94 protein-coding genes, 3 pseudogenes and 1 riboswitch (1 of these 98 running past the window's edge) are annotated in these 94,206 nt (G+C 72.5%); of the genes and pseudogenes, 41 read left to right on the forward strand and 56 right to left on the reverse strand.

Annotated features, from left to right (window positions below; genetic code table 11):
- Positions 1-223 carry the start of an ABC transporter permease gene (locus tag ACIQHQ_RS21895; protein ID WP_402613740.1) on the reverse strand. 2,345 nt of this gene lie to the left of the window's left edge, so only the first 223 of its 2,568 coding nucleotides appear in the window; it begins with the start codon at positions 221-223; the stop codon falls past the left edge of the window.
- Between the two features lie 4 nt (positions 224-227).
- Positions 228-1,043, reverse strand: coding sequence for an ABC transporter ATP-binding protein (locus ACIQHQ_RS21900; RefSeq protein WP_402613742.1), 816 nt, complete (start codon positions 1,041-1,043; stop codon positions 228-230).
- Between the two features lie 135 nt (positions 1,044-1,178).
- Between ACIQHQ_RS21900 and ACIQHQ_RS21905 the strand changes: the two are divergent.
- Both ACIQHQ_RS21905 and ACIQHQ_RS21910 read left to right on the forward strand, forming a co-directional pair.
- A pseudogene (locus ACIQHQ_RS21905) lies at positions 1,179-1,415 on the forward strand (toxin-antitoxin system HicB family antitoxin).
- A 4-nt stretch (positions 1,416-1,419) separates the two neighbouring features.
- A pseudogene (locus tag ACIQHQ_RS21910) lies at positions 1,420-1,791 on the forward strand (fic family toxin-antitoxin system, toxin component).
- A gap of 17 nt (positions 1,792-1,808) precedes the next feature.
- On the opposite strand, the gene ACIQHQ_RS21915 reads toward ACIQHQ_RS21910, so the two are convergent.
- The 6 genes from ACIQHQ_RS21915 to bioB all read right to left on the reverse strand — a co-directional run bounded on the left by ACIQHQ_RS21915 (position 1,809) and on the right by bioB (position 7,649).
- On the reverse strand, positions 1,809-2,483 hold the full coding sequence (locus tag ACIQHQ_RS21915) for a class I SAM-dependent methyltransferase (protein WP_402613745.1): 675 nt from the start codon (positions 2,481-2,483) through the stop codon (positions 1,809-1,811).
- 69 nt (positions 2,484-2,552) lie between these two features.
- Complete coding sequence (locus ACIQHQ_RS21920) at positions 2,553-3,494, reverse strand: endonuclease/exonuclease/phosphatase family protein (protein ID WP_402613748.1); 942 nt, start codon at positions 3,492-3,494, stop codon at positions 2,553-2,555.
- 1 nt (position 3,495) lies between these two features.
- A complete protein-coding gene (gene bla, locus ACIQHQ_RS21925) occupies positions 3,496-4,395 on the reverse strand; it encodes a class A beta-lactamase (protein ID WP_402613751.1) in 900 nt (299 codons plus the stop codon).
- 84 nt (positions 4,396-4,479) lie between these two features.
- Complete coding sequence (gene bioD, locus ACIQHQ_RS21930; protein ID WP_402613754.1) at positions 4,480-5,205, reverse strand: dethiobiotin synthase; 726 nt, start codon at positions 5,203-5,205, stop codon at positions 4,480-4,482.
- A 1-nt stretch (position 5,206) separates the two neighbouring features.
- On the reverse strand, positions 5,207-6,487 hold the full coding sequence (locus ACIQHQ_RS21935; RefSeq protein ID WP_402613757.1) for an adenosylmethionine--8-amino-7-oxononanoate transaminase: 1,281 nt from the start codon (positions 6,485-6,487) through the stop codon (positions 5,207-5,209).
- Positions 6,480-7,649: a biotin synthase BioB gene (gene bioB / locus ACIQHQ_RS21940; RefSeq protein WP_390986286.1), complete on the reverse strand. Its 1,170-nt coding sequence runs from the start codon at positions 7,647-7,649 to the stop codon at positions 6,480-6,482. The genes ACIQHQ_RS21935 and bioB overlap by 8 nt, the downstream gene beginning before the upstream one ends.
- A gap of 150 nt (positions 7,650-7,799) precedes the next feature.
- Here bioB and ACIQHQ_RS21945 point away from each other — a divergent pair, with 150 nt between their 5' ends.
- A complete protein-coding gene (locus tag ACIQHQ_RS21945) occupies positions 7,800-8,927 on the forward strand; it encodes an 8-amino-7-oxononanoate synthase (RefSeq protein WP_402613761.1) in 1,128 nt (375 codons plus the stop codon).
- A 51-nt stretch (positions 8,928-8,978) separates the two neighbouring features.
- Here the strand turns inward: ACIQHQ_RS21945 and ACIQHQ_RS21950 are convergent, their stop codons facing one another.
- Positions 8,979-9,209 carry a DUF397 domain-containing protein gene (locus ACIQHQ_RS21950; RefSeq protein ID WP_402613764.1) on the reverse strand — a complete coding sequence of 77 codons (231 nt, stop codon included), beginning with the start codon at positions 9,207-9,209 and terminating at the stop codon, positions 8,979-8,981.
- Positions 9,210-9,218: 9 nt separating this feature from the next.
- Complete coding sequence (locus ACIQHQ_RS21955) at positions 9,219-10,079, reverse strand: helix-turn-helix domain-containing protein (protein ID WP_402613766.1); 861 nt, start codon at positions 10,077-10,079, stop codon at positions 9,219-9,221.
- A 213-nt stretch (positions 10,080-10,292) separates the two neighbouring features.
- Between ACIQHQ_RS21955 and ACIQHQ_RS21960 the strand changes: the two genes are divergently transcribed.
- A complete protein-coding gene (locus ACIQHQ_RS21960) occupies positions 10,293-10,751 on the forward strand; it encodes an ATP-binding protein (protein ID WP_402613768.1) in 459 nt (152 codons plus the stop codon).
- 315 nt (positions 10,752-11,066) lie between these two features.
- Here the strand turns inward: ACIQHQ_RS21960 and ACIQHQ_RS21965 are convergent, their stop codons facing one another.
- The 4 genes from ACIQHQ_RS21965 to ACIQHQ_RS21980 all read right to left on the reverse strand — a co-directional run bounded on the left by ACIQHQ_RS21965 (position 11,067) and on the right by ACIQHQ_RS21980 (position 13,755).
- On the reverse strand, positions 11,067-11,696 hold the full coding sequence (locus ACIQHQ_RS21965) for a DUF6328 family protein (protein ID WP_402613770.1): 630 nt from the start codon (positions 11,694-11,696) through the stop codon (positions 11,067-11,069).
- A gap of 81 nt (positions 11,697-11,777) precedes the next feature.
- Positions 11,778-12,251, reverse strand: coding sequence for a C40 family peptidase (locus ACIQHQ_RS21970; RefSeq protein ID WP_283970880.1), 474 nt, complete (start codon positions 12,249-12,251; stop codon positions 11,778-11,780).
- Between the two features lie 3 nt (positions 12,252-12,254).
- A riboswitch (cyclic di-AMP (ydaO/yuaA leader) is annotated at positions 12,255-12,467 on the reverse strand.
- A 336-nt stretch (positions 12,468-12,803) separates the two neighbouring features.
- The gene (locus tag ACIQHQ_RS21975) at positions 12,804-13,112 is read right to left on the reverse strand and encodes a hypothetical protein (RefSeq protein WP_402613774.1); all 309 of its coding nucleotides are present in this window, start codon (positions 13,110-13,112) and stop codon (positions 12,804-12,806) included.
- A 7-nt stretch (positions 13,113-13,119) separates the two neighbouring features.
- On the reverse strand, positions 13,120-13,755 hold the full coding sequence (locus tag ACIQHQ_RS21980; protein ID WP_402613777.1) for an ATP-dependent Clp protease proteolytic subunit: 636 nt from the start codon (positions 13,753-13,755) through the stop codon (positions 13,120-13,122).
- Positions 13,756-13,844: 89 nt separating this feature from the next.
- Here ACIQHQ_RS21980 and ACIQHQ_RS21985 point away from each other — a divergent pair, with 89 nt between their 5' ends.
- Positions 13,845-14,135: a type II toxin-antitoxin system Phd/YefM family antitoxin gene (locus ACIQHQ_RS21985; RefSeq protein ID WP_402613780.1), complete on the forward strand. Its 291-nt coding sequence runs from the start codon at positions 13,845-13,847 to the stop codon at positions 14,133-14,135.
- Positions 14,136-14,215: 80 nt separating this feature from the next.
- Here ACIQHQ_RS21985 and ACIQHQ_RS21990 read toward each other — a convergent pair whose 3' ends face one another.
- Positions 14,216-15,211: an ABC transporter permease gene (locus ACIQHQ_RS21990; RefSeq protein WP_402613783.1), complete on the reverse strand. Its 996-nt coding sequence runs from the start codon at positions 15,209-15,211 to the stop codon at positions 14,216-14,218.
- A 130-nt stretch (positions 15,212-15,341) separates the two neighbouring features.
- On the opposite strand from ACIQHQ_RS21990, the gene ACIQHQ_RS21995 reads away from it, so the two are divergent.
- The 8 genes from ACIQHQ_RS21995 (at position 15,342) to ACIQHQ_RS22030 (ending at position 22,377) form a co-directional block, all read left to right on the forward strand.
- A complete protein-coding gene (locus ACIQHQ_RS21995; protein WP_402613786.1) occupies positions 15,342-15,989 on the forward strand; it encodes a TetR/AcrR family transcriptional regulator in 648 nt (215 codons plus the stop codon).
- A 113-nt stretch (positions 15,990-16,102) separates the two neighbouring features.
- Positions 16,103-16,405, forward strand: coding sequence for an urease subunit gamma (locus tag ACIQHQ_RS22000; protein WP_390986257.1), 303 nt, complete (start codon positions 16,103-16,105; stop codon positions 16,403-16,405).
- Between the two features lie 13 nt (positions 16,406-16,418).
- Positions 16,419-16,730, forward strand: a complete 312-nt coding sequence (locus tag ACIQHQ_RS22005; protein WP_402613789.1) for an urease subunit beta — start codon at positions 16,419-16,421, stop codon at positions 16,728-16,730.
- A complete protein-coding gene (locus tag ACIQHQ_RS22010; protein ID WP_402613792.1) occupies positions 16,723-18,444 on the forward strand; it encodes an urease subunit alpha in 1,722 nt (573 codons plus the stop codon). The genes ACIQHQ_RS22005 and ACIQHQ_RS22010 overlap by 8 nt, the downstream gene beginning before the upstream one ends.
- A 10-nt stretch (positions 18,445-18,454) precedes the next feature.
- Positions 18,455-19,129 (forward strand): urease accessory protein UreF, encoded by a 675-nt coding sequence (locus ACIQHQ_RS22015; RefSeq protein WP_402613794.1) that lies wholly within the window; start codon positions 18,455-18,457, stop codon positions 19,127-19,129.
- A 65-nt stretch (positions 19,130-19,194) separates the two neighbouring features.
- Entirely contained in the window at positions 19,195-19,872 is a 678-nt protein-coding gene (gene ureG / locus ACIQHQ_RS22020; RefSeq protein WP_402613797.1) for an urease accessory protein UreG, read from the forward strand.
- Positions 19,869-20,645, forward strand: a complete 777-nt coding sequence (locus ACIQHQ_RS22025; protein WP_402613800.1) for an urease accessory protein UreD — start codon at positions 19,869-19,871, stop codon at positions 20,643-20,645. The genes ureG and ACIQHQ_RS22025 overlap by 4 nt, the downstream gene beginning before the upstream one ends.
- A gap of 130 nt (positions 20,646-20,775) precedes the next feature.
- Positions 20,776-22,377 (forward strand): alpha/beta hydrolase, encoded by a 1,602-nt coding sequence (locus ACIQHQ_RS22030; RefSeq protein WP_402613803.1) that lies wholly within the window; start codon positions 20,776-20,778, stop codon positions 22,375-22,377.
- A 50-nt stretch (positions 22,378-22,427) separates the two neighbouring features.
- Here the strand turns inward: ACIQHQ_RS22030 and ACIQHQ_RS22035 are convergent, their stop codons facing one another.
- Both ACIQHQ_RS22035 and ACIQHQ_RS22040 read right to left on the reverse strand, forming a co-directional pair.
- On the reverse strand, positions 22,428-23,459 hold the full coding sequence (locus ACIQHQ_RS22035; protein ID WP_402613806.1) for an NAD-dependent epimerase/dehydratase family protein: 1,032 nt from the start codon (positions 23,457-23,459) through the stop codon (positions 22,428-22,430).
- 58 nt (positions 23,460-23,517) lie between these two features.
- Positions 23,518-24,234 carry a lysophospholipid acyltransferase family protein gene (locus tag ACIQHQ_RS22040; protein ID WP_402613810.1) on the reverse strand — a complete coding sequence of 239 codons (717 nt, stop codon included), beginning with the start codon at positions 24,232-24,234 and terminating at the stop codon, positions 23,518-23,520.
- Positions 24,235-24,586: 352 nt separating this feature from the next.
- Here ACIQHQ_RS22040 and ACIQHQ_RS22045 point away from each other — a divergent pair, with 352 nt between their 5' ends.
- Positions 24,587-25,042: an RpiB/LacA/LacB family sugar-phosphate isomerase gene (locus ACIQHQ_RS22045; protein WP_402613813.1), complete on the forward strand. Its 456-nt coding sequence runs from the start codon at positions 24,587-24,589 to the stop codon at positions 25,040-25,042.
- Between the two features lies 1 nt (position 25,043).
- Here the strand turns inward: ACIQHQ_RS22045 and ACIQHQ_RS22050 are convergent, their stop codons facing one another.
- The 5 genes from ACIQHQ_RS22050 to ACIQHQ_RS22070 form a co-directional block, all read right to left on the reverse strand.
- On the reverse strand, positions 25,044-26,282 hold the full coding sequence (locus ACIQHQ_RS22050; protein WP_402614509.1) for a PP2C family protein-serine/threonine phosphatase: 1,239 nt from the start codon (positions 26,280-26,282) through the stop codon (positions 25,044-25,046).
- A 66-nt stretch (positions 26,283-26,348) separates the two neighbouring features.
- Positions 26,349-28,808: a SpoIIE family protein phosphatase gene (locus tag ACIQHQ_RS22055; RefSeq protein ID WP_402613816.1), complete on the reverse strand. Its 2,460-nt coding sequence runs from the start codon at positions 28,806-28,808 to the stop codon at positions 26,349-26,351.
- Between the two features lie 1,266 nt (positions 28,809-30,074).
- Positions 30,075-31,310 (reverse strand): ornithine--oxo-acid transaminase, encoded by a 1,236-nt coding sequence (rocD, locus tag ACIQHQ_RS22060; protein WP_402613819.1) that lies wholly within the window; start codon positions 31,308-31,310, stop codon positions 30,075-30,077.
- Complete coding sequence (ddaH, locus tag ACIQHQ_RS22065) at positions 31,307-32,137, reverse strand: dimethylargininase (RefSeq protein ID WP_402613822.1); 831 nt, start codon at positions 32,135-32,137, stop codon at positions 31,307-31,309. Before ddaH ends, rocD begins: the two co-directional genes overlap by 4 nt.
- Before the next feature lie 126 nt (positions 32,138-32,263).
- On the reverse strand, positions 32,264-32,782 hold the full coding sequence (locus ACIQHQ_RS22070; RefSeq protein ID WP_402613824.1) for an Lrp/AsnC family transcriptional regulator: 519 nt from the start codon (positions 32,780-32,782) through the stop codon (positions 32,264-32,266).
- A gap of 56 nt (positions 32,783-32,838) precedes the next feature.
- Here ACIQHQ_RS22070 and ACIQHQ_RS22075 point away from each other — a divergent pair, with 56 nt between their 5' ends.
- Genes ACIQHQ_RS22075 through ACIQHQ_RS22090 form a run of 4 tightly spaced genes read left to right on the forward strand, consistent with a single transcriptional unit; the run spans position 32,839 to position 36,887 of the window.
- The gene (locus ACIQHQ_RS22075) at positions 32,839-33,588 is read left to right on the forward strand and encodes a LytTR family transcriptional regulator DNA-binding domain-containing protein (protein ID WP_390986220.1); all 750 of its coding nucleotides are present in this window, start codon (positions 32,839-32,841) and stop codon (positions 33,586-33,588) included.
- A 2-nt stretch (positions 33,589-33,590) separates the two neighbouring features.
- Positions 33,591-33,953 (forward strand): hypothetical protein, encoded by a 363-nt coding sequence (locus ACIQHQ_RS22080; protein WP_283971011.1) that lies wholly within the window; start codon positions 33,591-33,593, stop codon positions 33,951-33,953.
- Between the two features lie 7 nt (positions 33,954-33,960).
- A complete protein-coding gene (locus ACIQHQ_RS22085) occupies positions 33,961-35,676 on the forward strand; it encodes a cation acetate symporter (RefSeq protein ID WP_402613828.1) in 1,716 nt (571 codons plus the stop codon).
- Complete coding sequence (locus ACIQHQ_RS22090) at positions 35,673-36,887, forward strand: sensor histidine kinase (RefSeq protein ID WP_402613830.1); 1,215 nt, start codon at positions 35,673-35,675, stop codon at positions 36,885-36,887. The genes ACIQHQ_RS22085 and ACIQHQ_RS22090 overlap by 4 nt, the downstream gene beginning before the upstream one ends.
- A 4-nt stretch (positions 36,888-36,891) precedes the next feature.
- On the opposite strand, the gene ACIQHQ_RS22095 is transcribed toward ACIQHQ_RS22090, so the two are convergent.
- The 5 genes from ACIQHQ_RS22095 to ACIQHQ_RS22115 all read right to left on the reverse strand — a co-directional run bounded on the left by ACIQHQ_RS22095 (position 36,892) and on the right by ACIQHQ_RS22115 (position 41,508).
- Positions 36,892-37,071, reverse strand: coding sequence for a hypothetical protein (locus ACIQHQ_RS22095; protein WP_402613833.1), 180 nt, complete (start codon positions 37,069-37,071; stop codon positions 36,892-36,894).
- A gap of 80 nt (positions 37,072-37,151) precedes the next feature.
- Entirely contained in the window at positions 37,152-38,102 is a 951-nt protein-coding gene (locus tag ACIQHQ_RS22100) for a cytochrome c oxidase assembly protein (protein WP_402613836.1), read from the reverse strand.
- A 188-nt stretch (positions 38,103-38,290) separates the two neighbouring features.
- Entirely contained in the window at positions 38,291-39,316 is a 1,026-nt protein-coding gene (locus ACIQHQ_RS22105) for an ATP-dependent 6-phosphofructokinase (protein ID WP_390986209.1), read from the reverse strand.
- Positions 39,317-39,517: 201 nt separating this feature from the next.
- Positions 39,518-40,246, reverse strand: coding sequence for a type 1 glutamine amidotransferase (locus ACIQHQ_RS22110; RefSeq protein WP_402613839.1), 729 nt, complete (start codon positions 40,244-40,246; stop codon positions 39,518-39,520).
- Between the two features lie 23 nt (positions 40,247-40,269).
- Positions 40,270-41,508 (reverse strand): MurT ligase domain-containing protein, encoded by a 1,239-nt coding sequence (locus tag ACIQHQ_RS22115; RefSeq protein ID WP_402613842.1) that lies wholly within the window; start codon positions 41,506-41,508, stop codon positions 40,270-40,272.
- A 158-nt stretch (positions 41,509-41,666) separates the two neighbouring features.
- Here ACIQHQ_RS22115 and def point away from each other — a divergent pair, with 158 nt between their 5' ends.
- Positions 41,667-42,206 carry a peptide deformylase gene (gene def, locus ACIQHQ_RS22120; RefSeq protein WP_402613845.1) on the forward strand — a complete coding sequence of 180 codons (540 nt, stop codon included), beginning with the start codon at positions 41,667-41,669 and terminating at the stop codon, positions 42,204-42,206.
- 95 nt (positions 42,207-42,301) lie between these two features.
- Here the strand turns inward: def and ACIQHQ_RS22125 are convergent, their stop codons facing one another.
- Positions 42,302-42,946, reverse strand: a complete 645-nt coding sequence (locus ACIQHQ_RS22125) for a TetR family transcriptional regulator (RefSeq protein WP_402613848.1) — start codon at positions 42,944-42,946, stop codon at positions 42,302-42,304.
- A 173-nt stretch (positions 42,947-43,119) separates the two neighbouring features.
- Here ACIQHQ_RS22125 and ACIQHQ_RS22130 point away from each other — a divergent pair, with 173 nt between their 5' ends.
- Positions 43,120-44,346 carry an acyl-CoA dehydrogenase family protein gene (locus tag ACIQHQ_RS22130; protein WP_390986200.1) on the forward strand — a complete coding sequence of 409 codons (1,227 nt, stop codon included), beginning with the start codon at positions 43,120-43,122 and terminating at the stop codon, positions 44,344-44,346.
- Here the strand turns inward: ACIQHQ_RS22130 and ACIQHQ_RS22135 are convergent.
- The gene (locus ACIQHQ_RS22135) at positions 44,343-44,864 is read right to left on the reverse strand and encodes a cupin domain-containing protein (protein ID WP_402613852.1); all 522 of its coding nucleotides are present in this window, start codon (positions 44,862-44,864) and stop codon (positions 44,343-44,345) included. The two genes, ACIQHQ_RS22130 and ACIQHQ_RS22135, sit on opposite strands and share 4 nt — an antisense overlap.
- Before the next feature lie 60 nt (positions 44,865-44,924).
- Positions 44,925-45,986: a type III polyketide synthase gene (locus ACIQHQ_RS22140; RefSeq protein ID WP_402613855.1), complete on the reverse strand. Its 1,062-nt coding sequence runs from the start codon at positions 45,984-45,986 to the stop codon at positions 44,925-44,927.
- 175 nt (positions 45,987-46,161) lie between these two features.
- Between ACIQHQ_RS22140 and ACIQHQ_RS22145 the strand changes: the two genes are divergently transcribed.
- Complete coding sequence (locus tag ACIQHQ_RS22145; RefSeq protein WP_402613858.1) at positions 46,162-46,827, forward strand: transcriptional regulator; 666 nt, start codon at positions 46,162-46,164, stop codon at positions 46,825-46,827.
- A gap of 48 nt (positions 46,828-46,875) precedes the next feature.
- Here ACIQHQ_RS22145 and ACIQHQ_RS22150 read toward each other — a convergent pair whose 3' ends face one another.
- From ACIQHQ_RS22150 to ACIQHQ_RS22170, 5 genes are all read right to left on the reverse strand, one after another.
- Positions 46,876-47,112 (reverse strand): DUF6213 family protein, encoded by a 237-nt coding sequence (locus ACIQHQ_RS22150; RefSeq protein ID WP_283970907.1) that lies wholly within the window; start codon positions 47,110-47,112, stop codon positions 46,876-46,878.
- A gap of 25 nt (positions 47,113-47,137) precedes the next feature.
- Entirely contained in the window at positions 47,138-48,523 is a 1,386-nt protein-coding gene (locus ACIQHQ_RS22155) for an NADP-dependent succinic semialdehyde dehydrogenase (protein ID WP_402613861.1), read from the reverse strand.
- 76 nt (positions 48,524-48,599) lie between these two features.
- Positions 48,600-49,058 (reverse strand): NUDIX domain-containing protein, encoded by a 459-nt coding sequence (locus tag ACIQHQ_RS22160; protein ID WP_402613864.1) that lies wholly within the window; start codon positions 49,056-49,058, stop codon positions 48,600-48,602.
- Positions 49,055-50,593, reverse strand: coding sequence for an ATP-dependent DNA ligase (locus tag ACIQHQ_RS22165; RefSeq protein WP_402613867.1), 1,539 nt, complete (start codon positions 50,591-50,593; stop codon positions 49,055-49,057). Before ACIQHQ_RS22165 ends, ACIQHQ_RS22160 begins: the two co-directional genes overlap by 4 nt.
- 29 nt (positions 50,594-50,622) lie before the next feature.
- Positions 50,623-51,552, reverse strand: a complete 930-nt coding sequence (locus tag ACIQHQ_RS22170; protein WP_402613870.1) for an NAD(P)/FAD-dependent oxidoreductase — start codon at positions 51,550-51,552, stop codon at positions 50,623-50,625.
- A 76-nt stretch (positions 51,553-51,628) separates the two neighbouring features.
- On the opposite strand from ACIQHQ_RS22170, the gene ACIQHQ_RS22175 reads away from it, so the two are divergent.
- The 6 genes from ACIQHQ_RS22175 to ACIQHQ_RS22200 all read left to right on the forward strand — a co-directional run bounded on the left by ACIQHQ_RS22175 (position 51,629) and on the right by ACIQHQ_RS22200 (position 57,055).
- A complete protein-coding gene (locus ACIQHQ_RS22175; protein WP_402613873.1) occupies positions 51,629-52,201 on the forward strand; it encodes a helix-turn-helix domain-containing protein in 573 nt (190 codons plus the stop codon).
- 219 nt (positions 52,202-52,420) lie between these two features.
- Complete coding sequence (locus ACIQHQ_RS22180) at positions 52,421-53,386, forward strand: NADPH:quinone oxidoreductase family protein (RefSeq protein ID WP_402613875.1); 966 nt, start codon at positions 52,421-52,423, stop codon at positions 53,384-53,386.
- A complete protein-coding gene (locus ACIQHQ_RS22185) occupies positions 53,383-54,564 on the forward strand; it encodes an acyl-CoA dehydrogenase family protein (protein ID WP_402613878.1) in 1,182 nt (393 codons plus the stop codon). The genes ACIQHQ_RS22180 and ACIQHQ_RS22185 overlap by 4 nt, the downstream gene beginning before the upstream one ends.
- Positions 54,561-55,634, forward strand: a complete 1,074-nt coding sequence (locus ACIQHQ_RS22190) for an acyl-CoA dehydrogenase family protein (protein WP_402613881.1) — start codon at positions 54,561-54,563, stop codon at positions 55,632-55,634. The genes ACIQHQ_RS22185 and ACIQHQ_RS22190 overlap by 4 nt, the downstream gene beginning before the upstream one ends.
- Before the next feature lie 243 nt (positions 55,635-55,877).
- Positions 55,878-56,741 carry a phosphatidylinositol-specific phospholipase C/glycerophosphodiester phosphodiesterase family protein gene (locus tag ACIQHQ_RS22195; RefSeq protein ID WP_402613884.1) on the forward strand — a complete coding sequence of 288 codons (864 nt, stop codon included), beginning with the start codon at positions 55,878-55,880 and terminating at the stop codon, positions 56,739-56,741.
- A 119-nt stretch (positions 56,742-56,860) separates the two neighbouring features.
- On the forward strand, positions 56,861-57,055 hold the full coding sequence (locus ACIQHQ_RS22200; RefSeq protein ID WP_142165279.1) for a hypothetical protein: 195 nt from the start codon (positions 56,861-56,863) through the stop codon (positions 57,053-57,055).
- A 2-nt stretch (positions 57,056-57,057) separates the two neighbouring features.
- Here ACIQHQ_RS22200 and ACIQHQ_RS22205 read toward each other — a convergent pair whose 3' ends face one another.
- From ACIQHQ_RS22205 to xylB, 6 genes are all read right to left on the reverse strand, one after another.
- Positions 57,058-58,293 (reverse strand): phosphodiester glycosidase family protein, encoded by a 1,236-nt coding sequence (locus ACIQHQ_RS22205; protein ID WP_402613888.1) that lies wholly within the window; start codon positions 58,291-58,293, stop codon positions 57,058-57,060.
- 126 nt (positions 58,294-58,419) lie between these two features.
- Entirely contained in the window at positions 58,420-58,734 is a 315-nt protein-coding gene (locus ACIQHQ_RS22210) for a hypothetical protein (protein WP_402613891.1), read from the reverse strand.
- A gap of 78 nt (positions 58,735-58,812) precedes the next feature.
- Complete coding sequence (locus ACIQHQ_RS22215; RefSeq protein WP_402613894.1) at positions 58,813-59,211, reverse strand: luciferase family protein; 399 nt, start codon at positions 59,209-59,211, stop codon at positions 58,813-58,815.
- A gap of 93 nt (positions 59,212-59,304) precedes the next feature.
- Positions 59,305-59,904, reverse strand: a complete 600-nt coding sequence (locus ACIQHQ_RS22220) for an N-acetylmuramoyl-L-alanine amidase (protein WP_402613897.1) — start codon at positions 59,902-59,904, stop codon at positions 59,305-59,307.
- A gap of 229 nt (positions 59,905-60,133) precedes the next feature.
- The gene (locus ACIQHQ_RS22225; protein ID WP_402613899.1) at positions 60,134-61,342 is read right to left on the reverse strand and encodes an ROK family protein; all 1,209 of its coding nucleotides are present in this window, start codon (positions 61,340-61,342) and stop codon (positions 60,134-60,136) included.
- A 15-nt stretch (positions 61,343-61,357) separates the two neighbouring features.
- Positions 61,358-62,803 (reverse strand): xylulokinase, encoded by a 1,446-nt coding sequence (gene xylB, locus ACIQHQ_RS22230; protein WP_402613902.1) that lies wholly within the window; start codon positions 62,801-62,803, stop codon positions 61,358-61,360.
- 130 nt (positions 62,804-62,933) lie between these two features.
- Here xylB and xylA point away from each other — a divergent pair, with 130 nt between their 5' ends.
- A complete protein-coding gene (gene xylA / locus ACIQHQ_RS22235) occupies positions 62,934-64,100 on the forward strand; it encodes a xylose isomerase (RefSeq protein WP_402613905.1) in 1,167 nt (388 codons plus the stop codon).
- Between the two features lie 466 nt (positions 64,101-64,566).
- Here xylA and ACIQHQ_RS22240 read toward each other — a convergent pair whose 3' ends face one another.
- From ACIQHQ_RS22240 to ACIQHQ_RS22250, 3 genes are read right to left on the reverse strand one after another with little or no spacing between them, the layout of a single operon-like run.
- The gene (locus tag ACIQHQ_RS22240) at positions 64,567-65,154 is read right to left on the reverse strand and encodes a GNAT family N-acetyltransferase (protein ID WP_402613908.1); all 588 of its coding nucleotides are present in this window, start codon (positions 65,152-65,154) and stop codon (positions 64,567-64,569) included.
- Entirely contained in the window at positions 65,151-66,428 is a 1,278-nt protein-coding gene (locus ACIQHQ_RS22245; RefSeq protein ID WP_402613911.1) for an SWF or SNF family helicase, read from the reverse strand. Before ACIQHQ_RS22245 ends, ACIQHQ_RS22240 begins: the two co-directional genes overlap by 4 nt.
- Positions 66,425-69,124 carry a DEAD/DEAH box helicase gene (locus ACIQHQ_RS22250; protein ID WP_402614514.1) on the reverse strand — a complete coding sequence of 900 codons (2,700 nt, stop codon included), beginning with the start codon at positions 69,122-69,124 and terminating at the stop codon, positions 66,425-66,427. Before ACIQHQ_RS22250 ends, ACIQHQ_RS22245 begins: the two co-directional genes overlap by 4 nt.
- 390 nt (positions 69,125-69,514) lie before the next feature.
- On the opposite strand from ACIQHQ_RS22250, the gene ACIQHQ_RS22255 reads away from it, so the two are divergent.
- Positions 69,515-69,697: a hypothetical protein gene (locus ACIQHQ_RS22255; RefSeq protein ID WP_031107015.1), complete on the forward strand. Its 183-nt coding sequence runs from the start codon at positions 69,515-69,517 to the stop codon at positions 69,695-69,697.
- Positions 69,698-69,748: 51 nt separating this feature from the next.
- Here the strand turns inward: ACIQHQ_RS22255 and ACIQHQ_RS22260 are convergent, their stop codons facing one another.
- Both ACIQHQ_RS22260 and ACIQHQ_RS22265 read right to left on the reverse strand, forming a co-directional pair.
- Complete coding sequence (locus tag ACIQHQ_RS22260; protein WP_402613915.1) at positions 69,749-70,609, reverse strand: hypothetical protein; 861 nt, start codon at positions 70,607-70,609, stop codon at positions 69,749-69,751.
- A 134-nt stretch (positions 70,610-70,743) separates the two neighbouring features.
- Positions 70,744-71,040 carry a hypothetical protein gene (locus ACIQHQ_RS22265; protein WP_402613917.1) on the reverse strand — a complete coding sequence of 99 codons (297 nt, stop codon included), beginning with the start codon at positions 71,038-71,040 and terminating at the stop codon, positions 70,744-70,746.
- Between the two features lie 99 nt (positions 71,041-71,139).
- On the opposite strand from ACIQHQ_RS22265, the gene ACIQHQ_RS22270 reads away from it, so the two are divergent.
- Positions 71,140-72,039: an oxygenase MpaB family protein gene (locus ACIQHQ_RS22270; protein ID WP_402613920.1), complete on the forward strand. Its 900-nt coding sequence runs from the start codon at positions 71,140-71,142 to the stop codon at positions 72,037-72,039.
- A 67-nt stretch (positions 72,040-72,106) separates the two neighbouring features.
- Here ACIQHQ_RS22270 and ACIQHQ_RS22275 read toward each other — a convergent pair whose 3' ends face one another.
- Positions 72,107-72,706: a class I SAM-dependent methyltransferase gene (locus ACIQHQ_RS22275; protein ID WP_402613923.1), complete on the reverse strand. Its 600-nt coding sequence runs from the start codon at positions 72,704-72,706 to the stop codon at positions 72,107-72,109.
- 152 nt (positions 72,707-72,858) lie between these two features.
- Between ACIQHQ_RS22275 and ACIQHQ_RS22280 the strand changes: the two genes are divergently transcribed.
- Positions 72,859-73,632, forward strand: coding sequence for an MHYT domain-containing protein (locus ACIQHQ_RS22280; protein ID WP_402613926.1), 774 nt, complete (start codon positions 72,859-72,861; stop codon positions 73,630-73,632).
- 297 nt (positions 73,633-73,929) lie between these two features.
- Positions 73,930-76,506, forward strand: a complete 2,577-nt coding sequence (locus tag ACIQHQ_RS22285; protein ID WP_402613929.1) for a nitrate- and nitrite sensing domain-containing protein — start codon at positions 73,930-73,932, stop codon at positions 76,504-76,506.
- An 8-nt stretch (positions 76,507-76,514) separates the two neighbouring features.
- On the opposite strand, the pseudogene ACIQHQ_RS22290 reads toward ACIQHQ_RS22285, so the two are convergent.
- Positions 76,515-76,925 (reverse strand): annotated as a pseudogene (locus tag ACIQHQ_RS22290) (transposase); the annotation flags it as partial.
- A 131-nt stretch (positions 76,926-77,056) separates the two neighbouring features.
- On the opposite strand from ACIQHQ_RS22290, the gene ACIQHQ_RS22295 reads away from it, so the two are divergent.
- From ACIQHQ_RS22295 to ACIQHQ_RS22305, 3 genes are all read left to right on the forward strand, one after another.
- Positions 77,057-77,494 (forward strand): roadblock/LC7 domain-containing protein, encoded by a 438-nt coding sequence (locus tag ACIQHQ_RS22295; RefSeq protein ID WP_402613932.1) that lies wholly within the window; start codon positions 77,057-77,059, stop codon positions 77,492-77,494.
- A gap of 22 nt (positions 77,495-77,516) precedes the next feature.
- The gene (locus ACIQHQ_RS22300) at positions 77,517-77,927 is read left to right on the forward strand and encodes a DUF742 domain-containing protein (protein ID WP_402613935.1); all 411 of its coding nucleotides are present in this window, start codon (positions 77,517-77,519) and stop codon (positions 77,925-77,927) included.
- A gap of 68 nt (positions 77,928-77,995) precedes the next feature.
- Positions 77,996-78,601, forward strand: a complete 606-nt coding sequence (locus tag ACIQHQ_RS22305; protein ID WP_402613938.1) for a GTP-binding protein — start codon at positions 77,996-77,998, stop codon at positions 78,599-78,601.
- Between the two features lie 16 nt (positions 78,602-78,617).
- Here the strand turns inward: ACIQHQ_RS22305 and ACIQHQ_RS22310 are convergent, their stop codons facing one another.
- Complete coding sequence (locus ACIQHQ_RS22310) at positions 78,618-79,046, reverse strand: PPOX class F420-dependent oxidoreductase (RefSeq protein ID WP_402613941.1); 429 nt, start codon at positions 79,044-79,046, stop codon at positions 78,618-78,620.
- A 104-nt stretch (positions 79,047-79,150) separates the two neighbouring features.
- Here ACIQHQ_RS22310 and ACIQHQ_RS22315 point away from each other — a divergent pair, with 104 nt between their 5' ends.
- The 4 genes from ACIQHQ_RS22315 to ACIQHQ_RS22330 all read left to right on the forward strand — a co-directional run bounded on the left by ACIQHQ_RS22315 (position 79,151) and on the right by ACIQHQ_RS22330 (position 81,911).
- Complete coding sequence (locus ACIQHQ_RS22315) at positions 79,151-79,564, forward strand: roadblock/LC7 domain-containing protein (protein WP_402613943.1); 414 nt, start codon at positions 79,151-79,153, stop codon at positions 79,562-79,564.
- A gap of 126 nt (positions 79,565-79,690) precedes the next feature.
- Positions 79,691-80,689, forward strand: a complete 999-nt coding sequence (locus tag ACIQHQ_RS22320) for a DUF6397 family protein (protein ID WP_402613945.1) — start codon at positions 79,691-79,693, stop codon at positions 80,687-80,689.
- Positions 80,690-80,743: 54 nt separating this feature from the next.
- A complete protein-coding gene (locus ACIQHQ_RS22325) occupies positions 80,744-81,115 on the forward strand; it encodes a VOC family protein (RefSeq protein WP_402613947.1) in 372 nt (123 codons plus the stop codon).
- A 10-nt stretch (positions 81,116-81,125) separates the two neighbouring features.
- On the forward strand, positions 81,126-81,911 hold the full coding sequence (locus ACIQHQ_RS22330; RefSeq protein WP_402613950.1) for an Fpg/Nei family DNA glycosylase: 786 nt from the start codon (positions 81,126-81,128) through the stop codon (positions 81,909-81,911).
- A 199-nt stretch (positions 81,912-82,110) separates the two neighbouring features.
- Here ACIQHQ_RS22330 and ACIQHQ_RS22335 read toward each other — a convergent pair whose 3' ends face one another.
- From ACIQHQ_RS22335 to ACIQHQ_RS22345, 3 genes are all read right to left on the reverse strand, one after another.
- Positions 82,111-83,007, reverse strand: coding sequence for a DMT family transporter (locus ACIQHQ_RS22335; protein ID WP_402614517.1), 897 nt, complete (start codon positions 83,005-83,007; stop codon positions 82,111-82,113).
- A gap of 126 nt (positions 83,008-83,133) precedes the next feature.
- On the reverse strand, positions 83,134-84,006 hold the full coding sequence (locus tag ACIQHQ_RS22340; protein ID WP_402613953.1) for an acyl-CoA thioesterase: 873 nt from the start codon (positions 84,004-84,006) through the stop codon (positions 83,134-83,136).
- 37 nt (positions 84,007-84,043) lie between these two features.
- The gene (locus tag ACIQHQ_RS22345; RefSeq protein WP_402613956.1) at positions 84,044-86,557 is read right to left on the reverse strand and encodes a DEAD/DEAH box helicase; all 2,514 of its coding nucleotides are present in this window, start codon (positions 86,555-86,557) and stop codon (positions 84,044-84,046) included.
- Positions 86,558-86,702: 145 nt separating this feature from the next.
- Here ACIQHQ_RS22345 and ACIQHQ_RS22350 point away from each other — a divergent pair, with 145 nt between their 5' ends.
- On the forward strand, positions 86,703-87,497 hold the full coding sequence (locus ACIQHQ_RS22350) for a metal-dependent hydrolase (RefSeq protein ID WP_402613959.1): 795 nt from the start codon (positions 86,703-86,705) through the stop codon (positions 87,495-87,497).
- Between the two features lie 19 nt (positions 87,498-87,516).
- On the opposite strand, the gene ACIQHQ_RS22355 is transcribed toward ACIQHQ_RS22350, so the two are convergent.
- The 4 genes from ACIQHQ_RS22355 to ACIQHQ_RS22370 all read right to left on the reverse strand — a co-directional run bounded on the left by ACIQHQ_RS22355 (position 87,517) and on the right by ACIQHQ_RS22370 (position 92,059).
- Positions 87,517-87,762, reverse strand: a complete 246-nt coding sequence (locus ACIQHQ_RS22355; RefSeq protein ID WP_402613962.1) for a type B 50S ribosomal protein L31 — start codon at positions 87,760-87,762, stop codon at positions 87,517-87,519.
- A 35-nt stretch (positions 87,763-87,797) separates the two neighbouring features.
- Entirely contained in the window at positions 87,798-88,268 is a 471-nt protein-coding gene (locus ACIQHQ_RS22360; RefSeq protein ID WP_402613965.1) for a DUF5709 domain-containing protein, read from the reverse strand.
- A 207-nt stretch (positions 88,269-88,475) separates the two neighbouring features.
- Positions 88,476-90,257, reverse strand: a complete 1,782-nt coding sequence (locus ACIQHQ_RS22365) for an ABC transporter ATP-binding protein (RefSeq protein ID WP_402613968.1) — start codon at positions 90,255-90,257, stop codon at positions 88,476-88,478.
- Complete coding sequence (locus ACIQHQ_RS22370; RefSeq protein ID WP_402613971.1) at positions 90,254-92,059, reverse strand: ABC transporter transmembrane domain-containing protein; 1,806 nt, start codon at positions 92,057-92,059, stop codon at positions 90,254-90,256. The genes ACIQHQ_RS22365 and ACIQHQ_RS22370 overlap by 4 nt, the downstream gene beginning before the upstream one ends.
- A 198-nt stretch (positions 92,060-92,257) precedes the next feature.
- On the opposite strand from ACIQHQ_RS22370, the gene ACIQHQ_RS22375 reads away from it, so the two are divergent.
- Positions 92,258-93,862, forward strand: coding sequence for a peptide-N4-asparagine amidase (locus ACIQHQ_RS22375; protein ID WP_402613974.1), 1,605 nt, complete (start codon positions 92,258-92,260; stop codon positions 93,860-93,862).
- The last annotated feature ends 344 nt before the right edge of the window (positions 93,863-94,206 follow it).

The following is a 94,206-nucleotide window of genomic DNA, read 5'->3' on the forward strand; positions in this document are numbered from 1 at the left end:
GTGTGGCCGTCCGGCCGGAGGGCACCGCCTCGTCGAGGCCCTCCTTCGGGCTGACCGTCACATCGGCCGCCGTGGAGGCGAACAGCCGGTCGAAGGTGCGGCTGACGGTGTCCGAGAAGATCAGGCTCCCCGCCACGAACGCGACGGACAGCAGGACGGCGAGCGCCGAGAGCAGCAGCCGCCCCTTGTGCGCCAGGAAGCTTCTCAGAGTCGCCTTGAGCACGGGCTCAGTTCTCCTCGGGTGACGCCGGAGCGTCCTCGTACCGGGTGCGGATCACGTCGAACCTCTTCATCCGCTCCAGGACCGCCTCCGCCGTCGGGCGGCGCATCTCGTCGACGATCCGGCCGTCCCCGAGGAAGAGCACCAGGTCGGAGTGGGCGGCGGCGCCCGGGTCGTGGGTGACCATGACGACGGTCTGCCCGAGCCGGTCCACCGCCTCGCGCAGGAAGGCGAGCACCTCAAGGCCGGCGCGCGAGTCCAGGTTGCCGGTCGGCTCGTCCGCGAAGATCAGCTCGGGCCGGGAGGCAAGGGCCCGGGCGCAGGCCACGCGCTGCTGCTGCCCGCCGGAGAGCTGCGACGGCCGGTGCCCGAGCCGGTCCCTCAGCCCGAGGGTGTCGATCACCTGGTCCAGCCACTTCTCGTCGGGCTTGCGGCCCGCGATGTCCATGGGCAGGGTGATGTTCTCCAGCGCGTTCAGGGTCGGGATGAGGTTGAACGACTGGAACATGAACCCGATCCGGTCGCGGCGCAGCCGCGTCAGCTCGCGCTCCCGCAGCCCCGTGATCTCCGTGTCGCCCAGCCACACCTGACCGGCCGAGACGGTGTCGAGCCCCGCCAGACAGTGCATCAGCGTGGACTTCCCGGAACCCGAGGGCCCCATGACCGCGGTGAACCGGCCCCGGACGACGTCCACGTCCACCGAGTCGAGCGCGAGCACGGCCGTCTCGCCCGAGCCGTACGCCTTGGTCAGACCGCGGGCACGGGCCGCGATCCCGTCGGCCGGCGCGAGGCCGGGAGCGTGCTCCGCAGCAGGTGTGGACAAGGCCGCCTCCTCTGGGTGGACGTCAGGACCTCCTGGCCCCGACCGAGCGTAATGTGATCCGGCCCACACTCGGTATCCTCCGCGGGTCGGACTTCGCTCCTGCCGGTGCTGGCACCCGCGCGCCAGCTTCGAGTCATGGCCAAGACCCAGCTGAACGTGCGCGTCGACGAGGGCACCGCCCGGGCCGCGCGTGAACGGCCCTGGCCCGCGGGATGAGCGTCAACCGCTACATCGAGGAGCTGGTCCGCCAGGACACCGGCGAGGTGGGCCACACCTTCGTGGAGGCCGCCGCGGACTTCATGAAGCAGTGCGAGTCCGTTCACCGAGGAGTTCGGCGGGGACCGTGAGGGCACGCGCGAAGGTCGCCACTGACCCGTTGGACGGCCTCGAGATCGACCTCGCCTGGCTGCTGATGCTCCCCGAGCAGAAGACTCCCTAAGACCCCCAGGTCACCGACCGGGGAGCCCTCGTGGCGGCCGTCGCCCGCCACCGGGCCGCCGTGTTCGACGTCCCCGTCCACGACAGCCCGCACGCCCGCGCCGCCGCCCTGCTCCAGCTCCTGCTCCACGTCCCCGCGCTGGAACGCTCCAACGCCCTCTTCGCCTCCGCCGCCTACGCGTACCTCGTCGCCGGCAGCGCCAAGGTCGTCACCTCACCCGAGCAGGTCCGCGACCTCGCCCGGCTGGTCAAGAGCGGCGAGGCGTCCGTCCGGGACATCGGGCGGGAGCTGCGCCGATGGAGCCTGTGATCACCCGTGGGCCGTGATCACCCGCTGACCGGGCGCCACGCCGTCCCGAGCACGCAGTACGAGGTCGGCAGCGCCGGCCCCTCAGCCGGCATCAGCACCCGCCGGTAAGGGCCGAGTTCGAACCCGGCGTCCCGCAGTGCCCGCACCGGCTCCCGCGCCACGTGGCAGCCCCCGCTCAGCACCGGCCACACCGTCCGGTCCAGCGCGTGCTGGGTGAGGGTCATCGCCCGGCCACCGCCCCGGCCGTGCTCGAAGAACCGCACCTCGCCGCCCGGGCGCAGCACCCGCCGCAGCTCCCCGAGCGCCCGGGGCACGTCCCGCACACTGCACAGCACCAGCGACACCACCGCGGCGTCGAAGCCCTCGCTCTTGACCGGCAGTGCCTCGGCCGCGCCCGGCACCACGTCCACCGGCACCTCGGCGCGCAGCGCGGCCTCCACGGCCAGCTGCCGCAGCAGCCGCTCCGGTTCGATGGCCACGACCTCCGCGACGGTGCCCGGGTAATGGGCGAAGTTCAGTCCGTTGCCCGCGCCGATCTCGATCACCCGGCCGGACAGCCCGCCGAGCAGTCTCCCGCGCATCCGCCCCATGCCCATCCGGGTCTCGGCGGCCACACTGGCCCGGGCGTAGCAGCGGGCGAACAGCGGATGACGCACGGCGTCCCGTGGCACCTTGCCGGAGCGCAGCGGCATGGGGACCTCCCTGACGATGCCGGTGTTACCGCGATTCTCCCCGCGACGGGCCCGGCGCACCCCTGCCGCCTACCGCAGGCGTACGCGGGCCAGGACCGGACGGTGGTCGCTACCGGTCTCCTCCAGTGCCGACACCCGCGCCACCTCGACCCCTCTCCCCAGCACCTGGTCGATCCTCGCCACCGGCAGGGCGGCCGGCCAGCTGAACGCGAACCCCGAGGGCGGGGCGTGCAGCCGGGAGGTGAGCGGGGCGAGACCGCGGTCCTGCACCGTGCCGTTGAGGTCGCCCACCACCAGGAGCCGGTCGGCCGGGTCGTCGTCGACCAGGGTTCCGAGCCGGGCCGCACTCTCGTCACGTGCGGCCGAGGCCAGGCCTGCCGGGCCGAGCCGGACGGACGGCAGGTGGACCACGTACACCGTGACGCCGCCGCCCGGCGCGGACACCGTGGCCCGCAGGCCCCGCTGCCAGCTCTCCGGGAAGCCCTCGGGCCGGATGTCCACGGGGCGCACGTCCGACAGGGGATGGACCGACCAGAGTCCGACCGTGCCGTGGACGGCCCGGTGCGGGTGCGAGGCGCCCAGGACGTCCTGGTACACGCATCGCGCGGCGGGGGTCAGTTCCTGCACCGCCACCAGCCCCGCACGGGCGGCGAGCAGCGCCCGTGCGGTGCCGGAGGGGTCGGCATTGTCGTCGGCCACGTTGTGCTGGACGACGGTCAGGTCGTACGGGCCCGGGGCCCGGGCCGGGGACAACCACATCCCGCCGAAGATCCAGAGCCACACGGCCAGGGGCGCCAGGCAGGCGAGGAGCCCCGCTCGCGACCGCTTGAGCAGCGCGAGGCAGCCGAGCACGGGCACGGTCAGCCCGAGCCACGGCAGGAACGTCTCCAGCAGGCTCCCCAGCCGCCCGGCCCCGTTGGGCACGGCGGAGTGCAGCGCCTGAAGAGCGGCGGCACCGGCCGCACCGCACACCAGCCGGACGTCCCACGGCGACCTGCCGCCGACGGTCACCCTAGGCGAGCTCCGCCGCCAGCAGCGCGGCCGTCCGCGCCACCAGCGGGTTGTCGGCCTCGGCGTCCTCCTCCGGCTGGGTGGTCAGGACGGACAGCACGATCGGCGGGCCGTCCGGCGGCCATACGACGCCCACGTCGTTGTTGGTGCCGTACCGCCCGCCGCCGGTCTTGTCGGCGACCAGCCAGTCGGCGGGCAGGGCCTTGCGGAACTTCTCGGTGCTGGTGGTGTTGCGCAGCAGCCAGTCCGTGAGGCGCGCCCGGTCCCGGGGCTCCAGCGCGGTGCCGAGCACGAGCCGGGCGTAGGTCGTGCCGACGGCACGCGGGGAGGTCGTGTCGGTCGCGCGCCACGGCTCCGCCGAGTTGAGCTCGGGCTCCCACCGGTCGAGCCGGGTGACCCGGTCACCTATCGAGCGGCAGAAGCGCGTGACGGCCGTCGGCCCGCCGAGCTCCTTCAGGAGCAGGTTGCCCGCGGTGTTGTCGCTGAAGCGGATGGTGGCGTCGCACAGTTCGCCGACGGTCATGCCGGTCGTGACGTTCTTCTCGGTGATCGGGGAGTACCCGGACTTCGTGACGTAGTCCTGGGTATAGCGCAGGCGCCGCGCCAGGAACTCGCCGTCGCGGTCGAGGTCGCGCAGGACGGCCGCGGCGGCCAGGGTCTTGAACACCGAGGCCATGGGGAAGCGTTCGTCGGCCCGGTACGCCACCGTCCGGCCGGTGCGCAGGTCACGGGCGTACACGCCCAGCCGGGCGGTGTGCTCCCGCTCCAGTTCCCGCAGCCGCGCGGTGACACCACCGGTGCCGGGTGAGGCATGGGCCGTGCCGCCGCCCAGCGAGAGAGCGGCGGCCGTGCCCAGCGCGAGAGCCGTGCGGCGGGACGGGCGTGATCCGTTCGTGTACAAGGTGGTCCCTTCGGAGGCGATCACGTACGTAGGTCAACACGCGATCACGTCCGGGCCGGTTTCACCGCGTGCCCGTCCGGCCCCTCACCACGCCTCGGGTGCCTCCCGTACCCGGAACGCCTCCGCGTCCCACGAGCCGTCCAGCCGGGGGGCCAGCCAGTGCGGCGCGGCCGCCCGGAAGGCAGTGGGGGAGAGGGCGGCCGACCCCGCCGGAACGGAGCCGAGCAGCGGCGCTCCGGCCACGTCCGGCAGGTCCGCGAGATTGCAGCGCGCGGCAAGGTCCGGGGCGGCCGGCCAGCTTCCGATCACGATCCCGGCCAGGTCCAGCCCCCGGGAGCGCAGTTCACGCGCCGTCAGCTCCGTCGCGTTCAGGGTGCCGAGTCCCGCCGGCGCCACGACCAGCACCGGCGCCGACAGCAGCCGGGCGGCGTCCGCCAGGGTTCCGCCGGCCGCGTCGAACCGTACGAGGAGCCCGCCGGCTCCCTCGACCAGCACCAGGTCGTGCTCGGTGGCCAGCTTGGCGGCGGCCTCCGCGACCTCGTGCGGATGCACCGGCGCCCGGCCCGCCCGGCGCGCGGCCGTGGCCGGGGCCAAGGGATCCGGATACCGGGCGAGTTCGGCCGTCGTCACCGGCCCCGCCAGGCGCGCCACCTCGGCGGCGTCGCCCGGCTCGTTGGGCCGTACGCCCGTCTGGGCGGCCTTCAGCACGGCCACCGACCGGCCGGCCGCCAGCGCCGTCGCGGCGACGGCGGCGGTCACGACCGTCTTGCCGACCTCCGTGCCCGTGCCCGTGATCATCAGTACCGGCATGTCATCCCTCCCGCGCCGCCGCGCACACGGCCCGCGCGATCCGCGCCAGGTCCGCGTCGCCCGTCACGTACGGCGGCATGGTGTAGATCAGATCGCGGAACGGCCGCAGCCACACGCCCTCGCGCACGGCCGCCTCGGTCGCCGCCCGCATGTCCACCGCGTGATCCAGCTGTACGACCCCGATCGCGCCGAGGACCCGGACGTCCTTCACCGACGGCAGGTCCGAGGCGGCCGAGAGTCCGTCCCGCAGCCCCGCCTCGATCCGCTTGACCTGCGCGGTCCAGTCCTGCCCGAGCAGCAACTCGATCGAGGCGCAGGCCACGGCGGCCGCCAGCGGGTTGCCCATGAAGGTGGGACCGTGTGCGAGCACCGGCACCTCGCCCCGCGAGATGCCGCCGGCCACCCGCGCGGTGCACAGCGTCGCCGCCATCGTCAGGTACCCGCCGGTCAGTGCCTTGCCCACGCACATCACATCGGGCGTCACGGCCGCGTGTTCCGCCGCGAACATCGCGCCCGTGCGGCCGAAACCGGTCGCGATCTCGTCGAACACCAGCAGCACGTCGTGGGCGTCGCACGCCTCGCGCAGCACCCGCAGATACGCGGGGGAGTGGAACCGCATCCCGCCCGCGCCCTGCACGACCGGCTCGACGACCACCGCGGCCAGTTCACCGGCGTGCCGCTCGATCAGCGACCGCAGGTGCTCGGCGTACGCCTCCTCGTACTCCACCGGGGGCGGGTCGGCGAACACCTGGCGTTGCAGCACGCCGGTCCACAGGTCGTGCATCCCGCCGTCCGGATCACACACCGACATGGGCTGCCAGGTGTCGCCGTGGTAGCCGCCGCGCCAGGTCAGCAGCCGCTGCTTGCCGGGGCGGCCCAGCGAACGCCAGTACTGCAGGCACATCTTGACCGCGACCTCGACCGACACCGACCCGGAGTCGGCGAGGAAGACATGCTCCAGACCTTCGGGTGACATGTCGACAAGGAGCTTCGCCAGCCGCACGGCGGGCTCGTGGGTGAGCCCCCCGAACATCACATGGCTCATCCGCCCGAGCTGCTCGCGCGCGGCCTCGTTGAGCACCGGGTGGTTGTAGCCGTGGATCGCCGACCACCAGGACGACATCCCGTCGACCAGCTCTCCCGAGCCGTCGGCGAGCCGCAGCCGCACCCCGCTCGCCGACTCCACGACGAATGGTTCCTGCCGCCCGGGCATCGGGCCGTACGGATGCCACACGTGCCGCCGGTCGAGCTCCAGCAGCTCGGCGACGGTGAGCTCAGGCATTGGGCGCGAGGTCGGTCCCGGCGCCCCGGCGGCGCACGGCGACCAAGTCGGTCCGGGGTTCGGCGCCGGTACGGGAGTCGGCGACCTGCGGTTCTTCGCCGGAACCGCACGCCCCGCCGCCGGAACCACAGACTCCGCCGCCGTCGTGACAGCCTCCGGCCCGGTGCTCCGGAAGCGTCACCTGGTCGGTGCCCTCCACCTCGAACCCGGCGTCCGCGATCATCTCCAGGTCGGCCTTGCCGGCCTGGCCCTCACTGGTGAGGTAGTCGCCGAGGAAGATCGAGTTGGCCAGGTGCAGGGCGAGCGGCTGCATCGTGCGCAGATGGACCTCACGTCCACCGGCGATCCGCACCTCGACGTCCGGGCAGACGAATCGCGTCATCGCCAGGATCCGCAGGCATCGCTGCGGGGTCAGGTTCCACTCCTTGCCGAGCGGAGTGCCCTCGAACGGGATCAGGAAGTTGACCGGGACAGAGTCCGGGTCCAGCTCACGCAGCGAGAAGACGACGTCCACGAGGTCCTCGTCCGTCTCGCCCATGCCGGCGATCAGTCCGGAGCAGGCGGACAGACCGGCCGCATGCGCCTTGTGCACGGTGTCGACGCGGTCCTCGTACGTGTGTGTGGTGGTGATCTCCCCGTACGTCGCCTCGGACGTGTTGAGGTTGTGGTTGTAGGCGTCGGCGCCCGCCTCGCGCAGCCGCTCCGCCTGGCCGTCGGAGAGCAGACCGAGGCAGGCGCACACCTCGACGCCCTCGTTGTTCTCCTTGATCGTCCTGATCGTCTCGGAGACCCGGTCCACGTCCCGGTCGGTCGGGCCGCGCCCGCTGGCCACCAGGCACACCCGCTTGGCCCCTCCGGCCACGCCGGCCGCCGCCGCGTCGGACGCCTGGTCGGGCTTGAGCCAGGTGTACTTCAGAATGCCGGCCGTCGAGCCGAGCCGCTGCGAACAGTACGAGCAGTCCTCGGGACACAGGCCGGACTTGAGGTTGACGAGATAGTTCAGTTTCACCCGTCGGCCGAACCAGTGCCGCCGCACCTTTCCGGCCGCGGCCACCACATCGAGCAGGTCGTCGTCGGACGTCGCGAGGACGGCCAGTGCCTCGTCGCGGGTCGGCAGCTCGCGCCGAAGCCCCTTGTCCACCAGCGTGTTCAGCAGGTCCATGGAAGCCGATCCTGTCCTACGGAGGCGCCCGGGGCCAAGGAGACTTCGTACAACAGAGTCGCTTCGAGGTGTGGGTATCGCCACACACTGACCTGCTGGTCGTCCCGCTAGTGTCTGTGCACTGCCTACAAATTCCCCGGAGGACCACCCATGGCGTTCGGCTGGCTCGACGAGCAGGCCCAGCGGCGCCGCCGCGCCGGACTCGTACGGACTCTGCGCCCCCGTCCGGCCGCTTCGCCGCTCCTCGACCTGGCGAGCAACGACTACCTGGGGCTGGCCCGTCACCCCCAGATCACCGAGGGCGCGGCCCGGGCCGCGCGCACCTGGGGCGGCGGCTCGACCGGCTCCCGGCTCGTCACCGGCACCACCGAACTGCACACGGAGCTCGAGCGGGAACTGGCCGACTTCTGCGGTTTTGAGGCGGCCCTGGTCTTCTCCTCCGGTTACGCCGCCAACCTCGCCGCCGTCACCGCGCTGGCCCCGCACGGCTCCCTGATCGTCTCCGACGCCGGCAACCACGCCTCGCTCATCGACGGCTGCCGGCTGGCCCGCGGCACCACCCAGGTGGTGGCGCACGCCGAGCCCGACGCCGTGCGCAAGGCACTGTCGGCGCACGAGGGCACGGCGATCGCCGTGTCCGACACGGTGTTCTCGGTCGACGGCGACGCCGCCCCCCTCACCGCGCTGGCCGAGGCCTGCCGGGAGCGCGGCGCCGGCCTGGTCGTCGACGACGCCCACGGCCTGGGCGTCCTGGGCGACGGCGGCCGGGGCGCCCCGTTCGCGGCGGGACTCGCGGGCGCCGACGACGTCGTCGCGACGGTCACGCTGTCCAAGTCGATGGGCAGCCAGGGCGGAGCCGTCCTCGGCCCCGCCCGGGTCGTCGACCACCTGGTCAACGCGGCCCGGACGTTCATCTTCGACACCGGACTCGCCCCCGCCGCGGCCGGGGCGGCCCTGGCGGCCCTGCGGCTGCTGCGCCGCGAGCCGGAACGGGCCGCACGGGCCCGCGCGGTGGCGGGTGAACTGCACGCGCGCCTGACCGCCGCGGGACTGGAAGCGGTACGTCCGGACGCCGCGGTGGTCTCGGTGCGAGCGCCCTCTGCCGAGGACGCGGTGAACTGGGCGGCCCAGTGCCGCGCGGCGGGCCTGGCCGTGGGCTGTTTCCGTCCTCCCTCCGTGCCCGACGGCATCTCACGGCTCAGGCTGACCGCCCGCGCTGACCTGACCGGTCAGGAGATCGCACGCGCTGTACGGCTGATCGGCGAGACGCGACCATGAGTCGGCGTGACACGGCCGTGTGTCGCACGATGCCGGTCTGATCGAACGCGGTTACATGCGGTCCACCCCGGCCGCGAACGCCGCCCAGCTCCCCGGAGAGAAGAGCAGCGCGGGTCCGGCCGGGTCCTTGGAGTCGCGCACGGCGAACAGTCCGGCCCAGGGCGGGGCATCCGGCCGCGCGGTCTCGACGCAGTTGTTCGCGCCGGTGCTGTAGCTGCTGCGCAACCACCGCACACCGTGCAGTTCGATGCTTGAGGGGACGTGACGAGGCAGTGCACGCATGGTGCCTCCTTACGCGCCGGCTGCTGTCCCGGCGATGAAATCCAACGAGTCCTCGGGCGAAAGGGCGTGGATCTGAAGGGCGTCGAAGGCCTCCGTGTAGGCCTGGAGGTCTTCTTTCCGTTCGAGGTAGAGGCTACTCGTCAAGTGGTCGAGAACAACCACATCCAGATCAGAAGTGCTCGAAAATGAGAAGATAACGAAAGGGCCGGTCACGCCGATGTGCGCCCCGGCGGCGAACGGCAGCACCTGGAGCCGCACTTGGGGGAGCCGGGCGGCCTCGACCAGCCGTTCCAGCTGGCGGGCCATGACCCCGGGCCCGCCCACCTCCCGGCGCAGCACCGCCTCGTCCAGGACGGCGCTCAATTCCAGCGGGGGATCCGCGCGCAGCACGTCCTGCCGGGCCAGCCGCACCTCGACCAGCGCGTCGAGCCGGTCCTCCGCAAGCCCCTCCACCGCGGCCTTGGTCACCGCACGCGCGTACTCGGGGGTCTGGAGCAGGCCCGGGACGACGGTGGTCTCCAGCGTGCGCATCGCGCCGGCCTGCGACTCCAGGCTGATGAAGTCCCGGTAGGTCGGCGGCAGCACCCCGCGGTAGGCGTGCCACCAGTGATGACGGCCACCGCTCTCGTCGGACCCCGCCAATGCCATGAGCAACTCGCGAAGTTGGGAGTCCGCCACGGCGTAGGCGTCGAGGAGTAGCCTCACATCGGCCGGTTTCACCCCGCTCGTGCCCGTCTCGATCCGGCTGACCTTGGACTGGTGCCAGCCCACCAGCCGGGCCGCCTCACCGCTCGTGAGCCCCGCCGAGGTGCGCAGCGCACGCAGTTCGGCGCCCAGCTTCCGGCGGCGCACCGCGGGACCGTGCTGCATGGGCTCCTCCTTACTCCTTACGAGCCACCCAAATACGGTCCCGCGTCGCAGAGTTCACCGCTTTGAGCGACAGATATATGCATATCTTGGTGGATGGCCGTCCTTCGGGGGCGTTCTGGTGGCAGTCTGGCGACGAAGCACCAGTCCGGGACCGTACTCGAACCATCCGCTCCGTGTCGGACTGCGGTCCCGTGGGAAAGGGGCGACGTCGCCATGGCAGACCATTTGGAAGCATCCGTCACTCTGCCGAGCGATCCCGCCTCGGTCTCCGCGGCACGCACCTACGTGGTGGGCACGCTGGCGGAGTGGGGCCTGCCGGCGGACACGGAAGTGTCCGACACCGTCCGGCTCATCGTCTCCGAACTCGCCACCAACGCCGTCCAGCACACCTTCGGCCAGTCACCGACGTTCACCGTGGACCTGGAGCTCGATCGCGACGAGCGGCTGCGTATCGGTGTCACGGACAGCCATCCGCGCTTCCCCAGACGTCTGCCCGCCGCCGTCCAGCAGGACAACGGCCGCGGCCTGGTCATCATCCGCTGGCTGACCGCCGAGTGCGGTGGCCGGCTCCGCATCCGCCCCACCCGCGAAGGCGGCAAGACCATCTCGATCGAGCTCCCGTGGGCCGTTCCGGCCCAGCCGGTGACCGCGGTGGTCCGGCAGGAGCCGTGACCGCTCGTCGCAGGACCGAAAAACCCTCCGGCGAGCGCGCTCAGCGCACCCGGGCCCGCACGACCGCCCTCCGGGCCGCCTGCGGGCCACGCCGCCTTCTCCGGGCCGCCCAGCGAGCCATGCCGCCGTCCGGGCCGCCTGCCGGGCCGCGCCGCCTTCTCCGGGCCGCCTGCGGGCCACGCCGTGCTCTCCGGGCCGCCCAACGAGCCATGCCGCCCTCCGGGCCGCCTGCGAGGCTACGACGCCCCTCCTGGGCGCCCTGAAGGCTGCGACGCCACTCCCGTGCCTCACGACGCACCGGAGCCACGCGGGCCCTCACCTGTCCCGCGCCGACGCCTCCGGGTGCGCTGCCGCTCCCCGAAACCCTGACGGCTGTCCGACGGTGCGCCGTAGGGGTGCGGGAATCCTGACGTCGTCCCCGGCCTGCTCTCCCTCGGACGTCTCCGCGGTGCCGCCCGTCTCCGAACGCAGACCCGCGCGCCGCACCAGCCGCGGGAGCAGCCCCCACAGGCCGACACAGACCAGGAAGGTCGCGACGCCCGCGGCGACACCGCCGGTCCGGCCCGTCGTCACGTCGACCACCAGCAGCACGGAACCGCTGAACGCGAACACCAGCACGCACAGGCCCGTGGTGGCCAGGCGCGAGGAGACCTGCACGATGCGGGGCTTGGCGCCCTGCTGGAAGAGGGAGCGGTGCAGCGCGGCCGGCGCGGTGAAGAGCGCGGCGGCCAGGACCGCCAGCAGCAGAGTGATGACGTAGGTGACGCGCTGGACCGTGTCGAGGTCCCCGAAGCGCGAGGTGAAGGCGAGCGACAACAGGAAGGCGAAGAGGATTTGCACACCCGTCTGGGTGACGCGCAGTTCCTGGAGCAGCTCGACGAAGTTGCGGTCCGCACGTTGCAGCGGAGTCTCGTTGCGCGCGGTACAGGGGCGGTGCTCGGCCATGGGGTGACGGGTATCCACACGAGCCCGAGTCACGCTCCGGCGTGCGGCGGCGCGTCAGGACACCGCCGCACGCCGGGCGGACTACTTCACGCGCCCGTACCAGACGCTCTTGGTCCAGATCTTCTGGAGCCGCACCACGTCCCCGCTCTTCGGGGAGTGCCAGAGCTTGTTCTTACCCGCGTAGATACCGACGTGGTACACGTTGCTGCCCGAGTGGAAGAACACCAGGTCTCCGGCCTTGCGGTTCTTGCTGGAGATGTGGCGGGTCTTGTTGTACTGCTGGGCAGCCGTGCGGGGGAGCTTCTTGCCGGCCTTCTTGAACGAGTAGAGCGTGAGCCCGGAGCAGTCGAACCGGTGCGGACCGGTGGCCCCGTACTTGTACGGTGAACCCTTCTTCGAGGCCGCGATCTGGAGTGCCTTGGTCGCCGGCGTGGCAGCCGCGGCATCCGAGGCGAAGCCGGGCGCCACTATCGAACCGCCGACGGCGGCGATGGTGAGCGCCGAGGCCGTGCCGGCCCGGGCCATGAGCGACGGGACACGATTGAGCGCAGTCATGCGCAACCCTTCGTCAGCCGCCTGTGAAGGATGACCTGTCGGATTCGGGCTGGCGAAGTTGCCCGGCCGCTGACGCGGCTTCACCCCAAGGGCTGCTCGTGTCCGGTCATGGCGTGACCGTCCCGGCGACCCGTCGTGCTTGGGTCCTCCACTCCTGCCGATCCACTCCTGTCGACCGGTCATCCGGGCGGCGGCAGGACTCGGCGTCCGCCCGGATCGCCCCGCCACAGCGGCGGGGGCTTGTCGTCAGTCAGGGATCTTGGCTCATGCCTGTCCGGATTTCCCAACGGAACCGGGGATTTGTGTTGTTACTCACCACTCGCCCGTTCGGGTGGACACGTGTGCGTTCGAGCCACTGTCCACAGGTTCGCGGAGCGCCGGACCAGCGACGGAATGCCCCATTCCGTCCCGCGGCCACGCGCGTTGCGCAACCGGGACGGTCCCAAAACAGGCCTCCCGCCTACTCCGAACAGCGGTACGTCATTTGGCCCCTTCCGACTCACCTCCGGACGGTCCGCGGTCGGATCGGTCGTCCGGAGCGACGGCTGCGCGTCAACTGACGGACTCCGGGGGCAGGCTGAGGCGGGCCGTGCGCCGCTCGCCGTCCAGCACCCGCAACGCACGCGCCAGGGTGCCGGCGTGCAACTCCGTCTCACCCCGCTGGTGCATCAGGGCCAGCGCGTCGCGCAAGGCGGCCGCCTTGCCGACCAGGGCCTGGGCGGCACGCAGTCCGCGGTAGGTGTCGCCGTCCTGCGCCGGGTTGATGCGGCCCAGCAGGTCGACGACCTCGAGGTAACGGTCGATCAGTTCCGCCTCGGCGCGAGTCAGGGCGGGCAGCGGCGGCAGTTCGGGCGGGAGCATCGGGGCCTCACCGTCCGGCCGGCGGGGCCGGGGTGGCCTTGCGGTGGGGGATGATCCCGTCGACCAGGCCGTACTCCACGGCCTCCTGAGCGGTGAGAATCTTCTCCCGCTCGATGTCCCTGCCGATCTGCTCCCGGCTGCGGCCCGTGTGCCGAGCGAGCAGTTCCTCCATCCGGAGCCGGATGCGCGTCAACTCGTCCGCCTGGATGGCGAGATCGCTCGCCTGTCCCCGGACCGGCTCGGGCAGTGCGGGCTGATGGATCACCAGGCGGGCGTCGGGGAGGGCGAATCGCTTGCCGGGCGTGCCTCCCGCCAGCAGCACGGATGAGGCCGCGCCGGTCCGGCCCAGGCAGATCGTCTCCACGTCGCAGGTGACGTACTGCATCGTGTCGTAGATCGCCGCCATGGCGTGGAAGGTGCCGCCGGGGGAGTTGATGTAGAGCGAGATGTCGCGGTCCGGGGCCTGGTGCTCCAGGTGCATGAACTGGGCCATCACGTCGTTCGCCGAGGTCTCGTCCACGGGGGTGCCGAGGAAGACGATCCGCTCTTCCATGAGCTTCGAGTACGGGTCCGTCGTCCGTAGCCCGGACCCCGTCCGTTCGGTGAACTCGGGCAGCGCGTGACGGGCGGACGGTCGGGTCATGGCGAACCCCTCCTCGCGGCGCGGCTGTCTCCGGCGACAGCTGTCTCTGTAAAAAATGTACAGGACGTACGTCACGTTATGATGGGGTCATGGCCTACGAGATTCCGGTGACGCAAGCCAGGGCTGAGCTCGCCGACCTGATCAATCGCGTGGTGTACGGCGGCGAACGCGTCGTCGTCACGCGGCACGGCAAGCCCCTCGTCGCCCTCGTCTCGGCCGATGACCTGCGGCGACTCGAAGTGACCCAGGAGCTCGCCGAGTCCGCGGAGGAGCAGGTGGTCAGCGCGGTCTCCACCGTCCGCGAGGTCGCGTCCGCCCCTGGCGAACCCCAGCGGTTCGGCATCGCGGCGGAGCATCGCAGGGTCGGCCCGGCCCAGTAGCCCCACAGGCAAGAACCGTGCGTCCCCGTCCGCTACAGCGGGGACGCACGGTCGCTTCTCCGGGGGCGCCGGTGGGGTGGTCAGCCGACGGCCGAGAGTTCCCGTCGGTCGGCCGCGGGCTCACCGCCCGCCTTCCGTGCCCGGAGCGCGTCGCCGAGCAGCACGGCGCCCAGGCCCAGCGTCGCCCACCAGGTCAGGGTCAGGGCGGGCCCGGTCGCCGCCGCGCCGTCGAAGTAGGACACCGAGCGAAGCAGTGTCGTCCCCGCGCCCGGTGGCAGCCACTGGCCGATCGCGCCGGCCGGCTCCGGCAGCATCTGCGGGGCCGAGGTGGCGCCGGAGAAGGGGTTGCCCAGCAGCATCACCGTGGCGGCCGCGATGCCCGTGCCGGCCGGGCCGACCAGGGCGGCGAGTCCGGCGACGGCACCGCCGACGGCCAGCGTGGACAGAGCGAGCACCGCCGCCTCCGCCCACCAGTCGCCCGTGAGCGCCCCGAGCCAGCTGTGCGCGATCCCGGCTGCGGCCACGCCCACCAGGGCCGAGGCGCCGAGCAGCGCGAGCGCGGCCCGGACGCCGCGCAGCCCCAGCAGGGTGACCACCGCGCCCGCCGCGATGCCGGCCAGGGCGAGCGGCAGAACGGCGGCGTTCAGTACCGCGCCACGTGGATCACTGGCCGGGGTGGGCACGACGTCGACCGTCCTGACCCGCGTGTCCCCGGCGGCGGCGGCCTGCCGAGCCAGGGCCTGCTGGAGGAACTGGGCGACGGCCGGTCCGGCCGCGGACGCGGTGAGCAGCTCGGGTCCCTGTGGCGTGACCACGACCGCGCCGTACACGCTCCGGTCCTCGACGGCGTCCCGGGCTGCGGCTTCGTCGGCGTAGCGATGGACCTCGAAGGCGCCCTCGTGTCGCTCCAGCTGCCGTTCGAGCCGGGTCACCGCGGCGGACGGTCCGGCCACGCCGAGCGGGAGGTCGCGGGGCGATATGCGGGAGGCAGGCCAGGCGAAGGCCCACAGGGCGAGGGCCGCCAGGACGGGCACGAGGACGACGACCGCGATCACGCGGCGGCTGCGGGAAGGCATGAGGGGCTCCTGGGGGTGAGCGGAAAGGGCTCGGACGCGAAAAAGAAGGATCGTTCGTTTTTGCTCCGCCCTCACCGTGCTCCGCTCGCGGCGTCTTGTCAAGAATGAATATTCGTTTTACTTTGGGGCCATGGCCCGCGTGTCCCAGGAACATCTCGACGCCCGCCGCCGCCAGATCCTCGACGGCGCCGCGCTCTGCTTCGCCCGCAACGGCTTCCACGCCACGTCCATGCAGGACGTCCTGAAGGAAGTCGACCTGTCGGCGGGGGCGGTGTACCGCTACTTCAGCGGCAAGGAGGAACTGATCGGCGCGATCGTCGCCGAAGTGCTCGGTTCGGTCCGCGCGGCCTTCGAGGAGGCGGCGCGGCTGAGCCCACCCCCGCCACCGGACGAACTCGTCGCCTCCGTCCTCGGCTCGACTCTCGCCGCCCGCGAGTCCCTGGTCGTCGACGGCCGGCCGGCCTTCCCGCGGCTCGTCATCCAGGTGTGGACGGAGACACTGCGCAACGAGGACCTGGCGGCCCTCCTGCGGGAGGGCTACGGCTCGGTCCGCGCGGCCTGGGGGAAGATCGTCGAGGGCTACCAGGAAGCCGGGATGATGCGGGCGGATGTGGCGCCGGACCACGTGGCCCGCACGATGATCGCCGCCGTGCTCGGGTTCATCGCACAGCAGTCGCTGTTCGGGCCCGCCCCGGTCGAGGTTCTCCGGGACGGACTGCGGGCGCTGACGGGCATGCGGAACGAGGGCACCGCAACCGGTGGATCACAGCGCGGTTAACGTGCCCGAAACGCGGTCCAATTAGCCTGCCGATCCACGCCACCTGGCAGTTTGCCCCGTGGCCGCGGCAGCCGGGCCCCGCACGGCCCGGAGCGAGGACTGTGAGGTGGGACGTGCAGCTGACCCCGCACGAGCAAGAACGACTGCTGATCCACGTGGCGGCCGACGTGGCCGAGAAGCGCCGCGCCCGTGGCCTGAAGCTGAATCACCCCGAGGCGGTCGCGCTCATCACCTCCCACATCCTCGAAGGCGCGCGGGACGGCCGGACCGTCGCGGAACTCATGGCCTCCGGACGCACGATCCTGAGCAGGGACGACGTCATGGAAGGCATCCCGGAGATGATCCACGACGTGCAGGTGGAGGCCACCTTCCCGGACGGCACCAAGCTCGTCACCGTCCACGAGCCGATCGTCTGACGGGGAGGCCGCCGTGATTCCCGGAGAGATCCTGTTCGCCGAGGACCCGATCGTCTACAACGAGGACGGCGAGGTCACCCGTCTCACCGTCCTCAACGCCGCAGACCGGCCCGTGCAGGTCGGCTCCCACTACCACTTCGCCGAGGCCAACCCGGGCCTGGAGTTCGACCGCTCCGCCGCGCGCGGCAAGCGGCTGAACGTCGCCGCCGGCACGGCCGTGCGCTTCGAGCCCGGGATCCCCGTCGACGTCGAACTCGTCCCGCTGGCCGGCGCCCGTGTGGTGCCCGGTCTGCGCGGGGAGACCGGAGGTGCCCTCGATGCCTGAGATCTCGCGCGCCGCGTACGCCGACCTGTTCGGACCGACGACCGGCGACCGGATCCGCCTCGCCGACACCGACCTGCTGGTCGAGATCGAGGAGGACCGTTCCGGCGGTCCCGGCCTCGCCGGTGACGAGGCGGTGTTCGGCGGCGGCAAGGTCATCCGCGAGTCCATGGGGCAGGCGCGTGCCACGCGGGCGGAAGGGACCCCCGACACCGTCATCACCGGCGCGGTGATCATCGACCACTGGGGGATCGTCAAGGCCGACGTCGGTGTCCGCGACGGCCGGATCACCGGCATCGGCAAGGCCGGCAACCCCGACACCATGGACGGCGTCCACCCGGACCTGGTCATCGGCCCCGAGACCGAGATCATCGCCGGCAACGGGCGGATCCTCACGGCGGGCGCGATCGACGCCCACGTCCACTTCATCTGCCCGCAGATCGCCGACGAGGCACTCTCCTGCGGCATCACGACCCTCGTCGGCGGCGGTACGGGGCCGGCCGAGGGCTCCAAGGCCACCACGGTGACGCCCGGCCCCTGGCATCTGGCACGGATGCTGGAGGCGATGGAGGCCCACCCGCTCAACATCGGGCTGCTCGGCAAGGGCAACACCGTCTCCCACGAGGCGATGCTGTCGCAGATCCGGGGCGGCGCGCTCGGCCTGAAGCTGCACGAGGACTGGGGCTCCACACCGGCCGTCATCGACGCCGCGCTGACCGTCGCCGAGCGGACGGGCATCCAGGTCGCCATCCACACGGACACGCTCAACGAGGCCGGGTTCGTCGGCGACACCCTCGCCGCCATCGCCGGACGGGGCATCCACGCGTACCACACCGAGGGCGCGGGCGGCGGTCACGCGCCGGACATCATGACCGTGGTCTCCGAGTCGTACGTGCTGCCCAGCTCCACGAACCCCACCCGGCCGTTCACCGTCAACACCGCCGAGGAACACCTCGACATGCTGATGGTGTGCCACCACCTCAACCCCGCGGTGCCGGAGGACCTGGCCTTCGCCGAGTCCAGGATCCGGCCCTCCACGATCGGGGCGGAGGACGTGCTGCACGACCTGGGTGCGATCTCGATCATCTCCTCCGACTCCCAGGCCATGGGGCGCGTCGGAGAGGTCGTCATGCGGACCTGGCAGACCGCGCACGTGATGAAGCGCCGGCGGGGCGCACTGCCCGGCGACGGACGGGCCGACAATCACCGAGTGCGTCGATATGTCGCCAAGTACACGATCAATCCCGCGCTCGCCCAGGGCCTGGCCCGCGAGATCGGGTCGGTGGAGAGCGGCAAGCTGGCCGATCTGGTCCTGTGGGAGCCCGCGTTCTTCGGCGTGAAGCCGCAGCTCGTCATCAAGGGCGGGCAGATCGCGTACGCGCAGATGGGCGACGCGAACGCCTCGATCCCCACGCCGCAGCCGATCCTGCCGCGCCCGATGTACGGGGCCATCGGGCGGGCTCCCGCCTCCAACTCCGTCAACTTCGTGGCCCCCTTGGCCGTGGAGGGCGGGCTGCCCGAACGGCTGGGGCTCGGGAAGCGCTTCGTGGCGATCGAGTCGACGCGTGGGGTCACCAAGGCCGACATGCGGGAGAACGACGCGCGGCCCGAGGTGCGGGTCGACCCCGACAGCTTCGCCGTGCACATCGACGGAGAGCTGGTCGAGGCGGCACCGGCGGCCGAACTGCCCATGGCTCAGCGGTACTTCCTGTTCTGAGGGTGGTCTGATGTCGCGAGCAGCGCTTCTCGTCCTGGCCGACGGGCGGTTTCCCGCCGGAGGGCATGCGCACTCCGGGGGTGCCGAGGCGGCGGTCAAGGCCCGGCGGATCAGCGGGGCGGCGAGCCTGGGCGAGTTCTGCCGTGGCCGGTTGCACACGGCGGGGCTGGTGGCGGCGGGGCTGTCCGCGGCCGCGGCGCTCGGGATCGATCCCGTCGCGCTGGACCGTGCCGCGGACGCGCGGACGCCCTCGCCCGCGCTGCGGACCGCCGCCCGGAAGCTGGGGCGGCAGCTGCTGCGGGCCGCGCGGGCGACCTGGCCGTCCACCGAGCTGGACGCGCTCGGGAGGGAGTTCCCCAAGGGCGCACACCAGCCGGTGGTGCTGGGGCTGGCCGCCCGGGCGGCGGGACTGGGACCGGTGGACGCGGCGTACTGCGCGGCGTACGAGAGCGTGAGCGGGCCCGCGTCGGCGACGGTGCGGCTGCTGAGTCTGGACCCGTTCGACGCGACGGGTGTCCTGGCCCGGCTGGCGCCGGAGGTCGACCGGGTCGTGGACCGGGCGGTGGAGGCGGCGCGCCGGGTCGTCGACGAGGGAGTCGACGCGTTGCCGGCCGGGTCCGCGCCGCTGCTGGAGATCGGGGCGGAGGCCCACGCGGGATGGTCCGCGCGGCTGTTCGCCTCCTAGACGGCCGCCGGGCCCTTCAAGCACCCACCGGCATCAGTCGGACACCAACGGAAGGAGTCGCTCCCATGCACCTCGACCACACCCACCAGGGCCCCGCCACCGTCAGCGCCGACGCCCTGCGCCGCGACGGCCGGCGCCGTGCCCTGCGCATCGGACTCGGCGGCCCCGTGGGTTCCGGGAAGACCGCCACCGTCGCCGCGCTCTGCCGGGCGCTGCGGGACGAGCTGTCGCTCGCCGTCGTCACCAACGACATCTACACGCGGGAGGACGCCGAGTTCCTGCTCCGTGAGGCCGTGCTGCCGCCCGAGCGGATCACCGCCGTGGAGACGGGAGCCTGCCCGCACACCGCGATCCGGGACGACATCTCCGCGAACCTGGAGGCGGTGGAGGACCTGGAGGACGCGGTCGGGCCGCTGGACCTGGTCCTCGTGGAGTCCGGCGGCGACAACCTCACCGCGACCTTCTCCAAGGGGCTCGTCGACGCGCAGATCTTCGTCATCGACGTGGCCGGGGGCGACGACATCCCGCGCAAGGGAGGGCCGGGCGTGACCACCGCCGATCTGCTCGTCGTCAACAAGACCGACCTCGCCCCGTACGTCGGCTCCGACCTGGCCCGGATGGCCGCCGACGCCAAGGCGCAGCGTGCCGAACTGCCGGTGGTCTTCCAGTCGTTGCGGAGCGAGGCCGGGGTGGCGGACGTCGCCGCGTGGGTGCGTGCGCGGCTCACCGCGTGGACGGCATGAGCGGGCCCGTCGGTGCCGGGGTGCGGTCCCTCGCGCGGATCGTCGCCCGTGACGACGGGCGGGGCGGAACCTCGCTGCCCGTGCTGGAGAGCGACGGGCCCCTGGCGCTGCGGCGCACCCGGGCCACCGGCTCCGAGGCGCGGGTCATGCTGGTCGGTGCGATGAGCGGACCGCTCGGCGGGGACCACTTCACCGTTCAGGCCCGGGTGGAAGAGGGAGCGCGGCTGTCCGTCGGATCGGCCGCCGCCACCATCGCGCTGCCCGGCCAGGCGAAGGGCGACGCCCGCTACGACGTCCGGATCGAGGTCGCCGACCAGGCCGAACTGCATTGGCTGCCTGCGCAGTTGATCTCCGCTCAGGGCAGCGACCTGTATGTGGCCACCCGCGTCGAGCTCGCCGCCACGGCCCGGCTCGTGCTGCGCGAGGAGCAGGTGCTCGGGCGGGTCGGAGAGGACCCCGGGCGTCTCACGAGCCGTCTGACCGTGCGGGTCGCCGGGCAGACGGTGCTCGACCAGGAGCTGGCCTGCGGCCCCGGCGCGCCCGGCGGCTGGGACGGGCCGGCCGTGCTGGCGGGGCATCGGGCGGTCGGGCAACTGGTCGTGGCGCGCCCGGAGTTCGCCGCCGAGCCGGTGACGGCCGGGATGCTGGGAGAGGCCGCCTCGGTCGTGCCGCTCGCCGGGCCTGCCGCGCTGGTGACGGCGGTGGCGCCGGACGCCCTGCGGCTGCGGCGGCTGCTCGACGAGAGCCTGGCGTCCCTCGCCCCTCGACCGTAGCCGTCCGTAGAGCAGGATCGGCTCTCCGTTTATCGGATTGGCAAAGAAGGGTGTCCGACCCTGTTGTCAGGGACCTCACAAACGAGAGGATCCCCCGTACTGATCGCAACGAGGTACGGGGAGGTCCCCCTTGAGGGGTTCGAGACCGAAGAGGCGGGTGGCGGCGCTCGGTTCGGCCGGCGCGCTCGTCACGGCCACGCTGATAGCCGGCGCCGTCGCGGCGCCCACCGCGAACGCGAGCGCGGGCAGCGGCCGCGGCCAGGACCGGGAGGCCCGCGGCACCGCGATCGCCGCCGCCCGGGCCGCGAAGGCCGGCATCGACTGGCAGGACTGCCCCGCCGACTGGAACCTGGCCAAGCCGATCCAGTGCGGGTACGTCACCGTGCCGCTCGACTACGCCAAGCCCTACGGCAAGCAGATCAAGCTCGCCGTCGACCGCATCGGCAACACGGGCACCAAGGCCGAGCGGCAGGGCGCGCTCATCTACAACCCCGGCGGTCCCGGTGGCTCCGGACTGCGCTTCCCGGCCCGGGTCACCAACAAGAACGCCGTATGGGCCAACGTGGCCAAGGCCTATGACTTCGTCGGCTTCGACCCGCGCGGCGTCGGCAAGTCCACGCCCATCTCCTGCGTCGACCCGCAGGAGTTCGTCAAGGCGCCCAAGGCCGACCCGGTGCCCGACTCCGAGGCCGACAAGCTCGCCCAGCGCAAGCTGGCCCGCGAGTACGCCGAGGGCTGTCAGGAGCGCAGCGGCGCGATGCTGCCCCACATGACCACGCCGAACACCGCGCGCGACCTCGACGTCATCCGCGCCGCGCTCGGCGAGAAGAAGCTCAACTTCCTCGGCGTCTCCTACGGGACCTACCTGGGCGCCGTCTACGGCACCCTCTTCCCGGGCCACGTGCGCCGGATGGTCGTCGACAGCGTCGTCAACCCGTCCCGGGACAAGATCTGGTACCAGGCCAACCTGGACCAGGACGTCGCGTTCGAGGAGCGTTGGAAGGACTGGCAGGACTGGGTCGCCCGGAACGACGCGACCTACCACCTCGGCACCACCCGTGCCGCCGTCCAGGCGAAGTGGCTTCAGCTGCGCGCCACCGCGAAGAAGAACCCGATCGGCGGGGTCGTCGGCCCGGCCGAGCTCATCTCCTTCTTCCAGAGCGCTCCGTACTACGACTCCTCCTGGGCGCCGGTCGCGTCGGTCTTCAGCAAGTACGTCGCCGGCGACACCCAGGCACTCGTCGACGCCGCCGCGCCCGACCTGTCCGACACGGCGGGCAACGCGGCCTCGGAGAACGGCAACGCCGTCTACACGGCCGTGGAGTGCGCCGACGCCAAGTGGCCCACCAGCTGGCGCACCTGGGACCGGGACAACACCCGGCTGCACCGCGACCACCCCTTCATGACCTGGGCCAACGCCTGGATGAACCTGCCGTGCGCCACGTGGCCGGCCAAGCAGCAGACGCCGGTGAACGTCAAGACCGGCAAGGGCCTGCCCGGCGTGCTCATCGTCCAGTCCGAGCGTGACGCGGCCACCCCCCACGAGGGCGCCGTGGAGCTGCACAAGCGGTTCAAGGGCTCCCACCTGATCACGGAGAAGGACGCGGGCTCCCACGGCGTCACCGGCCTGGTCAACCCGTGCATCAACCCCCGGGTGGACAGTTACCTGCTCACCGGCAAGCTGGACGGCGCCGACGTGACCTGCGCGCCGCACGCCACGCCGAAGCCGTAGCCGCATCCGTGCGGTGGTGAGGGGCGGCCGGGACACCGGCCGCCCCTTTCTCATGTCTGCCGTGCCGCGAACCAGGCGTCCTCGGCCACGTAGTCGAAGAGGTCCGGGTAGGCGCGGGCGAGGGTGGGGAACGCCTCCCGCCAGTCGTTCTCGGACAGCCGGCGGACGAGCCACTCGATCGTCTCCGGCAGGCTGTCCGGGTAGCGGACGACCGGCCGGTAGCCCAGCTCCCGTTCCGCGGCGGACATGTCGCACACCACCGGCAGCTCCCCCGACCACGGTGAGCCGCCCACGGACGCCTGCGCCGGCCCGTCCAGCAGGACCGTCTCCGTGTCCACTCCCATGACCGCGTCCACAGCCGCCCCGATCTCCACCACGGTCGGCGGCCGCGGATCGCAGGCGTTGAGGACCCGCGAGCCCGGCCGGGCCGCCGCCAGCCGGATCAGTTCGGCGACGTTGCGCGCGGCCGAGGTGTGGAAGAGGCTCCCGCCCCGGAAGGCGAGCACCCTCCTGTGCCGGCCGTCGAGGTTCCGCTTGACGAAGTACAGCTCCCGCGGGAGCGGGCTGCACGGTCCGTGGACCGCCCCCGGGCGCAGCACGGTCGTGGGCAACCGGTCGCCGGCCGACAGGAGTTCACGCTCCAGGGCCACCTTGCGGGTGCTGTACGTGGCGTCCCCCGGCGGGACTGTGACCTGGTCCTCCGCGATCGGTACGGGGTACCGCGGGACGCCGTCCGGTTCACTCATGGTGTCGAAGCCGCGGCCCTTGCCGTCTTCGTACACCGACACGCTCGACACCACCACGGCCGAGCCGATCCGGTCGGCCCGGTTCGTCAACTGCCGTGCGTGCCGGGCCCCGTAGGCGACGATGTCGACCACGAGGTCGCAGCCGTCGCCGATCAGCGCGTCGAGCGCCGCGTCGTCCTCGCGGTCCAGGCGTCGTGTCCGCACCTCGCCGGGCCGGCTCTCGTCCCGGCCGCCGCCGCGCGAGGCGGCCGTCACCTGCCAGCCGTCCCGCGCCAGCGCCCTCACCGCCGGCTTCCCGATCTGCCCGCCCGCCCCGATCACCACCGCACGTCTCATGCCGCGACCGTAGGTCGCCGCAGGCCGGCCGGGAACCGGTCTCTGCCGACAGCAGAGCTCAACGCAGCGGCATGCGCCGGAACCTGCGCTCCTTGGTGGCGGCCTCCTCGGCCTTCACCACGGCCGCGTACCGATCGACGTACTCCTGCTCGGACAGGGAGAGGATCGCGTACATGATCTCGTCGGTGATGGCGCGCAGAACGGCCTTCTCGTTCTCCATGCCCGCGTAGCGGGAGAAGTCCAGGGGCTCGCCGAAGCGGATCACGACGGGATGGATGTTGGGGATGACCTTGCCGGGCGGCTGGGCCTCGAAGGTGCCGATCATGGCGCAGGGGATCACCGGGACACCGGCCTTCAGCGCCATCACCGCCACCCCGACCTTGCCCTTGTAGAGGCGGCCGTCGTGCGAGCGGGTGCCCTCGGGGTAGATGCCGAGCAGCTCGTCCTTGCTCAGCACGCCGAGGCCCTCGCGGATCGCCGCCTGGCCCGCGTCCTTGCCGGAGCGGTCGACCGGGATCTGGCCCGCGCTGCGGAAGAAGAAGGCCGTCAGGCGGCCCTTGACGCCCGGACCCGTGAAGTACTCGGCCTTCGCGAGGAAGGTGATGCGGCGCTTGAGGATCGCGGGCATCAGGAAGTGGTCCGAGAACGACAGGTGGTTGCCGGCGATGATGGCGGCGCCCTCCGCGGGAACATGCTCCAGGCCCTCGATCCGAGGCCGGAAGACCAGTCTCAGCAGCGGGCCCAGCAGCACGTATTTCAGCAGGTAGTAGAACAAAGCGGGCGCTCCTCGACTCTCGCGGTGGACTCAACCGCCGCGTTCCAGCAGGTCAACCGGCATGTCGTGGGGTGCCAGTGTAGGTGCAGGCGTGGCCACCGGGCCCTCGTGCGCCCGGACCGCACAGATCCTTCGCCAATTGACTGATGGTCAGTCAGGAAGGGGCGTACGGTGGTGCTCGTGCGGCTGGGGAGGACCACGGGACCAGCGTGCTGCGCCGCCCGGGTGACGGGCAAGCCGAACGGGGGGCGTGGCGCGATGGCGGGGGAGCGTGGCGGGCCTGCGGCTCTTGCGGGCGGGCAGCCGTTGTGGGCCGGTGGCCCGCGCCGCCCCGGCGAGTAACCTGCCAGACATGCGGATCTCTGTTTCCTCGGACATGGACGAACCCGTCGCCCGTTCCCTCGTGGCCGCCCTACGCGAACGGGGGCACGAGGTGCGCCCGCACGGCGCGCTGCGCGCGGGGGACGACCCGCAGTGGGCGGTGTGCTCCGAGGCCGCGGCCCGCGAGGTCGCCGACGGCACGGCCGACCAGGCGGTGGTCTGCTGCTGGACCGGCACGGGTGCCTCGATCGCCGCCAACAAGGTGCCCGGCGTGCGGGCCGCCCTGTGCACGGACGCCTACACGGCCGACGGGGCACGCCGCTGGAACGACGCCAACGTGCTCGCGCTCAGTCTGCGGCTGACCTCGCAGCCGCTGCTGACGGAGATCCTCGACGCGTGGTTCGCCGGCGAGCCCAGCGCGGACGTCGAGGACCGGCAGAACATCGACCGTGTCCGGCTGCTGGACCACGGCAAGACCCGCCTGTAGATCACAGACGCACGATGATCAGCGCGGTGTCGTCGGTGGCGCCGCCGGGCGGCAGCAGCTCCGACAGGACGGTGTCCGCGAGGGTCTCGGGATCCTGGTGCCGATGGTCGCGCAGGGCGCCCGCGAGCCGGTCCAGGCCCGTGTCGATGTCCTCGCGCCGCCGTTCGATCAGGCCGTCGGTGTAGAGCACCAGCGTCGCGCCCGGCGAGAACGTGGTCTCGGCCTGGGGCCTGCGGATCGGGTCCGGGCGGGCGTCGAGCGGCGTGTCCGTGGCCTGATCCAGAAACTCCGTGCGGCCGTCGGCGTGGACGAGCACGGGCGGGGGATGACCGGCGCTGCTGTATGTGATGACATGGCGGTCGCAGTCGATGAAGGTCGTCACGGCGGTCGCCGACTCGGCCCCGTCGATCACATGGGCGTAGCGCCCCAGGACGTCCAGGGCCTGGGCCGGTCCCGCTGCGACCCGGGAGGCCGCGCTGAGGGCACTGCGCAACTGGCCCATCACACCGGCCGCCGCCAGCCCGTGCCCGACCACGTCGCCCACGGACACACCGATGCGGTCGCCGCCCACCAGATCGACCAGGTCGTACCAGTCCCCGCACACGTTGAGCGCGCCCACGGCGGGCCGGTACCGGACGGCGGCCCGGTGGTGGCCGACCTGACGGGGGGCGGGCAGCATCGCCCCCTGCAAGGCCAGTGCCACCTCGCGCTCCCGGGAGTGGGCCTGGCGCAGCCGCTCGTTGAGCTCCTGCAGCTCCCGGGCGCGGGTGTACAGCTCGGCCTCCAGCACCCGCGCCCGGCCGCCCCCGTTCCCCGGAGCGCCGCCCCGGGCCCGGATCAGTTCCGTGACCTCCTCCACCCGGTGCAGGATCAGCGCGACCTTGCCGTCCGAGCCGAGCAGCGGCGCGTTCACCGGGCTCCAGTAACGCTTCTGCCACTCGCCGGGCCGCTGGGGATCCTCGACGTCGTAGCGCTGCAGGGCCATGGTGTCGCGTTCCCCCGTGGCCAGGACGCGGTACAGCGATGCCTCAAGGTTGCGCATGCCCGACGCGGCCGGGTCGGTCGGGTTGTCCGGGAAGACGTCGAACAGGTACTTGCCGATCAGCTGCTCCCTTGAGCGGCCGGAGACGCGGACGAACTCCTCGTTGACGTCCGCGTAGACCAGGTCGGGTGTCAGGAGCGCCACCATGCCGGGCAGGGCCTTGAACACTGCCCCGTAGTCGATCGCCGTGTCCGCCATGGCTGCCGCCTCACCGCCGCCGGGATCACACCAGTTTCGCATGGTACGGAGGATCCTCAAGCGGCTTCATCCCGGGAAGTCCGTCAGGGACTGCTCGGCCCAGATGATCTTCCCTTCGGGGACGAACCGCGTGCCCCACCGCTGCGTGAGCTGGGAGACCAGCAGCAGCCCGCGCCCACCCTCGTCCGTCGTACGGGGATGACGCAGATGGGGCGCGGTGGCGCCGCCGTCGAGAACCTCGCACATCAGGGCGCGCTCCCGGATCAGCCGCAGCCGGATGGTCCCGGTGGCGTACCGGATGGCGTTGGTGACCAGCTCGCTCACCACCAGCTCCGTGGTGAAGGCCAGCTCGTCCAGGCCCCAGTGCGCGAGCTGCCGGGTGGCCGTGCGGCGGGCGTCGGCGACCACGGCCGGGTCCGAGGGCAGCTCCCAGGCCGCGACCTGCTCGGCGCCGAGACGTTTCGTCCGGGCCATCAGCAGCGCCACGTCGTCGTACGGGCGGGCCGGGACCAGCGCGTCGACCACGGCCCTGCAGTACGACTCGAGCGGACCCGCCCGCTCCAGCGCCCGGCGCAGCCGCTCCCGGCCCGCGTCGACGGCCCAGGTCTCGCCCCGGGCCAGCAGCCCGTCGGTGTGCAACGCGAGCGTGCTGCCCTCCGCGAGGGACAGCGCGACCGCCTCGAAGGGCGGGCCGCCCACACCGAGCGGCGGCCCCTGCGGCAGATCGACGAACACGACCGAGCCGTCGGGCAGCACCACGGCCGGTGCGGGGTGCCCCGCCGTGGCCATCGCGCACCCGCCGTCGACCGGGTCGTAGACGACGTACAGGCATCCGGAGCCCACGCACTGCGTGCCCGCGGCGCCGACCGTGCCCGGCTCGGCACCCTCCTCCCGCGCCGACCGCGCCACGAGGTCGTCGAGATGCGCCAGCACCTCCTCGGGCGGCAGATCCAGAGCCGCAAGCGTCCGTACGGCGGTCCGCAGCTGTCCCATGGCCGCCGCGGCGTCGATGCCGTGCCCGGGCACCTCGCCCACGACCAGCGCGACACGCGCCCCGGACAGCGGGATGAGGTCGTACCAGTCGCCGCCGAGTCCGGTCAGCTCGTCAGCCGGCCGGTAGCACGCGGCGACCTCGACGGCGTCCTGCTCGGGCAGCCGGTGGGGGAGCAGACTGCGCTGCAGGACGAGCGCGGCGTCCCGCTCCCGGGTGTAGCGGCGGGCGTTGTCCACGCAGACGGCCGCGCGGGCGACGACGTCCTCGGCCAGCCGCAGGTCCTCCTCGTCGAAGGGCTCCCGCTGGTGGCGCCGGTAGAAGGTCGTGATGCCCAGCGTCGTGCCGCGCGAGCGGATCGGCACGGCCATCACGCTGTGCAGACCCAGCTCCCCGAACGTGGCCCTGCGGCCGCTCGGGGTGTCCGTGGTCCAGTCCCGGATCAGCGGGTCGAGCCGCTCCTCACGCCAGGACCGCCCCGTGGCCAGACAACGGAAGGGCGGCGTCCCGGCCCGGAAGGCGACCACCTCGCCGATCGCGATGACGGCCTCCCTGAGGTCGTCCTGCGCGGACCGGTATCCGGCGCGGCGCAGCTCCACCGGCTCCTGCGACTCCGCGAGCGGTCCCGGGGCCGGTTCGGCCCCCCGCAGCACCGACTCCAGCAGGTCCACGGTGACGAAGTCGGCCAGCCCCGGCGCGGCCACGTCCGCCAGCTCCTGGGCGGTGCGTGTGAGGTCCAGGCTGCGGCCGATGCTCTGGCCGGCCCGGTCGAGCAGCGCCAGCCGTTGCCGCGCGCGGTGCCGCTCGGTCATGTCGACGACCGTGTAGTACACGCCGATCGGATGGCCCCGGTCGTCCTCGAGCCGGGTGAACGACAGCATGTGCGCCGTCTCGCGCAACGGTGCCGAGCGCACGTGACCCACGTGCTCGTAACCGATCACCGCCTCACCCGTCTCCAGCACGTGCCGCATCTGCGCCTCGACCGCCTGGGCGTTCATGCCCGGCTGGACGCCCGCGAAGCGCAGACCGAGCCGTCGCGCCGCCGGTCCGCCGCCGAACTGCTCCAGGGCGGCGTTCGACCACACGAAGCGCAGGTCCGTGTCCACGATCGCGATCCCGACGGGAGCGCCCGCCGTCATCTGTTCCAGGACCGTGCGGCTCATGTCCCAGCCGGGGGCGTCGCCCAGCTCCGACAGGAGCATCAGCCAGCGCGACCCGCCGTGCGTCTCCTCGGCCGAGGCGATCCGGGCCACGACCTTCACCGGCTGCCCGTCCCTGCGGCAGGCCGTCAGCAGCCCCGTCCAGCAGCCGTCCGCGCGGCACCGCTCGACCAGGTCCGGCACGCGCTGCGCGTCCTCGGCGACCAGTAGGTCGGCCAGTTTCCTGCCGACCGCCTCGGAGGCCGGATACGCCAACAGCCGCCGGGCACCGCTGGTCCAGCCCGTCACCACGCCCTGCGGATCGAGCAACAGGGGCGCCGCGTCGGCCACGTCGAACCGCTGCCGGGCAACGCCGTACTCCTCGTCTGCGCCCACGGCCGACCTCTCTGTCGCTGAGAGTGGTCTACCACCTCTTGCCTCAATCTTCACCCTTCCGGCGACGGCGGGCGGCCTGGGCGGGGCCGGTGGGGTAAGGACGATCCGGCTCGCGGCCCCGCGTGACCTCGACAGACAGGGGAGACGACAGGCCACGAGCAGGCCGGCCTCGCCCGCCGCGTCCGTCCCGCGCGATCCGGTCCGCGCCCGGTGCCCCTGCGGCCCCGCCGCGCCGGGCCGGGGGGCGTCGGCAGGGCGGCGGTCGTCTGCCGCAGCGGCGGGAGGGTGGTGGCGCCGGTTTCGTGGACACCGGTCGTCCGGCCTCTGCGGGGCGCGCTGCGTCGGGCGTTGGCAGCGTGGGCGGTTGTCTGCCTCAGGGGCGGGAGGGTGGTGGCGCCCTGAGCCGTCGGCGCCGGGTCTGTGCGGCCCGGGGATGTGCCCGAGACCCTGCGGCGTCGGCGCACCGGCTTGGTGGCGCCGGGTCTGTGCGGCTGGGGGTGTGCCCGAGGCTCCTTCGGGTCGCGCCGGATCGGCGAGCGTCGGCAGGGTGGTGACTGTCCGCGGCGGCAGGGCGGTGTCGCGGCAGGGGTGGGTACTGAGTCTGTGCGGCTCGGGTTGTGCCTGGCCCCCACCGGGGGTGGCGCACCCGGGTGGTGGTGCCGGGTCTGTGCGGCCCGCGATGTGTCCGAGATCCTGCGGCGTCGGCGCACCGGCTTGGTGACGCCGGGTCTGTGCGGCTGGGAGTGTGTCCGAGGCTCCTTCGGGTCGCGCCGGGTCGGCGAGCGTCGGCAGGGTGGTGACTGTCCGCGGCGGCAGGGCGGTGTCGCGGCAGGGGTGGGTACTGAGTCTGTGCGGCTCGGGTTGTGCCTGGCCCCCCACTGGGGGTGGCGCACCGGGGTGGTGGTGCCGGGTCTGTGCGGCCCGCGATGTGTCCGAGATCCTGCGGCGTCGGCGCACCGGCTTGGTGGCGCCGGGTCTGTGCGCCTGGGGGTGTGCTCGAGGACCCTGCGGCGTCGGGGCATCGGGTCGAGTGGCGCCGGGCTGCGCGGCCCGGGCCGCGCCCGGTGCCCCGACGGGGCGCGTCGGAGCGGGGCGGCGACAGCCGGACGGTTGTTGCGCAGGCACCGGCGCCTGCGCGGTCCGTCCGCTCGGCGTCGCCGACGCCCTGTGGAAGGCCCTCCGCCGGCGTATCCGCTCATGCCCGCCCCGCAGACCCTGGGGGGAGCGGCTGGCCGCGCCGCTCCTCCCAGGTGGCGGTCCGGCCGCTTACCCCAGTGCCTTCTCCAGCGCCGCGAGCGCCCCCCGCAGCTCCTCGGCCGTGATGGTGAGCGGCGGGGCCAGGCGGATCGTCGAGCCGTGGGTGTCCTTCGCCAGGATTCCCTCCCGCATGAGCCGCTCGCTGATCTCGCGGCCCGTGCCGAGCGCGGGGTCGACGTCCACGCCCGCCCACAACCCGCGCGAGCGGAAGCCGACCACGCCCTTGCCGACCAGCCCCGTCAGACCGTCGCGCAGGATCACGCCCAGCTCGGCCGCCCGGCGCTGGAACTCACCCGTCTCCAGAAGTTCCACCACCGCCGTACCGACCGCCGCCGCCAGGGGATTGCCGCCGAACGTCGAGCCGTGCTCCCCGGGATGCAGCACTCCGAGCACCTCCCGGTGCCCGACCACCGCCGACACCGGCACGATGCCGCCACCCAGCGCCTTGCCCAGCAGCAGCACGTCCGGTACCACCGGCTCGTGCTCGACCGCCATGGTGCGGCCCGTGCGGCCGAGCCCGGACTGGATCTCGTCCGCGATGAACAGACAGCCCTTGCGGCGGGTCAGCTCCCGCACCCCCGCGAGGTAACCGTCGTCGGGGATGATCACCCCCGCCTCGCCCTGGATGGGCTCGATCAGCACCGCAGCCGTCGTCTCGTCGACCGCCGCCTCCATCGCGGCCAGGTCGTTGTACGGCACCACCCGGAAGCCGGGTGTGAACGGCCCGAAGCCCGCCCGGGCCGTCTCGTCCGTGGAGAAGCTGACGATCGTCGTCGTACGCCCGTGGAAGTTGTCCGCCGCGACCACGATCGTCGCCCGGTCGGCCGGTACGCCCTTCACGTCATAGGCCCACTTGCGGGCCACCTTCACCCCGCTCTCCACCGCCTCCGCGCCGGTGTTCATGGGCAGCACCATGTCCATGCCGGTCAGCGCGGCGAGCCGTTCCGCGAACTCGGCGAGCCGGTCGTTGTGGAAGGCGCGCGAGGTGAGCGTCAGCCGGTCGAGCTGGCGATGGGCCGCCTCGATCAGCGCCGGGTGCCGGTGGCCGAAGTTGAGCGCCGAGTAGCCGGCCAGCATGTCCAGGTAGCGTCGGCCCTCGACATCCTCCACCCAGGTGCCCTCGGCGCGGGCCACGACGACGGGCAGCGGATGGTAGTTGTGTGCGAGGACCGGCTCCTCGGCGCGGATCAGCTCCTCGGAGCCCCGCGTCCCCTGCGAGCCGTGGATGCGGACGGGTGCGGTCATGAGCGGATCTCCCGGATCTCCTGGGTGCAGCACTTGATGCCGCCACCGGCCTTCTGGAACTCGGACAGGTCGACGGGGACGGGGACGTAACCACGGCCGGCCAACTGCTCGGCCAGTCCCGCCGCCCCAGGTGAGATGAACACATGGCGCCCGTCGGAGACGGAGTTGAGCCCGAACGCCATGGCGTCCTCGCGGGTGGCGAGCACCGCGTCCGGGTACAGCCGGGCCAGCACCTCGCGGCTGCCGGGCGAGAACGCCTCGGGGTAGTAGACGATATTGCCGTCGTGCCCCTCGTCGAGGACGAACAGGGCCGTGTCCAGGTGGTAGAAGTACGGGTCCACCAGCGTCAGGCTGATCACCGGCGTCCCGAAGTACTCCTGCACCTCGCTGTGGGCCTCCCGGGTCGTACGGAAGCCCGTCCCGGCCAGGATCCAGCGGCCGGCCGGCACCAGGTCGCCCTCGCCCTCGCAGACCGACTCGGGGTGATAGACCTCGTAGCCCTCCGCCTTGAACCACGCCTCGTACGGCACGGACTCGGGACGGCGCTCGGGCGCGTGGAAGAGGGAGCCGAAGACGCGGCCGTCGACCACGACCGCCGCGTTGGCGGCGAAGACCATGTCGGGCAGACCGGGAACGGGTTTCACAGTGTCCACGGTATGGCCGTGGGCACGGTAGGCGTCGACCAGCGCCTGCCACTGGTCCAGGGCGCGGATGACGTCGACGGGTTCGTCGGGGTGCATCCACGGGTTGATCGCGTACTGCACGGCGAAATGTCTGGGCTCGCAGACGAGGTAGCGCCGCCGGCGCGGCACACGGGAGTCGGGCACAGAGGGGTCCCTCCGCTTCCTTACGGTGTGTGACGGGGTGTTGACCCAACGGTAGGAACTGGTGGAGGTGCCCGACAAGAAACAATGGTTGCGTGTTCGCGCAGGAACGCTGCGTCTTCCGCCCGCTCAGCGCACGTCTGATGCGCCGCCCCGGCTCTCTTCGGGCGCCGGATGGCTGGCTCCCGCCTCCGGGCTCTCGGGGAGCAGATGGGACAGCACCATCACACTGATCGTCTTCCGGATGAACGGCTCCTGCCGGATCCGCTCCAGCACCTCCTCGAAGTGCTCCACGTCCCGCGCCCGCACATGGAGCAGCGCGTCCGCGCCACCGGTCACGGTCATCCCCGCGGTGATCTCCGGGTAGTCACGCACGACCTCGGCCAGCCGCCGCGGCGGGGCGGCACCCTCGCAGTACACCTCGACGTAGGCCTCCGTGCGCCAGCCCAGCGCCGACGGCTTCACCGTGGCCGTGAACCCGGTGATCACGCCCGTCTCACGCAGCCGGTCGACCCGCCGCTTGACCGCCGTGGCCGACAGGCCGATCGCCGTGCCGATCTCGGCGAACGACGTCCTGGCGTTCGCCATCAACGCCGTGATGATCTTCCGGTCGAGTTCGTCGAACGGCGAGGACGACCTGCTGTTCATGCGGGCACTGTATCCACGTGTCCGGACAGCGGGATTCACCCCTACACTCCGGGTTCATGCTGCGCGCCCTGGCTGTCGACGACGAACGCCCCTCCCTCGAGGAGCTGCTCTACCTCCTGCGGGCCGACCCCCGCATCGGCAGCGCGGAGGGCGCCGGCGACGCCACCGAGGCGCTGCGCCGCATGAACCGCGCCCTGGAGTCCGGCCCGGGCGGGCCGGAGGCCATCGACGTCGTCTTCCTCGACATCCAGATGCCCGGCCTCGACGGCCTCGACCTCGCCCGGCTGCTCACCGGCTTCGCCCGGCCGCCGCTCGTCGTGTTCGTCACCGCCCACGAGGACTTCGCCGTGCAGGCCTTCGACCTCAAAGCCGTGGACTACGTCCTCAAACCGGTCCGCAAGGAGCGGCTCGCCGAGGCCGTCCGCCGGGCCGCGGAGCTACGCGGCGCCGCCCCGCGCATCCCCGTGCACGAACCCGATCCGGACCACATACCCGTCGAACTCGGCGGCGTGACCCGTTTCGTCGCCGTCGACGACATCACCCACGTCGAGGCCCAGGGCGACTACGCCCGCCTGCACACCGACAAGGGCAGCCACCTGGTGCGCATCCCGCTGTCCACCCTGGAGGAGCGCTGGCGCACCCGCGGCTTCGTCCGCATCCACCGCCGCCACCTCGTCGCCCTGCGCCACATCGGCGAACTCCGCCTCGACGCGGGTACCGTCAGCGTCCTCGTCGGCTCCGAGGAACTCCAGGTCAGCCGCCGCCACACGCGTGAACTGCGCGACCTGCTCATGAGGAGGCCGTGACGGTGCCCCAGGACCACACCGAACGCCGCGTCGTCGTCACCGGCCCGCCCCGGCAGACCGGCCGAGCGGCCTCCGGCTACTACCGCCCGCGCACCGAGATCGACGAGCAGACCACCCTCGGCCACACCTACGTCCGCTCCCTGATGCGCACCCAACTGCGCGCCGCACTGACCGTCTTCGCCGTCCTCGGCCTGCTCGTCGGCCCGCTGCCCCTGCTTTTCGCGGCGATGCCCGACGCCCGCCGCCTGGAATGGGCCGTCCTCGGCTTCGGCCTCTACGCCCCCCTCGTCCTGCTCGCCCGCTGGTACGTCCGCCGCGCCGAGCGCAACGAACGCGACTTCGTACGCCTCGTCGAAGACCGCTGAACCACCGATGAACTCCAGCTACGCGATCCCCGCCGTCGCCCTCGTCGTCGTCGCGACCGTCCTCGTCGGCGCCTTCGGCCTGCGCATCTCCCGCACCACCTCCGACTTCTACGTCGCCTCACGCACCGTCGGCCCGCGCCTCAACGCCGCCGCCATCAGCGGGGAGTACCTCTCGGCCGCCTCCTTCCTGGGCATAGCGGGCCTGGTCCTGGTCCAGGGCCCCGACATGCTCTGGTACCCGGTCGGCTACACCGCCGGCTATCTGGTCCTGCTGCTGTTCGTCGCCGCCCCGCTGCGCCGCTCCGGCGCCTACACCCTCCCCGACTTCGCCGAGGCCCGCCTCGCCTCCCAGGCCGTGCGGCGGCTGGCCGGTGCCTTCGTCGTCGGCGTCGGCTGGCTGTACCTGCTGCCCCAGCTCCAGGGCGCCGGACTGACCCTGACCGTGCTGACCGGGGCACCCGACTGGCTCGGCGCAGTGATCGTCGCCGTCGTCGTCACCGCCATCGTCGCCGCCGGAGGCATGCGCAGCATCACCTTCGTGCAGGCCTTCCAGTACTGGCTGAAGCTCACCGCCCTGCTCGTCCCCGCCCTCTTCCTGGTCCTCACCTGGCAGAGCGACGGCGCCCCCCGGCACGCCTTCGACGAACCGGCCACCTTCCGCGAGCAGCGCGCCGTCCTCGTCGAGGACGGCATCGACCTGAAGCTGGACCGCCCCCTGCCGGTCACCGTGACCGGCACCGTCGACGGCCGGACGCACACCGACGCCCGCCTCACACTCCCGGCGGGCACCCACCACATCGAACGCGGCACCCGCCTCACCTTCGCCGCGGGCGCCCCCGTCCCCCGGGCCGGGCGCAGCGGTGGCGGCGACCTGTCCCCGTCACAGGCCGAGAGCCGCCAGGAACGCCCGCTCTACGCCACGTACGGGCTGATCCTCGCCACGTTCCTCGGCACCATGGGCCTGCCGCACGTCGTGGTCCGCTTCTACACCAGCCCGCACGGCGTCGCCGCCCGCCGCACCACCGTCGCGGTCCTCGGCCTGATCGGCGCCTTCTACCTCCTGCCACCCCTCTACGGAGCCCTCGGCCGCCTCTACGCACCCGAACTCACCCTCACCGGCGACCCGGACGCGGCCGTCCTCCTGCTGCCCGACCGGATGATCGGGGGAGTGGGCGGCGACCTGCTGGGGGCGCTGGTCGCCGGGGGCGCCTTCGCCGCGTTCCTGTCCACGGCCTCGGGGCTGACCATGGCGGTCGCCGGCGTCCTCACCCAGGACGTCCTGCCGTCGCGGGGTGTGCGGCACTTCCGGCTCGGGACGGTCCTCGCCATGGCCGTGCCCCTGGCGGCGAGCGTCCTGGTCGGCGGGCTGCCGGTCGCCGACGCCGTCGGGCTCGCCTTCGCCGTGTCGGCGTCGTCGTTCTGCCCGCTGCTCGTGCTCGGCATCTGGTGGCGGCGGCTGACCCCGCCCGGCGCCGCCGCCGGGATGCTGGTCGGCGGCGGCTCCGCGCTGCTCGCCGTCGCCGCGACCATGGCGGGCTACCCGGGCCAGGGCGCCGCACTGCACGCGCTGCTCGCCTGGCCCGCGCTGTGGTCGGTGCCGCTGAGCTTCCTCACCATGATCCTGGTGTCCCTGGCCACCCCTGGCCGGGTCCCGCCCGGCACCGGGGCGGTCCTCGCCCGGTTCCATCTGCCCGAGGAACTGCGCACGGAGGTGCCGGCATGAGCGGCTTCCTGGCGGGCCTGTGCGTCGCGGTGCTCCCGGTGCTCGCCCTGGGGGTCTGGCTCGGCCGGCGCACCGCCCGGGCCAAGAGCCTCGCCGGCCTCGGCACACCTGTCGAGCACGCCACCTTCGAGACCCTGCACACCGCCTCCCTCGCCGCGCCCCCGCTGCGGGCCGGCCTGACCGAGGAGACCGCCCGCAAGTCCGCCCGCAAACTGCGCTCGCTGCTCGGCACGGACGCCCTCTGCCTCACCGACCGCGAGCAGGTCCTGGTCTGGGACGGCGACGGCGCCCACCACCGCACCGAGATCATGGAACGCCTCGCCGGTTCCCTGGAGACCGGCCGCGGTGAGGCCTTCCGGCTCACCTGCGACAGCCTCGACTGCTCGGTGCGCTGGGCGGTCGTCGCCCCGCTGACCGTCGACGACCGGGTGCACGGCGCTCTCGTCGCCTGTGCGCCGCGCGAGTCGGCCGTACTGGTGCGGGCCGCCGGCGAGGTCGCCCGCTGGGTCTCGGTCCAGCTGGAACTGGCCGATCTCGACCAGTCCCGCACCCGTCTCATCGAGGCGGAGATCAAGGCGCTGCGGGCTCAGATCTCCCCGCACTTCATCTTCAACTCGCTCGCGGTGATCGCCTCGTTCGTCCGCACCGACCCCGAGCGCGCCCGCGAGCTGCTCCTGGAGTTCGCCGACTTCACCCGCTACTCGTTCCGCCGGCACGGCGACTTCACCACCCTCGCCGAGGAACTCCACGCCATCGACCACTACCTGGCGCTCGTGCGGGCACGCTTCGGCGACCGCCTCTCCGTGACCCTCCAGATAGCGCCGGAGGTGCTGCCGGTGACCCTGCCGTTCCTGTGCCTGCAGCCGCTCGTGGAGAACGCCGTCAAGCACGGCCTGGAGGGCAAGGCCGTGTCCTCGGGCAGGTGCCACATCCAGATCACCGCCCAGGACGCGGGCGCCGAGGCGCTCGTCGTCATCGAGGACGACGGCGCCGGCATGGACCCCGGCCTGCTCCGCCGCATCCTCGCCCGCGAGGTCAGCCCTTCGGGCGGCATCGGCCTCTCCAACGTCGACGACCGGCTCCGCCAGGTCTACGGCGACGACTACGGCCTCGTCATCGAGACCGCCGCGGGCGCGGGCATGAAGATCACGGTCCGGCTCCCGAAATACCAGCCGGGTGTGCACTCGGCGGGCCGGCTGACCCGGGAGTGAGCCGTCAGGTGCTGCGCGCGGTGACCACCAGTCCCAAGGTGATCAGGCCCAGGACGACCCAGCCGAACCACAGCCATCCGTTGCTCCCGAGCGCCACCGTGTAGGCCGTCACCACGACCAGCCCGCCCACGGTGATCACCCCCATGGTCTTGGTCGAGTTGGAACCGTTCGTGGAACCGGGCATCGCAACACCCTCCTCATGGTTCGGTTCCTCCATGGTGCCTGGCGGACGCCCGGCGCGCACGGCCCGTACCCGAGTCGCGTTCAGCGCCCCTGCGTGTGAAGCGAGGCCAGATAGGCGTTGTAGGCCTCCAGTTCTTTGTCCCCGTCGCGGTCGGCGGCCCGGTCCGTGCGCCTGGCCTGTCGCTGGTCCGAGGCGTACCACTGGAACAGCAGGGCGACCAGCACCAGCACGGACGGGATCTCGCTGAACGCCCAGGCGATGCCGCCCGCCGCGTTCTGATCGGAGAGCGCCTCGATGCCGAGCGAGGCGGGCGGGTTCTTGAACGTCTCGACCATCGGCGCGGACGCCATCATCAGCGCGATCCCGAAGAACGCGTGGAACGGCATGCCGGCGAACAGCTCCAGCATCCGCATCAGGTAGCCCGGGCGGTGCGGGCCCGGGTCCACGCCCATGATCGGCCAGAAGAACACCAGGCCCACGGCGAGGAAGTGCAGCATCATCGCGATGTGCCCCGCCTTGGAACCCATCAGGGTGTCGAAGAGGGGCGTGAAGTACAGCCCGTACAGGCTCGCGATGAACAGCGGGATCGTGAAGGCCGGATGCGTGATGATCCGCATGTACCGGCTGTGCAGGAACATCAGCAGCAGCTCACGCGGCCCCTTGCGGCCCCGCCCCGCGGTGGGCAGCGCCCGCAGCGCCAGTGTGATCGGCGCCCCGAGCAGGATGAGGATGGGCGACACCATGCTGATGACCATGTGCTGCACCATGTGCACGCTGAACATGACCATGCCGTAGTCGTTCAGCTGGGTGCACATCATGAGCATGATGCTCAGCACGCCCAGGACGTAGGCGACCGTCCGCCCCACGGGCCATCTGTCCCCGCGCCGGACGAGCCGCACGACACCCCACCCGTACAGGGCCAGCCCGGCCAGGCAGGCGACGAGGAAGAACGGGTCCGCCGACCACTCCAGCCCTCGTCCCAGCGTGAACGGCGGCAGATCCATGGTCATGCCGTGCCCGCTGTGATCCATTCCGCCGGCTCCTGTTTCGTGGGGGTGTGCAGCAATCTGTCCGCCCCAAGACTAGAACCGCCCCCGGGCGCCATGGCGACCGGGGGCGGTACGACATCTCAGGGGGGCGGGGCTGTGTTCAATAGGCGGCTCCGCGACGTGGGCGCGGCAAGCCACGAACCACCCGCACCCGGCCGACTACGGCACCCTCAGAGAACGGTCTCGGCCTCGTCGTACCGATCCTCCGGCACCGTCTTCAGTGTCTTGACGGCCTCGGCCAGCGACACCATCACGATGTCGGTCCCGCGCAGCGCGGTCATCTGCCCGAACTCACCCCGGTGCACCGCCTCCACCGCATGCCACCCGAACCGCGTGGCCAGCACCCGGTCGTAGGCGGTCGGCGTACCGCCCCGCTGCACGTGTCCGAGGATCACCGGGCGGGCTTCCTTCCCGAGGCGCCCCTCCAGCTCCACGGACAGCTGCCGGGCGATCCCTGCGAACCGCTCGTGCCCGTAGATGTCCTTGCCGCCCTCGTCGAACTCCATGCTCCCGGCCCGGGGCTTCGCCCCCTCCGCCGCCACGACGATCGCGAACCGCTTGCCCGCCTCGAACCGCTCGCCGACCCGCCTGGTCAGTTCCTCTATGTCGAAGGGCCGCTCGGGCACGACGATGGCGTGAGCACCGGCCGCCATGCCTGAGTGCAGCGCGATCCAGCCGGTGTGCCGGCCCATGACCTCGACCACCAGGACCCGCTGGTGGGACTCGGCGGTGGTCTTGAGCCGGTCCAGGGCCTCGGTCGCCACGCCCACGGCTGTGTCGAAGCCGAACGTGACGTCCGTGACCGCGATGTCGTTGTCGATGGTCTTCGGCACACCCACGACGGGCAGCCCGCTGTCCGACATCAGCCGCGCGGCCTTGAGCGTGCCCTCGCCGCCGATCGGGATGATCGCGTCGAGGCCGAGCTCCTCGACATGGCCCTTGGCCCGCTCCACACCGTCCCGCAGATGGGAGGGCTGGACCCGGGAGGACCCGAGAATCGTGCCGCCGCGGGCGAGGATGCCGCCCACCGCGTCGAGGTCGAGCTTGAGGTAGTCGCACTCCAGGAGACCCTTCCAGCCGTCCCGGAAGCCGATGACCTCGTCGCCGTGGTCGACGACGGCACGGTGCACGACGGACCGGATGACGGCGTTCAGGCCGGGGCAGTCGCCGCCGGACGTGAGGACACCAATGCGCATAGCCCGAATACCTTCTCCACGTGGGCCGGGTCCGGACCACGTTGTCCGGCTCGAATCCCCGCCACCCTAGCGGCACCGAGGGCCCGGACCGAAGCACGCGTCCGCCTGCTGGACGACCCCGCTCACCTGTGCGGATACACCGTCAGACGGGCTGTTGACCAGCAGGTTGACGCGTCCTTCGGACACGCTGCGGCGCAGCGCTCACGCAGGCTGTTGAGCAGCGGCGATGCGCTCGTTGCGGAGTGCCTCGTACCAGCGGTCGTCGGTCGGGGGCAGCGCGTTGACGTCGAGGGCCAGCTTCAGCAGCAGGTCCGCGATCAGCGGGTTGCGCGCGAGCACCGGGCCGTGCATGTACGTGCCGAAGACGGTGTCGTTGTACGCGCCCTCCGTGCCGTCGCCCGTGCCGTTGCCGTTGCCGAAGCGCACCTGGGCGAGGGGGCGGGCGGTGGGGCCGAGGTGGGTGACACCCTGGTGGTTCTCGAAGCCGGTCAGCGGGGGCAGGCCGAGCCGCGCGTCGACGTCGCCCAGCACGTCACCGACGCAGCGGGCGCCCTCGCCGCGCGTCGACACCACGTCCAGCAGCCCGAGGCCGGGCTCGCGCTGGCCGAGGTCGTTGATGAACTCGTGGCCCAGGATCTGGTAGCCGGCGCACACGGAGAACACGATGGCGCCGTTCTCCACGGCCCGGGTCAGCCCGCCGTCCCGGCGCAGCCGCTCGGCGGCGAGCCGCTGCGGACGGTCCTCACCGCCGCCGATCAGGTAGATGTCACCGGAGGTCGGGATCGGCTGGTCGCTGCGCACGTCCAGCCGGGCCACGTCCAGGCCACGCTGCTGCGCCCGGCGTTCGACGACGAGGACGTTGCCCTGGTCGCCGTAGGTGCTGAGCAGGTCGGGATAGATCCAGACGATGCGCAGTTGGTTGTCGCTCACAAAAGTCCCCTGACGTCTCGTGCTCAGTTGCCGACGCGGCGGCGGAGGTCCTGGAACGCCGTGTAGTTGGCGATGACCTCGATCCGGCCCGGCGGGCAGGCGGCCACGGCCTGGTCGAGGTTCTCGTAGACCTGGAAGTGCTGGTCGGCGACCTCCAGGCGCACCGCCAGGTCCAGGCGCCGGTCGCCGACGACGCAGATCGGGTGGCCGGTCAGGCGCGTGTAGTCGACGTCCCACAGCCAGGAGGTGTCGGTGCCGTCCGCGCCGCGGGCGTTCACGGAGAGGATGACCGGGGTGGGCGGCGGGTCGATCAGGGAGAAGGTCTCCAGCCAGCCGGCCGGGTTCTTCGCGAGCAGCAGACGCAGGTCACGGCCCTGGAACTGGACGACGTCGTAGCGTCCGGCCACCGCCTGTACCTGGTACATGCGCTCCAGCGCGACCTGCGGCGGCACTCCGAACACGGCGGCGACGGCGGCCGAGGAGGCGGCGTTGGCCTTGTTGGCGCGGCCGGGCAGCTGGAGGTGGATCGGCCAGGCCGAGCCGTGCGGGTCGAGGACGTGGTCGCCGGAGAGCGCCCAGCTCGGCGTCGGACGGCGGAAGCCGCACTCACCGCAGAACCAGTCGTCGCCCGGGCGCTGCATCACGCCACCGCACGACGGGCAGGACCAGGCGTCGTCCTTCCACATCTGCCCCGCCGCGACCCAGATCACATTGGGGGAGGAGGACGCCGCCCACACCACCAGCGGGTCGTCGCAGTTGGCCACGACCACGGCCTTGGAACCCGCCAGTCCCTCCCGCCAGTTCTCGGCGAGCATGCGGGTCTCGGCGGCGCGGTCGAGCTGGTCGCGCGAGAGGTTGAGCAGGGCGATGCACTTGGGGGCGGTGTCCCGGGCGACGCCCGCGAGGTATTTCTCGTCGACCTCGATGACGCCGTAGCGGGCGTCCGAGCTGCCGGCGAGGGCCGAGGTGATGCCGGCCGGCATGTTGGCGCCGAGCGCGTTGGAGACGACCGGTCCCGCCGCGCGCAGGGCTTCGGCGATGAGCCGGGTGGTGGTGGTCTTGCCGTTCGTCGCGGAGACCAGGACCACGTCCAGGTTCTGGGCGAGCCGGGCGAGCAGGTCGGGGTCGAGTTTGAGCGCGACCCGGCCACCGATCACCGAACCGCTGCCGCGCCCTGCGGCGCGCGATGCCGCCGCGACCGCCTTGCCCGCGGTCACGGCCAGCTTGGCCCGCGGCGAGAGCGGGTCCGAGTTGCCTGCCATCAGTTCTCGATCCTCCTTGCGTACGCGCCGCGCCTTGAAGCCTGACGGCCACGTGGTGTGGACCTCAGCCTATCGAGATCCATTCGCACTCCCGAACCGCGGCACTGTGGCGAACTCGTGTGGGAGGCGCGGACCGACAGGACCTTACTCTTGCCGCCATGCGACACAGCTCCATCCCCGGCGCCCACGGCCGCGTGAGACCCCTCACCCTGCACGGCGATCCGCTCCTGCACTCGCCCTGCGCGGAGGTCACCGACTTCGGTCCCGAACTGGCTCGTCTCGTAGAGGACTTGTTCGCCACCATGTACGCGGCCCAGGGTGTCGGGCTCGCCGCCAACCAGGTCGGCGAGCCGCTGCGGGTCTTCGTCTACGACTGCCCGGACGATGAGGACGTCCGTCATGTGGGTCATGTGATCAATCCGCGGATGGCCGAAAAGGACGGTGTGGTGATCCGGGGCCCGGAGGGCTGTCTGTCCCTGCCCGGCCTGGAGGCGGGCACGGAACGGTACGACCACGCGGTCGTCGAGGGCTTCACGGTGACCGGAGAGCCGGTCACCGTCCACGGCACGGGGTTCTTCGCCCGCTGCCTCCAGCACGAGTGCGACCACCTGGAGGGCCGCGTCTACGCCGACCACCTCAAGGGCTGGCGCCACCGCAGGCTGATGCGCCAGGTGAGCCGGGCTTCCTGGAGTGCCTGAGCGTCGTTCCCTCAGGCGCGCGGGGCGGTGTTCGGCATGCGGCCCCGCCGCTGGGCGCGACCAGCCGCCGCCGACGGTGGGCCGGGAGGCGACGGTCAGAACCCCGGGCCTCCCACCCGGTCACCCGCGGCAGCGAGCCGGCCCCACAGCAGATCAGCCAGACTCCGCACCAACTCCGCACGAGAACAGGGCCGTTCCCCCAGCCACCAGTCCCCGGCGGCATGCATCATGCCGACGATGCCGTGCCCCCACACCCGAGCCAGCTGCTGCCCGCCCGGGCCGAGGTCCAGCCGCTCCTCGATGACCTGTGCCAGCTCCTCGCCCATCCGCCGCAGCAACGGCGCGCTGTGCTTGCCGACATCGAAGCCCTGATCCCCCGGCTGGCTCCCCTCCGCCGGGTGCATCAGGAACCGGTACACCTGGGGCCGCGCCTCGATCGCCGCGAGGTAGGTGTCCAACGTCGCCTCGACCCGCTCCCGTCGGTCCGCCGGCGCGTCCAGCGCCGCCCGCAGCGAGGCCAGCAGCGCGTCGGTGTGCCGTTGGGCAAGGGCCGCGTAAAGTCCGCCCTTGTCGCCGAAGTGCCGGTAGAGAATCGGCTTGGTGATGCCGGCCTCCGCCGCGATCGCGTTCATCGAGGCCTGCGGGCCGTCGCGCAGCACCACCCGGTCGGCGGCTTCCAGCAGCTCACGCCGACGGCGGTCGGCGGACCGTTGCTGATCGGTCCGCTGCGTGGTGTCCATCTGCTCTCCCCACCCGTGCTGTTTCGCTGACGCCTGCGCAAACTAACACTGAAGCATGCGCGGGAGACCGGCCGGGTGCCGACCGGTCGGTTGGAGTTGACTTCGACTACCCGTCGGTAACAGACTGGGTGTTACCGCAAGTAACATGCACGTGTGCCGCTGGAGGGGACGACATGGCCGAGTTCACCATGGAGCTCAACGACGAACAGAAGGAGGTCCGGGACTGGCTGCACGGCTTCGCGGCCGATGTGATCCGCCCCGCGGCCGCCGAATGGGACGAGCGTGAGGAGACTCCCTGGCCGGTCATCCAGGAGGCCGCCAAGGTCGGCATCTACTCCCTGGACTTCTACGCCCAGCAGTACTTCGACTCGACCGGTCTCGGCATACCCATGGCGATGGAGGAGCTCTTCTGGGGCGATGCGGGCATCGCCCTGTCGATCGTCGGCACCGGCCTCGCCGCCGTGGGCGTCCTCGCCAACGGCACCGAGGAGCAGATCGGCACCTGGATCCCCCAGATGTACGGCGACGCCAACGATGTCAAGGTCGCCGCGTTCTGCTCCTCCGAGCCCGACGCCGGCTCGGACGTCGCCTCGATGCGCACCCGTGCCGTGTACGACGAGGCCAAGGACGAGTGGGTGCTCAACGGCACCAAGACCTGGGCGACCAACGGCGGCATCGCCAACGTCCATGTCGTCGTCGCGGTCGTCGACCCCGAGCTCGGCTCCAAGGGGCACGCCTCCTTCATCGTCCCGCCGGGGACGCCCGGGCTGGCCCAGGGACAGAAGTTCAAGAAGCACGGCATCCGCGCCTCGCACACCGCCGAGGTCATCCTCGACAACGTGCGTGTCCCCGGCTCCTGCCTGCTCGGCGGCAAGGAGAAGCTGGACGAGCGGCTGGCCCGCGCACGGGAGAAGGCCAAGCAGGGCGGGGAGCGGGTGAAGAACGCGGCGATGGCCACGTTCGAGGCCTCGCGTCCCGCGGTCGGCGCCATGGCGGTCGGGACCGCCCGCGCCGCCTACGAGGTCGCCCTCGACTACGCCAGGACACGCGAGCAGTTCGGGCGTCCGATCATCGACAACCAGGGTGTCGCCTTCCAGCTCGCGGACATGCGGACGTCCATCGACGCGGCGCGCCTGCTGGTGTGGCGCGCGTCCTGGATGGCGATCAACGGCAAGCCGTTCACCGCCGCCGAGGGCTCGATGTCCAAGCTGTTCGCGAGCGAGACGGCCAAGAGCGTCACGGCCCAGGCCATCCAGATCCTCGGCGGCAACGGCTACACCCGCGAGTACCCCGTCGAGCGGATGCACCGCGACGCGGCCATCTACACCATCTTCGAGGGCACGAGCGAGATCCAGCGGCTGGTCATCGCCCGCACCCTGGCCGGGGTGCCCATCCGCTAACGATGTCTGAGCGGCGTCAGCTGCTCGATGTCGTACCGCGCCCGCAGCTCCTCGATCGCGGCGTGGTCCGGCGGGCCCCCGGCGCCGAGAATCTCCAGCAGTTCCTCGAAGTACCGCTCGTGATCCGGCGGCGGACTCGCCTGGAAGAACAGCTTCGCGGGCTCCTCCGTCGGGTTGGCGAACGCGTGCGGGCACCCCGGGGGCACGACGATCACCGTTCCCGGTGTCGCCCGTACCACCCGGTTGCCCGAACGGGACTCCCACTGCTGCCAGCGGTCGGGCGTGCGGGCCCGCGGCTCGAAGGCGAGGACGTCCAGCTCGCCCTCGAGGACGTAGAACAGCTCCTCGCTGCGGGTGTGCACATGGGCGCCCACGTCGAAGCCCGGGGGCACGACCACCTCGAAGGTGGAGGCCGCCCGGGAGTGCGTGCCGGTCACCTTGAAGGTGACGTGCTGCGCGGGGGCCGCCACCACCCGGCCGTGCCCCGGGGGGACGAGCAGCCCTTCCGTCGCCGTCATCGCCCGCTCATCACGTCACGGGCAGGGGGCAGGATCCCGGTGATCGTCGCTTCGCTCATGTCACCTCGCCTCGTCCCCGCTGTGCCAGCGGCCCAGGGTCATCTCGGCGGTGATACCCGGTCCGAACCCGGCGAGCAGCCCGCGTGCCCGGTCCTCGGGGCCGCCCTCGTCGAACAGCCGGCGCAGCGCGTCCAGGACGACGGCGCTGGCGATGTTGCCGTACTCGGTGAGCGTGGCCCGGCTGAAGCGGAAGGCGTGCGGGTCGACGTGCAGAAAGGTACTGAGGTCGTCGAGGATGCGGGGCCCACCCGCGTGCACGATGTAGAAGTCCAGGTCGGAGGCGTCCCACCCGTGGTCGCCCGCCAAGTCCTGCAGCGCCGGGGCGAGCGGCTCCATCGTGGCCGGCACCCGCTTGTCCAGCAGGAAGTGGAAGCCGGTCGCCCTGACGTCGTACATGATCCACTCCTCGGTCTTGGGGATCAGATACGAGCCGTTGCGCTCCAGGCGGACTCCCTCGCCGCCCCGGCCGCGGACCACGGCGGCGGCGACGCCGTCACCGAACAGGCCGTTCGACAGCAGTGAGCCGACACCGATGTCGGTCGGCTGGTAGCACAGTGAGCAGAACTCGCAGGCCACGATCAGCGCGTTGGCCTCGGGGTACGCCGTGCAGAAGTCGTGGGCCCGGTTGACGGCCGCGCCGCCGGCCGCACATCCCAGCTGGGCGATCGGCAGCTGACGGGTGGTCGGGTCGAACCCCATCTCGTTGATGAGCCACGCCGTCAGCGAGGGCATCATGAAACCCGTGCACGACACGTAGATGATCAGATCCACCTCGGTGGCGAGCAGCTCCGCGTCGTCCAGCGCCCGCTGGACCACCGCGGGCACCCGGGCCTTCGCCTCCGCCTCGTAGAGCTTGTTGCGGTCCGCGAATCCGGGGTGTCTCAGGGTTTCCTCGATGGGCTGCACGATGTGCCGCGTGCGCACACCGGTGTTCTCGATCAGGCGCAGGGCCAGCGGCAGTCGCGGGTGGTCGGCGTGGCGCTCGCGCGCCAGCTCCAGCGTCTCCTCCATCGTGATCACGTGCTCTGGAACGGACACCGCGGGTCTGCACAAAGTCGCCATGAACCGTGCCTGCTTTCGCCTCCCGGAAGGCCTTCACCCCCCGGTCAGAAGGTGCGTCACCTCACGAGGTGGTCCCCCCACGATCTCCCGACGGTACACCGACTTCGCGCCGGACTAGTCCGTATCGGGCACGCCGTGCCACGCTCGTACCCACACCTCGACGACGGAGGACGCGATGACGCACTCGGCACCGGATCTGCTGAAGACGACGACCGCGGCCCTCGCCCCGGACCCGCACGCCAACTGCCTGATCCCCCGGATCGCCGACGGCACGGCCACCCGCTCCACCCTTGCCTCGCTGGCCCTGGAACAGATGTGGGTGATCCCGGCGGACCGCCGGGCGTTCGAGTTCCTGGCGGCACGCGGCGAAGCGGCCGACCCGGAGGCGGCGGCCTTCTTCACGGCCCTGGCCGAGGGCGAGGCCCTGGCGGGTGGGCGACTGACGGCGTTCGCACGAGCGTGCGGAGTGGACGAGGCGGGGGAGGCGTCGTACGAGCCCCTGGCGGGCTGTCAGGCGTACCCCGCGTACGTGGCCTGGCTGGCCCTGAACGCCGCACCGGCAGACGTGGTCCTGGCTCTGACGGCCAACTTCTCCGCATGGGGCGGCTATTGCGCGACGATCGCGACAGCGCTGCGCGAGCGGTACGGCTTCACCGACGAGGCCTGCGCCTTCTTCGACTTCTTCGCGCAGCCGTCGCCGGAGCTGGACCGACGGGCGACGGCGGCCGTCCAGGCGGCTCTGGACGCCGGGCGTCTCGACCAAGAGCGAGCACACACCTACGGCCGCCTGTTGCAGAACTACGAGGCGATGTTCTGGAACACCCTGAGCCGGGTGGCATGAGGGGCGCAGGGCGCGCGACAAGCCCTCACGCACCGTCACACGCCACGGCTACGTCGCACTCCCACTGCTGTGCGCGATACAGGCCACATCGATACGATCGGCCAGTTTCGCCAGCTCGATGGCCAACTCGGCGACCGTGTCCTCGTCCAGCCCCGACTCCCCGCCTTCCACGAGCCGCACCCACCGACCCCCCACCGTCCGCAAGAGCTTGCTGACATCCGCGGCAGCCACCTGCAAGGTCCCGCGGTCGTCGACGATCAGAGGCAGAGTCACTTCGCGGTTCACAGACGGGATCGTAGCCCCGCAACACTCACGCACCATGCCAAACAGTGGTGATGTTGCAGAACTCGCGGATTCCGTGCCCGGACAGCTCACGCCCGTATCCGGACCGCTTCACACCACCGAACGGGAACGCCGGGTGGGACGCCGTCATGCCGTTGAAGAACACCCCGCCGGCCTCCAGGTCGCGTACGAACCGGTCGACCTCACCCTCGTCCCGCGTCCACACGTTGGAACTCAATCCGAACGGTGAGTCGTTCGCGATCAGCACGGCCTCGTCCAGGTCGGCCGCCCGGTACAGCGTCGCGACCGGCCCGAACGCCTCCTCCCGGTGGATCCGCATCTCGCGGGTGAGGCCGGCGAGGATCGTCGGCGTGTAGTACCAGCCCGGTCCGTCCGGCCGTTCGCCGCCGCACAGCACCCGGGCCCCGCTTCGGACCGCATCGTCGACCAGTTCCTCCAGATCACGCAGCCCCTGCTCGCTGGAGAGCGGCCCGACCTCGGTCTCGTCGGACAGGGGGTCGCCGACCTTCAGCGCCTTCATGCCCTCGGTGAACCGCTCGGCGAAGGCGTCGTAGACGTCCGTGTGCACGATGAACCGCTTCGCTGCGATGCAGGACTGCCCGGTGTTCTGCACCCGCGCGGTCACCGCGACCTTCGCGGCCCGGTCGATGTCGGCGGACGGCATCACGACGAACGGGTCGCTGCCGCCCAGCTCCAGCACCGTCTTCTTGATCATCTCCCCGGCGGTGGAGGCGACCGCGCGGCCCGCCGGCTCGCTGCCGGTGAGCGTGGCCGCCTTGACCCGCTCGTCGCGCAGGACCTCGTCGACCGCGGCGGAGCCGATCAGCAACGTCTGGAAGGTGCCCTCGGTGAAGCCCGCCCGGTGGAAGAGGTCCTCCAGGTAGAGGGCGGTCTGCGGGACGTTCGAGGCGTGCTTGAGCAGGCCCACGTTGCCCGCCATCAGCGCGGGCGCGGCGAAGCGGACCACCTGCCACAGCGGGAAGTTCCACGGCATGACCGCCAGCACCGGGCCGAGCGGCCGGTAACGGACCCGTACGCGCGAGGCGCCGGAGTCCTTGACGTCGCCGTCGGCGGGCTCCTCGTCGGCGAGCAGTTCCTCGGCGTGGTCGGCGTACCAGCGCATCGCCTTGGCGCACTTGGCCGCCTCGGCGCGGGCCTGCTGGATCGGCTTGCCCATCTCGGTGGTCATCACGCGGGCGATGTCCTGCTGGTCCTCTTCGAGGAGGTCGGCGGCCCGGTGCAGCAGCCGGGCCCGCTCGGCGAAGGTCGTCGTCCGGTACGTGCGGAACGTGGCCTCCGCGAGCTGGAGCCGGCGCTCGATCTCCTCCTCGCCCATGGCCTCGTATGTCTTGAGCGTCTCGCCGTTCGCCGGGTTCACCGTTGCGATGGGCATGGCTGACCTCCCTCGAAGCGGGCTGTGTCTCGACCTTCCCGCGCGGCGGAGGGGGCCGCAACGCGGGAGCGTCTCCTCAGGGCGAGTGCTCCGCCAGGCGGTCGAGAAACGCCGCCTGTGCCTTGACGATCACCGCGCGGGCCCGGTCCGGGCCGAACCACGCCACCCGGTCCAGCTCGGGGAACTCCTGGAGCCGCCCCGACCTCGGCGGCCACTCCATCCGGAAGGTGCCGGGCGCGATCGTCGCCGGGTCGAGGTCCGCCTCGACCGCCCAGGCCGTGACGAGCTTGCCGTTGGTCTGCCGGACCTCGCCCAGGTCGAGGGCCGCGCCGTCGGGCGGGGGGAGCCCCAGCTCCTCCCGGAACTCGCGGCGGGCGGCCTCCCAGGCGGGTTCGTCCGGCCCGTACTCGCCCTTGATCACCGTCCACGCCCCGGCGTCGCGCCGAGCGAAGAACGGGCCGCCCATGTGGCCGAGCAGCACTTCGAGGCCGTCGCCGGTGCGGCGGAAGAGCAGCAGGCCGGCGCTGCGCTTCACGGCTTCACCTCCGGGTGCGCGGCGAGGAGCGTCTCGACCGTGTCGGCGTCCCCGGGGCGCTTGTCCTCCCGGTAGCGGACTACGCGGGCGAAGCGCAGGGTGACGCCGGCCGGGTAGCGGGTGGAGCGCTGGATGCCGTCGTAGGCGATCTCGACGACGAGTTCCGGGCGAACGGTCACGACGTAGCCGTTGTCGTCGACGGCGATCTGCTGGAGCCGTTCGGTCTGCCAGGTGAGCATCGCGTCGGTCATGCCCTTGAAGGTCTTGCCGAGCATGGCGAGGCCACCGTCGGCGGTGCGGGCGCCCAGGTGGAGGTTGGAGAGCTTGCCGGTGCGGCGGCCGTGGCCCCACTCGGCGGCCAGGACCACCAGGTCGAGGGTGTGGACGGGTTTCACCTTCAGCCAGGACGCTCCGCGCCGGCCGGCGCTGTAGGGGGCGTCGAGCGCCTTGGCGACGACGCCCTCGTGGCCGCGCTTCAAGGTCTCGGCGAGGAACTCCTCGGCGGTGGGCGTGTCGTCGGGGCCCGACACCAGCGTGCGCCGCACCCGCATCGGCTCGGGCACCAGGCGGGCCAGCTCGGCGTGCCGCTCGGCGAAGGGCAGGTCCAGCAGGTCCTGGCCGTCCACGGACAGCACGTCGAAGAACACGGGGGAGACCGGCACCGCGCGGGCGGCCGTCGCCACGTCCGTGCGGGAGCCGACGCGCCCTGCGGTCTCCTGGAACGACCGGGGGCGCCCGTCCTCGTCGAAGGAGATCACCTCGCCGTCCAGGATGAACCGCTCGCCCCGCAACTGAAGGGCGGCGGCCGTCACTTCCGGCAGACGGTCGGTGATGTCGTCGAGGGTGCGGGTGTAGAGCCGAACGGTGTCGCCGTCGCGGTGCACCTGCACGCGGATGCCGTCCAGCTTCTCCTCCACCGCGCAGGTGCCCAGCTTCTCCACAGCCTCGGCGACGGAGGAGGCGCTGTGCGCCAGCATCGGCAGCACCGGGCGGCCGACCGTGAGACGGAACCGGTCGAGGGACGCCGGGCCGTCCGCGAGCAGGGCCTCGGCGACCGCCTGGAGGGAACCGGCGAGCATCACGGCCCGCCGTACGTCCGTGCTCGGCGCCCCGGTCGCCTGGGCCAGGCCCTCCACCGCCACCGCGTCCAGCGCGCCCTGCCGGACCTCGCCGGTGAGCAGTCCGAGCAGGAACCGCTGTTCGTCCTCGGTGGCCGTTCCCATCAACTCACCGACCAGCCGGGTGCGTTCCGCCTGGGAACCCGGGCCGGACACCTTCGCGAGCTCGGACAGCCGGGCGTCGACGTCCCGCACGGTCAGGCTCGGCTCGGCGGCCGGGTCGACCGGACGGCCCAGCACCTTCCAGCCCACGCCGATCCGGCCCTGCGGCAGCCGCCCGGCCAGATACGGGATGACGATCGGCACGTCCTCCGCCTCGGCGTCCCGGAAGAGCTCCGCGAGCAGAGTGGTCTTCCGGGACCGCGCCGAGGTGGCGGCGACCTCCTGGGACACACGGGCCAGCCGGTGCAGCAGCATGCAGTCATGGTGCACCGCGGGCGGTGCCTCTACACCTGGACCGCCGCGTCGAGGTCGCTCATCAGCAGGTCCCCGACAATCGCCGACGCCGCCCGGTAGCCGCCGCTCGCCGCGTGCACGACCTGCTCGGCGAAGCCGATGGCGTTGCCCGCGGCCCACACACCCGGCACGGTCGTCAGCCCGGTGGCGTCGACCACCGGATACGCGCCGAACGGCGTCTCGTGCAGCTCGGCGCCCAGCCGCTCCAGCAGACCCGTCTGCGGCACCGGCCGCGGAGCGGTGAACACCACCGAGCGGGCGTGCCTCGTACCGTCCGCGAGCCGGACACCGGTGAGCCGGTCGTCCTCGACCACCAGCTCCGAGACCTCCCCGGGCACCACGTCGACCCCCGCGGCGGCGAGGCGGCGCAGATCCTCGTCGGACAGCTCCTCCTCGGCGACCGTGTGCAGGAAGAGCCGCACGTCCTTCGACCACTGGGACACCATCAGCGCCTGGTGCACGCTCGCCGGGCTCGACGCCAGCACCCCAAACGGCTGGTCGCGCACCTCCCAGCCGTGGCAGAACGGGCAGTGCAGCACGTCCCGGCCGAACCGCTCGGCGACCCCGGGAACCGCGGGCAGCTCGTCCTTCAGGCCCGTGGCGACGATCAGCCGCCGGGCCCGCACGGTCCGGCCGCCGGCCAGCACCACGGTGAAGTCCTCGCCCTGGTCCACCTCCACGACCCGGTCCCGCACGAGTTCCACGCCGTAGCGCGCGATCTCCTCCCGGCCGATGGCCAGGAACTCGGCGGGCGGCATGCCGTCCCGGGACAGATAGCCCTGCATGTGCTCGGCCGGCGCGTTGCGCGGTTCGCCCGCGTCGACCACCAGCGTGTGGTGCCTGGCCCGCCCCAGCACCAGCGCCGCGGACAGGCCCGCCGCGCCCCCGCCGATGACGACCACCGCGTACTTCTCGGTCATGTGACCACCTCCGCTGCCGAGCGTCCCGCGGCCCTGCGGGATTGACAAACAGCTTTGCCGAATCTGCAATACGTCCATGACGACGGACGAGGTACTCGCGGGTGTCGGCCCCCGGCTGCGGCAGATGCGGAAGGACCGGGAGGTGACCCTGGCGGCGCTGTCCGAGTCCACCGGCATCTCCGTCAGCACCCTCTCGCGGCTGGAGTCCGGCCTGCGCAAACCCAGTCTGGAACTGCTGCTGCCGATCGCGCGCGCCCACCAGGTGGCCCTGGACGAGCTGGTCGGGGCCCCGCCGACCGGTGATCCGCGCGTGCGCTCCAAGCCGATCGTGATGGGCGGCCGCACCCACTGGCCGCTCACCCGCCAGCCCGGCGGCCTGCAGGCCTACAAGGTCCTGGAACCGCGGCGCAGGCAAGAACCGGAACCGCGAACGCACGAGGGCTACGAGTGGCTGTACGTGCTGTCCGGGAAGCTGCGCCTGGTGCTGGGCGAGCACGACGTGGTGCTCACGGCGGGGGAGGCCGCCGAATTCGACACCCGGGTGCCGCACTGGTTCGGCTCGACGGGGGAGGGGCCCGTGGAGTTCCTCAGCCTGTTCGGGCCGCAGGGCGAGCGGATGCACGTGCGCGCCCGGCCGAAGAGCGCGTGACGGACGACCGTGAGGGAGGGCCACGGCGGACGACCGTGGCGGACGGTTGTGAGGGACAGCGACGGCGGACGGCTGTGAGGAACAGTCGCGGCGGACGGCTGTGACGGCGGGAAACCCGGCGCGGGAGTTTGGCCGGAGACTGTTCCCCGATGGGCAAGCGACCGCTTAGTATGCGAACCGACCCCGGTCAGACGAAGCAGTCCCCCGTGGAGGCCCCGCATGCAGGCATGGCACGTGCACGAGAACGGTGAGCCGGGCGAGGTGATGCGGCTCGAGGACGTCGAGCCCCCCACGCCCGGTGAGGGCCAGGTCCTGCTGAAGGTGCGGGCGGCCAACATCAACTTCCCGGACGCCCTGCTGTGCCGCGGCCAGTACCAGGTCAGGCCGCCGCTGCCGTTCACCCCGGGCGTGGAGATCTGCGGCGAGACCGAGGACGGCCGCCGGGTGATCGCCAACCCGGCGCTGCCCCACGGGGGCTTCGCCGAGTACGCCGTCGCGGACGCCGCCGCGCTCCTGTCCGCGCCCGACGCCCTCGACGACGCCGAGGCCGCGGCCCTGCACATCGGCTACCAGACCGGCTGGTTCGGTCTGCACCGCCGGGCCGGTCTGGAGGCCGGCGAGACTCTGCTCGTCCACGCTGCCGCCGGAGGGGTCGGCAGCGCGGCCGTGCAGCTCGGGAAGGCTGCCGGCGCCACCGTCATCGGTGTCGTCGGCGGCTCCGGGAAGACGGCCGTCGCCCGCGAGCTCGGCTGTGACGTCGTGATCGACCGGCGCTCCGAGGACGTCGTCGCCGCCGTCAAGGAGGCCACCGGCGGCCGGGGCGCCGACGTGATCTACGACCCGGTCGGCGGCGAGGCCTATACGCAGTCCGCCAAGGCCGTCGCCTTCGAGGGGCGGATCGTCGTCGTCGGCTTCGCCAGCGGCACGATCCCCAGCCCGGGCCTGAACCACGCCCTGGTGAAGAACTACTCGATCCTCGGCCTGCACTGGGGCCTGTACAACACCAAGAACCCCGAACTGGTCCGGCACTGCCACGCGCAGCTCACCGAGCTGGCCGCCCGGGGGGCGATCAAGCCGCTGGTGAGCGAGCGGGTGCCGCTCGGCGCGGCGGCGAGCGCCGTGCAGAAGGTGGCGGACGGTCTTACCACCGGCCGGGTCGCGGTCGTCATGGAGGAGACAGCATGACCGACACCGAGGAACTGCGCCGCCGCACCCGGGAGTTGCTGGCCGCCCACCCGCCGGCCTCCACCGACCGGCTGGACTTCCTCCGGGCCCGCTTCGACGCCGGACTGGCCTGGGTGCACTACCCGGAGGGCCTCGGCGGGCTGGGCGCTCCCCGATCCCTCCAGACCGTCGTGGACGCCGAACTGGAGGCCGCCGGGGCGCCCGACAACGACCCGCGGCGCATCGGCATCGGCCTCGGCATGGCCGCGCCGACGATCCTGGGCTTCGGCACCGACGAGCAGAAGCGGCGGTACCTCAGGCCCCTGTGGACGGGGGAGGAGGTCTGGTGCCAGCTGTTCAGCGAGCCGGGCGCCGGATCCGACCTGGCCGCGCTGGGCACCCGGGCCGTCCGTGAGGGCGACGACTGGGTGGTCAACGGGCAGAAGGTGTGGACGTCCAGCGCCCATGTGGCCCGCTGGGCGATCCTCATCGCCCGCACCGACCCGGAGGTGCCCAAACACCGGGGCATCACGTACTTCGTCTGCGACATGACCGACCCGGGCGTCGAGGTACGGCCGCTGCGGCAGATCACCGGCGAGGCCGAGTTCAACGAGGTGTTCCTCACCGACGTCCGCATCCCGGACGCGCGTCGCCTCGGTGCGGTCGGCGACGGCTGGAAGGTCGCCCAGACCACGCTGAACAACGAGCGCGTCGCCATCGGGGGCATGCGACTGCCCCGCGAGGGCGGAATGATCGGCCCGGTCTCGAAGACCTGGCGCGAGCGGCCCGAGCTGCGCACGCACGACCTGCACCAGCGGCTGCTGAAGCTCTGGGTGGAGGCCGAGGTCTCGCGCCTCACCGCGGAGCGGCTGCGCCAGCAGCTCGTCGTGGGCCAGCCCGGCCCCGAGGGCGCCGGCATGAAGCTGGCCTTCGCCCGCCTCAACCAGGAGATCAGCGGCCTGGAGGTGGAACTCCTCGGCGAAGAGGGCCTGCTGTACGACGACTGGACCATGCGGCGCCCGGAACTGGTCGACTTCACCGGCCGCGACGCCGGCTACCGCTACCTGCGCTCCAAGGGCAACAGCATCGAGGGCGGGACCAGCGAGGTCCTGCTGAACATCGTCGCCGAGCGCGTCCTCGGCCTGCCCGCCGAGCCGCGCACCGACAAGGACGTCGCCTGGAAGGACCTCGCCCGATGAGCGACCTGTTGTACTCGGAAGAGGAAGAGGCGCTGCGCGCCGCCGTCCGCGACCTGCTCGGCGACCACTGCGACGCCTCCGGCGTCATCGCCCGCACCGAGTCGGACACCCCGCACCATCGGGCCCTGTGGAAGGCCCTGACCGACGGCATGGGCCTCGCCGGCCTGCTGGTGCCCGAGGAACTCGACGGCCAGGGCGCCACCCACCGCGAAGCCGCCGTGGTGCTGGAGGAACTGGGCCGCGCGGTCGCACCCGTGCCGTATCTGACGAGCGCGGTCGTCGCCACCGAGGCACTGCTGGCCTGCGGCACCGACGACCTGCTCCGCGCCCTCGCGACCGGGACGACGATCGGCGCCCTCGCGGTCGCCCTCAACGTCGCACCGGGCGCCGCCTACCGGACCGTCCGGTACGACGACGGCGCCCTGCACGGGGAACTGACCGGCATTGCCGACGCGGTCGTGGCGGACGTCCTCCTCGTGCCCGCCGACGACGGTGGCCTGTACGCGGTCGACGCCTCGGCGGCGACCGTCACCCCCCAGACCTCCCTGGACCTGACCCGGCCGCTCGCCACCGTCAGCCTCGACAACGCGCCGGGCCGGCTCCTGGGCGACGCCGAACCCGCCGTGCGCCGCGCCCTGCGCGCCGGGGCCGGACTGCTCGCCTCGGAGCAGTGCGGGCTGGCCGAGTGGACGCTGACCGAGACCGTCCGCTACCTGAAGGAACGCAAGCAGTTCAACCGGCCCGTCGGCGGCTTCCAGGCGCTCAAGCACCGGCTGGCCCAGCTGTGGCTGGAGATCGTCAACACCCGCGCGGCCGCCCGCAACGCCGCCGACGCCCTCACCACCGGCGAGGACGTCGCCGTGGCCGTCACCGTCGCCCAGGCCTACGCGGCGCCCGTGGCGGTGCACGCAGCCGAGGAAGCCCTGCAACTGCACGGTGGCATCGGCATGACATGGGAGCACCCCGCGCACCTGTACCTCAAGCGCGCGAAGGCCGACTCGATCGCCTACGGCACCGCCGGCGCCCACCGGGAGGCACTGGCCGGCCTGGTCGGCCTGCAGGCCCCCTGACGTCCATCCGCCCGACACCGGGCGACATCCCCGCAACGTCCGGGGGAGCCGCACGCCCTGGGCAGCCCGAAAAGCCCGTCCCGTCAGGGGCGGGTCTTTTCGTGCGCCCCTGCCCTCGCCCCGGCCCGGTGAAGTGAACGCGTCGCGGCGATGTGGCCAACTCCGCGCAAGGGCCTGCTTCTTGAGCCGACCTGGACCCCATACTCACAGGGTTCCCCACGGCACCTCCAAGGGAGGCAGAGCATGGCCCTCACCACCCGTCGCCGAGCCCTCACCACCCTCGGCGCAGCCCTCGCGGGCTCGATCGCCCTCCCGGCCGCACCCGCGCCGGCCGGCGGACGCACGCACCGGCCCCGCCCCCTGTGGCGCGCACACGCGCACAACGACTACGAGCACTCGCGTCCCCTGTTCGACGCTCTCGACCACCGCTTCGGCAGCGTCGAGGCCGACATCCACCTCGTCGGCGACCAGCTCCTCGTCGCCCACGACCCGGAGGACCTCGACCCGTCCCGCACCCTGGAGTCCCTGTACCTCGCCCCGCTCGCCGCCCGCGTCCGGGCCCACCACGGCTCGGTGTACCGGGGACACCGGGGCTCGCTCCACCTGCTCGTCGACATCAAGACCGAGGGCGCGTCGACGTACCTCGCACTCGACCGTCACCTCCGGCGCCACCGGCACCTGTTCACCACCTACGCCCACGGCCGCGTCCACCGAGGTCCGGTCACCGCCGTGATCTCGGGCGATCGCGCCGCCCGCGCGCCCATGGAGGCCCAGACCGTCCGGCGCGCCTTCTACGACGGCCGCCTCGCCGACCTCGGCAGCCAGGCGCCGGCCTCCTTCATCCCGCTGATCAGCGACAACTGGACGCTCAACTTCACCTGGCGGGGCGTGGGCCCCTTCCCCGACGCCGAGCGGCACAGGCTGCGGGGCATCGTGAGGACCGCCCACCGACGCGGGCAGAAGGTGCGGTTCTGGGCGACCCCGGACCTGGCCGGACCCGCCCGCGACGCGCTGTGGGGCGAACTGCTCGCCGCCGGCGTCGACTACCTCAACACCGACGACCTCGCCGGCCTGGAGGCGTTCCTCGACGCCCGCCGGGCGCCCTAGGGCGGCAGGACACCACACGTTCGGCGGACAGGTCAGCCGCACGGACGAACCCTTCGCTACGCCACACTTGCGGCCGAACGCCGTGAACCGGACATGGCGGTGTGGCGGAGGAGTTGACGATGGCCATTTCCATCTCTGTGGTGCTGCTGCTCATGATCCTGGCGGTGATCTTCCTGCGCAACGGCGGGCTGAAGGTCTCCCATGCGCTGGTCTGCCTGCTGCTCGGCTTCTACCTGGCCAGCACCAGCATCGCCCCCACCATCCACAGCGGCCTCACGGCGACGGCGGACATCGTCAGCGGTCTGCGGCCCTGACGTCACCCGGAGAACACGCCGATGCCGTTGGGGACGGGGCGTTCGGCCCCGCCGCTGGGGTGGTTGCGCACCGAGACCTCGCTCGCTCCCCGCCTCCGGGCGACCAGGGTCGACGACCCGCCGCCGTCCAGGCTGAAGGCGTCCTCGGCGCCCAGGTCCCGCATGGTGGCGGCGACTTCGGCGATCGTCAGCCCGCTGCGGTAGGCGGCGGCACCGTCCAGTGCGAGCAGCAGCACACGCCGTCCGTTCCCGGCGATCCCCACGGCCGTACGGACGGTCGACGTCGTGCTGTCGAGCCCCGGAAGCGGCTGCCCGCCCGTGAGGACCGGGTAGCCGCCGAGGGCCAGCCGGTACGCGGCACCGTCCGTGGCCGCCACGAGGCTGTGCTCGACCTCGACCGTCTCACCGGTGGAGAACTTGCGCAGCTGCTGGGCGCCCGCCTCCCGGCCGACCAGCACGGTGGTCCCCGCGGCGATGGGGCCGCTGCCCGGGGTGTCGGCGGCCGAGACGACCTTGCCGTCGCGGACCGTCACCTCGTGGACGTCCGTGCTGCACGGGGCGGCGCGGTCCGTGTCCGTGCCGCACGTCGCGCGGACCCGGGAGGCACTGCCCCACTCCGAGGTGAACGCGCCGACCGAACCCACGGGGAGCGCGTACTGGTTGAGCCCGCCGAGAGGCAGCTCGGTCCCGGTCGTACGGACCGCACCGGCGAGCGCCAGCCGGTCCAGCCGTGCCCGGCCGTCACCGTCCACGCCGAACACGTCCTCGGTGCTGGTGCCCGGCGGCAGGGCCGGCCCGAAACGCTGGCCGTCCGGCACGGCCGCCTTGAGCGTCCGCCCGGCGGCGATCGCCGGTCCCACACTCGCCCCGGTCGCCTCGACGCCGGGATGCTGTGTCTCGCTGATGTTGAAGAAGTCGCCGTTGACACCGGCGACCGCCCCTTGGGTGTTCGCCATCGCCGAGACCTGGGCGCGCGAGGCCACCGCCCCCGGGTACAGCAGGTCGACCCGCACCCGAGGGTTGCTCAGGTCGGCCCTCAGCACATGCGCGTGCGTCACCCCCTTGGCCGCCTTGATGTCGAACTCCTCGTACGTCACGCCCGGCGCGATCCGGCCGCCCTTCTGGACGGCGCCGGCCGGAGCCGCCCCGGCCGGCGCCGCGCCGGTCAGCGCGCCGAACGCCGTGAGAAACGCCAGTACCGCTCTGCCGGCTCTCGCGCGCCTGTGCCGACCTGTCACCGTGCCCCCTGATGCCTCGTCAACTGGGCGGACCCTCAGGGGCAGTGCACCAGACGACGGGGCCCGGCAGGGTGGCTGAGCGCCGACCACGCGGGAACGGCTGAAAAACGCACCCCTCTGGGTGCTTCAGCTGTCACCCGTTCCGGTGGCGTACGGGGTGACATACGCGGGCGGGCGGTCGACCGGCGGACCGGGCCGCCCCGCGGTGCGTGCCTGCGCACTGCACACGAGCAACTGCGCCGGCAGCCGGCCCAGGCCGAACCGGCGCCGGCGGCCGACGCTCTCCCCGGGCTGGTCCGACGGTCCGCCCCGCCAGGCGGTGACCCGGGTGGCCACGCTCATGCGGACGACACCGCCCGCGTCGTCCAGGAGCGTCCCGAGCAGCCGGACGTCCTCGGGCCCGGCCACCGGCCCGGTCCCCTCGCCGGCTTCGGGCAGCACCGTGCCCCGCTCCGGATGATGTGTTCCGTACGCGTCCCGTCCCTCGACGTCGGCCGCCTCCGGTTCGTCCGCCGAGGCTCAGCCACCCGCCACGGCATCACGCGGCAGCACTGTGACCCGGCGGAAATTGCACCCCGTACGCCGCGGCTCTGCGTCGTCGGCGGGCGGGTTCTGATGGGCCTTGAGGGCGATGCTCACCAGACTCAGCAGCAGGTCGATGTCCGCCTCGCAGTCGAGGTGGACCGTCACCCAGCACGATCCGGGCAGCAGGTGGATCGCGCTCGAACCGGCGAGGTCGTAGTGGAAGCGCTGGATGGCCCGGCGAGTGAGGTGGAGGTCCACGTCCCGTGAGGAGTGGAAGTGGACGATCTCGTCACGGACGGAACGGAGCGCCCTTCCGGTACCGCAACCCGCCGGGCCCACCATCAGGTCGGGCCAGGCCTGCAGGCGCTCCATGGCGCGCTGGGCCAAAGTCATGACCCCATCGTCGCCTGCTCACCGGTCCGCAACCAGAGGTTGAACGATTTGTAACCGGGACGTGAGGTGGACCGCGGGGCTACGACCGGCGTTTCAGGCGGACTTGACGAGCCGGAGGTAGCGCTTCCAGTCCCAGTGCCGACCCGGGTCGGTGTGGTCACTGCCCGGTACCTCGTGATGGCCGATGATGTGCGCGCGGTTCCTCGGGATGCCGTACCTCGCGCAGATCGCCGCGGTGAGCCGGGCTGACCGCTCGTACATGGCGTCGGTGAAGTAGCCGGGCCGGTCCACCCAGCCTTCGTGCTCGATGCCGATGCTGCGGGTGTTGTAGTCCCAGTTCCCCGCGTGCCACGCGATGTCGGACTCACGCACGCACTGCGCCACGCGTCCGTCGGACGAGCGCACCACGTAGTGCGCGGACACCTTCCTCTCGGGGTTGCGGAAGACGGACAGGGTGCCGGAGTACGTCGTCTGAGCCACGTGGATGATCACGTAGTGCAGCGGATGGGCGCGCGGGCGGTTCGACGGTGTGTAGTTGCCGCGGCTCGCCGGGTGCCATGCCGCTCCTGGGTGATCGACGGCTTGCGGCCGGGCACCGGCCCGGGCGCCGGTGAGCAGGACGGACGGGACGGCGGTGAGGGCGGCGCCTGCGAGGATGCCGCGCCTGCTGGGGAGGGGGGAGATCCGTTCCATGAGCGTGTGCCTCTTCCGGGCTCGACGGGAGGGTGTTCCTTGATCGACAGCGGCGAGCGGCGGCCGTGGTGGCCGCGGCCCGCGGTGATCAAGCTACGGCTCCTGACGGCCGGTCGCGGGGAGGCGATGCGAGGCGGTGGACGGGCCCGTGGATGTGGACAACTCCCTCACCCGGCCGGGTGATTCTGGGCGTCAGCGAGCCGCCGGTGAATGCTTTCGGGGGCCTGCCTCAGGCCTGCCCGGCGACGGCCGCCGGATCGTCCAGCACCGCCCGCACCACCGAGTGCGCGGCCCCCAGCAGCGGTCCCTGAGGGCCCAGCCCGGACACGGACACGGGGCAGGCCGGACCCGCCGTACGACGGGACAGCTCGTCCCGCAGGGAGGGCAGCAGCCAGGGCGCCAGCCCGGACAGTTCCCCGCCCAGGACCACGCTCTGCGGGTCGAGCAGGTTGACCGCCCCGGTCAGGGCCACGCCGAGCGCCGTCCCCGCGTCGCGCAGGGCGCGGCGTACGTTCTCGTCGCCGTCCGCGGCCCGTCCCGCGAGCAGCCCGACCCGGTCGTCACCGGGTTCCAGGCCGGCCGCGCGCAGCACGGCCTCCTCGCCGGCGTACTGCTCCAGGCAGCCTCGCCCTCCGCAGGCACACTCCGGCCCGTCCGGCTGGACCGGCACGTGTCCCAACTCGCCCGCGAAACCGCGGGTTCCGCGCAGCAGCCCGCCGTTCACCACGACCGCCGCGCCGATCCCGATCTCCGCCGAGACGTGCAGGAAGTCGCGGGGCGTGCCGTCCCCCAGCCAGAGCTCGGCGAGGGCGCCGAAGTTGGCCTCGTTGTCCACGGTCAGCGAAAGGTCCGCCGGCAGCAGCTCGCCGAGGTCCGTGTCGTGCCAGCCGAGATTCGGGGCGCGCACGACGGTCCGGGCGTCGCGCGCCACCAGGCCCGGCACGGCCACGGCGAGTCCGGCCGGCCACAGGCCTTCGCCCTCGGCCTCGGCGACGACCCGCCGGATCAGCTCGGTGAGTTCCTCGAGCACGGGCTCTGGGGAGCGGCCGCGGTTCGCTCCCTGCCGTATCGCCCGCGACCGGGTCGTGCCGCGCAGGTCGACGGCGCAGACCGCGAGATGGTCGACGCCGACCTCCGCGCCGATGCCGGCCGGGCCGCGTCCGCTCACGGCGAGCGCGGAGCCCGGGCGGCCCACCCGGCCGGGCCGCTCGGGCCCCAGTTCCTCCAGCAGTCCCGAGCGGATGAGTTCGTCGACGAGGGTCGACACCGCCGCCCGGGTCAGGCCGATCCGCGAGGCGACGGCGGCCCGGGACAGCGGCCCCTCGGCGCGGACGGCGTGCAGGACGCGGGCGAGATTGCGGCGGCGCATGCCCTGCTGGGTGTCGGGCAGTGCGCGCCCCGGACCGACGGGGCGTGCCTCGTGCAGGGGTGCGGTCATGCCTGACGCCAGTCCTCAGTGGGTGTCGGTGGGCCGCTCCAGCAGCGGAGCCGCGTCGGAGAGTACCCCGGCGATCCTGGCCAGCGTCTCCTGGTCCCGTTCGACGGCGTCGAGCACCGGCCCGGCGGCCGTGTCCCAGCGGCGCGCGACCGCCGCAGGGTCCTCCCCGGTCAGCAGGCCCGCCGCCTGCGCGGCGGCGCCGAGCGCGACCAGTTCCCTGGCCTCGGGCACCTGCACGGGGCGTCCCGACAGCCGCCGTACGGTCTGCTGCCAGGCGGTGCCCCGGGCGCCGCCACCGATCAGCAGCAGCGGCTCCGAGCGGTCCGCGTCCTCGTCGAGGACCAGGTCGAGTGCTCCGAGCAGGGAGTGCACGGCACCGTCGTAGGCGGCCTGGAGCAGCTGGCCGGCGGTCGTGTCGTGACGCAGGCCGTGCAGCAGGCCGGAGGCGTTCGGCAGGTTCGGGGTGCGTTCACCGTCCAGGTAGGGCAGCAGCGTCACGGCCGCGCCGGGCTCCACCCCCTCACGGTCCAGCCCCAGCAGGGCCGCGACGCGGTCGACGGCGAGCGTGCAGTTCAGGGTGCAGGCCAGCGGCAGCCAGTCGCCGCGGGCGTCGGCGAAACCCGCCACCGTGCCGCTCGGGTCGGCAGGCCTGTGCCGCGACACGGTGTACACCGTGCCCGAGGTGCCGAGGCTCATCACCGGCACGCCCGGCCGCACCCCGAGGCCCAGCGCCGCGGCGGCGTTGTCCCCCGTGCCGGGCGCGACCAGGGTGCCCCGGGAGAACGGCAGGTCATGGCCGTCGCGCACCGTGCCCGCCACTTCGCCGGGCCGGACCACACGGGGCAGCAGGGACGGGTCGAGCCCCACGTGCGCCAGGATCTCCTCGTCGTAGCCTTCCGTCCCGGACGCCCACCAGCCCGTCCCGGAGACGTCGCCGCGGTCGGTCGTGCCCTGCCCGGTGAGCCGCTCGGTGAGGTAGTCGTGGGGCAGCCGCACGGCCTTCGTGGCACGCACCGCCTCCGGCTCGTGCTCGGCCAGCCAGGCCCACTTGGTGACCGTGAACGAGGCGGCGGGCACGCTTCCGGTGCGGTCGGCCCAGAACTTCGCGCCGCCCAGTTCCTCCGTGAGCCGGCGGGCCTGCGGCGCCGAGCGCACGTCGTTCCACAGCAGGGCTGGCCGGACCGGCTCGCCCCGGCCGTCCAGGGTGACCAGGCCGTGCTGCTGCCCGCCGACCGACACCGCGGCGGCCTCGTGCGCCGCGTCACCGCACTGGTTCAGGGCCTCGCACAGCGCGTCCCACCACTGGCGTGGGTCGGTCTCGCGTCCGGCCCCCGAGGAGACCGTGTGCGGTGCCTGGCCGCTCGCGACCACTCTGCCGGTGGACGCGTCGACGACCAGCGCCTTGGTGGACTGGGTGGACGAATCCACGCCGACGACGAGCGGACCCTCGGCTGCTGACATCGGGCTTCTCCCTACTGCGCGCGGCACGTGACTCCGTTCGGAGGCACCTTGTCTCTTCCCAGAGAGGTGCTCGCATACTAATTTGTAAATCGGCATGACGAAATACCCTCATCGAGCAAGGAGCCGCGGCATGAGCTACCAGCCCACCCCCGAGGACAGGTTCACGTTCGGCCTGTGGACCGTCGGCTGGCAGGGACGGGACCCCTTCGGCGACGCCACGCGGCGTGCGCTCGACCCGGTCGAGACGGTGCAGCGCCTGGCCGAGCTGGGCGCCCACGGTGTGACCTTCCACGACGACGACCTGATCCCCTTCGGCTCCGGCGACACCGAGCGTGAGGCGCACATCAAGCGCTTCCGGCAGGCGCTGGACGCCACGGGCATGAAGGTCCCGATGGCCACCACGAACCTCTTCACGCACCCCGTCTTCAAGGACGGCGCGTTCACCGCCAACGACCGCGACGTGCGCCGCTACGCCCTGCGCAAGACCATCCGCAACATCGACCTCGCCGCCGAGCTCGGTGCCGAGGTGTACGTGGCCTGGGGTGGCCGTGAGGGTGCCGAGTCCGGCGCCGCCAAGGACGTCCGCGCGGCCCTGGACCGGATGAAGGAGGCCTTCGACCTGCTCGGCGAGTACGTCACCTCCCAGGGTTACGACCTGCGCTTCGCGATCGAGCCGAAGCCGAACGAGCCGCGCGGCGACATCCTGCTGCCGACCGTCGGCCACGCCCTGGCGTTCATCGAGCGCCTGGAGCGTCCGGAGCTGTACGGCGTGAACCCCGAGGTCGGGCACGAGCAGATGGCCGGGCTGAACTTCCCGCACGGCATCGCACAGGCGCTGTGGGCGGGCAAGCTCTTCCACATCGACCTCAACGGCCAGTCCGGCATCAAGTACGACCAGGACCTGCGCTTCGGCGCCGGCGACCTGCGTGCTGCGTTCTGGCTGGTCGACCTGCTGGAGTCGGCGGGCTACGCCGGTCCGCGCCACTTCGACTTCAAGCCGCCGCGGACCGAGGACCTCGACGGCGTGTGGGCCTCGGCGGCCGGGTGCATGCGCAACTACCTCATCCTCAAGGAGCGCGCGGCCGCCTTCCGCGCCGATCCGGAGGTCCAGGAGGCCCTGCGCGCGGCCCGCCTGGACGAGCTGGCCCAGCCCACCGCCGCGGACGGCCTCCAGGCGCTGCTCTCCGACCGGTCGGCGTTCGAGGCGTTCGACGTGGAGGCGGCCGCCGCGCGCGGCATGGCGTTCGAGCACCTGGACCAGCTGGCGATGGATCACCTGCTGGGAGCACGTGGCTGAGACCCCGCGCGTGCACGGGCCCGTCACCCGGTCGCTCCGGCCGGCCGACGGGCCCGTCATGCACCGGAACCATGCGGTCCACGCCATGAGTCCGTACCGGGTTCCGCACACCCCTCCCGGCTCGCGCGGTGCGCGGTCACTCTGGTCGGTATGGCCCTGCCGCCCGTACCGCCGCACCCGCCCGGACCTCCCCGGCGCCGCGATCCGCTACCGGTCCTGCTCGCCGTGCTCGCGGCCGTGGTGGCCGTGTCCCTCGTCGTGCTCATGGCCTCGGACAGAGGCGACTCGCCGGACAAGGAGCCGTCGGGCGAGAGCACCGGCCGCACTCCCGCCCCGTCCTTCGGCATCCCCACCGAGCTGCCCACCAGGTTGCCGAGCGAGCTGCCGACCCGGCTGCCGTCGGGCTTCCCGACGCAGCTGCCGAGTGGCCTCGAATCGCTCCTCCCGTCCCCTGGACCCCAGCGGGCTAGTGCCCTGAGGCCCGCGCCCCCGAGCCGGAGGCCTCGCCGGAAGGCCGGCCCGGCGCGACGAACACCACCATGTCGGTCTCCTCACCCGGCACAGGTTCGGGCTCCCACCATCCGGAGCGGCGGTAGAAGGCGACTGCGTCCGGCGCACCGCTCCAGGTCATCAACCAGGCCCGGCCGCCGGGTGCGCCGGAGCCGAGAGCGGACAGCAACCGCCGCCCCAGGCCCGCACCGCGGGCCCGGGAGCGTACGCCCAGTTCGTCGATCTCGAAGGAGCCCACGAGGAGCTCGTTCACCCGGTCCGCACCGAGCCGCCGGGTCACCTTCCCGTAGGCGCGGTCGGTGCGGAAGGGCGCTCGGGTGGTCCAGCCCGTGGCGAAACCGTCCACCCCGCCGTCCTCCGACAGCGCCAGCACCGCCCGGAAACCCGGTCGGCGCACGTCCGTCTCCAGCCGCTCACGGAACTCCACCCGGGTCTTTTCGGGGTCCCGGGGCTCCCAGGGCGGTGCCGTGAAGACCTCGGCGTACGCTTCGGTGAGCTCGTCGGTGACGGTGAGGAGGTCCGGGCCGTACCGCTGGATCCTCACAGGGAGCTCCCCTCTCCGGGCTGGAGTTCGGCCGTAGCCGGGGCCGTCACCGCGGCCAGGGCCGTCGCCGGATCCTGGGCGGCGCCTCCCGCGGGCACCCAGCGGCCGCGCTCCTTGCGGTAGGGCCACCACCGGCCGTCCCGGCCGAGGCGCAGCTGGACCGGGGCCCCGACGACCGTCCAGCGGTTGCCGTGCGCTCGCAGCTCCGGTCGTTCGTCCGTGTCCCAGGCCGATTCCAGGGCGGCACGCGCGCGTGCGAGCGTGTCGCCCTCCACGCGCCACTGCTCGTCGAGAACGGACAGTGCGGCCGCCTCGCCGTGCTGCCAGGCGCGGACCGCCGCCGCCAGCCCCTCCCGGTCGCGCCCCGATCCATCGGCGAGCCGGTCCGCCACCTCCCGGCCGGGGCCGCCCGCGGCCAGCCGTACCGCGTCCTGCGTCAGTGTCGGTTCCGCGTCGAAGCCGCCCCGGAGCGCCTCCGTGAGCAGACGGTGGGCCTGGACGGCGGTCCGCGCGGCCAGGAACTCCAGCGCGTGCGGATCGACGCCCGGAGCGGGCGGCGTCTCGGTGTCCAGGGACGGCGGCACTCCCGGCTCGCCCGGGAGGTCGGGCAGGGCCGGCAGCGGGGGCAGGATGCTTCCGCCCGCGTACGCCTCCACCGCGTCCACACCCGAGGGCCCTGAGGGCCCGGGAGCGCACGTACCGCCGCCGCGCGTCTCGAGGTCGTCCAAGAGGGTGGCCTCGGCGCGCCCGCGCATCAGCAGCAGCAGGAACGGGTCCTGGTCCAGCAGCCGTGCCACCTGGTAGCAGAGCGCCGCCGTGTGCGCGCAGTGGTCCCACGTCCCGCAGTCGCACTCCGGTCGCAGATCGCCCAGGCCGGGCAGCAGCTCGACGCCCGCGTCCGCCGCGTCCTCGACCAGGTGGGGCGGCATCTCCCGGTCCACCAGCGCCGCCACGTGACCGGCCCGCTCCGCCGCCATGTCCAGGAAGCGGTCCCACTGTTCGGGCGACAGCTCCTCCAGCAGGACGTCGGCCCGGTGCGCCGTGCGGTCGCGGTCCTGGATGACGGCCGTGAGCCGTCCCGGGCGCACCGACACCGCGCCGACCGCACCCGCGCGGGCGAGCCGGCGGCCCGTCTTGAGCTGCGCCGAGTCCAAAGCCGTGCCCTCCAGCGCGGCCAGCCACGCCTGACCCCACCAGGTCTGGGCGAAGCCCCGCCCGCGCGCGGGCGGCAGCGCGGCGAAGACGCGTTCCGTGTCGTCCTCGTGCCGAGTCATCGCAGGCCCTCTCGCAGTTCGACCAGATCCGCCAGTTCCGCGTCCGTCAGTTCCGTGAGCGCCGCCTCGCCGGCGCCGAGGACCGAGTCGGCCAGCTCCCTTTTCCTCAGCAGCAGTTCGGCGATGCGGTCCTCGATGGTTCCCTCCGCGATGATCCGGTGCACCTGCACCGGCCGGGTCTGGCCGATGCGGTACGCGCGGTCGGTCGCCTGCGCCTCGACCGCCGGGTTCCACCAGCGGTCGTAGTGCACGACGTGCTCGGCCCGGGTGAGGTTCAGCCCGGTGCCGGCCGCCTTCAACGACAGCAGGAACACCTGCGCCTCACCGTCCTGGAAGCGCCGGACCATGGCCTCGCGCTCCGTGACCGGGGTCCCGCCGTGCAGGAACTGCGAGGACGTGCCCCGGGTGGCCAGATGCCGCTCCAGCAGACGGGCCATCTGTACGTACTGCGTGAACACCAGCACGCCCGCTCCTTCGGCGAGAATCGTGTCGAGCAGTTCGTCCAGCAGCTCCAGCTTCCCCGAGCGGCCGGTGATCACCGGCCGCTCCTCCTTGAGGTACTGCGCCGGGTGGTTGCAGATCTGCTTGAGGCCGGTCAGCAGCTTCACGATCAGGCCACGGCGGGCCATGCTGCCGGCGCCGGAGATCTCCGCGAGCGCCTCGCGCACCACCGCCTCGTACAGCACCGCCTGCTCCTGGGTGAGCGACACGGTGTGATCGGTCTCCGTCTTCGGCGGGAGCTCGGGCGCGATCCCCGGGTCCGACTTGCGGCGGCGCAGCAGGAACGGCCGTACGAGCCGGGCCAGACGGTCGGCCGCGGCCGGGTCCTGGCCACCCTCGACGGCCTCCGCGTACCGCCTGCGGAAGGTGCCGAGCCGCCCCAGCAGTCCGGGGGTCGTCCAGTCGAGGATCGCCCACAGCTCCGACAGGTTGTTCTCCACCGGGGTGCCGGTGAGCGCCACGCGCGCGCGTGCCCCGATGGAGCGCAGCTCCCGCGCGGTCGAGGAGTACGGGTTCTTCACGTGCTGGGCCTCGTCCGCCACGAGCATGCCCCACGGCACTGCGGCGAGCCGGGGCGCGTCCAGGCGCATCGTGCCGTACGTGGTGAGCACGAACTCGCCGTCGGCCAGGCCGTCCAGCGCGCGCCGTGCGCCGTGGAAGCGCCGTACCGGTGTGCCGGGTGCGAAGCGTTCGATCTCCCGCTGCCAGTTGCCCATGAGGGACGTCGGGCAGACCACCAGCGTGGGCCCGGCGGACTCCGACTCGGTCTGCCGGTGCAGATGGAGGGCGATCAGCGTGATCGTCTTGCCGAGTCCCATGTCGTCGGCGAGACAGCAGCCCAGGCCCAGCGACGTCATACCGGAGAGCCAGTTCAGGCCCCGCCTCTGGTAGTCCCGCAGGGTGGCCGCGAGGGCGGCCGGCTGCTCCACCGGCTGCTGCCCCTCGGGGTCGGCGAGCCGCTCCCGCAGGGCGGCCAGCCATCCGGTGGGCCGTACCTCGACCCGGTGGCCCTCCACCTCCGCCCAGCCCGTCAGGGCCGCGGCCAGGGCATCCACCGGTGTCACCTTGCGGTCCTGCCGGGAGCGGGCCAGGCGCACCTCCTGGGGGTCGATCAGGACCCACTGGTCGCGCAGCCGCACCACCGGACGCTTGGCCTCGGCGAGACGGTCCATTTCCTCGCGGTCCAGCGGCCGGTCGCCCAGGGAGAACGACCAGGTGAAGGCGAGCAGCGCGTCGGCGGACAGGAGCGACGGCATGGCCGCGAATGCTGTGCCGGACTCCGGGCCGCCGTCGAAAGGGCCCACCTCCGCGCGCGTGGCGAAGTCGCGGGTCAGTCCTTTGGGCCAGTGCACGTCGACCCCGGCGGCGCTCAGGGCACGGGCGCCCGTGCCGAGCAGTTCGGTGACCTCCTCGTCGGCGAGTTCGGCCGCGTCCGGCACGGTCGCCGACAGCAGTGGGGTGAGCGGGGTCCAGGCCCGGGCCGCGCGGCGCAGGGCGAGCAGCGCGTCCATCCGCGCGCGGGGGCCGAAGGCCTCGCCGCCGGCGCCGGCCCAGACATCCGCCGCGTCAGCGACGAGCGCGGGGTCGCTCACGCTGTGCACCTGAAGCACGGCCCGGAACGTCACGTCCGCGTCGTGGGCCGCCGTCTCCTCCAGTCCGTCCGCCTCGATCCGCAACGACAGCCGCACACCCGCGTCGTGGCCCGCGGCGACATCGGCGGCCCAGGCGCGCTGCTCGGGCATCCGCACCGGCTCCGGCGCGGCGTAGGCGGGACCGCCCGCCACCAGCGGCGCGGCGGGGGAGCGGGGCAGGGTGTCGGCGACCGCGTCGAGGAAGGCGCGCAGGAGCTGCTCCGGGTCGGGCAGGCGCAGCGGCCCGGCGCTGTCCAGGGGCACGGCGTGGGCCTCGGGCGGCATCGAGGCGGCGAGACGCCGTACGGCCTCGACGTCCTCGGTGCGCAGCGGGCCGGTGCGCCAGGCGTCGTGGTCCCCCGGGGACAGCCCCGGCAGCAGCAGTCCGCGCGCCACGAGATGCAGGGCGTGCAGGGCCGCGGCGCCCCAGAAGACGGTGGACCGTTGCCCCTGCCCGTCGGCACGCGCGCGGGTGAGGACCGGCAGGGCCGTGCGCACCGGCATCAGGGCGGCGGGCACGTGCGCTTCTACGACACCGCTGCCGTGCGGCACGACGACGGTCATTTCCGTGACGGGCGCGGACGCCACGGCCGGAGGGGAAGCGCCGTCCGGCCGCCAGAAGGCGACCCTGCCCGTGCGCGCGGGGTCGCCGGGCAGGAATACGGAGTGGCAAAGGGCCAGTTCGGAGACCTCGGCGGAGGATGCCGGGGGTGTCGGATGCTCGGCTATGGCGGATTCCTCAAATTTGACTACTGGGGAGCGGAATCGTCGAGAGTACAGCACTTCCGATGCGCACGGGTAGGGCTGAGCTGTGAGCTGAGTCACCATGGAGGTCTCGGGGGTGCGTCGGGGTCGCACCTCAGGGATGTCTCAGGGTCGCGGTCCGGAACCGCCGTGAGCGCGGGTCCGTTTTCGAGACAGAGAGCGGCAGTGGCCGCGAAGGAGGCGACAGTCATGTCGAACAACGCCAAGATCGCCGCAGGCGGTGTGGCGGTCGGGCTCATCCTGCTGATCTGGCTGCCCTGGTGGGCATCGCTCCTGATCATCCTGGGAGTCCCGGCCGCCGCGTACCTCGCGCTGGATCCGTCGCAGCGGCGCAGGCTCCGCCGCACCACCCGCAAGGAACTCGGCCGCTGAGGCGCTGATCCGGTGCGGCCCGGCCGATGCTCAGGCCCCGGCCGGACCGGCTCAGTTCGGCCGTACGGCCATCTTGTCGAGCGCTTCGAGGAGGCCCGGCAGTTCCGGCCCCCGGCCGACCGGCAGGACCTCGCCGGGCTCCTCGTCGAGCAGCACGAAGGCGATGTCGTCGGTCCTGGCGATGAGCGACCAGCCCGGACCGTCGGCCCGCAGGGTCCGGGCGTCTCCCGGCGCGAAGGAGGACCGGACCCGGCCCAGCGGCGGTGGTGAGTCGATGTAGGCGCGGGCCTCCGCGAGGACACGCCGGATGCCGCTGTGGCCATCCTTCCGCCCGCTCTCCCCGCCTTCGCCGGGGCCGTCGCCCGCCCCCTCCCCGTCACCCGGTGTTCCCGAGGGCCCCGGCGCCGGGAAGTCCGCGTCGTCGACCTGCTCCCGCCACGCCGCCCACTGCAGGGCGATCTCGTCCGCGCCCAGACGCCGCTGGGCCGGGCCCCAGACGGTGGCGTCCGGAGGAGTCAGCGGGGGCCGGTCGTCGGCCTCCGGGCCCGGATCGTGCGGCGCGGGCACCCCGGGGGCCGCGACGGCCACCGCGAGGGGCCAGCCGGGCAGGGCCGCGACGACCGTGCGTTCGTCGGGCGACAGCTCGTACTCCATGCCGCAGTCCCAGGACGCGATCGCGACGGCCACCAGGGAGACGTCGTCGATGGCCACCGTCCACCGGGCGCCCTCGCCGTCCTGACCGAGCACCAGCCCGTAGCCGTCGGCGAGCGGCGCGAGACCGAGCGCCGCGCATGCCTCGGGGTAGTCGTCGCCGAGCACACTCGGGAACTTCGCCGGCGTCAGCAGCACCGCCGTGAGCACATAGAGCGCATCGTCCGCGGCGGCGACGGCTTCCTCGTCCGTCCCGGCCATCCCAGCCTCCCCATCGGTTCGTCCACCGGCGCGCACCCTAATGCGCCCGCAAGCCCCTTGTCACGGCCTCGCCCGCGCACGCGGAGCTGCAGTTTTCCGGCGGACGGGGCGAATCGACCCTCCGGAACGGCCCCTCACGCCGCCGGCAGCCCCAGCAACTCGCGGGCCACCGTCTCCGGCGACTCGCCGCGCTCCCGGGCGAGCGCGATCACGGCCCGGCAGGCCAGCTCGTTCACACCGAACGACAGCGCCTCCGGCGACACCCAGCCGGCCGCCTCTTCGGACCGCTCCTGGTCGTCCTGCGCACACGCCGTGACATAGGTGGCCGCGGCCTCGAAGAGATTGTGCGGCCGCATGTCCCCGCCGGCCTTCGGCTCCGTGCGCAGGACATGAGTGACCCTTCCCCCGGCTTTGCGGAACCTGTCCCACATGCTGACCACCTTCCCCTTGTGCGCCCGTCCTGCCTGGTCGTTCAGCTGCTGAGGACCAACGTAGAGTTGGAGAACCTGTGGCAGAAGGGGGATAGCACGGTGAAGCGCTTCTCACGCCTCGAACAGATCCGGCGGATGGACCCGTACGAGGAGGCCACGGAGATCTACCGGCTGAGCGTGGCGTACGAGTTCCCGTGGGACTTCACACAGGCCCTGGAACTGGCCCTGTACCGCACCTACGCCGTCCCGAGCATCGGCCGGCTGCTCGCGCGGACGGCGGAGCTCACGGACCGGGCGCAGAAGCGCTACGACGACACCTCGCTGCTCCTGGACACCATCGTCGAGCACGGTTTCGGCAGTGACCAGGGCAGGACCGCGATCCGCCGCATCAATCAGATGCACCGCAGCTACGACATCAGCGACGACGACATGCGCTACGTGCTCTGCACGTTCGTCGTGATGCCCAAACGGTGGATCGACGCCTACGGCTGGCGCAGGATGTCACGCCACGAGACCGTCGCCGGCGTCGTCCACCACCGCACACTGGGCCGGCACATGGGCATCAAGAACATCCCCGAGACCTACGAGGACTTCGAGAACTACCTCGACTCCTACGAGGCCGCCCACTTCGCCTGGGACGAGGACGCCCGGCGCGTCTCGGACGCCACGCTCGGCCTGATGGCCTCCTGGTACCCCGGCCCCCTCGCCCCCCTGCTGCGCACCACGACCCTCGCGCTGCTCGACGACCCGTTGCTGCGCGCCTTCCGCTACACCCCGCCGAGTGCCGCCACACGCGCGTGGGTGCGTCGCGCGGTCCGGCTCCGCGGTCGTGCCGTACGCCTGCTGCCGCCCCGGCGGACCCCGCACTTCGCCCGCCAGAACCGGGAGATCAAGGGCTACCCCTACGGCTACCGGATCGCCGACCTGGGCACCCGCCCCGTCCCGGGCGTCCGGGGCTGCCCCGCGCGTCACGCGGCGCCGGACGCCGAGGCCGGGTGACACGACGGCTCGGCCTTCGCCCACGGCCCGGCCCTGGCGCACGGTGTTCGGTCCTCGTGCACGGTGCTCAGTCCTCGCGCACGGCCAGTGCCAGGAATCGCAAGTCCTCGTCGACGTACGACGTCAGACGCCATCCGGAACCGGCCAGCAGCGGACGGAGGTTGGACTCGGCACGCAGGTCGTCCGGGGTGAGCGGGCGGCCGTGGCGTGCCGCGAGAGCCGCCCTGCCGATCGGGTGGAACAGCGCCAGCACCCCACCGGGGCGCACCACGCGCGCGAGTTCCCGCAGGTTCTCGGCCGGGTTCCCGAGGTGGGAGATGAGGCCCGCCCCGAACACGGCGTCCAAAGACTCCGAGCGCAGCGGCAGCGCGGCGACGTCCGTGAGCAGCAACCGCCCGTCACGATCCCGCCCGGCCCGTACGGCCTCCCGCAGCATGGCCGGCGTCAGGTCGGCCCCGAGAACCACTCCCGAGGCCCCGACGGCGGCTCGCAGCGGCGGCAGGGCGCGTCCGGTGCCGCACCCCGCGTCGAGGACCCGGTCACCCGCCCGCAGTCCGAGTTCGGCGACCGCGGCCGCGTAGGCCGGACCGTCATCGGGGAACCGGCTGTCCCAGTCGGCGGCGCGGGCGGTGAAGAACTCCTGGACACGCGTCTGCTCGTCGCTCATGCACCGCATGATTCCTCACCGGCAGGGATGACGCCTCAGTGCACACGTTCGAGCGTGACCCGATCGTTCCGATACATCCTTGCGTCATATTCCAGCACCTTTCGAAATGCGCCCCCTTCGCGCGCCCCAGCCGGGTCTAGCGTCCCGGGGTCATGGGACACCTGGACCACGCAGCCCTGGGGTGGCTGACCCCCGCACTGTCGTACGTGATGGCCTGCATAGGCGCCGCGCTCGGTCTGCGCTGCACCGTCCGCGCGCTCGCCACCACCGGGCGCTCGCGGCGCAACTGGCTCGTCACCGCCGCCTCGGCGATCGGCACCGGCATCTGGACCATGCACTTCGTGGCCATGCTCGGGTTCGGCGTCACCGGCACCGACATCCGCTACGACGTGCCGCTCACGCTGCTGAGCCTGCTCGTCGCCATGGTCGTCGTCTGCGCAGGCGTCTTCGCCGTCGGCTACAGCAGGGACCGGGGCCGGGCGCTGCTGGCCGGCGGGCTCACCACCGGGCTCGGCGTCGCGAGCATGCACTACCTGGGCATGGCGGCCGTCCGTCTGCACGGTGACGTGACCTACGACCCGCTGCTCGTCGGACTCTCCGTGCTGATCGCCGTCGTCGCCGCGACAGCGGCCCTCTGGGCGGCGCTCAACATCAAGTCGCCCGTGGCGGTCACCATCGCCTCCCTGATCATGGGCGCGGCCGTCAGCAGCATGCACTACACCGGGATGTTCGCTGTGGGTGTGCGCGTGACGCCCTCCGGGGACACTCTGCCCGGGGCATCGGCGATGCAGTTCGTCTTCCCCCTTGCCGTCGGCCTCGGTTCCTATCTCTTCCTCACCTCGGCCTTCGTCGCCCTGTCGCCGACGGCCGGGGAGCGTGCGGCCTCCGCCTCGGCTCAGCGACCGGTGGGAAGCGCCGCACCCTAGCCGCGAAGGCGACCGCGAACCGCGGAAACCGCGCAGAGCCGAACGTGACGCAGCGGCCCGGGTGGTCCGCCGGGACCTCGGCCGTCACCGTCACCGCCGCCGACGCCAGGTCGCGCGGGGTCGGCACGCGAGGTGCGCCTCCCGTCAGCGAACCCTGTGACCAGGAGGAACAGCCTCGGCGGCCCCCGTGGCGCACCCGACGGCCGGACAGTGCGACTGCCGGTCCGGCCCTGCACTCCGGTCCGTGCGGGGCACGCCGGACCGCACGCCCCCGACCCACTCCCGAGCGAGGAGCCCATGCGAACACCCCGTAGGCCCCCCACAGACGGCGCCGAGGCGCCGCCCCCGCCCGTGCGCGGTCGCCGTGCACACGCCGGGCCCCCGGCCGACGAGAGCCCCGAGACGCCCCCGGGCGCCGCGGCGAACGGGATACCCGTGCGCGCGGAGCGCTGGCACATCCGCCCCCGCACCGTGCGCGCCAAGATCGTCTGCCTGCTGATGGTGCCGGTCGTCTCCCTCCTCGCCCTGTGGGCCTACGCGACCGTCACCACCGCCCAGGACGTCTCCCGGCTGCGGCAGGTCCAGCGCGTGGACGCCACGGTCCGCACCCCCGTCTCCGCCGCCGTCGACGCCCTCCAGGCCGAACGCGCGGCCGCCGTACGCCACGCCACCGACCCCTCCGCCGTCCGCGCCGGCGAACTGGACGAGCTCGCCCGGCGCACCGACCGGGCCGTCGCGAAACTGCGGCTCGGCACAGACAACACCGTCGCCGACAGCGGGGAACTGCCCGCCGCAGTCGCCCAGCGGCTGAACGCGTTCGTCACCGGTACCGAGCAACTGCGGCCACTGCGCACGGCGGTGCGGGACGGGCGAGCGGGCTGGGCGGAGACCTACGACCGCTACACCCGGACCATCTCGACCGCCTTCGGCGTCGGCGGTGCGCTCAGCGGGATCCAGGACGCCGACCTCGGCTCCGACGCGCGCGTGCTGCTCGAATTCGCCCGTGCGGGCGAGGCGCTGGCCCAGGAGGACGCGGTGCTGGCGAGTGCCCGTCTGGACGGCGCCCTGAGCGGGGAGCGGTTCCGGCTCTTCACCGGCGCCGTCGACCTGCGCCGCACGCTCACCGAGTCGGCCGTCGCGGACCTGAGCGCCGGCGAACGCTCCGCATGGGACGCCCTCTCGCGCCACAGCGCCTACACCGCCCTGGGCCACGCCGAGGACGGCGTCCTCGCTCGCGGGCCGGGAGCGAAGGCGGCCGAAGCGGCACCCGAGAGCACCTGGAACGCGGCCCACACGCGCGTGCGCAACGGCATGCGCACCATCGAGGACGACGCGGCACGCGCGGTCGCGGAGCGGGCCGACCCGTTCACCCGCGGACTGCTCACCCCGGCCGGTGCCGCCGTCCTGCTCGGCCTGGCGGCGGTCGCCGCCTCGCTCGTCATCTCCGTGCGGATCGGGCGCGGCCTCGTCGTGGAACTGGTGAGCCTGCGCAACGGCGCCCTGGAGATCGCCCGGCGCAAACTCCCCGACGCCATGCGGAAACTGCGGGCGGGGGAGGAGATCGACATCCGAGCCGAGGCCCCGCCGGGAGTACCCGCGGAGGACGAGACCGGGCAGGTCGCCGAGGCCCTCACCACCGTTCACCGCGCCGCGCTGCGGGCCGCCGTGGAGCGCGCCGAACTCGCCAGCGGCATCTCCGGCGTCTTCGTCAACCTGGCCCGCCGCAGCCAGATCCTCGTCCACCGGCAGCTGGCCCTCCTGGACAGCATGGAACGCCGCTCCGACGACCCGAACGAGCTGAGCGACCTCTTCCGCCTCGACCACCTCACCACCCGCATGCGGCGCCACGCGGAGAGTCTGATCATCCTCTCCGGAGCCGCCCCCGGCCGGGCCTGGCGCATGCCCGTCTCCCTGACGAACGTGGTCCGGGCGGCCGTTTCCGAGGTGGAGGACTACGCGCGCGTGGAGGTACGGCAGCTTCCCGAGGCGGCCGTGGTCGGCGCAGCCGTCGCCGACCTCACACACCTGCTGGCCGAGATCATCGAGAACGCCGCCCAGTTCTCGCCGCCCCACACCCGGGTGCGCGTCACCGGCGAACCCGTCGGCAACGGCTACGCCGTCGAGGTCGAGGACCGCGGTCTCGGCATGGGCAAGGAGACCCTCGCCGAAGCCAACCGCCGCATCGCGCAGTCCGAGGCGCTCGACCTGTTCGACAGCGACCGCCTCGGGCTGTTCGTGGTCAGCAGGCTCGCCGCCCGGCACGACGTCAAGGTTCACCTGAGGACCTCGCCGTACGGCGGCACCACGGCGGTCGTCCTGCTGCCCACCGCCCTGCTCCACACAGGGGCGGTGAAACGGTCCCCCGAAGACGCGCGGCCCGCCGGGCAACCCGAGGAGCGCGCCTACGCGCGCGTGCCCGACGGCACCACGCTCCAGGACGCCGTCCCCGCCCAGAGCGACCGGCGCGCCCTCGTGGCTCCCGTACGGGCCGTCGCGGAGACCGAGGCCGTGCGGCACGCGGACACACCGCATCACGCGGAGAGCCGACGTCACCTGGAGACCCCGAGCCCGGCCCCTCCTCCAGGAGTCGCCACCTTGCGACTGCACCGCCCACCGCAGCAGCCGGAAGACTCCGACGACCTTCCGCGCCGTGTACGACAGGCCAGCCTCGCTCCCCAACTGCGCGACGGGCGTCCCGAGGAGCAACCGTCGGCGCACGCCCCCCGGGACGACGAACGCACCCCCGAACTCGTACGGGACCGCATGGCGGCCTACCGCGACGGCTGGGCGCGCGGCGGCGGCAGGCGACCCGGTCGCGGCACCAGTCCCGGCCCCGCGACGGGCAGCGGCAGCAGCGAAGGAGAGTCTCCATGACCGTGTCGAGCCGCCTGCGTGACCGGCGGGACGGGGGTGGAGAGCCGTTTGTCGCGCAGCAACGCCCACAGCACCTGGGTGTGGATCACGCCTCCGGCGTGCTTCTCGAGGTGGTAGTCGCGCGATGGTCCCGGCCGCATCATGGCGCTCTGGGCGGACAGGTCGAGGACATGCCGCAGGCGTCGGCTGTAGCGCTTGGCCCGGTGGTAGTTGACTGTCCGGCGGCCGCAGGCGCGGGGTACGGGGGCCGGGCCCGCGTGCGAGGCGAGGCGGCCGGCGTTCTCGCGACCGGACAGGTCGCCGACGATCGCGACGAACTCCACCCCGAGGATCGGGCGCTTGCCGGGCTGGGATCCGACGATCTCGGCGCGCTCGTCGAGGCGGAAGGTGTCGCGGGCGACAAGTCCCTGATCAGCGATGACCGCAGCTCTCCCGCAGCAGCCGGAGCGTCCCGGCAGACCGGGCGGCCACTCTCCTTGAGCCCTCAGCGGCACCTCCGCATCAGCCACACCCGGTCCTCCCGGACCGCCGACATTCTTAGGGACACCGCATGATCCAGGAACCGAGCACACAGTCCGCCCGGCGGTCCGGCGAACTCGACTGGCTGCTGGACGATCTGGTGCTCCGCGTGAGCGACATACGGCATGCCGTGGTGCTGTCCAACGACGGCCTCGCCGTGGGCGCCTCGACCGGTCTGCGCCGCGAGGACGCCGAGCACCTCGCCGCGGTCGCCTCGGGCTTCCACAGCCTCGCCAAGGGCGCGGGACGGCACTTCGGCGCCGGCGGGGTCCGCCAGACCATGGTGGAGATGGACGAGGGCTTCCTGTTCGTGGCCGCCGCGGGCGACGGCTCCTGCCTCGCCCTCCTCACCGCCGTCACCGCCGACATCGGCCTCGTGGCCTACGAGATGGCCCGCCTGGTCAAACGCGTCGGTGAGCACCTCGGCACGGCGCCCCGCGTGGCCGCGCGGCCACCGGCCGCCGGATGAACCGGAAGAACGGTCCGCGCAGATGACCGAGGACACGACGGGCACCCGGCTCGAACAGGGCAGCCAGTGGTACGACAACGAGGCCGGCCCGCTCGTCCGCCCCTACGCCATGACGGGCGGACGTACCCGGCCCGGCCCCACGGGCGTCCGGTTCGACCTGATCGCCCTGGTCACACTGGACCCGGGCGCACCCGGCGTCGAGGACGCCCCGCTCGGGCCGGAACACCGCAACCTCCTCGACCTGTGCCGCACGGAGACCCAGTCGGTCGCCGAACTCGCCGCCGGTGCGGACCTGCCCGTCGGTGTGGTCAGGGTCCTGCTCGGCGACCTCCTGGAACTCGGCTGCGTCACCGTCAGCCGCCCCGTACCACCGGCGCAACTGCCCGACGAACGCATCCTGCGCGAGGTGATCGAGGGACTGAGGGCGCTGTAGCCACCGACTGGCTGAACGCCCACCACCCGCGCATGCACGACACCCGGCACTCCTGAGAGAAGTGATCAATGGTCTCCGAGCACTCCGACGCCCCGGACGGCGACACGGCCGCACTGGCGTTGAAGATTCTGGTCGCCGGCGGGTTCGGCGTGGGCAAGACGACACTGGTGGGCGCCGTCAGCGAGATCCGGCCACTGCGCACCGAGGAACTGCTCAGCGAAGCAGGGCAGTCGGTGGACGACACCGACGGCGTGGACCACAAGACCACCACGACCGTCGCCATGGACTTCGGACGCATCACCATCCGGTCCGGCCTCTCCCTGTACCTGTTCGGCACGCCGGGCCAGGACCGGTTCTGGTTCCTGTGGGACGAGTTGTCGCAAGGGGCGCTCGGCGCGGTGGTCCTCGCGGACACCCGCCGCCTGGAGGACTGCTTCCCCGCCGTCGACTACTTCGAGCACCGGCGCATCCCGTTCGTCGTGGCCGTCAACTGTTTCGCGGGCGCCCGGCGGCACGACGCCCCGGACGTCTCGCGCGCCCTCGACCTCGACAAGGGCACGCCCGTGGTGCTGTGCGACGCCCGTGACCGCGACTCCGGAAAGGAGGTGCTGATCCGGCTCGTCGAGTACGCCGGGCGGATGCACACCGCCCGGCTGCTCGACTCGGTCGGCTGACCGGGGCGTACCGCCGTCAGAGCGCGACGTCCCGCTCCGCCAGCACCCTGTCGACGGTGACACGGACGAGGAGTTCGCCGGGGACGCCGTTGCGCGCGCCGAACTCCTCGGCGCGCTCCTCGCCCATGTACCGGGCCCCGATCCGGGTGGCCCAGTGCCGTGTCTCGTCGAGGTCGTCCGAGACGCGGGCGCGGCCCCGCAGAACCACGAAGGAATACGGCGGCCGGTCGTCGTCCACGCACAGGGCGACCCGGCCGTCCCGGACGATGTTGCGCCCCTTCACGGTGTCCTGGCCGGTGTTGAACACCACCTCGTCCCCGTCCAGCAGGAACCAGATCGGAGCCACGTGCGGGCTGCCGTCCGCCCGGACCGTGGACAGCTTCGCGGTGCGGGTGCCGTGGGAAACGAACTCCCGCCACCCCGCGTCGGTCATCTTCTCTGCCATGGCTCCCATCCTCCTTGCCCCGACAGCGGACGTGGGGAAGGCTGGCGTGGAGGTCCTCCGGCCAGGAGGAGAATCGCACGGGGAGAAAACGGGGAGAAGGGAACATGGCGCAGAACCAGGGACTCGGATGGCTGCTGGACGACCTGACCGATCGCGTCCACGAAGTGCGGCACGCACTGGTCCTGTCCAACGACGGCCTGGTGACCGGCGCGAGCACCGGACTGCGCCGCGAGGACGCGGAGCACCTCGCGGCCGTGTCGTCCGGGCTGCACAGCCTGGCCAAGGGCTCCGGACGGCACTTCGGCGCCGGCAGCGTACGCCAGACGATGATCGAGTTCGACGACGCGGTGCTCTTCGTCACCGCCGCGGGAACGGGTAGCTGTCTGTGTGTCCTCAGCGGCGCGGAGGCCGACATCGGCCAGATCGCCTATGAGATGACACTGCTGGTCAACCGGGTCGGCGAGCACCTCGACGTGGACGCCCGCCAGCCGGAGCCGAAACCGATCGCGGATCTCTGACCTGCATGTTCCTCATCCCCCGTGGAGTTATCCACAGGTTCGCCACGAGATCCGCCGCAGCGGCTACGGTTTTTTCACGGCGACCGCACACGGCGTGAGCCGCCGACTCCACGGGGGAGACCGACCATGACACGCATCGGCACGACGGCCGACCGCCTCACCTGCGCCCCGAGCCGGGCCGCCCGCGAACTGGGACTGAAGCGGGGCGAGTTCGACCTCGCGGTGAACCTGGGGCTCATCCGGACCGTTCCCGACGAAGGAGGCGGGGGGCGGCGCGTGCCCCGGGGCGAGATCGACCGGCTGCGTTTTGGGGACGGCGTCCCGGGTGCCCTGCGCGAGCGCGTCGCGACCGTCGGCACCACTGACGGCGCGCAGCTCATGGGGGTGCCGTCCACCAGGTTCACGAGCCTCGCGCGCTTCGGCCTGCTGGTCCCGGTGACGTTCTACCTGAACCGCTATCGGACGGTCGTCTGGCTGTATCTGGCCGAAGAACTCCGGCAGTTCGCGGCCGAGGACGGCAACGTCCGGTTGCTGACCGGTCGCCGCGCGCCCACTGAGATCCGGGAAGGGCTGAAGTCCGGGATGGACCGGCGGCCCCGCAACTGGCGGGGCCGTCACGTCGGATTCCTGACACGGCAGGCGGGGGACGACCCCTGGGCACGCGCGGCAGCCGTCGCCTGCCTCCTGGACCCCGCCGACGTGGCGGACATCGTCCCGGATCCCCGCGAACGCGCCCACCTGGACCACTGCCGCCCCCGGCTCCCGGCGCACGGCACTCCCGGTTCACCCGCCGCCGAGCTGGCCGAGACACTGATGACGGCGAGCGAGCCGGACGAAGTGGACTGGTTCCGGGCAGACCTGGCCCACACCATGCGGACGGCCCGAAGGCACCGCCCCGTGGACGGCCCGAAGGCACCGCCCCGTGGCGGAGGCCCCGCCCCCGACACCGCGGTCTGGACCCGAGGCGCTCGCGCCACCCCCCCCGCTCCGGGGGCAGCGCGGCCCGTGCACCGGAGTCCCGTCCCTCCCCACGGCCTGCTGAACCGGCTCCTCCGTCAAGGCCGGCGGTCGGCCCGGGTGACTCCTTCGGCTCGCATCGCCGCTGGCCGGCGCCCCGACCGATGAGTTTCCGGATGCGCTCGGGTCCACCTCTGACGAGACTGTGTCCGGGAGGCGATCATGTTCGGTACGACGAAGGCGTACAGCGGATTCTCGGTGGACGACATCGACGCGGCCAGGGCGTTCTACGGTGACACGCTGGGGCTGCGGGTGTCGGAGGAGAACGGGATGCTGATCCTGCACCTCGCGGGTGACCGGGACACCCTGGTCTACCCCAAGCCGGATCACACCCCGGCGACGTTCACCATCCTCAACTTCCCGGTCGACGACATCGAGGCCGCGGTCGACGAGCTGAGCAGGAGAGGGGTGCGTTTCGAGCGCTACGACCACCTCAAGACGGACGACAAAGGGATCTTCCGCGGTGGCGGCCCGCTGATCGCGTGGTTCACCGACCCGGCGGGGAACGTGCTGTCCGTCCTCCAGGAAACCTGACACGCACGTCATGCCCGAGCTGCCCGACGTCGAGGGCTTCCGGCAGGTGCTCGTGTCCTGCGCGAAGGGGCGTGTGATCCGACACGTCGACGTGCGGGACGCGGGAGTCCTGCACGGTGTCGACGCCCGGCGGCTGCGGGACGCGCTGGAGGGGCGCAGGTTCGGCACGCCGGAGCGGCACGGCAAGTGGCTGCTCGCGCGCACCGGCGGCCCCACCCTCGTGTTGCACTTCGGCATGACGGGGCGGCTGGTCTGCGGGCACGCCGACGAACCCGTCGAGATACATGACCGTGTCCTGTTCACCCTGGGCGGGGGCCGTCAGCTGCGCTTCCGTGACCAGCGCAAACTGCAGGGGCTCTGGCTGGCCCACGACGAGTCCGACCTGGAGCGGCTGCTGAGACGGCAGGGCCCCGACGCGCTGGCGGTGGACCGTGCGCGGTTCGAGGAGGTGCTCGGATCGCGCCGCGGGCATCTCAAGACGGCCCTCACGGACCAGTCAGTCCTCGCCGGACTCGGCAATCTCCTCGCCGACGAGATCTTGTGGCGGGCTCGCCTGCGCCCCGACCGAGGGGTGCGTGATCTCACCGGGGAGGACCGCCGCCGCCTGTTCGACGAGATGCGGCGCACCCTGCGCTCGTCCGTCACCGCCGGTTGCGTGCCGCCGCGTGACTCCTGGCTCACCGGCCACCGGGACGACCGGGACCCGAGATGCCCGCGATGCGGCACCGGCCTGCGCCGGTCCCGTATCGCCGGGCGGGGCACGGTGTGGTGCCCGGAGTGCCAGCCGGACCGGTGATCCGGGGCGGCGTGCCACGAGGCCCGCTCCCTCGACGTCCCGGACGCCGGCGATCACCACGGAGGCGGCGTCCGGGAGCCGGCGATCACCACGGAGGCGCCCTCGGTCTGCGAGGGCACGTGCCACCGCCGATCCTTCCTCCGCCCGCTGACGGTGGTCACCGGCCCGCTGAGGCGTGCGTTCGTGGGCCTCCTTCGCTTCAGGGTGCCGCCGCGGTCTCGCGCTCCTCGCCCGGGACCACCAGCGACTGCGCGAACGGAATCCGCGCCAGCGCGAGCACCCCCGCGGCGATCAGCGCGACGCCGAACAGCTGGGGCAGCAGCCACCACCCGGAGCGGACGGTCTCCTCGTACAGGGTGATGCCGAGGGCGAGGCTCACCAGGGCGTCGCCGAGGGTGAGCGCGGGCTGCGAGGCGACCAGCGGGCCGGCCTGCATGGCGTTCTCCAGCAGGAACAGCGCGCCCACGCCGGTCGCGGCGAACGCGTACGTCTGCCAGGCGGTGAGGAAACCGACGATGCCCTGCTCGTCGAGGATGTGCATGGCGGCCTTCATCAGCGCCGCGGTCACCGCGTAGCTGATCGCCGTCGCGGCACCCAGGCATGCGGCCCGGGCCCGGCCCTCCGGACGCCGCAGGGCCGCGAGAGCCAGGGCTACGACCGCCCCGGCGCATACGGCGAGAGCGGGAATCCAGCGGTCCAGCGCCACATGGGTGCGGTTGCCGGCGGGGGAGGCGGCGGCGAGCGCGACCGCCAGACCGGCCACCACCACCGTCACGGCCAGCCAGCCCTTGCCCGGCAGATGCCGGTGCATCAGCAGGGAGGCGACGACCAAAGTGAGCGGCAGCTCCAGCACGAACAGCGGCTGCACGATCGTCAGCGGCCCCGTGGCCAGCGCCAGGGCCTGGCAGACGGCGGCGGCGATCACCGCGAGGATGCCGGCCAGCCACACGGGCCGGCGCAGCAGATCGACCAACAGGCCGGCCCGCAGGCCTTGCGACGCGGGCACGGTGAGCGCCGCCTTGCGTTGCAGCACGGTCGCGACGGCGTTGCTGAAGGCCGCGCAGATCGCGAACACGACAGGGAGCACGGTGTGCAGCGTGGCCACCTCCCGGATCGGCGGGCGTGTGACGCCGGCAGTGCCTGCTCCTGCCATGTTCGCCGGATTTGGCCGGCGGCGCGATCGGAGCCCCGGCGCGCGGTGCTCCGATCGGGGAGGGCCAGGTCAGCCGAGTTTCCGGAAGAGCCCTTCCTGCACCACGGACACGACCAGACGGCCCTCACGGTCGTAGATCCGGCCCCGGGCCAGGCCCCGGCCGCCCACCGCGATCGGCGACTCCTGGTCGTAGAGGAGCCAGTCGTCCGCGCGGAACGGGCGGTGGAACCACATGGCGTGGTCCAGCGACGCCATGTCGAAGCCGCGCGGCCCCCACAGCGGCTCGACGGGGATGCGGACGGCGTCCAGCAGCGTCATGTCGCTGGCGTAGGTGAGGGCGCAGGTGTGCACGAGAGGGTCGTCACCGAGCGGTCCGACCGCGCGCATCCACACCGCGCTGCGCGGCTCGGCTTCCCTGGCCTCCGCGGCGGTCCAGCGCAGCCGGTCCACGTAGCGGATGTCGAAGGGCTGGCGGCGGGCCATCCGCTCCAGCTGCTCGGGCAGCGCGCCCAGATGCTCCCGGATCTCGTCCGTGACCGTGGGCAGGGACTCCGGGTCCGGAACCTCGCGGGCGGGCGGCAGCTGGTGCTCGAAGCTGCCTTCCTCCGGCTTGTGGAAGGACGCGGTGAGATTGAAGATCGTGCGGCCCTGCTGCACGGCCGTCACCCGACGGGTGGTGAACGACCGCCCGTCGCGCACATGCTCGACCTGATAGACGATCGGCACACCCGGCCGGCCCGGCCGCAGGAAGTACGCGTGCAGCGAGTGCACCGGGCGGTCGCCCTCCGTGGTGCGGCCGGCGGCGACCAGTGCCTGGCCCGCCACCTGCCCGCCGAAGACCCGCTGCAGGGACTCCTGCGGGCTGCGGCCGCGGAAGATGTCGACCTCGATCTGCTCCAGGTCGAGCAGGTCGACCAGTCTCTCGGCCGGGTTCGTCGTCATGGGTGGGATTCTCCTGTGCTCGCTGCTGCCCGGCCGCTCACAGCTGGCCGACGTCGGTCACGCGCACGACCGCGCGGCCCTCCGCGTCGGAGGCCGTGAGGTCGACCTCCGCGCTGATGCCCCAGTCGTGGTCGCCGCTGGGGTCGTGGAAGATCTGCCGGACCCGCCACAGGGCGTTCTCCGGCTCCTCCTCGATGAGCAGCAGCTTCGGGCCGCGGGCGTCGGGACCGGTGCCGAGATCCTCGTACTCGTCCCAGTACTTGTCCATCGCCTCACCCCAGGCGTCGGCGTCCCAGCCGGAGTCGCCGTCCATCTCGCCCAGTTCGCCCACCTGGTCGAGGGCGGCCAGTTCCACACGGCGGAACATGGCGTTGCGGACCAGGACGCGGAAGGCGCGCGCGTTGGCGGTGACCGGCTTGACCTCGTCGGCCTTCTCCTGCGCCTCCTCGGCGGTCATCTCCGCGGGGTTGGCCAGCTGCTCCCACTCGTCCAGCAGGCTGGAGTCGACCTGGCGCACCATCTCGCCCAGCCAGGCGATCAGATCCTGGAGGTCCTCGGACTTGAGGTCGTCCGGGACGGTGTGGTCGAGGGCCTTGAAGGCACTGGCGAGGTAGCGCAGCACGATGCCCTCGGTGCGGGCCAGCTCGTAGTGGGACACCAACTCCGTGAAGGACATCGCCCGTTCGTACATGTCACGGATGACCGACTTGGGCGACAGCGGATGGTCGCCGACCCAGGGGTGGCTCTTGCGGTACGTGTTGTACGCGTGGAAGAGCAGCTCCTCCAGGGGCTTCGGGTAGGTGATGTCCTGGAGGCGCTCCATGCGCTCCTCGTACTCGACCCCGTCCGCCTTCATCTGGGCCACGGCCTCGCCGCGCGCCTTGTTCTGCTGGGCGGCGAGGATCTGCCGCGGGTCGTCGAGCGTCGACTCCACGACGGACACCATGTCGAGCGCGTACGACGGCGACTCGGGGTCGAGCAGTTCGAAGGCGGCGAGTGCGAACGTGGACAGCGGCTGGTTGAGCGCGAAGTCCTGCTGGAGGTCGACGGTGAGACGGACGATGCGGCCCTCGGCGTCCGGCTGGCCGAGCTTTTCGACGATGCCGCCGTCCAGCAGCGAACGGTAGATCGCGATGGCCCGGCGGATGTGCCGCAACTGCTGCTTGCGCGGCTCGTGGTTGTCCTCCAGCAGCCGCCGCATCGCCTCGAAGGCGTTGCCGGGACGGGCGATCACCGACAGCAGCATGGTGTGCGTCACCCGGAACCGGGACGTCAACGGCTCCGGCTCGGACCCGATGAGCTTCTCGAAGGTCTGCTCCGACCAGGCGACGAAGCCCTCCGGTGCCTTCTTGCGGACGACCTTGCGGCGCTTCTTCGGGTCGTCGCCCGCCTTGGCGAGGGCCTTCTCGTTCTCGACGACGTGCTCGGGCGCCTGCGCGACGACGAAGCCCTCCGTGTCGTACCCGGCCCGTCCGGCACGGCCCGCGATCTGGTGGAACTCCCGGGCGCGCAGGGTGCGCACGCGGGTACCGTCGTACTTGGTGAGGGCCGTGAACAGCACGGTGCGGATGGGGACGTTGACACCCACGCCGAGCGTGTCGGTGCCACAGATGACCTTCAGCAGACCGGCCTGCGCGAGCTTCTCCACCAGGCGGCGGTACTTGGGGAGCATGCCGGCGTGGTGCACGCCGATGCCGTGCCGGACGTAACGGGACAGGTTGCGCCCGAACTTGGTGGTGAAGCGGAAGTTGCCGATCAGCTCGGCGATCCGTTCCTTCTCCTCCTTCGAGCACATGTTGATGCTCATCAGCGCCTGCGCCCGCTCCACGGCCTGCGCCTGAGTGAAGTGCACGATGTAGACGGGCGCCTGCCGGGCCGCCAGCAGGTCGGTGAGCGTCTCGGTGAGCGGGGTGTACCGGTACTCGTAGGAGAGCGGGACCGGCCGGGTCGCCGAGCGGACCACCGCGGTCGGGCGGTTCGTGCGGCGGGTGAGGTCCTTCTCGAAGAAGGAGACGTCGCCGAGCGTCGCGGACATCAGCACGAACTGCGCCTGCGGCAGCTCCAGGATCGGGATCTGCCAAGCCCAGCCGCGGTCGCCCTCCGCGTAGAAGTGGAACTCGTCCATCACGACCTGGCCGACGTCCGCGTCCTTGCCGTCGCGCAGTGCGATCGACGCGAGCACCTCGGCGGTGCAGCAGATCACGGGCGCGTCGGCGTTGACGGACGCGTCACCGGTCAGCATGCCGACGTTCTCCGTGCCGAAGATCTTGCACAGCTCGAAGAACTTCTCCGACACCAATGCCTTGATCGGGGCGGTGTAGAAGGTGACCTCGTCACGGGCGAGAGCCGCGAAGTGCGCGCCTGCCGCGATCATGCTCTTGCCGGAGCCGGTGGGCGTCGACACGATCACGTTCGCGCCGGAGACCACCTCGATCAGCGCCTCCTCCTGGTGGGAGTAGAGGGTGAGCCCGCGCTCGCCGGCCCACGACTCGAAGGCTTCGTACAAGGCGTCGGGGTCGGCGGTCCGCGGCAGCTGATCGATGAGGGTCACGCCCCCATCTTGCCTGGCCCGATGCCCGATGCGGGAATCGGCTGCGGGCCCGAAGATCACGAACGCTACGCTGGGGCGCCGACGGGACGTCAGCGCGCCCGGTCAACTGGACAGCGGCAGATGAGGAATGGGGCGGGCAGCGGCCATGATGGGACCAGCACACTCACTGTCGGGAGCCGCCGCCTGGCTCGGCGTCGGTGCGGCCGCCGCGGCGGCCGGGCATCCGATGCCCTGGCCGGTCCTCCTCGTCGGTGCCCTGATCTGCGCCGGAGCGGCCCTGGCCCCGGACCTCGACCACAAGGCCGCCACCATCTCCCGGTCCTTCGGGCCGGTGTCGCGCTGGCTGTGCGAGATCGTGGACAAGCTGTCGTACGCCGTCTACAAGGCCACCAAGAAGCAGGGCGACCCGCGCCGCTCCGGCGGACACCGCACCCTCACGCACACCTGGCTGTGGGCGGTCCTGATCGGTGCGGGCACCTCGGTCGTGGCGATCACCGGCGACCGCTGGGGCGTCCTCGCGGTCCTCTTCGTGCACATGGTCCTGGCCATCGAGGGCCTGCTGTGGCGGGCCACACGCGGCTCCAGCAGCGAGGTCCTGGTGTGGCTGCTGGCCGCGACCACCGCGTGGATCCTCGCGGGCGTGCTGGACAAGCCGGGCAACGGCGCGGACTGGCTGTTCACGGCGCCGGGCCAGGAGTACCTGTGGCTGGGGCTGCCGGTGGTGCTGGGCGCCCTCGTGCACGACATCGGGGACGCGCTCACCGTGTCCGGCTGCCCGATCCTGTGGCCCATCCCGGTCGGGCGCAAGCGCTGGTACCCGATCGGGCCGCCGAAGGCCATGCGGTTCCGGGCCGGCAGCTGGGTCGAGCTGAAGCTGCTGATGCCGCTGTTCATGCTGCTCGGCGGGGTGGGCTGCGCGGCGGCGCTCAACGTCATCTGAGCCGGGCCCGCCCCCTGCCTCAGCGGCCGCCGTAGCGCCGCTCGAACGCGGCGACCCTGCCCTCCGAGTCCACCGTGCGGGCCTTGCCCGTGTAGAAGGGGTGGCTCTCCGAGGAGATCTCCACGTCCACGACCGGGTAGGTCTCTCCGTCGTCCCACTCGATGCTCTGGTCGCTGGTCGCGGTGGACCGGGTGAGGAACGCGTATCCGGCGGCGCGGTCGCGGAAGACGACGGGGTGGTAGTCGGGGTGCTTGTCCTGCTGCATGAAAGCTCCTCGGACGACTCGGGCCGGTTTCCCTGTCAGCCGGACAGGGTGTCCTCGTCGACGATGTGCACAGCGGCCTCCTCGGCCGACGCGGCGGCGCCGTCGATGCCCACGTCCATGGCGACCAGTGCCTCCTCCTCGTCCTCGTGGGCGCCCTCGTCGGGTGCCACGAGCCGGCCGGAGCGCACGGCGCCGACCTCGTTGTCCAGGAGTTCCCCGTCGGTGCCCTCGCAGTCCCCGATGCCGTCACCGTCCGGAGCGGCGGCGTCCGGCAGCTCCTCGGAGAGCCGCTGGTCCAGCGTCTCGCCCCGCTGCCGCTCGGCCGCCGTCACGCCGAGGTGCTCGACGGCCCAGGGTCGCTCGGGAGGGGACCAGCCCCGGTCGAGGGGATCGTCGACGCCGTCGTACTCCAGGGTGTCCTCGGCGTCGAGCAGCCCCGTGTCCTCTCTCTGCTCGTCTTGGTCCGGCTGGTAGACGTCGTCTCCCCAGCCGTCGGAGCTGTTCACGGGTACCTCCAGGGGGTGGGGACGGGCCCGCTTCCACGAGTCCCGCGCCGGGCCGCCGCCGCACGGAGCACTGGCGCCGCCCGAACCGCTGAGGGGCGGGCGTCCCCGAGCCGGTGCCTGATTCCAGCCTTCCACCCCGGCTCGGGACCGCGCAACGCCAAGGACCCGGCGGCCCCCCGGGCGACGCCGTCCCGCACGACGAGGTGCTCAGCCGTGCCACGACCTCCACAGCGCCGCGTACGCGCCGTCCGCCGCGACCAGCTCCTCGTGGCTGCCCAGTTCGCCGATGCGGCCGTTCTCGACGACGGCGATGACGTCCGCGTCGTGGGCGGTGTGCAGCCGGTGGGCGATGGCGACGACGGTCCGGCCGTCGAGGACCCGGGCCAGGGAGCGTTCCAGGTTGCGGGCGGCGCGCGGGTCGAGCAGCGACGTCGCCTCGTCCAGGACCAGCGTGTGCGGGTCGGCCAGCACCAGGCGGGCCAGCGCGATCTGCTGGGCCTGGGCCGGGGTGAGCGCCAGGCCGCCCGAGCCGACCTCGGTGTCCAGACCGTCCTCCAGTGCCCTGGCCCAGCCGTCCGCGTCGACCGCCCCCAGCGCAGCCCACAGCTCGGCGTCGACGGCACCGGTCCGCGCGAGCCGGAGGTTGTCGCGCAGAGAGCCCACGAAGACGTGGTGCTCCTGGTTGACCAGGGCCACATGGGAGCGGACGCGTTCGGCGGGCATCCGGGACAGCTCGGCGCCGCCCAGGGTGATCCGGCCGTCCCGGGGCGCGTAGATCCCGGCGAGCAGCCGGCCCAGCGTGGACTTGCCCGCACCCGAGGGGCCGACCAATGCCATCCGGGTGCCGGGGGAGACCTCCAGGGACACCTTGCGCAGGACGTCCACGCCCTCCAGATAGCCGAAGTGCACCCGGTCGGCGTGCACGTGCCGTCCCTCGGGGGCGACCGACGGATCCCCGGCGTCGGGCTCGATGTCCCGGACCCCGACGAGCCGGGCCAGCGACACCTGCGCCACCTGGAGCTCGTCGTACCAGCGCAGGATCATGCCCACCGGGTCGACCAGCATCTGGGCGATCAGCGCGCCGGTCGTGAGCTGGCCGACATCGATCCACCCGTGCAGGGCGAACACGCCGCCGATCATCAGGACCGAGGCGAGCACGGTGACGTGGGTGACGTTGACGACGGGGAAGAGCACCGACCGCAGCCAGAGCGTGTACCGCTCCCAGGCGGTCCACTCCCGGATCCGTCGCTCCGACAGCGCCACGCGGCGCTCGCCCAGGCGGTGGGCCTCGACGGTGCGCCCGGCGTCCACGGTCTCGGCGAGCGCGGCGGCCACGGCGGCGTACCCGGCGGCCTCGGAACGGTAGGCCGAGGGGGCCCGCCGGAAGTACCAGCGGCAGCCGATGATCAGCAGCGGCAGGGCGAGCAGCACGGCGAGCGCCAGCGGAGGCGCCGTGATCACCAGTCCGCCCATCAGCAGGACGACCCACACCACGCCGATGGACAGCTGCGGCACGGCCTCGCGCATCGCGTTGCCCAGCCGGTCGACGTCGGTCGTGATCCGGGACAGCAGGTCGCCGGTGCCGGCCCGCTCCAGCACCCCGGGCGGCAACCCCACCGACCGGACGAGGAAGTCCTCGCGCAGGTCGGCCAGCATCCGCTCGCCCAGCATCGCCCCGCGCAGCCGCACCTCGCGGACGAACACCGCCTGGACGGCCAGCGCGGCGACGAAGAGCCCGGCCGTCAGTTCCAGCCGCAGGTCCCGTGCCCCGCCGGACACCCGCTCCACAAGTCCGCCCAGCAGCCAGGGACCGGCCATCGAGGCGATCACGGCGGCCGTGTTGACGGCGATCAGCAGCAGGAACGCCCGCCGGTGCCGGCGCAGCAGTTCGGCCACATAGGCGCGGACGGTCTCGGGGGCGCCGACCGGCAGGGTGCTCGCCGTGGTCGGGGCCGCCGGGTCGTACGCCGGTGGCGCGACGCCGATCATGCCTTCTCCTCGATCTCTTCCAGTTCCTTCAGGACGTCCTTCAAGGCGACGGAGCCGTTCAGCGCGGCCTCGTCGTCCGTCTCGCGTGTGACCACCGCCCGGTAGCGGGGTTCGTTCCGTACCAGGTCGTGGTGGGTGCCGACCGCCACGGCCTCGCCGTCGTGCAGGAACACGACCCGGTCGGCGCGGTCCAGCAGCAGCGGGGAGGAGGTGAATACCACGGTCGTGCGCCCGGCGCGCAACTCCCGCACGCCCTGCGCGATCCGCGCCTCGGTGTGCGAATCGACGGCCGAGGTCGGCTCGTCCAGGACGAGCGCCTCCGGGTCGGTGACCAGCGACCGGGCCAGCGCCAGCCGCTGCCGCTGACCGCCGGACAGGGACCGGCCGCGTTCGGTGATGCGCGCGTCCATGGGATCGGCGGCGTCCAGCGAGCCCTGCACCAGCGCCGCCAGCACGTCGTCGCACTGCGCGGCCGCCAGGGCAGCCTGCGGCGGGACGTCACCCGAGGCGGGTACGTCGAGCAGGTCGCGCAGCGTGCCCGACAGCAGGACCGGGTCCTTGTCCTGGACGAGGACGGCCGTGCGGGCGCTGTCCAGCGGGAGTTCGTCGAGCGGCACCCCGCCCAGCAGCACCGAGGTGCCCTCCTGGGACGGGTGTCCGCCCAGCCGTTCCGCCAGCATCCCCGCCGCGTCCGGGTCGCCGCACACCACGGCCGTGAGCCGCCCGGCGGGTGCGAGGAGTCCGGTCTCCGGGTCGTAGAGGTCGCCGGAAGGGACACCGTCGGCGCGCGATCCGGTGGTGTCGGTGGGCCGCTGAAGCGACAGCACTCCCGCGGCCCGCTTGGCGGAGGGCCGGGAGAAGGAGTACGCCATGGCGATCTCCTCGAAGTGCCGCAGCGGGTAGGTGAGGACCATCACCGAGCTGTAGACGGTGACCAGTTCGCCGACGGTGATCCGCCCCTCGCGCGCCAGCCGCACGCCGTACCAGACGACGGCGATGAGCAGCAGCCCGGGCAGCAGGACCTGGATCGCGGAGATCAGGGACCACATCCGGGCGCTGCGTACGGCCGCGTGGCGGACCTCCTGGGAGGCGCTGCGGTAGCGGTCGAGGAACAGCTCCTCGCCGCCGATCCCGCGCAGCACCCGCAGCCCGGCGACGGTGTCCGAGGCGAGTTCGGTGGCGCGTCCGGCCTTCTCGCGCTGGGTGTCGGCGCGCCGGGTGGCGCGGGGCAGCAGCGGCAGCACGGCGAGTGCCAGCGCGGGCAGCCCCACGGCGACGACCACGCCGAGCGCCGGCTGGTAGACCAGCAGGCCGACGCAGACCAGCACGATGGTGACCAGGGCCGCGCTGAAGCGGGACAGGGCCTCGACGAACCAGCCGATCTTCTCGACGTCGCCCGTCGAAACAGCCACCACTTCACCGGCCGCGACGCGCCGGGTCAGTGCCGAGCCCAGATGGGCGGCCTTGCGGGCGAGCAGTTGCTGGACGCGGGCGGCCGCCGTGATCCAGTTGGTGATCGCCGTGCGGTGCAGGAAGGTGTCGCCGACCGCGTTGCCGACGCAGGCCAGCGCCAGCAGGCCGCCCGCCAGGGCGAGCCGTGAGCCGGAGCGGTCGACGACGGCCTGCACGGCGACCCCGACACAGAACGGCAGCGCGGCGACGGAGGCGAAGTGCAGCAGCCCCCAGGCCAGCGACTTGAGCTGACCGCCCAGCTGATTGCGGAAGAGCCACCACAGGAATCGAGGCCCCGAACGCGCGTCCGGCACGCCCGGGTCGGGGTACGGAAGGTCTTGAATCTGCATGACGTCCCAGTGGCTCGTGTCAGGGGGATGGGGTCCGGCCGAAGGCAGCAAACCGTGACAGGTTCGCCTCGTGGCGTGGTCGGGGGCAACAGGTTTTCCGCCCACCGAACGGAACCGGCCGACCGGGGCGGCAACAGGCTGGGCCCGGCGGGCCGGTGCCCATTGCGGAGGCGGCCGGGGCCCCGTAGAACACCGCCCATGAAGAGACGGATCGTCATGTCCATGCTTGCCGGAGCGGTCCTCCTGACAAGCACCCTCCTCGGCACCGGAACCGCCGGAGCGGCGGACGTCCCGGCCCGGTCGGCCGATGTCCCCGCCGAGTTCGGCACCGACTGGCACGACCCGGTCACGGCCGCCCCGGCCGTCGAGAGGCCTGCCGGAAAATCCTGTGAAGTCACCCTCGTCCGGGCGCGGTTTCGCGACTTCACCCCGTACCGCGGCACGTACACACCGCCCACCGGTTGCGGCGACCGCTGGAGCAAGGTGGTGCTGAGGCTCGACGGCAAGGTGAAGGGACGCCAGTACGACCGGCTGGGCTACCTCCATGTCGGCGGGGTCGAGATCTTCCGGACGTCCACGCCCCAGCCCTCACCGGACGGCATCGAGTGGTCCGTGGAGAAGGACGTCACGCGCTACGGCGACACCTTCCGTTCGACCCGTGGCGTCGAGATGCTCATCGGGAACGTCGTCGACGACACCTACACGGGCGTCCTCGACATCGAGGTCACGCTGACGTTCTACCGGGGGCGCCCCGACGGAACGAGCCCCGACCGGGTCCTCACCCTCGACGGCGACTCGGCCCTCACCACCCCGCGCAACAGCGAGCGCATCGTCGCCGAGGTGTACGCGACCGGCTCCGGCGGCGGCTGCGAGGAGTACTGGTACCTGACGGTGCCCGATCCGGCGCCGTACTCCTGCAAGGCCGGCCACGGCCCCTACAGGGAGGTGCAGATCAGCGTGGACGGCCGCCTCGCCGGCATCGCCGCCCCGTTCCCGACGGTCTGGACCGGCGGCTGGTCCAACCCGTTCCTCTGGTATGTGATCCCGGGCCCGCGCGCCTTCGACATCGAGCCGATCACTTACGACCTCACGCCCTTCGCCGGGATCCTCAACGACGGCCGCCCGCACCGCGTCGAGGTCTCGGTCGTCGGCGTTCCCGAGGGACAGAGCGGCTGGAGCGCGCCCGTGAACGTCCTCGTCTGGCAGGACGAACAGCGCGAGCGGGTCACCGGGAAGCTCACCGTGCACAAAGAAGGCGATCTCGCCGACTCATCGGTCTACACGCCCGGTTCGGAGCATGCGGTCGACACCGAGGGCGCCCACCGGCTGACCGTCGGCGGCCATGTCGACACGTCGCACGGCCGCGTCCGGACCACGGTCGGCCGCTCGCTCACCCACTCCTCCACGCACCGCTGGACCGACGGCGAGACGACGGACGCGCTCGAAGCCACCTGGACCGACGCCGAGTCGGTCACCGTCGACGGCCACGCCACGCGCACCCGCCGCACCTACACGATGGACGGCACCACCACCCTCGGCGCGGACGACCGGCTGCGCACCGTGCTGACCCTCGGCGACCGCGCCACGGCCGTCGGGACGCACAGCGGGCGGCGCACCTCGTGGTCCCGGCTCGACCACTCGTATACGGGCGACGCGACGTACACGGTGAACGTGCCGCGCGATCAGCGCCACGCGGTCGGCACCACGAGCGAGCGCTACCGGCTGCACGGCTCGCGCGGCTGCTACGACCGCACGCTGACCACCGTCCAAGGGGTGCTCACGGGCGACCGCAGGCGTTGCTGAGGGGAGTCGCGCGGCGCAGGCGGTGTACGTCACTTCGACGCTGTCAGGTGGCTGAAACGGTGCGGTCTTGTGCGTGATCAAGACGGCCTCCACAGACGGCGACGCGCTCGCCCCGGGCTTCCCGGGCCCAAGGAAGCCGAGGAGCTCAAGGAGCCCGTCGCCGAGGCCGGTTGACCCGGACCACGACACGGGGCCGGGGGGCCCCCCCCCCCCCCCCCCCCGGGGGGCGCCGCCCCCCCCCGGGGGGGCGCCCCGGCCCCCGCCCCCCCCCCCCCCCCCCCCCCCACCCCCCCCCCCCCCCCCCCCCCCCCCCCCCCCCCCCCCCCCCCCCCCCCCCCCCCTAC

It is taken from the genome of Streptomyces sp. NPDC092370, from assembly GCF_044755265.1.
In the GTDB taxonomy this organism is placed as follows: domain Bacteria; phylum Actinomycetota; class Actinomycetes; order Streptomycetales; family Streptomycetaceae; genus Streptomyces.

Bases quoted from the DNA above. Each gene is read 5' to 3' on its own strand.
- ACIQHQ_RS21915 (WP_402613745.1), bottom strand. From the start codon at position 2,483: ATGCCGCTGCGCTCCGGCAAGGTGCCACGGGACGCCGTGCGTCATCCG.
- bioD (WP_402613754.1), bottom strand. From the start codon at position 5,205: ATGCCGGTACTGATGATCACGGGCACGGGCACGGAGGTCGGCAAGACG.
- ACIQHQ_RS21935 (WP_402613757.1), bottom strand. From the start codon at position 6,487: ATGCCTGAGCTCACCGTCGCCGAGCTGCTGGAGCTCGACCGGCGGCAC.
- bioB (WP_390986286.1), bottom strand. From the start codon at position 7,649: ATGGACCTGCTGAACACGCTGGTGGACAAGGGGCTTCGGCGCGAGCTG.
- ACIQHQ_RS21945 (WP_402613761.1), top strand. From the start codon at position 7,800: ATGGCGTTCGGCTGGCTCGACGAGCAGGCCCAGCGGCGCCGCCGCGCC.
- ACIQHQ_RS21950 (WP_402613764.1), bottom strand. From the start codon at position 9,209: ATGCGTGCACTGCCTCGTCACGTCCCCTCAAGCATCGAACTGCACGGT.
- ACIQHQ_RS21955 (WP_402613766.1), bottom strand. From the start codon at position 10,079: ATGCAGCACGGTCCCGCGGTGCGCCGCCGGAAGCTGGGCGCCGAACTG.
- ACIQHQ_RS21960 (WP_402613768.1), top strand. From the start codon at position 10,293: ATGGCAGACCATTTGGAAGCATCCGTCACTCTGCCGAGCGATCCCGCC.
- ACIQHQ_RS21965 (WP_402613770.1), bottom strand. From the start codon at position 11,696: ATGGCCGAGCACCGCCCCTGTACCGCGCGCAACGAGACTCCGCTGCAA.
- ACIQHQ_RS21970 (WP_283970880.1), bottom strand. From the start codon at position 12,251: ATGACTGCGCTCAATCGTGTCCCGTCGCTCATGGCCCGGGCCGGCACG.
- ACIQHQ_RS21975 (WP_402613774.1), bottom strand. From the start codon at position 13,112: ATGCTCCCGCCCGAACTGCCGCCGCTGCCCGCCCTGACTCGCGCCGAG.
- ACIQHQ_RS21980 (WP_402613777.1), bottom strand. From the start codon at position 13,755: ATGACCCGACCGTCCGCCCGTCACGCGCTGCCCGAGTTCACCGAACGG.
- ACIQHQ_RS21985 (WP_402613780.1), top strand. From the start codon at position 13,845: ATGGCCTACGAGATTCCGGTGACGCAAGCCAGGGCTGAGCTCGCCGAC.
- ACIQHQ_RS21990 (WP_402613783.1), bottom strand. From the start codon at position 15,211: ATGCCTTCCCGCAGCCGCCGCGTGATCGCGGTCGTCGTCCTCGTGCCC.
- ACIQHQ_RS21995 (WP_402613786.1), top strand. From the start codon at position 15,342: ATGGCCCGCGTGTCCCAGGAACATCTCGACGCCCGCCGCCGCCAGATC.
- ACIQHQ_RS22010 (WP_402613792.1), top strand. From the start codon at position 16,723: ATGCCTGAGATCTCGCGCGCCGCGTACGCCGACCTGTTCGGACCGACG.
- ACIQHQ_RS22015 (WP_402613794.1), top strand. From the start codon at position 18,455: ATGTCGCGAGCAGCGCTTCTCGTCCTGGCCGACGGGCGGTTTCCCGCC.
- ureG (WP_402613797.1), top strand. From the start codon at position 19,195: ATGCACCTCGACCACACCCACCAGGGCCCCGCCACCGTCAGCGCCGAC.
- ACIQHQ_RS22025 (WP_402613800.1), top strand. From the start codon at position 19,869: ATGAGCGGGCCCGTCGGTGCCGGGGTGCGGTCCCTCGCGCGGATCGTC.
- ACIQHQ_RS22035 (WP_402613806.1), bottom strand. From the start codon at position 23,459: ATGAGACGTGCGGTGGTGATCGGGGCGGGCGGGCAGATCGGGAAGCCG.
- ACIQHQ_RS22045 (WP_402613813.1), top strand. From the start codon at position 24,587: ATGCGGATCTCTGTTTCCTCGGACATGGACGAACCCGTCGCCCGTTCC.
- ACIQHQ_RS22050 (WP_402614509.1), bottom strand. From the start codon at position 26,282: ATGGCGGACACGGCGATCGACTACGGGGCAGTGTTCAAGGCCCTGCCC.
- rocD (WP_402613819.1), bottom strand. From the start codon at position 31,310: ATGACCGCACCCGTCCGCATCCACGGCTCGCAGGGGACGCGGGGCTCC.
- ACIQHQ_RS22070 (WP_402613824.1), bottom strand. From the start codon at position 32,782: ATGAACAGCAGGTCGTCCTCGCCGTTCGACGAACTCGACCGGAAGATC.
- ACIQHQ_RS22075 (WP_390986220.1), top strand. From the start codon at position 32,839: ATGCTGCGCGCCCTGGCTGTCGACGACGAACGCCCCTCCCTCGAGGAG.
- ACIQHQ_RS22085 (WP_402613828.1), top strand. From the start codon at position 33,961: ATGAACTCCAGCTACGCGATCCCCGCCGTCGCCCTCGTCGTCGTCGCG.
- ACIQHQ_RS22090 (WP_402613830.1), top strand. From the start codon at position 35,673: ATGAGCGGCTTCCTGGCGGGCCTGTGCGTCGCGGTGCTCCCGGTGCTC.
- ACIQHQ_RS22095 (WP_402613833.1), bottom strand. From the start codon at position 37,071: ATGCCCGGTTCCACGAACGGTTCCAACTCGACCAAGACCATGGGGGTG.
- ACIQHQ_RS22100 (WP_402613836.1), bottom strand. From the start codon at position 38,102: ATGGATCACAGCGGGCACGGCATGACCATGGATCTGCCGCCGTTCACG.
- ACIQHQ_RS22105 (WP_390986209.1), bottom strand. From the start codon at position 39,316: ATGCGCATTGGTGTCCTCACGTCCGGCGGCGACTGCCCCGGCCTGAAC.
- ACIQHQ_RS22115 (WP_402613842.1), bottom strand. From the start codon at position 41,508: ATGGCAGGCAACTCGGACCCGCTCTCGCCGCGGGCCAAGCTGGCCGTG.
- def (WP_402613845.1), top strand. From the start codon at position 41,667: ATGCGACACAGCTCCATCCCCGGCGCCCACGGCCGCGTGAGACCCCTC.
- ACIQHQ_RS22125 (WP_402613848.1), bottom strand. From the start codon at position 42,946: ATGGACACCACGCAGCGGACCGATCAGCAACGGTCCGCCGACCGCCGT.
- ACIQHQ_RS22130 (WP_390986200.1), top strand. From the start codon at position 43,120: ATGGCCGAGTTCACCATGGAGCTCAACGACGAACAGAAGGAGGTCCGG.
- ACIQHQ_RS22135 (WP_402613852.1), bottom strand. From the start codon at position 44,864: ATGACGGCGACGGAAGGGCTGCTCGTCCCCCCGGGGCACGGCCGGGTG.
- ACIQHQ_RS22140 (WP_402613855.1), bottom strand. From the start codon at position 45,986: ATGGCGACTTTGTGCAGACCCGCGGTGTCCGTTCCAGAGCACGTGATC.
- ACIQHQ_RS22145 (WP_402613858.1), top strand. From the start codon at position 46,162: ATGACGCACTCGGCACCGGATCTGCTGAAGACGACGACCGCGGCCCTC.
- ACIQHQ_RS22155 (WP_402613861.1), bottom strand. From the start codon at position 48,523: ATGCCCATCGCAACGGTGAACCCGGCGAACGGCGAGACGCTCAAGACA.
- ACIQHQ_RS22165 (WP_402613867.1), bottom strand. From the start codon at position 50,593: ATGCTGCTGCACCGGCTGGCCCGTGTGTCCCAGGAGGTCGCCGCCACC.
- ACIQHQ_RS22170 (WP_402613870.1), bottom strand. From the start codon at position 51,552: ATGACCGAGAAGTACGCGGTGGTCGTCATCGGCGGGGGCGCGGCGGGC.
- ACIQHQ_RS22175 (WP_402613873.1), top strand. From the start codon at position 51,629: ATGACGACGGACGAGGTACTCGCGGGTGTCGGCCCCCGGCTGCGGCAG.
- ACIQHQ_RS22180 (WP_402613875.1), top strand. From the start codon at position 52,421: ATGCAGGCATGGCACGTGCACGAGAACGGTGAGCCGGGCGAGGTGATG.
- ACIQHQ_RS22185 (WP_402613878.1), top strand. From the start codon at position 53,383: ATGACCGACACCGAGGAACTGCGCCGCCGCACCCGGGAGTTGCTGGCC.
- ACIQHQ_RS22190 (WP_402613881.1), top strand. From the start codon at position 54,561: ATGAGCGACCTGTTGTACTCGGAAGAGGAAGAGGCGCTGCGCGCCGCC.
- ACIQHQ_RS22195 (WP_402613884.1), top strand. From the start codon at position 55,878: ATGGCCCTCACCACCCGTCGCCGAGCCCTCACCACCCTCGGCGCAGCC.
- ACIQHQ_RS22200 (WP_142165279.1), top strand. From the start codon at position 56,861: ATGGCCATTTCCATCTCTGTGGTGCTGCTGCTCATGATCCTGGCGGTG.
- ACIQHQ_RS22215 (WP_402613894.1), bottom strand. From the start codon at position 59,211: ATGACTTTGGCCCAGCGCGCCATGGAGCGCCTGCAGGCCTGGCCCGAC.
- ACIQHQ_RS22220 (WP_402613897.1), bottom strand. From the start codon at position 59,904: ATGGAACGGATCTCCCCCCTCCCCAGCAGGCGCGGCATCCTCGCAGGC.
- ACIQHQ_RS22225 (WP_402613899.1), bottom strand. From the start codon at position 61,342: ATGACCGCACCCCTGCACGAGGCACGCCCCGTCGGTCCGGGGCGCGCA.
- xylB (WP_402613902.1), bottom strand. From the start codon at position 62,803: ATGTCAGCAGCCGAGGGTCCGCTCGTCGTCGGCGTGGATTCGTCCACC.
- xylA (WP_402613905.1), top strand. From the start codon at position 62,934: ATGAGCTACCAGCCCACCCCCGAGGACAGGTTCACGTTCGGCCTGTGG.
- ACIQHQ_RS22245 (WP_402613911.1), bottom strand. From the start codon at position 66,428: ATGACTCGGCACGAGGACGACACGGAACGCGTCTTCGCCGCGCTGCCG.
- ACIQHQ_RS22250 (WP_402614514.1), bottom strand. From the start codon at position 69,124: ATGACCGTCGTCGTGCCGCACGGCAGCGGTGTCGTAGAAGCGCACGTG.
- ACIQHQ_RS22255 (WP_031107015.1), top strand. From the start codon at position 69,515: ATGTCGAACAACGCCAAGATCGCCGCAGGCGGTGTGGCGGTCGGGCTC.
- ACIQHQ_RS22260 (WP_402613915.1), bottom strand. From the start codon at position 70,609: ATGGCCGGGACGGACGAGGAAGCCGTCGCCGCCGCGGACGATGCGCTC.
- ACIQHQ_RS22265 (WP_402613917.1), bottom strand. From the start codon at position 71,040: ATGTGGGACAGGTTCCGCAAAGCCGGGGGAAGGGTCACTCATGTCCTG.
- ACIQHQ_RS22275 (WP_402613923.1), bottom strand. From the start codon at position 72,706: ATGAGCGACGAGCAGACGCGTGTCCAGGAGTTCTTCACCGCCCGCGCC.
- ACIQHQ_RS22280 (WP_402613926.1), top strand. From the start codon at position 72,859: ATGGGACACCTGGACCACGCAGCCCTGGGGTGGCTGACCCCCGCACTG.
- ACIQHQ_RS22285 (WP_402613929.1), top strand. From the start codon at position 73,930: ATGCGAACACCCCGTAGGCCCCCCACAGACGGCGCCGAGGCGCCGCCC.
- ACIQHQ_RS22295 (WP_402613932.1), top strand. From the start codon at position 77,057: ATGATCCAGGAACCGAGCACACAGTCCGCCCGGCGGTCCGGCGAACTC.
- ACIQHQ_RS22300 (WP_402613935.1), top strand. From the start codon at position 77,517: ATGACCGAGGACACGACGGGCACCCGGCTCGAACAGGGCAGCCAGTGG.
- ACIQHQ_RS22305 (WP_402613938.1), top strand. From the start codon at position 77,996: ATGGTCTCCGAGCACTCCGACGCCCCGGACGGCGACACGGCCGCACTG.
- ACIQHQ_RS22310 (WP_402613941.1), bottom strand. From the start codon at position 79,046: ATGGCAGAGAAGATGACCGACGCGGGGTGGCGGGAGTTCGTTTCCCAC.
- ACIQHQ_RS22315 (WP_402613943.1), top strand. From the start codon at position 79,151: ATGGCGCAGAACCAGGGACTCGGATGGCTGCTGGACGACCTGACCGAT.
- ACIQHQ_RS22320 (WP_402613945.1), top strand. From the start codon at position 79,691: ATGACACGCATCGGCACGACGGCCGACCGCCTCACCTGCGCCCCGAGC.
- ACIQHQ_RS22325 (WP_402613947.1), top strand. From the start codon at position 80,744: ATGTTCGGTACGACGAAGGCGTACAGCGGATTCTCGGTGGACGACATC.
- ACIQHQ_RS22330 (WP_402613950.1), top strand. From the start codon at position 81,126: ATGCCCGAGCTGCCCGACGTCGAGGGCTTCCGGCAGGTGCTCGTGTCC.
- ACIQHQ_RS22340 (WP_402613953.1), bottom strand. From the start codon at position 84,006: ATGACGACGAACCCGGCCGAGAGACTGGTCGACCTGCTCGACCTGGAG.
- ACIQHQ_RS22350 (WP_402613959.1), top strand. From the start codon at position 86,703: ATGATGGGACCAGCACACTCACTGTCGGGAGCCGCCGCCTGGCTCGGC.
- ACIQHQ_RS22355 (WP_402613962.1), bottom strand. From the start codon at position 87,762: ATGCAGCAGGACAAGCACCCCGACTACCACCCCGTCGTCTTCCGCGAC.
- ACIQHQ_RS22365 (WP_402613968.1), bottom strand. From the start codon at position 90,257: ATGATCGGCGTCGCGCCACCGGCGTACGACCCGGCGGCCCCGACCACG.
- ACIQHQ_RS22370 (WP_402613971.1), bottom strand. From the start codon at position 92,059: ATGCAGATTCAAGACCTTCCGTACCCCGACCCGGGCGTGCCGGACGCG.
- ACIQHQ_RS22375 (WP_402613974.1), top strand. From the start codon at position 92,258: ATGAAGAGACGGATCGTCATGTCCATGCTTGCCGGAGCGGTCCTCCTG.